Source organism: Chryseobacterium sp. MYb328 (assembly GCF_037572595.1).
Lineage (GTDB): Bacteria > Bacteroidota > Bacteroidia > Flavobacteriales > Weeksellaceae > Chryseobacterium > Chryseobacterium pennae.
The window spans coordinates 1-115,343 of sequence record NZ_JBBGZQ010000010.1; the positions used below are offsets into that span (position 1 = coordinate 1).

General features: G+C 35.5%; 105 protein-coding genes and 1 tRNA gene (1 of these 106 running past the window's edge). 73 read left to right on the forward strand and 33 right to left on the reverse strand.

Annotated elements, in window-relative coordinates; all coding sequences use genetic code 11:
* The 3 genes from WH267_RS11520 to WH267_RS11530 all read left to right on the forward strand — a co-directional run.
* A partial coding sequence (locus tag WH267_RS11520; RefSeq protein ID WP_340008336.1) for an RHS repeat domain-containing protein occupies positions 1-1,025 on the forward strand: 1,025 nt, incomplete at its 5' end.
* A gap of 14 nt (positions 1,026-1,039) precedes the next feature.
* A complete protein-coding gene (locus WH267_RS11525) occupies positions 1,040-1,390 on the forward strand; it encodes an enoyl-CoA hydratase (protein WP_340008338.1) in 351 nt (116 codons plus the stop codon).
* A gap of 438 nt (positions 1,391-1,828) precedes the next feature.
* Complete coding sequence (locus tag WH267_RS11530) at positions 1,829-2,188, forward strand: hypothetical protein (protein WP_340008340.1); 360 nt, start codon at positions 1,829-1,831, stop codon at positions 2,186-2,188.
* A 121-nt stretch (positions 2,189-2,309) separates the two neighbouring features.
* Here WH267_RS11530 and WH267_RS25150 read toward each other — a convergent pair whose 3' ends face one another.
* Complete coding sequence (locus WH267_RS25150) at positions 2,310-2,384, reverse strand: bacteriocin-like protein (protein ID WP_445223276.1); 75 nt, start codon at positions 2,382-2,384, stop codon at positions 2,310-2,312.
* Between the two features lie 1,076 nt (positions 2,385-3,460).
* On the opposite strand from WH267_RS25150, the gene WH267_RS25155 reads away from it, so the two are divergent.
* The 4 genes from WH267_RS25155 to WH267_RS11550 are packed head-to-tail and all read left to right on the forward strand — an operon-like array spanning position 3,461 to position 6,811.
* Complete coding sequence (locus WH267_RS25155; RefSeq protein ID WP_445223273.1) at positions 3,461-4,609, forward strand: RHS repeat-associated core domain-containing protein; 1,149 nt, start codon at positions 3,461-3,463, stop codon at positions 4,607-4,609.
* Positions 4,609-5,013 carry a hypothetical protein gene (locus WH267_RS11540; RefSeq protein WP_340008342.1) on the forward strand — a complete coding sequence of 135 codons (405 nt, stop codon included), beginning with the start codon at positions 4,609-4,611 and terminating at the stop codon, positions 5,011-5,013. The genes WH267_RS25155 and WH267_RS11540 overlap by 1 nt, the downstream gene beginning before the upstream one ends.
* 10 nt (positions 5,014-5,023) lie before the next feature.
* Entirely contained in the window at positions 5,024-6,403 is a 1,380-nt protein-coding gene (locus WH267_RS25160) for an RHS repeat-associated core domain-containing protein (RefSeq protein WP_445223274.1), read from the forward strand.
* Between the two features lie 3 nt (positions 6,404-6,406).
* Positions 6,407-6,811: a hypothetical protein gene (locus WH267_RS11550; RefSeq protein WP_115968726.1), complete on the forward strand. Its 405-nt coding sequence runs from the start codon at positions 6,407-6,409 to the stop codon at positions 6,809-6,811.
* 164 nt (positions 6,812-6,975) lie between these two features.
* Here WH267_RS11550 and WH267_RS11555 read toward each other — a convergent pair whose 3' ends face one another.
* Together WH267_RS11555 and katG are read right to left on the reverse strand one after the other, a co-directional pair.
* Complete coding sequence (locus WH267_RS11555) at positions 6,976-7,968, reverse strand: RHS repeat protein (RefSeq protein ID WP_123947261.1); 993 nt, start codon at positions 7,966-7,968, stop codon at positions 6,976-6,978.
* Between the two features lie 125 nt (positions 7,969-8,093).
* Positions 8,094-10,370 (reverse strand): catalase/peroxidase HPI, encoded by a 2,277-nt coding sequence (gene katG, locus WH267_RS11560; RefSeq protein WP_340008344.1) that lies wholly within the window; start codon positions 10,368-10,370, stop codon positions 8,094-8,096.
* A gap of 469 nt (positions 10,371-10,839) precedes the next feature.
* On the opposite strand from katG, the gene WH267_RS11565 reads away from it, so the two are divergent.
* Complete coding sequence (locus WH267_RS11565; protein ID WP_340008346.1) at positions 10,840-11,307, forward strand: heme-binding domain-containing protein; 468 nt, start codon at positions 10,840-10,842, stop codon at positions 11,305-11,307.
* A 5-nt stretch (positions 11,308-11,312) separates the two neighbouring features.
* Positions 11,313-11,723: a thiol-disulfide oxidoreductase DCC family protein gene (locus WH267_RS11570; RefSeq protein ID WP_340008348.1), complete on the forward strand. Its 411-nt coding sequence runs from the start codon at positions 11,313-11,315 to the stop codon at positions 11,721-11,723.
* A 126-nt stretch (positions 11,724-11,849) separates the two neighbouring features.
* On the opposite strand, the gene WH267_RS11575 is transcribed toward WH267_RS11570, so the two are convergent.
* Entirely contained in the window at positions 11,850-13,289 is a 1,440-nt protein-coding gene (locus WH267_RS11575) for an alpha-amylase (RefSeq protein ID WP_123320645.1), read from the reverse strand.
* A gap of 187 nt (positions 13,290-13,476) precedes the next feature.
* On the opposite strand from WH267_RS11575, the gene WH267_RS11580 reads away from it, so the two are divergent.
* Both WH267_RS11580 and murA read left to right on the forward strand, forming a co-directional pair.
* Positions 13,477-14,145 carry a DUF4290 domain-containing protein gene (locus WH267_RS11580; protein WP_340008351.1) on the forward strand — a complete coding sequence of 223 codons (669 nt, stop codon included), beginning with the start codon at positions 13,477-13,479 and terminating at the stop codon, positions 14,143-14,145.
* The gene (murA, locus tag WH267_RS11585) at positions 14,145-15,452 is read left to right on the forward strand and encodes a UDP-N-acetylglucosamine 1-carboxyvinyltransferase (RefSeq protein WP_340008354.1); all 1,308 of its coding nucleotides are present in this window, start codon (positions 14,145-14,147) and stop codon (positions 15,450-15,452) included. The genes WH267_RS11580 and murA overlap by 1 nt, the downstream gene beginning before the upstream one ends.
* A 277-nt stretch (positions 15,453-15,729) precedes the next feature.
* On the opposite strand, the gene WH267_RS11590 is transcribed toward murA, so the two are convergent.
* A complete protein-coding gene (locus tag WH267_RS11590; RefSeq protein WP_115968719.1) occupies positions 15,730-16,041 on the reverse strand; it encodes an NIL domain-containing protein in 312 nt (103 codons plus the stop codon).
* Between the two features lie 290 nt (positions 16,042-16,331).
* Positions 16,332-16,988, reverse strand: a complete 657-nt coding sequence (locus tag WH267_RS11595) for a YiiX/YebB-like N1pC/P60 family cysteine hydrolase (protein WP_340008357.1) — start codon at positions 16,986-16,988, stop codon at positions 16,332-16,334.
* Positions 16,989-17,102: 114 nt separating this feature from the next.
* Here WH267_RS11595 and WH267_RS11600 point away from each other — a divergent pair, with 114 nt between their 5' ends.
* On the forward strand, positions 17,103-17,801 hold the full coding sequence (locus WH267_RS11600; protein ID WP_115968717.1) for a response regulator transcription factor: 699 nt from the start codon (positions 17,103-17,105) through the stop codon (positions 17,799-17,801).
* A gap of 10 nt (positions 17,802-17,811) precedes the next feature.
* Entirely contained in the window at positions 17,812-19,179 is a 1,368-nt protein-coding gene (locus WH267_RS11605; RefSeq protein WP_340008359.1) for a sensor histidine kinase, read from the forward strand.
* A 245-nt stretch (positions 19,180-19,424) separates the two neighbouring features.
* On the opposite strand, the gene WH267_RS11610 is transcribed toward WH267_RS11605, so the two are convergent.
* Positions 19,425-20,270: an EamA family transporter gene (locus WH267_RS11610; RefSeq protein WP_123320649.1), complete on the reverse strand. Its 846-nt coding sequence runs from the start codon at positions 20,268-20,270 to the stop codon at positions 19,425-19,427.
* A gap of 438 nt (positions 20,271-20,708) precedes the next feature.
* Between WH267_RS11610 and WH267_RS11615 the strand changes: the two genes are divergently transcribed.
* From WH267_RS11615 to WH267_RS11630, 4 genes are read left to right on the forward strand one after another with little or no spacing between them, the layout of a single operon-like run.
* Positions 20,709-21,188 carry an MgtC/SapB family protein gene (locus tag WH267_RS11615; protein ID WP_445223275.1) on the forward strand — a complete coding sequence of 160 codons (480 nt, stop codon included), beginning with the start codon at positions 20,709-20,711 and terminating at the stop codon, positions 21,186-21,188.
* A 4-nt stretch (positions 21,189-21,192) separates the two neighbouring features.
* Entirely contained in the window at positions 21,193-22,290 is a 1,098-nt protein-coding gene (locus WH267_RS11620; protein WP_340008361.1) for an efflux RND transporter periplasmic adaptor subunit, read from the forward strand.
* A 41-nt stretch (positions 22,291-22,331) separates the two neighbouring features.
* Positions 22,332-25,427, forward strand: a complete 3,096-nt coding sequence (locus WH267_RS11625) for an efflux RND transporter permease subunit (RefSeq protein ID WP_340008363.1) — start codon at positions 22,332-22,334, stop codon at positions 25,425-25,427.
* Positions 25,417-26,676, forward strand: a complete 1,260-nt coding sequence (locus tag WH267_RS11630; protein WP_340008365.1) for a TolC family protein — start codon at positions 25,417-25,419, stop codon at positions 26,674-26,676. Before WH267_RS11625 ends, WH267_RS11630 begins: the two co-directional genes overlap by 11 nt.
* A gap of 201 nt (positions 26,677-26,877) precedes the next feature.
* On the opposite strand, the gene WH267_RS11635 is transcribed toward WH267_RS11630, so the two are convergent.
* Together WH267_RS11635 and WH267_RS11640 are read right to left on the reverse strand one after the other, a co-directional pair.
* Positions 26,878-27,333 (reverse strand): DUF1801 domain-containing protein, encoded by a 456-nt coding sequence (locus WH267_RS11635; RefSeq protein ID WP_340008367.1) that lies wholly within the window; start codon positions 27,331-27,333, stop codon positions 26,878-26,880.
* A 230-nt stretch (positions 27,334-27,563) separates the two neighbouring features.
* Complete coding sequence (locus WH267_RS11640) at positions 27,564-29,357, reverse strand: T9SS type A sorting domain-containing protein (RefSeq protein WP_340008369.1); 1,794 nt, start codon at positions 29,355-29,357, stop codon at positions 27,564-27,566.
* Between the two features lie 213 nt (positions 29,358-29,570).
* Between WH267_RS11640 and WH267_RS11645 the strand changes: the two genes are divergently transcribed.
* The 8 genes from WH267_RS11645 to proC all read left to right on the forward strand — a co-directional run bounded on the left by WH267_RS11645 (position 29,571) and on the right by proC (position 40,187).
* Positions 29,571-30,776 (forward strand): pyridoxal phosphate-dependent aminotransferase, encoded by a 1,206-nt coding sequence (locus WH267_RS11645; RefSeq protein WP_115968705.1) that lies wholly within the window; start codon positions 29,571-29,573, stop codon positions 30,774-30,776.
* A gap of 9 nt (positions 30,777-30,785) precedes the next feature.
* The gene (locus WH267_RS11650; RefSeq protein WP_340008371.1) at positions 30,786-31,271 is read left to right on the forward strand and encodes a hypothetical protein; all 486 of its coding nucleotides are present in this window, start codon (positions 30,786-30,788) and stop codon (positions 31,269-31,271) included.
* A 3-nt stretch (positions 31,272-31,274) separates the two neighbouring features.
* Complete coding sequence (murB, locus tag WH267_RS11655) at positions 31,275-32,288, forward strand: UDP-N-acetylmuramate dehydrogenase (protein ID WP_340008373.1); 1,014 nt, start codon at positions 31,275-31,277, stop codon at positions 32,286-32,288.
* A gap of 140 nt (positions 32,289-32,428) precedes the next feature.
* Positions 32,429-35,182: a TonB-dependent receptor gene (locus tag WH267_RS11660; protein WP_340008375.1), complete on the forward strand. Its 2,754-nt coding sequence runs from the start codon at positions 32,429-32,431 to the stop codon at positions 35,180-35,182.
* 20 nt (positions 35,183-35,202) lie between these two features.
* Positions 35,203-36,447, forward strand: coding sequence for a DUF4876 domain-containing protein (locus WH267_RS11665; protein WP_340008377.1), 1,245 nt, complete (start codon positions 35,203-35,205; stop codon positions 36,445-36,447).
* A gap of 21 nt (positions 36,448-36,468) precedes the next feature.
* Complete coding sequence (locus WH267_RS11670; protein ID WP_340008379.1) at positions 36,469-38,001, forward strand: DUF6850 family outer membrane beta-barrel protein; 1,533 nt, start codon at positions 36,469-36,471, stop codon at positions 37,999-38,001.
* A 2-nt stretch (positions 38,002-38,003) separates the two neighbouring features.
* Complete coding sequence (locus WH267_RS11675) at positions 38,004-39,152, forward strand: cytochrome-c peroxidase (RefSeq protein ID WP_340008381.1); 1,149 nt, start codon at positions 38,004-38,006, stop codon at positions 39,150-39,152.
* Between the two features lie 231 nt (positions 39,153-39,383).
* Positions 39,384-40,187, forward strand: a complete 804-nt coding sequence (gene proC, locus WH267_RS11680) for a pyrroline-5-carboxylate reductase (RefSeq protein ID WP_115968698.1) — start codon at positions 39,384-39,386, stop codon at positions 40,185-40,187.
* Here proC and WH267_RS11685 read toward each other — a convergent pair.
* Positions 40,177-40,590 (reverse strand): VanZ family protein, encoded by a 414-nt coding sequence (locus WH267_RS11685; protein ID WP_340008383.1) that lies wholly within the window; start codon positions 40,588-40,590, stop codon positions 40,177-40,179. The genes proC and WH267_RS11685 overlap by 11 nt on opposite strands.
* Before the next feature lie 55 nt (positions 40,591-40,645).
* On the opposite strand from WH267_RS11685, the gene lnt reads away from it, so the two are divergent.
* A complete protein-coding gene (gene lnt / locus WH267_RS11690) occupies positions 40,646-42,280 on the forward strand; it encodes an apolipoprotein N-acyltransferase (RefSeq protein ID WP_340008385.1) in 1,635 nt (544 codons plus the stop codon).
* A 337-nt stretch (positions 42,281-42,617) separates the two neighbouring features.
* On the opposite strand, the gene WH267_RS11695 is transcribed toward lnt, so the two are convergent.
* Complete coding sequence (locus tag WH267_RS11695) at positions 42,618-44,330, reverse strand: T9SS type A sorting domain-containing protein (RefSeq protein WP_340008387.1); 1,713 nt, start codon at positions 44,328-44,330, stop codon at positions 42,618-42,620.
* Positions 44,331-44,574: 244 nt separating this feature from the next.
* Between WH267_RS11695 and rpmB the strand changes: the two genes are divergently transcribed.
* The 6 genes from rpmB to WH267_RS11725 all read left to right on the forward strand — a co-directional run bounded on the left by rpmB (position 44,575) and on the right by WH267_RS11725 (position 47,042).
* Positions 44,575-44,817, forward strand: coding sequence for a 50S ribosomal protein L28 (rpmB, locus tag WH267_RS11700; protein WP_002976757.1), 243 nt, complete (start codon positions 44,575-44,577; stop codon positions 44,815-44,817).
* A 6-nt stretch (positions 44,818-44,823) separates the two neighbouring features.
* Complete coding sequence (rpmG, locus tag WH267_RS11705) at positions 44,824-45,006, forward strand: 50S ribosomal protein L33 (protein WP_027373683.1); 183 nt, start codon at positions 44,824-44,826, stop codon at positions 45,004-45,006.
* Positions 45,007-45,026: 20 nt separating this feature from the next.
* Complete coding sequence (locus tag WH267_RS11710; protein WP_115968692.1) at positions 45,027-45,179, forward strand: DUF4295 domain-containing protein; 153 nt, start codon at positions 45,027-45,029, stop codon at positions 45,177-45,179.
* Positions 45,180-45,268: 89 nt separating this feature from the next.
* Complete coding sequence (locus WH267_RS11715) at positions 45,269-45,739, forward strand: RidA family protein (RefSeq protein ID WP_340008390.1); 471 nt, start codon at positions 45,269-45,271, stop codon at positions 45,737-45,739.
* A gap of 15 nt (positions 45,740-45,754) precedes the next feature.
* Positions 45,755-46,708, forward strand: coding sequence for a signal recognition particle-docking protein FtsY (ftsY, locus tag WH267_RS11720; RefSeq protein ID WP_115968689.1), 954 nt, complete (start codon positions 45,755-45,757; stop codon positions 46,706-46,708).
* Between the two features lie 73 nt (positions 46,709-46,781).
* The gene (locus WH267_RS11725) at positions 46,782-47,042 is read left to right on the forward strand and encodes a GlsB/YeaQ/YmgE family stress response membrane protein (RefSeq protein ID WP_115968688.1); all 261 of its coding nucleotides are present in this window, start codon (positions 46,782-46,784) and stop codon (positions 47,040-47,042) included.
* A 69-nt stretch (positions 47,043-47,111) separates the two neighbouring features.
* Here WH267_RS11725 and sppA read toward each other — a convergent pair whose 3' ends face one another.
* Positions 47,112-48,872 carry a signal peptide peptidase SppA gene (gene sppA / locus WH267_RS11730; RefSeq protein WP_340008394.1) on the reverse strand — a complete coding sequence of 587 codons (1,761 nt, stop codon included), beginning with the start codon at positions 48,870-48,872 and terminating at the stop codon, positions 47,112-47,114.
* A 21-nt stretch (positions 48,873-48,893) separates the two neighbouring features.
* Here sppA and folK point away from each other — a divergent pair, with 21 nt between their 5' ends.
* The 6 genes from folK to fmt all read left to right on the forward strand — a co-directional run bounded on the left by folK (position 48,894) and on the right by fmt (position 56,723).
* A complete protein-coding gene (gene folK, locus WH267_RS11735) occupies positions 48,894-49,310 on the forward strand; it encodes a 2-amino-4-hydroxy-6-hydroxymethyldihydropteridine diphosphokinase (protein WP_115968685.1) in 417 nt (138 codons plus the stop codon).
* Positions 49,311-49,327: 17 nt separating this feature from the next.
* Positions 49,328-50,452 (forward strand): OmpA family protein, encoded by a 1,125-nt coding sequence (locus WH267_RS11740; protein WP_340008397.1) that lies wholly within the window; start codon positions 49,328-49,330, stop codon positions 50,450-50,452.
* A 46-nt stretch (positions 50,453-50,498) separates the two neighbouring features.
* On the forward strand, positions 50,499-52,025 hold the full coding sequence (locus WH267_RS11745) for an OmpA family protein (protein ID WP_340008399.1): 1,527 nt from the start codon (positions 50,499-50,501) through the stop codon (positions 52,023-52,025).
* Positions 52,026-52,235: 210 nt separating this feature from the next.
* Positions 52,236-53,672 carry an OmpA family protein gene (locus WH267_RS11750; protein WP_115973679.1) on the forward strand — a complete coding sequence of 479 codons (1,437 nt, stop codon included), beginning with the start codon at positions 52,236-52,238 and terminating at the stop codon, positions 53,670-53,672.
* A 78-nt stretch (positions 53,673-53,750) separates the two neighbouring features.
* On the forward strand, positions 53,751-55,658 hold the full coding sequence (locus WH267_RS11755; RefSeq protein WP_340008403.1) for a RecQ family ATP-dependent DNA helicase: 1,908 nt from the start codon (positions 53,751-53,753) through the stop codon (positions 55,656-55,658).
* Between the two features lie 120 nt (positions 55,659-55,778).
* Positions 55,779-56,723: a methionyl-tRNA formyltransferase gene (gene fmt / locus WH267_RS11760; RefSeq protein WP_340008405.1), complete on the forward strand. Its 945-nt coding sequence runs from the start codon at positions 55,779-55,781 to the stop codon at positions 56,721-56,723.
* A gap of 116 nt (positions 56,724-56,839) precedes the next feature.
* Here fmt and WH267_RS11765 read toward each other — a convergent pair whose 3' ends face one another.
* From WH267_RS11765 to WH267_RS11775, 3 genes are all read right to left on the reverse strand, one after another.
* The gene (locus tag WH267_RS11765) at positions 56,840-57,421 is read right to left on the reverse strand and encodes a Crp/Fnr family transcriptional regulator (RefSeq protein ID WP_123320669.1); all 582 of its coding nucleotides are present in this window, start codon (positions 57,419-57,421) and stop codon (positions 56,840-56,842) included.
* Between the two features lie 101 nt (positions 57,422-57,522).
* The gene (ribB, locus tag WH267_RS11770) at positions 57,523-58,644 is read right to left on the reverse strand and encodes a 3,4-dihydroxy-2-butanone-4-phosphate synthase (RefSeq protein ID WP_045500726.1); all 1,122 of its coding nucleotides are present in this window, start codon (positions 58,642-58,644) and stop codon (positions 57,523-57,525) included.
* A gap of 69 nt (positions 58,645-58,713) precedes the next feature.
* Entirely contained in the window at positions 58,714-59,718 is a 1,005-nt protein-coding gene (locus tag WH267_RS11775) for an LLM class flavin-dependent oxidoreductase (protein ID WP_340008409.1), read from the reverse strand.
* A gap of 210 nt (positions 59,719-59,928) precedes the next feature.
* Here WH267_RS11775 and WH267_RS11780 point away from each other — a divergent pair, with 210 nt between their 5' ends.
* The 3 genes from WH267_RS11780 (at position 59,929) to WH267_RS11790 (ending at position 62,875) form a co-directional block, all read left to right on the forward strand.
* Entirely contained in the window at positions 59,929-61,437 is a 1,509-nt protein-coding gene (locus WH267_RS11780) for a hypothetical protein (protein ID WP_340008411.1), read from the forward strand.
* Positions 61,438-61,505: 68 nt separating this feature from the next.
* Complete coding sequence (locus tag WH267_RS11785; RefSeq protein ID WP_340008413.1) at positions 61,506-61,733, forward strand: hypothetical protein; 228 nt, start codon at positions 61,506-61,508, stop codon at positions 61,731-61,733.
* Positions 61,734-62,026: 293 nt separating this feature from the next.
* On the forward strand, positions 62,027-62,875 hold the full coding sequence (locus WH267_RS11790; RefSeq protein ID WP_340008415.1) for a M12 family metallopeptidase: 849 nt from the start codon (positions 62,027-62,029) through the stop codon (positions 62,873-62,875).
* 41 nt (positions 62,876-62,916) lie between these two features.
* On the opposite strand, the gene WH267_RS11795 is transcribed toward WH267_RS11790, so the two are convergent.
* Entirely contained in the window at positions 62,917-65,043 is a 2,127-nt protein-coding gene (locus WH267_RS11795) for a helix-turn-helix domain-containing protein (RefSeq protein WP_340008417.1), read from the reverse strand.
* 82 nt (positions 65,044-65,125) lie between these two features.
* Here WH267_RS11795 and WH267_RS11800 point away from each other — a divergent pair, with 82 nt between their 5' ends.
* A complete protein-coding gene (locus tag WH267_RS11800; protein ID WP_340008419.1) occupies positions 65,126-65,578 on the forward strand; it encodes a hypothetical protein in 453 nt (150 codons plus the stop codon).
* A 107-nt stretch (positions 65,579-65,685) separates the two neighbouring features.
* Here the strand turns inward: WH267_RS11800 and WH267_RS11805 are convergent, their stop codons facing one another.
* The gene (locus tag WH267_RS11805) at positions 65,686-66,222 is read right to left on the reverse strand and encodes a gamma carbonic anhydrase family protein (RefSeq protein ID WP_115973670.1); all 537 of its coding nucleotides are present in this window, start codon (positions 66,220-66,222) and stop codon (positions 65,686-65,688) included.
* A gap of 166 nt (positions 66,223-66,388) precedes the next feature.
* On the opposite strand from WH267_RS11805, the gene WH267_RS11810 reads away from it, so the two are divergent.
* From WH267_RS11810 to hemH, 3 genes are read left to right on the forward strand one after another with little or no spacing between them, the layout of a single operon-like run.
* Positions 66,389-67,267 carry a NifU family protein gene (locus WH267_RS11810; RefSeq protein ID WP_340008421.1) on the forward strand — a complete coding sequence of 293 codons (879 nt, stop codon included), beginning with the start codon at positions 66,389-66,391 and terminating at the stop codon, positions 67,265-67,267.
* Between the two features lie 9 nt (positions 67,268-67,276).
* Positions 67,277-67,813 (forward strand): NADPH-dependent FMN reductase, encoded by a 537-nt coding sequence (locus tag WH267_RS11815; RefSeq protein ID WP_340008423.1) that lies wholly within the window; start codon positions 67,277-67,279, stop codon positions 67,811-67,813.
* Between the two features lie 5 nt (positions 67,814-67,818).
* The gene (hemH, locus tag WH267_RS11820) at positions 67,819-68,853 is read left to right on the forward strand and encodes a ferrochelatase (RefSeq protein WP_340008425.1); all 1,035 of its coding nucleotides are present in this window, start codon (positions 67,819-67,821) and stop codon (positions 68,851-68,853) included.
* A 72-nt stretch (positions 68,854-68,925) separates the two neighbouring features.
* On the opposite strand, the gene WH267_RS11825 is transcribed toward hemH, so the two are convergent.
* The 3 genes from WH267_RS11825 to WH267_RS11835 all read right to left on the reverse strand — a co-directional run bounded on the left by WH267_RS11825 (position 68,926) and on the right by WH267_RS11835 (position 73,473).
* Entirely contained in the window at positions 68,926-70,884 is a 1,959-nt protein-coding gene (locus tag WH267_RS11825) for a M4 family metallopeptidase (protein WP_340008427.1), read from the reverse strand.
* 337 nt (positions 70,885-71,221) lie between these two features.
* Entirely contained in the window at positions 71,222-72,262 is a 1,041-nt protein-coding gene (locus WH267_RS11830; protein WP_340008429.1) for a hypothetical protein, read from the reverse strand.
* The gene (locus WH267_RS11835) at positions 72,259-73,473 is read right to left on the reverse strand and encodes a type IX secretion system plug protein (RefSeq protein ID WP_115973665.1); all 1,215 of its coding nucleotides are present in this window, start codon (positions 73,471-73,473) and stop codon (positions 72,259-72,261) included. The genes WH267_RS11830 and WH267_RS11835 overlap by 4 nt, the downstream gene beginning before the upstream one ends.
* Positions 73,474-73,543: 70 nt before the next feature.
* On the opposite strand from WH267_RS11835, the gene WH267_RS11840 reads away from it, so the two are divergent.
* Positions 73,544-74,182: an MBL fold metallo-hydrolase gene (locus WH267_RS11840; protein ID WP_340008433.1), complete on the forward strand. Its 639-nt coding sequence runs from the start codon at positions 73,544-73,546 to the stop codon at positions 74,180-74,182.
* Positions 74,183-74,323: 141 nt separating this feature from the next.
* Positions 74,324-75,064: a hypothetical protein gene (locus WH267_RS11845; protein ID WP_340008435.1), complete on the forward strand. Its 741-nt coding sequence runs from the start codon at positions 74,324-74,326 to the stop codon at positions 75,062-75,064.
* Between the two features lie 34 nt (positions 75,065-75,098).
* On the opposite strand, the gene WH267_RS11850 is transcribed toward WH267_RS11845, so the two are convergent.
* The 3 genes from WH267_RS11850 to WH267_RS11860 are packed head-to-tail and all read right to left on the reverse strand — an operon-like array spanning position 75,099 to position 80,270.
* Entirely contained in the window at positions 75,099-77,537 is a 2,439-nt protein-coding gene (locus WH267_RS11850) for a TonB-dependent receptor (RefSeq protein ID WP_340008437.1), read from the reverse strand.
* 22 nt (positions 77,538-77,559) lie between these two features.
* Positions 77,560-79,041: a trehalase family glycosidase gene (locus tag WH267_RS11855; RefSeq protein ID WP_340008439.1), complete on the reverse strand. Its 1,482-nt coding sequence runs from the start codon at positions 79,039-79,041 to the stop codon at positions 77,560-77,562.
* Positions 79,041-80,270: an MFS transporter gene (locus WH267_RS11860; protein ID WP_115973660.1), complete on the reverse strand. Its 1,230-nt coding sequence runs from the start codon at positions 80,268-80,270 to the stop codon at positions 79,041-79,043. The genes WH267_RS11855 and WH267_RS11860 overlap by 1 nt, the downstream gene beginning before the upstream one ends.
* A gap of 123 nt (positions 80,271-80,393) precedes the next feature.
* Here WH267_RS11860 and WH267_RS11865 point away from each other — a divergent pair, with 123 nt between their 5' ends.
* Positions 80,394-81,257 (forward strand): AraC family transcriptional regulator, encoded by an 864-nt coding sequence (locus WH267_RS11865; protein ID WP_340008441.1) that lies wholly within the window; start codon positions 80,394-80,396, stop codon positions 81,255-81,257.
* Positions 81,258-81,663: 406 nt separating this feature from the next.
* On the opposite strand, the gene WH267_RS11870 is transcribed toward WH267_RS11865, so the two are convergent.
* On the reverse strand, positions 81,664-82,218 hold the full coding sequence (locus WH267_RS11870; protein WP_115973658.1) for a thioredoxin family protein: 555 nt from the start codon (positions 82,216-82,218) through the stop codon (positions 81,664-81,666).
* A 290-nt stretch (positions 82,219-82,508) separates the two neighbouring features.
* Here WH267_RS11870 and WH267_RS11875 point away from each other — a divergent pair, with 290 nt between their 5' ends.
* The 5 genes from WH267_RS11875 (at position 82,509) to WH267_RS11895 (ending at position 90,426) form a co-directional block, all read left to right on the forward strand.
* A complete protein-coding gene (locus tag WH267_RS11875; protein ID WP_340008444.1) occupies positions 82,509-83,105 on the forward strand; it encodes a TetR/AcrR family transcriptional regulator in 597 nt (198 codons plus the stop codon).
* A gap of 370 nt (positions 83,106-83,475) precedes the next feature.
* Positions 83,476-84,636 carry an efflux RND transporter periplasmic adaptor subunit gene (locus WH267_RS11880; RefSeq protein WP_340008445.1) on the forward strand — a complete coding sequence of 387 codons (1,161 nt, stop codon included), beginning with the start codon at positions 83,476-83,478 and terminating at the stop codon, positions 84,634-84,636.
* A gap of 38 nt (positions 84,637-84,674) precedes the next feature.
* Complete coding sequence (locus WH267_RS11885) at positions 84,675-87,860, forward strand: efflux RND transporter permease subunit (protein WP_340008447.1); 3,186 nt, start codon at positions 84,675-84,677, stop codon at positions 87,858-87,860.
* 352 nt (positions 87,861-88,212) lie between these two features.
* Positions 88,213-89,625 carry an efflux transporter outer membrane subunit gene (locus WH267_RS11890; RefSeq protein WP_123320686.1) on the forward strand — a complete coding sequence of 471 codons (1,413 nt, stop codon included), beginning with the start codon at positions 88,213-88,215 and terminating at the stop codon, positions 89,623-89,625.
* Positions 89,626-89,772: 147 nt separating this feature from the next.
* On the forward strand, positions 89,773-90,426 hold the full coding sequence (locus WH267_RS11895) for a hypothetical protein (RefSeq protein ID WP_340008449.1): 654 nt from the start codon (positions 89,773-89,775) through the stop codon (positions 90,424-90,426).
* A gap of 126 nt (positions 90,427-90,552) precedes the next feature.
* Here the strand turns inward: WH267_RS11895 and miaA are convergent, their stop codons facing one another.
* Positions 90,553-91,467, reverse strand: a complete 915-nt coding sequence (gene miaA / locus WH267_RS11900; protein ID WP_340008451.1) for a tRNA (adenosine(37)-N6)-dimethylallyltransferase MiaA — start codon at positions 91,465-91,467, stop codon at positions 90,553-90,555.
* A gap of 95 nt (positions 91,468-91,562) precedes the next feature.
* Here miaA and WH267_RS11905 point away from each other — a divergent pair, with 95 nt between their 5' ends.
* The 3 genes from WH267_RS11905 to nadA all read left to right on the forward strand — a co-directional run bounded on the left by WH267_RS11905 (position 91,563) and on the right by nadA (position 94,180).
* Positions 91,563-92,420, forward strand: a complete 858-nt coding sequence (locus WH267_RS11905; protein WP_340008453.1) for a YicC family protein — start codon at positions 91,563-91,565, stop codon at positions 92,418-92,420.
* 70 nt (positions 92,421-92,490) lie between these two features.
* Positions 92,491-93,054, forward strand: a complete 564-nt coding sequence (gene gmk, locus WH267_RS11910) for a guanylate kinase (RefSeq protein WP_115973650.1) — start codon at positions 92,491-92,493, stop codon at positions 93,052-93,054.
* Positions 93,055-93,160: 106 nt separating this feature from the next.
* The gene (gene nadA / locus WH267_RS11915; protein ID WP_340008456.1) at positions 93,161-94,180 is read left to right on the forward strand and encodes a quinolinate synthase NadA; all 1,020 of its coding nucleotides are present in this window, start codon (positions 93,161-93,163) and stop codon (positions 94,178-94,180) included.
* 64 nt (positions 94,181-94,244) lie between these two features.
* Here the strand turns inward: nadA and WH267_RS25165 are convergent, their stop codons facing one another.
* The 5 genes from WH267_RS25165 to WH267_RS11935 all read right to left on the reverse strand — a co-directional run bounded on the left by WH267_RS25165 (position 94,245) and on the right by WH267_RS11935 (position 95,411).
* Positions 94,245-94,448: a bacteriocin-like protein gene (locus tag WH267_RS25165; RefSeq protein ID WP_123947439.1), complete on the reverse strand. Its 204-nt coding sequence runs from the start codon at positions 94,446-94,448 to the stop codon at positions 94,245-94,247.
* Between the two features lie 28 nt (positions 94,449-94,476).
* Entirely contained in the window at positions 94,477-94,689 is a 213-nt protein-coding gene (locus tag WH267_RS11920; RefSeq protein WP_340008458.1) for a hypothetical protein, read from the reverse strand.
* A gap of 53 nt (positions 94,690-94,742) precedes the next feature.
* Complete coding sequence (locus WH267_RS11925; RefSeq protein WP_123947438.1) at positions 94,743-94,940, reverse strand: hypothetical protein; 198 nt, start codon at positions 94,938-94,940, stop codon at positions 94,743-94,745.
* A gap of 37 nt (positions 94,941-94,977) precedes the next feature.
* Positions 94,978-95,148: a bacteriocin-like protein gene (locus WH267_RS11930; RefSeq protein ID WP_165852318.1), complete on the reverse strand. Its 171-nt coding sequence runs from the start codon at positions 95,146-95,148 to the stop codon at positions 94,978-94,980.
* Between the two features lie 68 nt (positions 95,149-95,216).
* On the reverse strand, positions 95,217-95,411 hold the full coding sequence (locus WH267_RS11935; protein ID WP_115973647.1) for a bacteriocin-like protein: 195 nt from the start codon (positions 95,409-95,411) through the stop codon (positions 95,217-95,219).
* Between the two features lie 332 nt (positions 95,412-95,743).
* On the opposite strand from WH267_RS11935, the gene thrA reads away from it, so the two are divergent.
* The 7 genes from thrA to WH267_RS11970 all read left to right on the forward strand — a co-directional run bounded on the left by thrA (position 95,744) and on the right by WH267_RS11970 (position 102,877).
* Positions 95,744-98,194 (forward strand): bifunctional aspartate kinase/homoserine dehydrogenase I, encoded by a 2,451-nt coding sequence (gene thrA, locus WH267_RS11940; RefSeq protein WP_340008464.1) that lies wholly within the window; start codon positions 95,744-95,746, stop codon positions 98,192-98,194.
* Between the two features lie 11 nt (positions 98,195-98,205).
* Positions 98,206-99,135, forward strand: a complete 930-nt coding sequence (locus WH267_RS11945; protein WP_340008466.1) for a homoserine kinase — start codon at positions 98,206-98,208, stop codon at positions 99,133-99,135.
* A 12-nt stretch (positions 99,136-99,147) separates the two neighbouring features.
* Positions 99,148-100,452, forward strand: coding sequence for a threonine synthase (thrC, locus tag WH267_RS11950; protein WP_340008468.1), 1,305 nt, complete (start codon positions 99,148-99,150; stop codon positions 100,450-100,452).
* A gap of 3 nt (positions 100,453-100,455) precedes the next feature.
* Complete coding sequence (gene folB, locus WH267_RS11955) at positions 100,456-100,824, forward strand: dihydroneopterin aldolase (RefSeq protein WP_340008470.1); 369 nt, start codon at positions 100,456-100,458, stop codon at positions 100,822-100,824.
* Between the two features lie 36 nt (positions 100,825-100,860).
* Entirely contained in the window at positions 100,861-102,225 is a 1,365-nt protein-coding gene (locus WH267_RS11960) for a DUF4403 family protein (RefSeq protein WP_340008472.1), read from the forward strand.
* A 24-nt stretch (positions 102,226-102,249) separates the two neighbouring features.
* The gene (locus WH267_RS11965) at positions 102,250-102,747 is read left to right on the forward strand and encodes an RDD family protein (RefSeq protein ID WP_340008474.1); all 498 of its coding nucleotides are present in this window, start codon (positions 102,250-102,252) and stop codon (positions 102,745-102,747) included.
* Positions 102,748-102,806: 59 nt separating this feature from the next.
* Positions 102,807-102,877: transfer RNA gene (locus tag WH267_RS11970), tRNA-Cys, on the forward strand.
* Between the two features lie 167 nt (positions 102,878-103,044).
* Here WH267_RS11970 and WH267_RS11975 read toward each other — a convergent pair.
* Positions 103,045-103,977: an ISAon1 family transposase gene (locus tag WH267_RS11975; RefSeq protein WP_340008548.1), complete on the reverse strand. Its 933-nt coding sequence runs from the start codon at positions 103,975-103,977 to the stop codon at positions 103,045-103,047.
* Between the two features lie 19 nt (positions 103,978-103,996).
* A complete protein-coding gene (locus tag WH267_RS11980) occupies positions 103,997-104,350 on the reverse strand; it encodes an ISAon1 family transposase N-terminal region protein (RefSeq protein ID WP_115974014.1) in 354 nt (117 codons plus the stop codon).
* Positions 104,351-104,486: 136 nt separating this feature from the next.
* Here WH267_RS11980 and WH267_RS11985 point away from each other — a divergent pair, with 136 nt between their 5' ends.
* Both WH267_RS11985 and WH267_RS11990 read left to right on the forward strand, forming a co-directional pair.
* A complete protein-coding gene (locus WH267_RS11985) occupies positions 104,487-104,804 on the forward strand; it encodes a helix-turn-helix domain-containing protein (RefSeq protein ID WP_115973638.1) in 318 nt (105 codons plus the stop codon).
* Positions 104,805-105,332: 528 nt separating this feature from the next.
* Positions 105,333-105,560, forward strand: a complete 228-nt coding sequence (locus tag WH267_RS11990) for a glutathione synthase (RefSeq protein WP_115973637.1) — start codon at positions 105,333-105,335, stop codon at positions 105,558-105,560.
* A gap of 523 nt (positions 105,561-106,083) precedes the next feature.
* Here the strand turns inward: WH267_RS11990 and WH267_RS11995 are convergent.
* Positions 106,084-106,530 (reverse strand): hypothetical protein, encoded by a 447-nt coding sequence (locus tag WH267_RS11995; protein WP_115973635.1) that lies wholly within the window; start codon positions 106,528-106,530, stop codon positions 106,084-106,086.
* 356 nt (positions 106,531-106,886) lie between these two features.
* Between WH267_RS11995 and WH267_RS12000 the strand changes: the two genes are divergently transcribed.
* The 8 genes from WH267_RS12000 to WH267_RS12035 all read left to right on the forward strand — a co-directional run.
* On the forward strand, positions 106,887-107,444 hold the full coding sequence (locus WH267_RS12000; protein WP_115973634.1) for a YMGG-like glycine zipper-containing protein: 558 nt from the start codon (positions 106,887-106,889) through the stop codon (positions 107,442-107,444).
* 115 nt (positions 107,445-107,559) lie between these two features.
* The gene (locus WH267_RS12005; RefSeq protein WP_340008479.1) at positions 107,560-109,131 is read left to right on the forward strand and encodes an LIC_10190 family membrane protein; all 1,572 of its coding nucleotides are present in this window, start codon (positions 107,560-107,562) and stop codon (positions 109,129-109,131) included.
* Positions 109,132-109,181: 50 nt separating this feature from the next.
* Positions 109,182-110,252, forward strand: a complete 1,071-nt coding sequence (gene aroC, locus WH267_RS12010) for a chorismate synthase (protein ID WP_068944604.1) — start codon at positions 109,182-109,184, stop codon at positions 110,250-110,252.
* 15 nt (positions 110,253-110,267) lie between these two features.
* Positions 110,268-110,831 (forward strand): thioredoxin family protein, encoded by a 564-nt coding sequence (locus tag WH267_RS12015; protein WP_115973632.1) that lies wholly within the window; start codon positions 110,268-110,270, stop codon positions 110,829-110,831.
* Positions 110,832-110,841: 10 nt separating this feature from the next.
* Entirely contained in the window at positions 110,842-111,381 is a 540-nt protein-coding gene (locus tag WH267_RS12020) for a TlpA family protein disulfide reductase (RefSeq protein WP_115973631.1), read from the forward strand.
* 84 nt (positions 111,382-111,465) lie between these two features.
* Positions 111,466-111,807, forward strand: coding sequence for a YkvA family protein (locus WH267_RS12025; RefSeq protein WP_115973630.1), 342 nt, complete (start codon positions 111,466-111,468; stop codon positions 111,805-111,807).
* A gap of 124 nt (positions 111,808-111,931) precedes the next feature.
* The gene (gene pyrF / locus WH267_RS12030; RefSeq protein ID WP_340008484.1) at positions 111,932-113,311 is read left to right on the forward strand and encodes an orotidine-5'-phosphate decarboxylase; all 1,380 of its coding nucleotides are present in this window, start codon (positions 111,932-111,934) and stop codon (positions 113,309-113,311) included.
* A gap of 33 nt (positions 113,312-113,344) precedes the next feature.
* A protein-coding gene (locus tag WH267_RS12035) for an aminopeptidase (protein ID WP_340008486.1) crosses the window boundary here: on the forward strand, positions 113,345-115,343 show its 5' portion. The gene runs 845 nt beyond the window's last position; 1,999 of the gene's 2,844 nt are visible here — the first part of the coding sequence; its start codon is at positions 113,345-113,347; the stop codon falls past the right edge of the window.

The window sequence follows — 115,343 nt, forward strand, 5'->3', positions numbered from 1 at the left end:
ACATTTACAATTACGCAGACCATTTGGGAAATGTACGATTGAGTTATTTCAAAAATGGTACGGGAATAGAAGTTCTTGAGGAGAATAATTATTATCCTTTTGGGTTGAAACATGAAGGGTATAATGGATTGACAGGAAATCCGAATTATCAATATAAGTACAATGGAAAGGAGTTGCAGGAGACCGGTATGTATGATTATGGGGCAAGGATGTATATGCCGGATCTAGGAAGATGGGGTGTGGTGGATCCGTTGGCAGAAATCTCAAGAAAATTTTCTCCGTATAATTATGCAGTAAACAATCCAATAAGGTTTATTGATCCCGATGGGATGAAACCTGAACAATTCATGACGATGAAAGATTTAATGAATGATGATCCCCCTACAAAAAATAAAGGAGCTTCTGAAGGGGGCTGGTCAAGTATTAAAAACTTTTTTAGAAATATTTTTAGTAAGAATGAAAAAAGTAATAATATTACTACAGTTGCACCTGCAGCGACCATTTCTAGACCTGTAATAAACGTAGGAGAAATAGCATTAGAAGGAATTGGTTCAAGTTTAAGTTTTGATGCAGTATTAGGAACTCTTGGTAAAATAAGTTTATGGACACTTCCTTTAACACTTGAAGGAGATACATCAAGAAAAGAACAATCAATCACATTGTACAGGGGTGTTTCTTCAAAAGCAAAAGGATCTATGTATTTTGAAGCAGTTCAAGGTATTGCTATTCCTAATGGCTTTAGGCAAATAGCAACTACATGGGGCCCTCATAGTGACATGGAAGAACATGCAGGTGGAGATAATCTTAGTATTTGGACTAGTTGGAGTAGTAGTAAAGAAACGGCAAAAGATTTTGCAACAGGTGTAGCGATGTATAAAAATGGAATTCCTGGAATTATAATGTCTAAAAAATTCAAAATTACTGAAGCTAGTCCAAACCCATTCACCTTAGGTGAGGCTGAATGGTTAGTTCCAGGAGTTGTGTATGGGGCTAAAGTTGAATATGTTATGCCTAGATCAAAATAATAAATTTTAAAATCATGTTAATAATTGAAGAGGTTTTTAATCTAATTAAACAAAAAAGAAGTTTTCTTGGTAATATTAAAAATTATAAAATCAAAATAAGTACTAGTAATAACTTTGAAAGAGATAATTTAATAGGTATTTATAAGATTAGACATTTCACTGCTATAAGAAATAAGAATTATAAATTGGCAAAACAAATAGAAATCTTAATTTCAAATTTAGAAAATTATATCGATCATACTTTAAAATTCATAAGTATTTCAGGAGATAAATATTATGGAATGTTTTATCTAAATCAAAATTTAGATAAAGTTATTGGATATTTAGAAGGGGAAATTGAAGAAAATGGGAATATTTTATTTTAAGCATATTAGCCTCAGCTAAGCATACTTCCAAGCCTATCCTTTTTATTTTGATTATAATATGAACCCCTCGCTCCCGCACGATTGCCCGCTGCGCAAAGTCTCCGGACTTTGAGCTGATAAACATAAAGGCTATCTCATTTTTGAGATAGCCTTCTTATTATAGAATTTTTTTAAAAACACCACTACTCCCTCCTGCGCAAAGTCCCTCGCTAGTGAGAGCATCATACACGTGCTAAAATAAATAACAAACCTTCACAACAGTGAGTGTTTTGTATTTTATCTTTAGTTATTTTTACAATGAAAAATTATATCTCCTTTTTGTAATATAAGTTATGGTTACTTGAGCTGAGATAAGCTTATTACTTATTCTTTTGATAAATGACACGAGCTAGAAGCTCGCGACAGAGAGGGGGATTATCCAAATATAAAAACTAAATAATGAGAAAATTAGGAATGTTTTACTGTTTGTTTTTTATAGTATGCTCTTGTACTATAAAGAAAAATATATCTGGTAATTATCAATACAAAAGTGTTTCTAATGGATTCACCAAAGAATATAATCTTTCAATAAGAAAAGATAGTTTTGATATGGCATATAAATCCCAAGATGCTTATCCAAATTGTGTTGGTAAGTGGGAGATTTTTCAGGATACTTTGTATCTAAGATGTAATAAAGAAAATGTAGTAACTAATATGTTATCAAACGGCTATATGAATAAAAGAGACTATAAGCTTAAGATAATTGGCAATCAAAAACTTATGATGATTGAAGAAAACATTGTTTTAAATAAAAAATAATGATTCTTTACACCCTTCCCCTGCTAGCGCGAGCATCATGCTCATACTAAAATAAATAACAAACCTTCACAATACAAAAAATAGTCAGTAAATAAATTACTGACTATTTTTATTTACCCTATTATACAGTAAAACTCAGGGTAAGGAGTAGACTGTACTTTTGTTCTTCTCTGGATAATTTTTTAAAATTTTTCATAGTTTTTGTTATTTAGTCTTTTTCCTACTCTCTAAGCTTTTCGGATACCGCTTATCTAAAATTAGCCCCCGCTAGCGCGAGCATCATGCTCGTGCTAAAATAAATAACAAACCTTCGCAACAGTGAGGGTTTTGTATTTTATCTTTAGTTATTTTTACAATGAAAAATTATATCTCCTTTTTGTAATATAAGTTATGGTTACTTGAGCTGAGATAAGCTTATTACTTATTCTTTTGATAAATGACACGAGCTAGAAGCTCGCGACAGCGAGGGGAATAATCCGTTTAATACACCTAAATTTTAGTTATGAAAATATCATTAAAAGCTCTCATTTACTTTTTACTTTTTACTTTTTATTGGATTGTTTTTCGGTTGGTTTGCTTTTAAAAGAAATTTTTATTGCATATCAAATGACAAGTGTTTTACTGTCTGGAAAACAATTGGGGGGAAATGCCTTATTATTCCTGGTAAATATTATGGTATTACAATACCCAACAACTATGTAGAAACTGGAAATTTAGATGATGTGGATATTATTTGGATAAATCAAAAATGTTTTATCGTAAATGGAAATTCTGCTACAAAATTTATAAATAATGACATAAATAATTTTAAAATAATTAATTATGACAGTAACAAGATCTTAAATGATAGTAAATATTTAGATTTTGACGGAAAATATCATAGATACAAAAATGATATTGAGATTATACAATTACATATTCGAGAACCCTACGCTACTGATAAAAAAGGGAATAAATTATAGAGCGCAGATATATGGTAATATGGGAATTTATTTAATAGATGAAAATGATAACTATGATATAAATACATCTCCCTTAGCTGGCGCGAGCGTCACGCTCGTGCCTTCAATAAAAAAAAGAACCATTGCTAATTTTGCAATGGTTTTTATATTTCCCGCTATGAACTATAACCTAAACGCACAGATAATCTGATGGACGATTATACAGGAAACAGACTTAACAAAGTTTCTGACATTTATCAAAACTAGGAATTGACCTGAACAGGTCACCCAGGACTCAAAAATCGCCAATTATCTTTATAGAGCAGATGGTGTGAAAGTTAAAAAATCAGGAACAGCAGGTTTAGCCACAGATTACCTGGATGATTTCCAGTACACTGAAACAAACCTAAAATTTGTTCCTACTTCAGAAGGTTATTTTAATTTTGAAAATAATAAGTATATTTACAATTACGCAGATCATTTAGGAAATGTACGATTGAGTTATTTCAAAAATGGTACGGGAATAGAAGTTCTTGAGGAGAATAATTATTATCCTTTTGGGTTGAAACATGAAGGGTATAATATATTAGGAAGTAATCCTAGTTATAATTATAAGTACAACGGCAAGGAGCTTCAGGAGACTGGTATGTATGATTATGGGGCAAGGATGTATATGCCTGACTTGGGAAGATGGGGAGTTGTTGACCCTTTGGCTGAAACTTCGAGAAGATGGTCTACCTATGCCTACGCATATAACAACCCTATAATGTTTGTTGACCCTGATGGAAGACAAAATACAGATTGGTATCAAAAACAGAAAGACGGCACTTACAAAAACATCAAAAAATCTACGGATTTAGTAATACTTGACGAAAAGGGTAAAAAAGTTCCTACATTTACTTCTTCTGGTCCACTCGGAGGCTATAATGAAGATTATGCAGAGGGTGTAAATGAAGCAAGAAATCAAGGAGTAATTTCTCAAAGTGATGCTAAAGAAGCAAGTAATATTGCTACAATATATGGGATAGAGAAAGGAGGAGAAGGTACTGCGGGAGCAATTTTAGGAGCAGAAGGACTTTACAGCATACTGAAAAACCCTAAGGGAGCTTGGGATGCTCTTAAATCTCTTAAAACATTGTTTTCCTCAGGTGAAAAAACTTCTTCACTTGCTTTAGAAATTTCAGCATCCGCAGAAGCTAATGGAATTAAAAGCGCTCAAAAATCAATTAACCCAAATATTGTGGCTAATTATTATGAACAAATGGTAAGCGGAACTTATAAGTCGACAGGTGGGGCTGGTTACATTCACGAAGGAAAATATATCTTGACAGATGGTAATCATAGAATGAATGCAGCTATACAATATGGATTGAAAACGGGTAATTTTAAATATGTAGAAGAAGTTATTACCAAAGGTAATTTTCATCGTGCAAACCCGAGCAACTATGGAATTAAAATCTATAAATTACCAACAAAATAATGAACAGTAACTTATCAAAAATAAGCTTTCAAGAATTACAGGATTTAAAAAATAAAGAGGAATACATTTTTATAAACTTTAATTATTCATATTCTATTAAAATAATTTCTTTTTTTGAAAAAATAGATATGAAAGAGAGAGATTCTCTGATTGATTCTTTCTTCCATTTAACAAATACTAACATTAGAATTGATGACCTTTTAGGGAAATTACACGTTGTTCTACTAAAAATATTGGTTGATGGAGAGAAAAACCTTATAATTAATAGCATTGGTTTGTCTGAAAATTCAATAGAATTTTTGATAGATAACATGAGAAAAATATTAGATAATTTTGATAATAAAAATCTAATTATTATAGAGAATAACTCCCATAAACCTTTTAAATTCAATTACTCTAATTAAAATTCTAAATATGATAAAAGCTTCCATTGCTGGCAAGCGTCACGCTTGTGTCATGATAAAAATAAAACCCCCAGCTGCGCAAAGTCTCCTGACTTTGAGCAATCAAAATAAAAGAACCTTTGCAAGAGCAAAGGTTTTTTACTTATACACTGCTCATCCGGATAAAAAAATCTCATCCATCAAATATAATTACTTGAATTTGCCTCAACAGGTTATCCAAGATTCAAAAACAACTTATTATATCTACAGAGCGGATGGAACAAAGGTTAAAAAATCAGGAACGGCTGGCTTAGCTACAGATTATCTGGATGGTTTCCAATATACAGAAGCAAGTTTGAAATTTGTTCCTACTTCAGAAGGTTATTTTAATTTTGAAAATAATAAGTATATTTACAATTACGCAGATCATTTAGGAAATGTACGATTGAGTTATTTCAAAAATGGTACGGGAATAGAAGTTCTTGAGGAGAATAATTATTATCCTTTTGGGTTGAAACACGAAGGGTATAATATATTAGGAGGTAATCCAAACTATAATTACAAGTACAATGGTAAGGAGCTGCAGGAGACCGGGATGTATGATTATGGGGCTAGAATGTATATGCCTGATATTGGAAGATGGGGCGTGGTGGATCCGCTGGCGGAGAAAATGACGAGACATAGTCCTTATAATTATGCTTTTAACAATCCAATCAGATTCATTGATCCAGATGGAAGACAAAATAAAGATGTAATTATTACTGGAGGTGCAGCAGATGCTGCGTTAAAAGAATTGCAAAAATCGGTTTCTTCTGAACTTACTCTAAGTAAAGATAGTAATGGTAAAGTTTCCTATAAACAAAATAATCTCAGTAAAAAACTATCTGGAGATGCTCAGCAATTAGCTAATGCAATTGATGACCATTCTGTGAAAGTAAACGTAAAGGCTGAAAATACAAATACAACTGAAGCAGGACTTTTATATGTTGGAGGTACTTTTTCTGGAAATAAGACGAGTTATCAATTAAGTAAAGACGGTAATTCTATTAGTGCTATAACAGAAACAAAACAAGAGGTAAATCCTACTGTTTTAGGGGCGATGAGTGATTATTTTGGAAAACCTGGCGCAGATATGCTACATGAAGTAACCGAATCATATCAAGGAGCTTTAATTTCCAGAAAATTTGGAATAAATGCAGGGGTTGCTACTCAAGCTGAAAATGATAATCCTTTTAGTATATATAATGCAGCTCATAATTCTGCAACTCCGCAAACAGATGCATATGATGTTAGATATTTTGATAAAAACGGAAAAGCCTCTAATATTTTATACAAAAGCGGTAAGGCTGAATTTTTTGTGACTGACCCAAGTGGTGTTAAGAAACCTAAAGTTGTTCAAACCTATCCTTAATTTATGAAAAAGATAATATTTACTTTAGCATCATTATTCATTATATATTCTTGTGGAATAAAGCCAAAGATTAGTGAAGGGTATAATTATAAAGTTATTAAAATTGACTCTATTGAAAATACATATTTGATATATGCAGAAAAAATAGATGCCAGTATAAAAAATACTGCAATAATAAAAATTGTATCAGCAAAGACTAAAACAAACTGTAAAAGAAAAGATTTGATTATTGTAGATAAGAATTATAAATTCAATCTTATTTCTCTGTATCCTAAAAATTTGGTATCACACAATCTTAGAGGTATTACTTATAATGGTACATTAATTCCTTTTGACAGAGAGTATAATGTTAAAAAAGATTTATTTATAACTGATAATATAAATGGGCTTTGTTATAAAGAAAAATAAAAATTCGCTCATTTGAGTCAAGTTTTCATTTACATAATGTTTTGTAATTTAGTTCGTTTTAGGAAAGCCCTGCTCCCGCAAGATTTTATCGTGTGGCAGATAAAAATAAAACCACCGCAAAATTGCGGTGGTTTTTATATTTCATTAAGGACATTTAATTTCCCTTAGTAATAGACAATTTTTCTATCTGTTACTGAAATTTTATCACCGTTCAATGTAAAGCGCTTCATCTGAATCCAATTATGCTGTGAATCGTATGTATATTCATATTTAACAGATACTCTCTCATCTATTTTTCCATTTTCAATGACTGTTAGTTCTGTAATATTTCCATATTCATCAAATGTTTTCTTTAACTCAGAAAAAATACTTTCTTTATCATTCACAACCTGCTGATAGATCGCATTTCCTTTCTTATCATACTTCCATTTCCGAACTATTGGATAAAGTCCGGTTTCTTCCTGCATAATCAGGTTATTGTTACTGTCATAGCTGTAAGTAGTTTCAGTTTCCCCTTCAGGCAGGTTATTAGATGTCTTTTCACTTATCAGATTTCCGTTCTTATATTGTTTGATCCATTGGGTAGTCTGTTTAGGTTTTGACTTTTCATAAGACGAATAACTCAAAACAGCATCATTCATTTCTTTGATATCGTTAATATATTCCCGTCTTCTAATGGTATCTTCGTTATTTTTAGTCTTTGAGAATTCAATTTTTTTATCACTAATAACGATTCCTTTTTTGTTAAGGGTCAACCTATTTACTGACTTTTTCTTATCACTTTCTTCAAACCCTACTGTTTTAACGGCATTTCCCATTGCATCATAATAATATTGGTATCTTCTCCCAAATTCATTGTTTTGAAGATAAGCGGTTTCTTCCGTCAAATTTCCGTTCTCATCAAATTTATAAATAGTTTTTGTCACCGAATGTTCCATATCAGCATGGAGAATAGACTGTTGGTATCCTGTAACCTCAATCGATTTCACCCTGCCCTGTATCTGCAGTGTTTTATAGTTTTTCTGAAGTATCGGAACCTTTACTTTAGAAGCAGACACCATTGGAAGATCCTCTTGTTCTTTAGCCTGATTTTGATTCTTTTTTTGACAGGAAATCAGCATGAGTACAGATAATGATAGTAGTAAAATTTGTTTCATTGAATTTTTAGTTTTTCTCAGGAACGAAGTATTATTGCCAGTTTCCACAAATTTCGGTATTTCTTTGGTAATAAAAAAGACAGCCATTACTGCTGTCTTTTACTATTTTTATTTAAAATGCTTATTTAAGCCAGATCAAACCTATCCAGATTCATCACCTTCGTCCAGGCAGAAATAAAATCATTGATAAATTTACCTTGCGCATCAGCACTTCCATACACTTCTGAAATCGCTCTTAGTTCAGAGTTTGACCCGAAAACAAGATCGGCACGGGTAGCCGTCCATTTTGGCTGACCTGTTTTACGGTCTGTTCCCATATATACTTCTTTATCGTCTGACATTGCTTTCCACTGCGTTCCCATATCCAGAAGATTCACAAAGAAATCATTGGTAAGAACTCCCGGACGGCTGGTAAATACACCATTTTTTGAACCGTCAAAATTAGTATCCAAAGCTCGCATTCCTCCCACCAATACGGTTAATTCCGGAGCAGTAAGCGTTAACAACTGAGCTTTATCAATTAATAAGGATTCTGTAGAAACCGTGAATTTTGTTTTCAGATAATTACGGAATCCATCCGCTGCAGGTTCAAGATATCCCATAGATTCTATATCAGTCTGCGCTTGAGAAGCATCCATTCTTCCTGGTGCAAAAGGAACTTTCACATCGTGCCCTGCGTTTTTTGCAGCAGCTTCAACAGCTGCACTTCCTCCTAAAACAATTAAATCCGCTAAAGATATTTTCTTACTTCCATTTTGAGCATTAAATTCATTTTGAATTCCTTCCAATACTCCCAATACCTTTTGTAATTGAGCCGGATTATTGACTGCCCAGTTTCTTTGAGGCTCTAATCTTACTCTTGCACCATTCGCTCCTCCCCTCTTATCACTTCCTCTGAAAGTAGAAGCAGAAGCCCAAGCTGTTGAAACTAATTCAGAAATTGTCAATACTGAATTCAGAACTTTTGCTTTAAGAGATTCTACATCAGCATCATTTACCAATTCATGATCTACTTCCGGAATAGGATCCTGCCAGATCAGTTCTTCCTGAGGAACATCCGGTCCCAGATAACGGGCACGCGGTCCCATATCTCTGTGCGTTAATTTAAACCATGCCCTTGCAAATGCATCTGCAAACGCATCTGGATTTTCATAAAAATGTCTTGAAATTTTTTCGTAAACAGGATCTAATCTTAAAGAAAGATCCGTGGTAAGCATTGTTGGTCTATGCTTTTTGTTAGGATCAAATGCATCAGGAATAATCTCTGCACCAGCCTTCGCTACCCATTGGTGAGCTCCGGCAGGGCTTTTGGTCAGTTCCCATTCATTTTCAAATAAGTTTTTAAAGAAATAATTACTCCATTGAGTCGGAGTCTCAGTCCAGGTCACTTCCAGACCACTGGAAATAGCATCTCTTCCGCTTCCTGATTTATAACTGCTTGACCATCCTAATCCCTGCTGTTCAATCCCTGCTCCTTCCGGTTCTTTACCCACATGATCTGCAGGGCCCGCACCGTGAGTTTTTCCAAAAGTATGTCCACCTGCAATTAAAGCAACTGTTTCCTCATCATCCATTGCCATACGTCCAAAAGTATCTCTGATATCTTTAGCCGCTGCAATCGGATCAGGATTTCCGTCCGGACCTTCAGGATTTACATAAATTAATCCCATTTGTACTGCTGCCAGTGGATTTTCAAGGTTTCTGGAGTGAATATCTCCATCTGCATTATCATCGGTAGGAAGAACCGCTGCATGTCCTTCTACAGCTCCTTCGGATCCGTGAGCATAACGGATGTCACCACCCAGCCATGTCTTTTCTGATCCCCAATATACATCTGCATCCGGTTCCCATACATCTGCTCTTCCTCCTGCAAAACCAAAAGTTTTGAATCCCATAGATTCAAGGGCAACATTTCCTGTAAGAATTAAAAGGTCTGCCCAAGATATATTTCTCCCATATTTCTGTTTGATGGGCCATAATAGTCTTCTTGCCTTATCAAGGCTTACGTTATCCGGCCAGCTGTTCAGTGGGGCAAAACGCTGTTGTCCTGCTCCAGCTCCACCTCTTCCATCTCCTACACGGTATGTTCCGGCACTGTGCCAGGCCATACGGATGAATAACGGTCCGTAGTGACCAAAATCTGCAGGCCACCAATCCTGTGAGTCAGTCATTAAAGTGTGAAGATCTCTTTTCACAGCCTCAAGGTCAAGACTTTTAAATGCTTCTGCGTAATCAAAGTCCTGATCCATAGGATTAGACAGTGATGAGTGTGAGCGCAGAAGATCTACTCTTAACTGATCCGGCCACCAATCTTTGTTTTGAGTTCCCTCACCTGCTACATTCTTCTTCATTGTTCCGTTATGAAACGGGCATTTACTGATGTCATTCAAATCTTTTTCCATTGTCGTTTATTTATTTTTTTATATTGATTAATACAGTTTAAGTAACTTCATTGTTGTAAGGTCATGACAAACTTACAACGTTCATTCAATAAATACAATCTATTAATAATTATTTCAATGATAGTTAAAAACTATAAAGAAACATTCCCGACAGCATCCGAACTAAAGACACAATTGTGGTATTAAGTTAGTCATTTTTTAAATCCATTCAACTCCTTCTACTCTATTTAGAATAACTCAATGTAAGGAGGAAGAGATGGAAGCGGGAGGCTGGAAGATGGAAGTTTATTGCAGACGGGAAAACAATTTAGGACAATTATATCGCTTACAATATTCCTCATCTCATATAAAAAAAGAATATTTCCTCTCCGTTCTCTAGTGCCTCCAGCTTCCTTCTCCCTGCTTCCAGCCTAAAAACATTCCCATTAAAAAAATTACCTATCTTTATAATCCGCAAACATAAATCCCTATGAAAAAAGTAGCAGTCATTCTCCTTGTCGCCTTTATTTTCATTCAGTTTTTTCCTATTGATAAAACCAATCCGCGCCCTACACCCGGCATGGACTTTTTGAAAATAAAAAATACTCCTGAAAAAATAGCTAAGATTATCAGGACATCATGCTATGACTGCCATTCCAATGAAACTAAATATCCGTGGTATGCTGATATTTCACCCACTTCATGGTTTGTGAAAAATCATATTAATGAAGGCAGAAAACATCTTAATTTTTCTACCTTTGCAGTATATGAACCTCAAAGACAGCTTCATAAACTGGAGGAATGTATGGAGATGGTTGAGAAAAAAGAAATGCCGCTTGAATCCTATTATCTAGGACATCAGGATGCAAAACTGACCGATGAACAGCGTGCAGATCTTATTCAATATTTCAAACAGGCCAAAGAAGATACAGAAAGAAGGATCATGTTTAATAAATAAGAGTGGTGGAAAACTGGGAAGATAAACATATTGTATTTTTTGACGGAGATTGTGGAGTCTGCAATTTCTGGGTACAGTGGATTCTGGAAAGAGATAAAAAAGACCAATTTATGTTTGCCTCACTTCAATCCGAATTCGGACAACAGTTTTTATCTGAAAGAGGTCTGGATACAAAGGTTTTCAACACATTATACCTTTGGAAACCCAAACAATATTACTTCATAAAATCGCGAGCCATCCTTCAAATTGCCAATATATTAGGCGGAATTTACAAACTTTCAGCTATTGGTAAAATCTTACCTGCCTTTCTGAGCGATAAAGCTTATGATGTGGTTTCAAGAAACAGAATGAAACTGGCTAATCAGAAATGTTACCTTCCGGATCAGCATCAGAAGAAAAAGTTTATTCAGGTGTAATTTCCCACAGATTTTACGGATTTACACAGTTACTTGGGTTATAAAAATCTGCGTTATCGGCAAAATCTGCGAGAAATATATGTATTATTATTTATTAAAATATAAGTTTCGATCGCCTCTCATTACTCATAAATTAAGTGACCACACAGAGTAACTATTCGGCGGACATTGAATTTTCACCCGCTTATCTCCCTGCGTTGTCGGATACCAGCTTGAATTTCCAGTAAAATCTTTGATCTGCTGATTACTCCAATTCGTATCGATCCATCTTTCCTGCCAGCTTGATGAGGTATTGATATAAACCACCAGTCCCGGATTTCCGTTGTAACCGTTACGTCTTGCAATATATTCATCATTGTCCGTGTATAAAATAGAAGTGGTTCCTGTAGCTTTATTATTGTGAATCCAGATCAGATTATTCAGTCTTTCCTTATTCAGCCATTCTTCATAGTCTCTGTAAAAAATGGTGGGATAGCCTTCATGGGTTAAAATGTAAGCATAGGCCGGCATTTTATTGTAAATAATATCGGTATCATGATTGGCAACAAAAGTTACTGCTTTGTACGGATTTCTTTTCCACATCATATCATCGTTCAATACATTCAGATTTCCGTTGTCAAAGGCTTCATCCATTTTATAATAGGCAGCAAAATCAAATACGGAACTGTTGGCATTATTCGCCCACCATTCTAACGTATTTACATTAGAATCCCATAATTCGCCTACAGAGAAACCTCCTACTTTAGAATTCCAGGTATTCACTACCCAGGGACCGAATCCTTTTACATAATCGAATCTCCAGCCATCAAATTTCATTACATTTTTATAATACTTTGCAACAGAATCATCTCTTCCCCACAACCAGTCCTGTACATGTGGATTGGCATGACAAAGGTCGGGGAATCCGCCAAAAGCCCCTTCATCATTATTTCCGTAAGCATTTTTATAAAAGTCATTGTAATTTCTTTGAAACTTTCCGGAAGCAACTCCTGAGAAATTAGTCCAGGTATTGGTTCCGGTAAACGGATTGGCTTCAGATTGCCCGCCACTGTTATGATTGATCACAATATCAGCATAAACCTGCATATTTTCTGCATGAGCTTTTGTAATCAATGCTTCAAGTTCCGTTCTTGATCCGAACCGGGTTTCTGTACTTCCGTTCTGATTAAAATTTCCAAAATCATAATAATCAGTAGGATCATACCCCATAGAATAGGCACCGTTTTGAGCTTTTGAAGCCGGAGGAAGCCATACGGCACCAATTCCGGCATCAGACCATGCCGTTAATTTGTCTTTAACCGTATTCCACCAATTTCCACCATCAGGAACATCCCAATAGAACCCCTGCATCAGTACACTGCCTCCCGGGCCTGCTACAAACTTTGCCTGCGCCGATCCGGATACAGCTCCTGTGCTGAAAGGTCTTCCATCATGGTGGGTTACATTTACTATTTTATTATGTACTTCTTCCTTCTTCAGGGAGTCTGTACTTAATTCATCGTTATTCTGGCATGAGCCAACAAGCGCTAAAGCCAATAGAGAAAGAAGAAATTGTGTTTTTTTCATTGGAATATTTAATTATCAAACTATTAACTAATTTACATTTTTATTAAAAACAAATTCAAAATAAGGAGAAATATTTTTATTTTAAATAATAATTCAAAGAGAATCATCTTTAAAATTTTCATTAAAAAATCATAAATTTTCAAGATTCTCGAAACAATTTTTCTTTTAATCCATATATTTGCATACTATGGAATACAATACCCAAAAAACTCAGCTTCATATGCCGGAATATGGCAGAATTATACAACAGTTGGTTGAGCGCTGCAAAGAACTTCCTACCAAAGAGGAAAGGAACGAAATGGCTATGGCAATCATCGATTTTATGGGTCAGAGAAACCCACAACTGCGTGACGAGGAAAATTATAAACATAAACTTTGGGACCATCTTTTTATTCTTGCTAATCATGATCTGGATGTAGAATCTCCTTATCCGTTCCCAACCATGGAACAATTGGCAGAAAAACCTAAAAGAATGGAATATCCGAAACTTCAAGGTGACTTTAAGTTTTACGGAAAAAGTATTCTTCAATTGATAGAAAAAGCAATAGAACTGGAAACGGGTGATGAAAAAGAAGCCCTTATTGAAGTGATTGCCAACAATATGAAGAAGTCTTATAATGTCTATAATAAAGAACATGTGACGGATGATGTTATTTTCCGCCACCTGAAAGAACTGTCTGAAAACAGGTTGGATCTTACCGGAATAGATTCTCTTGAAAAAAGTAAAATCTACTACACCAGTAATAACAACAACCGAAATAATAACAATAACAACCGAAACAGCAACAATAATAAAAATAATAATAACCAGCCTAATAAAAGGAGGCATAATAACAATCATAAAAACAGAAAATAATGAGTGGAACATTTCAAATAAGAGGAGGGAAAAGACTGCAGGGTGAAATAACTCCACAAGGAGCCAAAAATGAGGCTCTACAAATTCTGTGTGCAGTACTGCTGACTGACGAGGAAGTAAGGATTAAAAATATTCCGGATATCCACGATGTCAACAGGCTGATTGAAATTCTGGGAGACTTCGGTGTAAAGGTTACTAAAAACGGACATGGAGATTACACCTTCAAAGCTGATAAAGTAAACTTCGACTATATAAAGTCCAATGAATTTAAAAAAGACGGCGCCAAATTACGTGGATCCATCATGCTGATGGGACCGATGCTTGCCCGTTACGGAGAAGCTTATATGCCAACTCCGGGAGGAGACAAGATCGGAAGAAGAAGATTGGATACTCACTTCCAGGGGCTGGTTGAACTTGGGGCTGAATTTCATTATGATGAAGAGGAATATTTCTATTCTTTAAAAGCGAAAGAGCTTAGAGGGAAATTCATCTTATTAGAAGAAGCTTCTGTAACCGGTACTGCTAATATTGTGATGGCTGCCGCTTTAGCAAAAGGAAAAACAAGAATTTATAACGCTGCCTGCGAACCTTATCTTCAGCAATTATGTAAAATGCTGAACAGGATGGGAGCTAATATTTCAGGGATCGGTTCTAACCTTCTTACCATTGAAGGGGTAGAATATTTAAAAGGTACCGAACACACGATGCTTCCGGACATGGTAGAAATCGGATCATGGATTGGCCTTGCTGCCATGACTAAATCTGAAATCACCATCAAAAATGTAAACTGGAATCAATTGGGAGTGATTCCTAATACATTCAGAAAACTGGGAATTCAGCTTGAGCAAAGTGGTGATGATATTTACATTCCTGCTCAGGAGCATTATAAAATTCAAAAATTTATTGACGGATCTATCCTTACGATCTCTGATGCACCATGGCCGGGATTCACTCCTGACTTACTCTCTATTATTCTGGTAGTAGCAACTCAGGCAAAAGGAAGTATTCTGGTTCATCAGAAAATGTTTGAATCCAGATTATTCTTTGTGGATAAATTAATCGACATGGGAGCTCAGATCATTTTATGTGATCCACACAGAGCAACTGTAATCGGATTAAACCAGGAAGCTCCGTTAAGAGGAACAACCATGGTTTCCCCGGATATCAGAGCCGGAAACGCCCTTCTTATTGCAGCCCTTTCTGCAGAAGGAAAATCTATTATCCACAACATCGAGCAAATCGACAGAGGATATGAGAACATCGATGGAAGACTGAAAGCAATTGGTGCTGATATTGAGAGAATCTAAACTTATTTTTATTACTATAGAGCGTTCAGAGAGATCTGAACGCTTTTTTTAACCACCCCATCAAAAATTCAGAGAATTTTTGACACCCCGGGAATGTTCACACCTTCAATTGGAACTATTGTCAAAATTGAAAGGATTCTCTAAAATCTACTAACTTTTTATTTTATTTTTTCATGTTAGAATACCTGCATAATCTATTTGGCTGCGAGATCATAAAAAGAAAAAGTGCCCGGTAAAAACCTGACACTTTGAGTAATTAAAACTATATGAATCTCCCCTAAGAATACTTCCGGCAGAGATACTCCACCGTCGTATTCAAAAGTTTATTTTTATTCAGATAGACTTCCAGTTTCTGATAATCCTCTGAATTGACATTAATATATAATTGTACCGAACCAAAACTATTTCCGTTCACATATTCCACATTTGCTGACAACACTCTATGACAGATCCCCATTTGATTATAGATTGTATTCATTAAATGCTCAAATTTCATTTTGCCATTCAACTCAATTTCCAATAATAATTCTTTTTTAGGCAGGTTCAGTTTATTTTGAAAAACCTGCAGACTAGGGTTAGGTGTAATCATTGCTAAATATTTTTTAATTAAACATTCTCAGATCATATTTTGTTCTGCATTTAAATCTGTCACAAAAGTATAAAAAAATATTAGTCTACCAAATAAGTAGACTAATATTTTTTTAAATTTAACATTTAATTAAATAAGTCAGGAAGTTTGAAGCTGGAGGATGGAAGTCACTGTATTTTAAAAATCAATACAAGTAAATCTATTCATCTTAAAGTCAATTTGTTAGTTCTAAATTTCATAAAATATTTGTTCAATAATAACTTCCAGCCTCCCTCTTCCTGCTTCCAGCTTCAAAGTTCTCCTACCCTTTCTAACTTTTCTGATCCGGCCAATCCATTGGGATTACAACCAGGTTCTCCTTCAGGAACCTTCAGTTTTTTCTTAGTGTAAAATTCTTCCCAGAATCTATTGACCTTTCCTGTCTTCGGATCCATGAACGTCATAGGTTCTAATTTAAAAATATGATCATCCCGAAAAGCTCTTTCTACAAAATCTGAACAGTAATAAGAATTTTCATCCAAAATATAATTGAAATTATAAGGCTTCCCCAGCATAGAATGTGCATGCTCAATAGCCACAGAAATTGATTTCTGATATTCAGCCTTGAGACGGTATACCACAATATTTTGCTGATCTTTTTTCTGATCCTTCACAAAATCATTTAAACTTTGCTTTTGTGAACCGCCTTTTGGAGCTGCATGCAAAACAAACAATTTCTTTCCTTCTTTTTCGAGAATGCCGATATGATCAAAGGAAGCTATCTTCTGCTTTTGAGTAACATTATTAATGGCTCCTGAAAGCCCGCTTTCTTTTGCTGTTACAAAAAGCAAATCTCCGTTTTGAAGCTGGCTTGTTCCGGGATAGGAATTACATTGCACTAACAGCAAGATTAAAAGAGATAGAAGTCCGCCAGCAATTCCTTTTTTTATTTTTTTATTGAAAATCATTTTAATTTCTGATATTCTGATTGTTATTTACGTCAAAATTACAAAATAGAAATCATTACATTTGTGGAACAGACCGAGTAACTTTCATAGTAACCAAACCCTTTTGCTACTTTTATGCCTCATATTTTACTTGTTGAAGATGATAAAAGACTTTCCCGCCTTATTGGAAGAGGACTTCTTGAAGAGGATATGGATGTAAGCTTTGCCTATGATGGTGAAAAGGCTACAGAACTGGCTTCTACTCAGGATTTCAACCTCATCATTACGGATATTATTGTGCCTTTGAAAAATGGACTGGATTTTTGCAAGGAAATAAAAAATCTAAAACCACAGATTCCGGTCATTATGCTGACTGCATTGGGAACTACAGATGATAAGCTGGAAGGTTTTGATTCCGGGGCAGATGATTACCTTACCAAACCTTTTGAAATGCGCGAACTGATTGCAAGAGTTAAAGTTTTAATGAAAAGATTCTCGATGCACACTCCCACAGAACAGCTTTTAAGGTATGAAAATATTGAAATGGATCTCAAATTGAAATCCATAAGCAGAAACGGCATCGCTATCAAACTTACCCCTAAAGAATTTAACCTTATGAAATACATGCTGGAAAATCCGGAAAGGGTCCTTTCCCGCTCAGAGATCGCTGAAAATGTATGGGAAACTCATTTTGATACAGGAACCAATTTTATTGATGTCTACATCAACTATATCCGGAAAAAAATTGACAGGGATTTTGAACATAAACTGATTCATACCAAAGCAGGTATGGGCTTTATTTTAAAAAAAGGATACGAAGAACACCAGCAATAAGAGCTAAGAAATGAAAATCAGGACCCGGCTTACCCTACTCTTTACCATTGTCACAGCCATGCTGATGATATTTTATGGTATTGCAGTATATTATTCTTCTAGTGAAGCCAGAGAAGTTTCATTTTATGCCCAGCTCAACAACGAAGCAGTAGCAAAAGCCAATCTTTTCTTTCAAAGTACATTGAGCGAAAAGGAAATGCACCGGGTTTACAAGAATAACACAAAAACTATTAATGAAGTTCAGGTGGCTATCTATGATCCGGAATTCAATCTGGTATATCATGATGATTCAAAGGTAGATTTTGTTAAGGAGGATCCAAAAATGCTTTCCAATATTTTTAAAAAGAAGGAAATCAGTTTTTTCATTGGTGATCTTCAAGCCATAGGAACAGTTTACTCTCATAATGGAAAGGAATATCTGGTAACTGCTGCCGGGTACGATCAATATGGTTACAAATCTATCAATCATCTTCTTACCATCAGTATCATTGCTTTTATCAGTATTTTAATTTTGGTGTATCTGGCAGGAATATTTCTTTCAAAAAAAGCGCTGAATCCCCTCAGTGAAATGGTGAGCCAGATTAAAAATATTACCGCAGGCAAATTACAGCTTCGATTAAAAACTACTAGTGAAAAAGACGAACTGAATGAACTTGCTCAAAATTTTAACGGAATGCTTGAACGCCTGGAAAATTCGTTTGATGCTCAAAAACATTTTGTTTCCAATATTTCACATGAACTTCGTACTCCTCTATCCGCAATTATTACAGAATTGGAGTTCTCTTCTGAAAAGGAACAAACCCGGGAGGAATATCAGCAAACTATTCAATATGCTCTGGATGATGCCCGTAATATGGTGAAGTTATCCAACAGCCTGATGGATCTTGCCAAAGCAAGCTATGATCCTAATGAAATCAGTTTTTCAGAAGTCCGATTGGATGAAATTTTACTGGAATCTTATTCGAAAATAATAAAGGAAAATCAAGAATACAAAGTTTCTTTGAATATTGACAACACAATAGAAGAACATCAACTTGTTATACAGGGAAATGAATATTTATTGCAGGTTGCCTTTAATAACCTTATCGATAATGCCTGTAAATATTCTCCGGTTCATACCTGTATGATTGATGTTAAAGCAAACAATGAAAAGCTTATCATCAGTTTTATCAATACAGGAATTGCCATTTTACAGAAAGACTTACTTCATATTTTTGAACCTTTTTACAGAAGTGATACCTCCAGACATGAAAAAGGATACGGAATCGGGCTTTTCTTAACGGAGAAAATTATTCATCTGCACCATGCAATCATCAAAGTAGCCTCTGAAAATAATGAAACTGTTTTTACAGTGATATTTGATATTGAAACGGTTTAGATTTTTTACGTGGCAAATATTCTTTAACCACAAATCGAAGATTCGACGAAGTCAAAAGACACAAAAATTATAAACACTTAAGGGATTTTAAGTGACAAGCGGCATATATAATAAGTACACATAAGTTTATAAAATCTCTGATTTTCTTTTTATACCAACCTTGAAATGAAGCACACTGCTTCATTCAAGTTTACTTGAAACTTAACTTTCCTTAAAGCCCTAAGGCTTCTTAATGGTTTAAAAAATTATTCATGAGAAATTTTGCTGAAGATAGTAGTTCCAATACTTGCTGCAATTACACATCCAATAGAAATCCATTGTAAAAAAGAGAGTTCTTCTGCAAGAAATACTAATCCGGAAAGAGCTGCAAATGCGGGTTCCAGGCTCATCAGAATACTGAAAGTTTTTGCCGGAAGCTTTTTTAAAGCCATCATCTCCAGAGAAAACGGTAAGGCACTCGACAGAATTGCGACTCCCAATCCTTTTACAAAAATAGTTGGTGTAATATTGAAAACAGCCCCATCCCAAATCGTAAATGGAATAATTACCAAACTGGCAAATAACATTCCGGTGGTTACAGCATCTTTTCCATCCATTATTTTAGAAACTTTTCCGCCCATTACAATATAGAGCGCCCAGAATATCCCTGCCAGGAAAGCTAATCCAAGACCTAGTAAATCAATATGATCGCTCTTCCACGGCACAATAAGCAATATTCCCACACAGGCCAATAGCGCCCAAACTACATCCAATAGTTTACGGGATAATGCCAACGCAAGAAATAATGGCCCTGCAAATTCCACAGTTACAGCCAGACCCAAAGGAATCCTCTGGATAGCCATATAAAAAATAAGATTCATGGCTGCCAATCCCACTCCATACATTGCACAATACTTCCATTTTTGTGGGGTAAACTGTAAAAATTTGGGACGATTGATAATGGTAAGTATAATAGCAGAAAGTACAATCCTTAAAGTAACGGTTCCAATAGCTCCGATTGCCGGGAAAAGCTGCTTGGCAATTGATGCTCCACCCTGTACACAGATAATGGCTAGCAATGTAGCAGGAATCGCTAAGTTTGAATTTTTCATTTCTAAAATTTATAATTTATTAAAGACAACCATGGTTTGAAACCGGAAGATAAAGCAAGCTTTATTCTGTAATAATTAATATTATTATACCACAAAGCTAGATTTTTGCCAAATGTATTGAAATTTCAGCTTAAAAAATGGTTACAGATTATGACTTTAATTCTCATCTGTAACCATTAATAAATCTATGCATAGTATCAAATCATACTATCAAGTATATATTTTTTACTAAAAAGTCTCATCACCATTTTTTCTAATACAATTCTAATAGCATTCTAAAGCTTTTCTAACGGCTAAAAAAAGCCAGCCTTACTACTTTTGCACTGTAAAAAATAAAGCACATGGACGCAGATCCCTACAGTAATTATCAATCTTAAAAGCTTTAGTTGTACTCACTTTTCCCGTACAGCTTTCAAGCTTTATAAAAAAGGAAAAGTTATGAATACATTTGAATTTACCCTTCGCTTATTAACTGCATCCTGTTTAGGCGCCGGCATAGGCTTCGAAAGACAGTGGCGTAAAAAAAATGCAGGCCTTCGCACCAATACTTTAGTTTGTATAGGCTCCGCAGCATTCGTCTTAATCGCCATCAGAATCGGAGGTGATGCAGCCGGAAGAATCACCTCTTATATTGTTAGCGGGATCGGATTCCTTGGTGGCGGTGTTATTATGAAAGACGGCCTTACCGTTCGGGGGTTAAATACTGCCGCTACTTTATGGTGTTCCGCTGCAATAGGAGCATTATGTGCGCTGGGATACCCTAAAGAAGCACTCATTACCGTCTTTTTCATTGTTTCCACAAATATATTTCTACGACCCACTTTATCTACTCAAAAGGAAGCCAGAAGTAAGAAACTGGCTATTAAGAAAAAGAGCAGTACAAAACCCAAAATCAGCAACAGTACCCAATTTTATTAAGATCATGAAAAGAATCACCTTAAGCGTTATTACCCTTTTTGCATTCTCCTGCAAGGACAATGTGCCTCAACAAGTCTCAGAACAGGAAATCACTCTGAAAGACAATCAGGTTACCATTCCTGAAAACAACCCTGTTTTAAAGAAAATTAAAACCATCACCGTCAGTGATCAGGAATACAATCATGACATTACTTCTGTAGGAACCATAGAAGCTATTCCTAACAATTACGCCGAAATAGCCAGTCCTTTTTCAGGAAGAATTACAAAGGCATTTGTCAATATTGGACAAAAGGTAAATGCCGGAAGCCCTCTTTTTGAAGTCCTTTCCTCTGGCTATCTGGATATACAGAAAGAATATTCCGATGCTTTGAATGAAGCTGGGTTGGCCGAAAAAAAATACAAACGCCAGCAGGATCTTGTAAAACATGGTGTGGGAATACAAAAGGAACTGGAAGAATCTGAAACTGAGTTTAGGAATAAAAAGATCTCCTTATCAAATGCATCTACTGCATTAAAGATTTACAACAGCCAGAGTAAGGGTTCCGGAGGTTTAATTGTAAGAGCCCCTATTGCCGGAGAAGTTATTTCCAACAAAATAGTTACCGGACAGTATCTCCGTGAAGATGCAGACCCTGTAATGGTTGTTGCTGAACTTTCCAAAGTCTGGATCTCCGGAGAAGTGAAAGAAAAAGATCTTCGGTTCATTAAAAACGGAGATCAGGTAGCTGTAAAAGTCAATACTTATCCGGACAGGGCCATTGCCGGAAAAGTATATCATATCAATGATTGGGTAGATGAAGCAACAAGAAGTATTAAGGTTTTAATACAATGTGATAATCCTGACAGAACATTAAAACCCGGCATGTTTGCTACCATTACCTACTCCACCGATTCTGAAAACACAATTATTATCCCAACCTCTTCGCTGATGCAAAAAGACGACAATCAATATGTCTGGATTAAAAGAGGAAAAAACCAATTTGTGAAACGCAATGTAACCACTGCTGAAGCTTCTGAAAAAACAGTAAAGATTACTTCAGGACTTACATCCGGAGATGAGATCATGACGACAGGAGGAATTTATCTGCTGGATGTAAAATAAATGTAAAATGAGGAAATTGAAGTTTCCCATAAAGTTAGATTATGAAAAAGTTATTAACAGTTTCCATACAGAAAAAATGGCTTATACTAGCCCTCTTTATATTATTAGGATTTTTTGGATACTATTCCTGGACTAAACTTTCCGTTGAAGCTTATCCGGACATTGCAGATACCACTTCACAGGTTGTCACCCAGGTACAGGGACTCGCAGCTGAAGAAGTAGAACAGCAAATCACTATTCCGCTGGAAAGAGCCCTTAACGGAATTCCGGGAATGCATGTTATGCGAAGCAAAAGTACTTTTGGACTTTCCATGATTACCATTGTATTTGATGACGGAATTGATGATTATTGGGCAAGACAGCGTATTCAGGAAAGGCTGGCTGAGGTTTCACTGCCTTATGGTGCCCAGCCGGGACTGGATCCACTGACTTCGCCTGTGGGAGAAATCTATCGCTATGTTATTGAAAGTGATAATCACAGTTTAAGAGAACTTACTGATCTTCAGAATTTCGTAATCATTCCGAGAATAAAACAGGTTTCAGGAATTGCGGATGTGACCAATTTTGGAGGAATAACCACTCAGTTTCAGATAGAATTAGATCCCAACAAACTGGAGCAATATGGTCTTTCTCTTTCGGAAATCATTGAAACCATCAGTAAAAATAACGCCAGTGCAGGGGGAAGTATGCTTCCCCGTGGAGATCTGGCCTATGTAGTCCGTGGGATCGGATTGATTAAAAATCTTGATGACCTTGGAAAGACCGTTGTAAAAACAGAAAAAGGAGTTCCTGTCTTTTTAAATGATATCGGAACATTAAAATACGGAAATCTGGAACGCAAAGGAATTCTCGGTTTTACCGACCGAAACAGAAACTACAATGAAAGTGTAGGTGGAATCGTCTTGTTATTGAAAGGACAAAATCCGTCACAAGTGTTAACAGGTGTTCATGAAGCAGTAGATGAACTCAACAAAAATATTCTTCCGGCTGGAGTAAAAATCCATACCTATCTGGATAGAACGGACCTGGTAAAGACTACTCTTACTACAGTTTCCCATACTTTAACGGAAGGAATTGTATTGGTGATTATTATATTAATTGTATTCCTTGGAAGCTGGCGGGGTGCTCTTCTTACAGCGATTACCATTCCTTTTTCACTTCTTATTGCTTTTATTTTAATGCATTTCACCAATATTCCTGCCAACCTTCTGTCATTGGGAGCCATAGATTTCGGAATTATTGTAGACGGTTCCATCGTAATGCTGGAAGCTATTTTAAGACAAAGAGAAGACCATCCAGAAAAGGAACTGGACGAAAAAACAATCATTCAAAAGGCCACTGAAATTGCGAAACCGATATTCTTTTCAGGAATTATCATCATTACGGCTTATCTGCCTTTATTCGCATTTGAAAGAGTGGAAAAAAAATTATTTACTCCCATGGCATTTACAGTAGGATATGCATTATTAGGTGCATTAGCCGTTGCTTTATTACTGATTCCCGGATTGGCTTATATGATTTACAGAAAGCCCCGAAAACTCTATCATAACCGATGGCTTGAAAAAGTAAGTAACGCTTATGGAAAAGGAATAGATAAAATCATGTCTGCTCCGAAAAAGATCTTTATTCCTGCAGGAATCGTATTGCTTGGTTCCGGAATTCTCTCCTACAGCGTAGGGAAAGATTTCTTACCTGAACTTGATGAAGGTTCTATCTGGCTTCAGGTACAGCTTCCACCTGGAATTTCCTTGAAAAAAGCTCAGGAAATGAGTGATTCTCTCCGTCTGAGAACAATGAAACACTCAGAAGTTACTTACATTATGGTTCAGGCAGGCCGTAATGATGATGGCACAGATCCATGGACGGCTTCTCACTTTGAAGTATCTGTAGGAATAAAACCCTACAAGGAATGGACATCAGGAAAAACAAAAGCAGACCTCATCAGAGAACTGGCAGAAGATTATAAAGAAATGCCGGGCTTTACCGTAGGTTTTTCCCAACCAATGATTGATGGTGTTATGGATAAAATATCAGGAGCGCACAGTGAACTGGTGGTAAAAATATATGGTGATGACTTCGCTGGAACCCGACAGGTGGCAGAAAATATTCTTTCCCTCTTAAAAACCGTTCCCGGCTCCGCAGATCTTGCCATTGATCAGGAACCTCCTCTTCCTCAATTGCAGATTGTGGCCGACAGAAATAAAATTGCCCAATATGGTTTGAATGTTTCTGATGTTACTGATCTTATTGAAACAGCCCTTGGAGGAAAAGCTGTCTCCCAAATTTTCATTGGTAACAAAGTATATGATATATCCTGCCGCTATGTGGAAGACAGCCGTAATACTCCTGAAAAAATCGGAAATCTGATGCTGGCTTCTTCTTCAGGAGCAAAAATTCCGCTTTCACAGATTGCCTCAGTAAAACTGAGTACCGGAGAAAGTACCATTACAAGAGAAATGAACAAAAGACATCTTACTGTAAAACTGAACCTTCGGGGACGTGATCTTACTTCATTTCTCAACGAAGCACAAAAGAGCATTGAAAAGAACATTCGCTACGATCATGAAAAATATCAGATCAAATGGGGTGGGCAGTTTGAAAACAAGAACAGAGCCTATTCAAGGCTGGCGGTTATTGTACCATTAGCATTAGCAGTGATGTTCCTATTACTGTATGGTGCATTTGGAACATTCAGACAGGCATTGATTTTAATGAGTATTATTCCGCTTGCTTTATTTGGAGGAATGCTTGCCTTGAATATCAGGGGAATGTCACTCAACGTTTCTTCTGCTGTAGGTTTCATTGCTTTATTCGGAGTGGCTATTCAGAATGGAGTGATTATGGTTTCTCATATCAATACCCTAAGAAAAAGTGGAATTCCGCTTAAAGCATCCGTTATTCAGGGAGCGAAGGACCGTTTCAGGCCTGTACTGATGACCGCTTCTGTAGCCATCATAGGATTATTACCCGCTTCTCTGGCAACAGGAATCGGATCAGATGTACAAAGACCTTTGGCTACTGTGATTGTATATGGATTAATGTTTTCCACATTCCTTACCCTATTTGTACTTCCTACCATTTATTATTTAGCTGAATATCGCTTTGACAAACAAAATACAACCTCTCATGAAATTTAATTTTTTAATCATATTATTCTGTACCGTTACCGGCATATTCATCAAGGCCCAAACAGAACAAGAGCCTATCTATTTTAATGAATATCTGAAATATGTAAAGGATAAAAACCTTGGCCTAGCCGCACAGAAATATAATGTCAGCATGGCTGAAGCCTCTATCCTCACCGCAGGAATTTTCCCGGACCCTCAGATTGAAATGGAAACCTCCAACAATGGGGTATCTAAAGATATGGGATATACCGTAGGAGGAGCTGTCAGCTGGACCCTTGAGCTGGGTGGCAAAAGAAAAGCCAGAATAGAAATAGCAAAGAATGAAGCTGAATATTCCAGGTTACAGCTACAGGATTATGTAAGAAATCTGTTTGCTGATGCTACTTTAGGATACATTGAAGCATTAAAAGCAAAGGCATTACTGAATGTGCAGAAAGAATCCTATCAGAGCATGCTTACATTAGCAAAATCCGACAGTATCCGATACAGATTGGGTGATATATCCAAAGTGACATCACAACAGACCCGACTGGAAGCTTCTTCTTTATTGAATGAAGTTTATCAGCTTGAAGGAGCCCAACAACAATCTGTTACAGCTCTATCCGATTTTATAGGAAGTGACTGTACCGGGAAAGATGTAAGTGGAAATCTTAATACATTCAACAGAAACTTCATATTGAATGACCTTATCACACAAGCTTTTAATGAAAGAGCAGACCTTCTGGCTTCAAAACAAAATATTAATACTGCTGCAAGCCGTGTTAAACTTGAAAAAGCCAACCGTATCATAGATTTAGGATTAAGTGCCGGTGCCGGACACAATACTGTTGCCAATAATGAAATTGCACCCTCTCCTGCTGTTAATACGGTAAAATTTGGAATCAGTGTTCCTTTGAAATTTTCCAATCACCGGAATGCTGATTTAAAAATTGCAGAAATAGGCTATTCACAGGCAGAAACGGAATACAGACAGATTGAAAACAATATCCGAATGGAAGTTACTCAGGCTTATCAGCAATATACTTCTGTACAAAAGCAACTCCAGCAGTTTGACAATGGAATATTAAAAGAAGCGGAAAACATACTGAAAGGCATTACTTACAGTTATCAGCGGGGAGAAAGCTCTATTTTAGAAGTTCTCAATGCCCAAAGGACATTTAACGAGCTTCGTCAGAATTATTTCCAGCTTTTAGCAGAAAACGCTTCCGCTTTAATAGAACTTGAGCGAAAAGCCGGAATCTGGGATATTGAGTTCTAAAAGAAAGGAAGTTAAAAGTTGGAAGAAGGAAGTTTATACTCGCTGAAAAATAACTGAATGCCATTAATTAGCCTTTTAAACCTTGAAATATTTTTAATAATAAACGATAAACTATCAAAGATACAACAGGAACTTCCAGCATCCCGCTTCTCGCTTTCTGCTTAAAAAAAGCCCTGAAAACTATATGATTCAGGGCTTTTGTTATTTCTTATACTGAGATTCATAGATATTGATCCAGTCTTTCACAGTCATTTTTTTGCTTAATTCTGCGATTAATTCAAAAGGGATATCTTCAGGTTTTTTGAAACGTACACAGGATTTTCCCATATCCAGTTTTTTTCTGGAATGTTTAGGATATTCGGCTACAAACCAATCCAGAAGGTCCGGTCTGGAATATAATCCCATATGATACAAGGCAATGAAATTCTTTTGTGAAGCCAGGTTAATAAATGGTAAAGGTGTACTAGGTGTACAATGATAGCCCGCAGGATAGGTTTCCAGTGGAACCACCCACCCTAGCATTCCATAATTGGTAGCTTCTTCAAAACCTTTTGGCAGGTTGTTTTTGATAATATCAAAAAGTTTTTTAAACGGCTCCTGTCTTTCTTCCGGAATCTTTGAAAGATAGTCTTCCAGTGAGTTTGATATGATTTGCATTTTCAGAAAGTTTTAGAGGTTTAAATTAAGAAATATTATTGATTATTAGACTGGAAGAAGGAAGAAGGAGACTGTAAGTTACCATTCAACATATAATGGCTGAAAATATCATAAATCAGTATAAATGGATTATATGATTATATGATTTTAAGATTTTGAGGACTTTCTTACCTTAAAAAAAGCAGCAGTACAAAAATGTACTGCCGCCCAACTTTATTTACACTAAAAAATTATTTCTTGATTGCTTTTACAGTAGAATGAGATCCATCCTTAAAGTGAAGAATCACAAAATACAGCCCCGAATTTAATTTGCTCAGATCAAGTTCTTTCGCAGAACCTTCCATTGTTTTCACAGTTCTTCCTGTAGTATCGGTTACAGTTACAGACTTAATATCTCTTGTATCTGATATATACAGAATATCTTTAAAAGGATTCGGATGAACGGATACTTTTTTCTCCTGACGGTTTACTTCCGAGGTACTTAGCTGAGCATTTTCAATGGTAAAATTCTTCACATAGAAATTATAATCCAGGTCTTCGTCTAGCGGTCCTGTACTTCCATAAAAAGCAAATATAGTATTTGCATTCGTAAAGTTAGCCAGATCGAAGGTATATTCATTTGATGTGTTAGATGGAGAATTACTTGAATCCCAGGTTTGCAGAATTACCCATGTAGTTCCACCATCATTGGAAACCAGGAAATGAACAACATCATCACTATCCATTGAAGAAGAAGCAGTACCTGAATAGGTAGTGATCCCGTAATTAAATTTCACTTTATATCCTCCTGCTGACAGGTTAAAGGCTCCCGTTTTCAGCCACCCTGTTCTATCCGAAGAAAATAAATTCATATGTGCTGAAGGTCCATTAGCTGAATTATTTAAAAAACTACGTGATCCCCAATAAAAAGAACCTGTACCTGATGGCCCAGTAGCCGGATCTCCTCCTACTAAATTATTAGCCCAGCATAATCCCGGAAAACTACTAAAATTATTAGTATAGGCAGGCACTAACGCACCACACTGTGTTGTAAATGATTTAACAAGAGACCATGAACTTTTACTTGTTGCCGTACTGCAATTGGCTCTTACCCAGTAATAATAAACTGTACTTGGAGATAAGTTATTCAAAGTATAAGAAGTTCCTGTCACATTGGAATGATTAGGGTTGGCGTTACTCGCAGGTACGGTTGAACTTGTGCTATAATAAATATCATAACCCGTAGTCTGATTGCTCGCAGGCACTGTCCATGATATTTGCGCTGAATTTGAAGTTACTCCTGTTGCTGCATCTGTAACAGGTGCCATACAATCTGAAAAAGCATCTGCAGAGAAAGCAAATATGTTAGGAATACCGGATCCTGAACTTTTGGTAACGGTAATACTCTGTATTGGCTTAGCCTGATTAGCTGCATCAATATTCAAAACGGATTGATACAGTCTTGGGTTGTTACTACTAGGATCTAAGATATTGTTATCCCTGTTAATTCTTCCAATTCCCTGAATGGCAAAATTAGAACCACTGTACCAGTCTGAAAGACTGACATTAGAGAATATTTGAGTTGTATTATCTGTGAAAGTCACTGTAGCACTTACGACTGATGTTCCACTACCACTTGTGGCAAGCATATACAGTTTAACAGCAGCTTTTGGAGTCGTAAATACCAAAGTTCCGCTCTCTCCGCTTGAAGCTAGTTTTAAAGAGTTATTAGCACTTAAATCTCCCAATTGATAAGAAAGGCCGGGAGTAGAGGCTACAACTGAATTGATGATTCCATCTGCAGGAAGACCATACGTGAGAGGAGTACTGGTAGAGGTCAGTTTAAAATCTTTCGCCACAAAAGCAAAAGATACCCCGTCTACATCAGACGTTGTAGAAACGGATGCCGATCCTATTCCATTAGCAATTACATCAGCTGTAAATCCAGATGCAATAGGCATCGTTTGAAAATTTTGAGCCGTAATAGAGACGGCTGAGAGAAGAGCAACTGCGGGAAGTACTCTAGAAAATAAACTTATTGTCATTTTTTTTATATTTAAATTGAAAATTAAGAAAAATATCAACATAAAAAACTTATTTTTAATAAATATTTAACAATTACATGAAATAATCTCAACATTCACATTAAAACCGTTAAAATAATCTACTCCGCAAGTGCATAATAAGCCGTTTCTTCCTGTTCTTAATTTTATTATTGGGAAATTAAATCCTATTTTTGTCATACAAATTTTTGAACAATGCCGAATATTTCAAACAGAGCACTGCATATGCCACCATCGCCGGTAAGAAAACTGGTTCCCTTTGCGTTACAAGCAAAACAAAAAGGAATAAAAGTATATCACCTTAATATCGGGCAGCCTGATATTGAAACTCCGGAAACAGCATTAAATGCTTTAAAAAACATCGATCTTAAAGTATTGGAATATGCACTTTCTGAAGGTAACCTGGATTACAGAAAAGCCCTTACAGAATATTATCATTCTTTAGGTTTTTCAGACCTTACCCCTGATAACTTTATTGTTACCAATGGAGGCTCTGAAGCACTAAACTTTGCCATTTCAACTTTGTGTGACGATGGAGATGAAGTAATCATCCCTGAGCCTTATTATGCTAACTATAATGGCTTCACCAGCACATTTGATGTGAATGTAGTCGCAGTTTCATCTACCATAGATACTGGTTTTGCTCTGCCTCCAATTGAAGAATTTGAAAAAAAGATCACCGAAAAAACAAGAGCAATCATCATTTGTAACCCAGGTAACCCTACAGGATATCTTTATACTCGTGAAGAACTTCAGAAACTTGCTGATATTGCTTTAAAATATGATATTGTAATCATCTCTGATGAGGTTTACAGAGAATATGTATATGACGGAAAACAACAGGTATCTATTCTTGATTTCCCTGAACTGAAAGAAAACTGCATCGTTATCGATTCAGAATCCAAGCGTTATTCTATGTGTGGAGTAAGAATCGGATGTATGGTAACCCGCTCTCAGAAAATCCGTAATGCAGCAATGCTTTTTGCACAGGCAAGACTAAGTCCTGTTCTTTTGGGACAGATTGCAGCAACTGCAGCTCACCAGAATGACGGAGCTTATATCAGAGCCGTAAGAGAAGAATATACTCACAGAAGAAATATTTTAGTAGATCTTTTAAATGCTATTCCAGGGGTCATCTGCCCTAAACCAAGAGGTGCATTCTACTGTGTTGCAGAACTTCCTGTAGATGATACTGAGAAATTTGCACAATGGCTGCTTGAATCCTACTCCCACAACAAGGAAACTATTATGGTAGCTCCTGCAGGAGGATTCTACAGTGATCCTGAATTAGGTAAAAAGCAGGTAAGAATTGCTTACGTACTGAAAGAAGAAGATCTTAAGAGAAGTGCTGAAATTCTGAAAAATGCTTTAAAGCAATACAGAGAAGAGTTTAGCCTATAAAATCATATCATGCCGACAACAAAAAATATATATCTGAAAATACTGTTTTCGATTTTTTTGCTGTCGGCATTTTTTTCCTGTGACCAGCAGAAATCAGAAAAATCTGCAATCAGTAAAAATCCGCGCGAAATTACCTTCATCGGACTATCCAATATAGGGGGAAGCAATGGATATTACAGAATCATAAAAGTCACTAAGGATTCAATCACTGCAGAAAAAGGAACCACCTCCAATAAAATGCATAAGGCATGGGCCTCGGCCATCAGTTCCGATACCTGGAAGCAACTCTCCTCATCCATCAGAGTTGAAGATCTTGATTATATAAAAAGTTCTCCAAGCCAACAATCGGTAGACAGAACAGATGAAGCTTTCCAGATCCGTACTCCGAAAAAAGCTCATATCTACATCAATTCATTTGTTGACACCATTCATTACAAACAGTTTCAACAACTTAAAGAACAACTAGACAAAATTCTTCCGAAAGAATACAAATAAAACATGCAAGAAAATTTTTCCTTACAGCCTTATAACACCTTTGGCGTTGCTGCCAAAGCAAAATACTTTGTTGAAAGTAACAACATCGAAGAATTAAAAGATGCCCTTACTTTTTCAAAAGAAAAATCTTTACCTCTTCTATTGTTGGGAGGAGGAAGTAATATACTGTTGACAAAAGATTTTGATGGTCTTGCCATTCAACTTAACCTAAAAGGAATTTCAGAAGAAGATCTTAATGAAAACGAAATTCTGGTTACCGCGAAAGCAGGCGAAAACTGGCATGAATTTGTGATGTACTGTCTGAATAAAAATTACGGCGGATTGGAAAACCTTTCTTTAATTCCGGGGAATGTAGGAACTTCTCCTATGCAGAATATCGGAGCTTACGGAATGGAAATAAAGGACGTATTTGTAAACTGTCAGGTACTGGATCTTGAGAATCTTGAGCTTAAAAATTTCAATCTTGAAGAATGCAGATTTGGTTACAGAGACTCTATCTTCAAACAGGAAGGAAAAGGAAGATATATTATTTTGGAAGTCACTTTTAAACTGACTAAAAAGGATCATCGCATCAAAACAGAATATGGAGCCATTACATCCGAACTTGAAAAAATGGGTATTGAAAACCCTTCTATTCAGGATGTATCCAAAGCAGTCATTACTATCAGGCAAAGTAAATTACCGGATCCTAAGATCATCGGAAATGCCGGAAGCTTTTTTAAAAATCCTACAATTCCTTTAGTTCAATTTGAAACGTTAAAAAGTAAATTTGACAATATTCAGGGATACCCTAACGGAAATGTGGTTAAAGTCCCTGCAGGATGGCTGATTGAACAATGCGGATGGAAAGGTAAGCAAATCGGAAATGTAGCTTCACACAAACTTCAATCTTTGGTTATCATTAATGCAACAGGTGATGCAACAGGTAAAGAGATTTTTGATTTCTCTACTGAAATTATCAATTCTGTAAAGGATAAATTTGGAATTGAACTTGAACGGGAAGTGAATATTATATAACATTCACATCAGATTATATAACAGAATTCCGGGTATTTTCCGGAATTTTGTATTCTTATTTAAATTTATTCTAAATAATCATTGGCCGGCATTATTATATTTTATAATTTTGCGGTCTGCTTATTTAGAATAAATAAAAAATGATTAGATCTTTATCTTTTGTTTTCTTTTTCATTTTCAGTACCCATTGGATACAGGCCCAAAATGAAAGTTCCCAATTGAACATCACTGTTTTTGATGAAAACAATAAAGAATTAGGAGGTGCTTCTGTTACCATCAATCAAACTTCCTTAACAACTGACAAAAATGGTCATACCGATATCTCGGTCTCTAATGGCAAATATCATGTAAAAATTGTTCATCCTAACTTTCAGGAAAAAGAACTGAATATTGATCTTGCTTCATCACAAAATATGATCATTACACTTCAGCCCATTAATAAGCTGGAAGAAGTAATTGTATTTTCAAAAGAAGGAAAGGGCCTAACAACCAAGTCTGTTATTGACAGACAGGCTATGCAGCATTTACAGCCTTCAAGTTTTACCGATTTAATGGAACTTCTTCCTGGTGGGCTTTCAAAAGTACCGGTCCTAAACTTAACGAATAAAGCTACACTTCGCGAAAATACAGGAGATTACATCGGTGATAAATACAATACCTCATCCCTCGGCGTTCAGTTTATGGTTGATGATAACATCATCAATTCCAACGCAGATATGCAGGTTTCAGTAGATAACAGGCAGTTTTCTGAAGGCCCAAGATATAGGGAAACGGCAACTTCCGGCGTTGATATGAGAACCATTTCCACCAATGATATTGAAAAAGTTGAAGTAATCCGGGGTATTCCCTCTGCAGCGTATGGAGATCTTACTTCCGGATTGATCAAAATTGAACGCAGGATAAAAGCAGCTCCACTTCAGGCAAGATTTAAAGCGGATGGATTCAGTAAGCAATATTACCTGAGTAAAGGCTTTAAGATTAATGATAAGTGGCAAATGAGTGCCAGTGCAGATTTCCTTGATTCAAAATCAAATCCCACCGATGATTTTGAAACCTACCAGCGTATTACAGCATCTGTCCGTTCGAAGAAAGTATCAACACTATGGTCAAAACCTTTAGAATGGAAATCTACTATTGATTTTTCTACTAACATTGACAGTAAAAAATATGATCCGGACAACGGATATCCACCAACAGATAAGTATGAATCCAATAATAAAAGAATCAGTTTCACCAATAATTTCATCTATCAGCTGGAGAAGAGTTCGTTTTTCAACAGATTAACGTTAAATACAGCCATTCGCCAGGGATTTGAAAAAATAGAACAGGTAAAGCTAATTCAATTATCAGGACCAAGATCTTTCTCCCTTGCTACAGAACAGGGAGAAAATGTGGGCTATTATCCGGATCTGCGCTATATTGCGGAATTCTCTACAGAAGGAAAACCTTTGGACATCACCGCTTTCTTACAGGCAAACGGTACAAAGAAAACCTTCGGAATTACTCACCAATACGAAGCCGGACTTGACTGGAAATATTCTAAGAATAATGGCCGGGGGCTTCAATATGACATGAAAACACCTCCGTCTGCCAGTACAGGAATTGCAAGACCAAGACCATACAATGCTATCCCAGCCTCAAGCCTGTTGGCTGCTTTTGTAGGGGATCAGATGAGCTATGCTATCAATCAGCATAAATTCACTCTATATGCTGGTTTAAGATTATCAAAAAACCTGGGAATAGACAACTCTTATGCAATCAGTAAAAAAGTCTTTGCAGAGCCAAGGTTAAATTTCCAATACAGCCTGCCCCATCTTATTATCAATGATTATCCTTTAAAAACAGATGTCACCTTAGGATACGGTCTTTTCTATAAGCAGCCAACCCTATTGATGCTGTATCCAAATAACGAATATTGGGATTATACCCAACTGAATTATTATCATAATGATGCACAATACCGGTATGTAAACTTTATGACGTACGTGCAGTCAAAGGAAAATAAAGAGTTACAAGCTGCAAAAAGCATCAAGAAAGAAATTCGTTTAGACCTTTCGTACAGGAATCATGAATTCTTTATGACCTATTTTAAAGAAAACATGACCAATGGATTCCGTAGTATGGACCAGACAGCTATCCACTCTTATAAACAATATGATGCCACAAAAGTAGATATAACCCAATGGACACCCAACGGACCGGATTTAACAAATGTTCCTTATGAAGTTAAAAATATTTTCGGAGCTTATTCTACTACGGAAAACGGAAGTGAGACATTGAAACAAGGGATTGAATTTGGATATACCTCTCCAAGGATCAAAGCAATTAATACAAGATTTACCTTTACCGGAGCATGGTTTAAGTCTCAGTACAGAAACTCTACTCCTATTATCTTTAAACCTACAGCAACCATCGGTTCAGAAATATTCCCTTATTACGGAATTTATAAAAATGATAACGGATATGTTAATTCAAATATAAATTATAACCTACTCATTGACACTTATCTTCCAAGTCTGGATCTGATTGTTTCAGCTTCTGTACAGGGAAGCCTGTATGATTATAGCAGAAATGACAGAAGAATTGCAGAGCCTGTTTCCTATTATGGAATGGATGGTGTCATACATCCTTTCACGGAAGCCGACAAAACTGATACCTACAAGCAATGGCTGATAAGAAATGTTTCTGTCTCTGATAATCTTGACAAGCTCTATACTTTTACTATGACAGGAAATATAAAGATTACCAAAAGTATTTACAAAGCTCTTCGTGCTTCCTTATTTGTAAACAGGCTTTTCAACTACAGCGCACCCTACACATTCAACAATGTAAAGGTGTACCGAAAAAGGATGAATACACCTTATTTCGGAATGGAATTAAACTACAATTTTTAAAATATAAAAAAATAAGTAACATGAAAAAAAGATTTTTACTATTAAGTTTTGTAGCCATGATGGGGACTGCATTTACAGTAACATCATGTACAGATGATGAATTCGGAGTACAGGCTGCAGGACAAAATGGTGTACTTACCCTGTCTTTTACTGGTGAAAATATTTCTATCTATGAAAAACTGGATATTGAAGCTATAGAAGTAAATACTGGAGCCACCACCAAAAGAACAAGCCAAAACGCAAATGTTATTTCCCTAGAGCTGCCTCATGGTTCTTATAAAATCACCGTAAATGGTAAGGTTGTCAACAATCAGCTCCAAACCATTGATGTTGCCGGAACAGCTAATGCTGATGTCGTCACTTTAATCAACGATGTTAAAATTCCTTTATTCTTCAAAACATTCCATGAAGATTTTATCATTGAAGAAATATTTTTTACAGGAATAAAAACTCCGGATGGTAAAAATTATAACTCAAGCCGCTATTTTAAAATTGTAAACAATACGAACAAGGTTCTTTATGCGGATAACCTGATCATCGCCAACTCAAGGTTCATGACCACTGAAGATGATAACCCTACCCCATATGATGTCACCAAATATTTTCCGGTAAAAGGAGTTCTGATTCTACCTACCGATCCGGAAGGAAAAATTAAAAAATATCCTGTAAAACCTGGTGATTTTATTGTGGTAGCAGATAATGCCATCAATCATAAGGCACAGACAAGTACAGCTTTTGATTTGCATAATGCCGACTTTGAATTTCCATCATCAGTTCCGGCACTGGGGCAGGTAGATAATCCGGATGTACCCAATGCAGATTTGGCCTATACTGCAGCAAACAATATGTTTACTATCCATAACAGAGGTTTTGAAAGTTTTGTGATTGCCCGTTTTCCAGCTGGTGAAACAAAGAATACCTTCCTGCAAAAAAACAAATACGATTACAGCTATATCTCTTCAGCAGGAACTGTTATGACAAGAAACGCGTATTCCATTCCAAATTCATGGATTATAGATGGGGTTAACAACAGTGTTCCTACAAAATTTGTACATCTTCTGACTTCTCCAAGCATTGATGCAGGATGGACTTCTGTAGGGAGTATAGACAGTGATCCAAACCGTTTCGGAAAAACCGTAAGACGTAAAATAATTGGAACAATGGGAGCAAATAGCAATCTGTATATGGATACCAACAACTCTTCCAATGACTTCATCAGAGATTCCGAAGCAAGTTTAAAAAATGGTATTGTTCATCCAAAATAATGTTACACTTTTCAATACATTATGCTAAATAGAAAAACAACTTTCTTTCTGTTACTGGTCAACCTGTGTTTTCTTTCTGTGAAAGCACAGGACAGCATCAGCCTCTTTAAGACCATCAATAATCAATATGATACGGAAAGAAGTTTTAAAGATAATTTTTTCAATAATCCGGCTTCAATGTCAGCATACAGTCCTAATTCGTTTTCAGAATTCAGGGTTGGATACCATAACCATGATAAGAAAGTTTACCGTCAGCAATTGGGAAACGGAGACCAAGGTTTAACCGTCGAAGCTAAATCATTTCAAAAGCTAAAACCCAATCGTTATGTATGGGGAAATGCCAGCTATCAAAACCTGAAAACAGAACTTGTAAGATGGAATGAATCATTGGATTATGATCGTGTAGCTCCTTATACCACCGTAGATTCTGCAGGTGGCAAACTGAATATGGAACGTTATCAGTTTTCTGGCGGATATCTACAGAAATGGAACAAATGGAGCATTGCAGCTCAGATAGGTTATGTTGCTCAAATGGGATTCCGTGCTAAAGACCCGCGACTGAAGAGTACAACCTCTGATCTCAATATCAAAGCAGGGGTGAACTACAAAATGTTCAGGGAATATGAAGTAGGGATATTCGGTGAATTCAGTAAATATACCCAAAACAGCTCTCTTACTTTCCAAAGTTTATTAGGAAGACCTTTTGTATACCAGATGACTGGTTTCGGATTTTCAAACTATCTTTTTAACGGAACAGCCAATCCTAATGTTACTTTTGAGGAATTTGCCTATAAAGGAGGTTTGCAGATCCTGAACAAACAAGGAAAAGATTTTTACCTTCAGGCTGTTTTAGGAAAATCGAATAATATTAAAAGTTATGTCAACAGCCCATCATCCAACTTATTTTATGATCTTTCCGATCTTGAAAATAAAACACTTGAAGTGGAAGGTGCAAAATTTTTCAGTATTAATGAGAAAAACCGTTTCGGATTTTCAGCCAGCTTCAGTTCTTCTGTAAAAACAGGCTATGAATACGGATACTCACTGAATACAGCAAGTTTACAGCAGATCTATAAAAGAAAATCGTATCGTAAGGAAGACTACACCACAGCTGTAAAAGGATTTTATCAGTATAATAAGGAAACCTTCTCTATTACTGCAACTCCGTTTTTCGCATACGAAGAAATCAAAGAAAGAAGACTCTATCCTGCTGCCGGGCAAAAGTTTGCGTATTGCTACTTTGGAATCAATGCTGATTACAAACAACAGATCAAAGATAATCAAATACTTACCTTTCAGCCATATTTCTCTCAAAGAGTGGTTGGAAAAACAGTAAATGCTTTAACTCCTTCCGGATATTCATCTGTAGATTCCTGGATGCTGGAAGATCATATTTTCCAGGCCAGTGATATAACAACTTTCGGAGCTTCTGCACGATATGATTTTAAACTTAAAAAACTTCCTGTTTTCTTTATAGGAGTACAGTATCAGTCTCAGAAGATTCAGAAAAAAAACAATAATTTTGCAGGTGCAAGTATAGGGATAACGTTTTAGAGATGAAAAAACTAATATATTGGGGATTAGGTGGAGTAAGTATGATACTATTAAGCTTTACACCAAAGGTAAATCAAAACTTAATGGAAGTTCAGGATCCTACCATTGAAGATATTGTTAAAAGCTATAAAAAAGCAATCTCAGACTGGCCAAAACCCAATATTGATTATGGAGTAAAATGGCAGGAATTCTCACCCATTAAAACAGATTCTACATTTTTTGCGGAACAGGATAAACCCAATATTATCCTTGGAAAAATGTTATTCTTTGATCCTAAATTATCTCAATCCAATCAGATCTCATGCAGTTCATGCCATGACCCTGAAATGGGTTGGTCAGACCGAAGACATGTAGCTTTAGGTAATAACCATCTTCAGGGAAACAGAAATACAATGTCTCTTTACAATATTGCAGAAAGAAACCTATTCTTCTGGGATGGAAGAGCAAAAACACTTGAAGAACAGGCTGCCGGTCCTCTTGGAGCTCATCACGAAATGGCGATGGATGTAAAAACATTGCCAGCAAAAATACAGGCATTGAAAGGATATAAACTTCTTTTCAAGAATGCTTATGGAGATGAAAAAGTAACCTATGAAAGAATTGTAAAAGCCATCGCTGATTTTCAGAAAACCATCAAAAGCCAGCCAAGCCGCTTTGATAAATTTCTGGAAGGAAAATACAATGCCTTATCTGATGAAGAGATCTATGGAATGCATGTTTTCAGAACAAAAGCACGATGTATGAATTGTCACAGCGGTCAGTATCTTACAGACGAATCTTTTCATAATATCGGCCTTACCTACTATAAAAGAAAATATGAAGACCTGGGATTATATAACATTACCAAGAAAACTGAAGATGCAGGAAAATTCAAAACACCACAATTAAGAGATCTCATGCTTACCCAGCCATGGATGCACAACGGATTATTCGGAGACCTGGAAGGTGTAGTCAATATGTACAATAGCGGAATGCACATGATAGATCCTTCTCCTGAAACCAAACAGAATGATCCACTTTATCCTGTAACAGACCCTCTGCTAAAACCTTTAAAACTTACAAAAGAAGAGAAAAAAGCTTTAATTTCCTTCCTGGAAGCCCTTTCAGGAACAAAATATAAAATGAGACGACCTGAATTTCCTACAGAATAAAAAAGGGCTGGCAAATGCCAGCTCTTTTTATGTGGAAGCATGAGTCCGTAAGCTCTTAAGGCGTTTAATCACCCGATATTTCTGATCTATTTCAAATTCATAAAAAAGCAATCCAGCAAACTCAGCCTTACAACAACCTCCGCTTCCATCTTCCATCTTTCATCTTCTAACTCCCTTTTCTCTTCCTCATCCCAATAAAAAACATTATTTTCGTTTTAAAATCAACACAATATGAAAATAGCTATTTTGGGCGCCGGAAATATGGGACTGTCATTTTCAAAATCATTTTTGAAATATGAACTTATTAAACCGGAAAACCTTCACCTGATTACACGAAGCCAGACTAAAATCTCAAAAATAGCGGAAGAATTTCCCAAATCCAAAACTTCCACCTTTGACGAAGTCACAGAACTTGATGCTGATCTGATTATTATTGCCGTAAAACCACAGGATTTTCAAACGGTTGCTCAGAATTTCAGGTTTACATTAAAGGAAAATCAAATGGTTTTATCTATTATGGCCGGAATTAATATTGAGAAAATTCAAAAGTCACTGAAACATCCGCTGGTTGTAAGAGCAATGCCCAATTCCCCTACCCTTTTAGGAATGGGAATCACAGGCTATACTGCTGCAGACGGTATTTCTTTCAGTCAGCTTATCAACATCGAAAGATTACTGAACAGTACCGGAAGATCAGTTTATTTAGAAGAAGAAAATCTTCTGGATGGTGTTACGGCGCTTTCCGGAAGCGGACCTGCTTATTTCTATTATATTATTGATGCTATGATTAAAGCAGGAGTTGAAATGGGAATTGAAGAAAATCTGTCCAAATTATTTGTAAAACAAACCATGCTGGGAGCCTATCATCTCATTAATAATTCTGAGAAGAACCTTGATGAACTTATCAAAGATGTGGCATCCAAAGGCGGAACTACAGAAGCTGCTTTAAAAACTTTTGAAGAAAACAGTTTCAAGGAAATTTTACAGCAAGGAATTTTAAATGCTGAAAAAAGAGCAAAAGAACTCAACAGCTAAATCTTTTTTCAAGATATCTGCGAAATAACCACCCTAAATAAACCCCAAATGTATTGAGGAGGATATCGTCTACTTCAAATATTCCCATTCTTGTAAAATACTGAAGAGCTTCCACAATGGTAATAGCCGGAATAAAATTTAAAACGAGGGATTTAAGATCCATGAGCTTAGGGAAGACCCATCCCAGAAAACCAAAGGGAATAAACATCACAATATTACCGATCACAATAATGACAATATCTTTCCAGCTCATAGCACCCTGAATAAATTTAATGGTAGAAAACACGGGTTCCACCGTAATCAGGTTATCTTCATACTGAAACCTTCCCATTCCGAGAAACATCAGGTAAAGCAGAAGCAGCGTGTAAGGAGCAATAACAATTTTATATATTTTCTTTAACATCGGATGCTAATATATTCATTTCAAAAACATTAAATTTGTATATTAAAATAATTTAATGAAATACGTTCTGCTAACACTTATTTCAGCAATGCTGCTGTCGGTCTCTTGGCCTACTTATGGAGTCCCGTTTTTTATATTTTTCGCCCTCGTTCCTCTTCTGATGATGGAACATGGAATTTCAAAATTTTCAGACTATAAAAGAAAAAGCTGGATTATCTTCGGACTGTCCTATCTTTGTTTTATCATCTGGAATATTGTCACCACAGGCTGGCTGTATGGTTCTAAGAATCCTGATGGAAGCCACTCTATGATGGCTGTTGTCTTCCCTGTTCTGGTAAATTCACTTTTATATTCTTTGGTTTTTCAATGCTACCATTGGTATAAAAATGCCCAGGGAACCTACTGGGGATTAGGATTTTTGATTGCTATCTGGATGAGTTTTGAAAAATTTCATTTAGGATGGGAACTTACCTGGCCATGGCTGAATTTAGGAAATGTATTTTCAGATTATCCAAAACTGATTCAATGGTATGATACCTTAGGAGCTACCGGTGGAAGTTTCTGGATCTTATTAATCAACGTTCTTATTTTCTATACCATCAGAACCTGGGAAGCAGGAAGAAAGAGAAAAGACCTGATTAAAAACTCGTCAATTATAGCCGCTTTAATCGCTATTCCGATGATCATTTCCATCATTAAATATAACGGTTTTAATGAAAAACCATCCGGACAGGTGAATGTACTGATGCTTCAACCCGATCTTGATCCTTATGCTGAAAAATATTCCAAAGACAGTTTAACGATTGAACAGGATCTTTTGGCTTTGGCAGAAAAAAATTCAACCACAAAAATAGATTACTATATTGCTCCGGAAACTGCTCTTCCTGGCAGAGGCTCCATTTCTGAAACCGGTATTGAAAAAAGTTTGCTTTTAAACAATGTCAAAGAGTTTTTATCTAAACATCCGGGATCTGTTTTTGCCACAGGAATCTCTTCCCACCGTTTATTTTTTGACCCTGCAACGCGCCCCAAAGAAGCCTATGAAATTAATCAGGGAGTTTGGGCAGCAAGTTACAACACCGCTATTCAGCTTGCTCCGCAACAAAAGACCCAGGTCTATCACAAAGGAAAACTGGTTCCTGGCGTTGAGATCTTTCCTTATATGAATATTTTAAAACCTCTTTTAGGAGATGCCATGCTGAACTTAGGAGGAACAGTGGCTTCTTTAGGGACAGACAAAGAAAGAATGGCCTTTTCCAACCCTTACAATAAAGGTAAAATGGCACCCATTATCTGCTACGAAAGTATTTATGGAGAGTTTGTTACTGATTATGTAAAAAAGGGAGCTAACTTCCTTGGAATTATGACCAATGACTCATGGTGGGGCGTTACTGAAGGGCACAGACAGCTTTTATCCTATGCCAGGCTGAGAGCCATTGAAACCAGAAGAGAAATTGCCCGTGCTGCCAACAGTGGAATTTCAGCGCACATTGATGCAAAAGGTGAAGTGGTAGCTGATACTTTCTATGGAGACCAAACCGCATTATTTTCAAAAGTTAACCTTTATGATGGGATGACCTTCTATTCAAGGGCAGGAGATCTTCTTTCGAGATTTTCAATGTTCGCTTTAGGATTTTTATTATTTTATTATCTGATTAAAAGGTTTCAGGCAAAAATAAAGAAAGTATAGTGTTTAAATATCAGTCACACTGATCTTTATCCTTACCATATAATCTGCGTTATCTGCAAGATCTGGGAGCTATTAAGCTCTCGCTGATTAAGCTGATAACGCAGATTTTTTTTATTTAAAGACAAATACCACTAATTTCTACATCAATACCCACAAACATCTGTGCAAATCTGTGAAGTCCGTGGGAAATAAAATACAAACATCTGTGTAATCCACGAGATCTGCGATAAACATTTAAAAACATTTCCTGAAACCAATCCTCCAGCAAATTGCCATAATAAAAAAAGAGAAGCCAGCTGGACGTCTGGCTTCTCTCAAGATAGAATGAATGATTCAGTTATTTAATTGTAAGTTTTTTGGTGGTTATTTCGTTTTTTATCTTCAGTTTTAATAGATATACACCTTTAGGGAGATGAGAAACATCAATAGATTGGTCTCTGTTTAAAATCACATTCACCTTTCTTCCTTCCATTGAGTACATTTCAGCTTCTGAAATCTTCTCACCTTTAATATAAACTTTATCAGAAGTAGGGTTTGGATAAATAACAAAGTCTTTTTCACGATTTATCGTATTCTCTTTGGTTGACAATGTTCCTTGTGTAGAGACATCAGAATACACCTTTGAAGCATCAATTGATCTTACATTCCAGTATACATTCTGAACAGATGGATCAAGATCCAGGAACCATGAAGGCGTAGTGACGATATATTTGGCAATATCATGCCCACCTTGTGTAGATCCTACTTTAATTTCATATCGTAAAGCATTTGCCGGCGTTTTGTCATCCGTTGCCCCACTCCAAGTAAAATTGAATCGGTTGCCATTTTTAGTCAGGTTAAGCTGAGTAGGTGCAGTTGGTTTTGCATTCTGCTCTGTAGCATTATTTTTAAAAACCTTTGTGAGTGATGGAATATCAGGGTTCGCCCAATCAAATCCACTTAACAGGATATCCAGATGCTGATCATTATTAAAATCAAACAATTGTATCATTCCCGGACCTCCCAAGCTGTGTAAGCCTGTAACAGTTCCTTCATCAAATGACTGGCTTGTTGAGTTATATAAATAAGTCTTTACAACCGCATTATAATTGATATCTCCAGCAACAATAAAGTCATAATACCCGTCATTATTCAGATCTCCAACACTTATTGAAGCCTCAGAAACTTCTGATGGAATCTGCTGGGTTACCAGATTGCCGGTTCCGTCATTCATCAGAACAGCAAAGTAAACATCATCATTAGCATCCTTACCTATAACAACTACATCCTGATAACCGTCAGCGTTAAAATCGGCTGTTTCGATTTTACCTGAAATCAGTGAATCAAGAGCCTGTGTATTCACCAATGTTCCGTTCTGATTCATATATACTTTGGAAACCGGATCACCATTAATATCTGACCCTATGATAATAAGATCCAAGAGATGATCATTATTAAGATCCACAACCTTAAAGCTTCCGTTCTGAGTTCCATCTGCCCAGTTTTCAATCAGATCAAATCCCTGTCCCGTATTCTTATAGAGATCCAGGGTATTCCTGAAACCTCCGCCGTGAGCATATTGAGTACCATTAATAGCATAGTCCTGTTTTCCGTCATGATTAAAATCAAAAACTTCCATAGATCCGTATATTTTCCCCGGGAGCTCTTCTTCTCTTGTAAAGCCTACTCCAGTGTTCTTAAAACGATAATGCTTGTAGTTTACAATATCCATATAACTCAACCCTGTGGAAATAATATCCATCAATCCATCATTATTATAATCAATGAATTTGATATCTCCCAAATGTGTTACATCTCCACCCAGGTCCGTGTAGGGCTGAAAAGTGGTTCCGGTATTTTGATACACTTCATTATAAGTAGCATCGGGATTCCCGTCTCCATCTGAATCTATGGCTCCATTGACTGCAATATCCAGAGTTCCGTTATTATCCACATCAGCAATATCGGAAGCAGAGAAATAAAAATTATTTATCCCGGTCTGAATCTCCGTAAAATTCTGTGCACATAGTCCCACAGGCAGCATAGACAATAGAATATAAATTCTCTTCATACTTGTTTTTATTTAGATTAATTAAAAACAAAGATAGGATATTAATTTTCTCTGATTAAAAAAAGCCTGTATGAAATATATCAGCACTGATTTCCTGCGGTATCCCAGAAATTCGGGTATTTTAAAAAATCAATATTTATAATCAGTCACTTATTTATCAAATATTTTCTAAAAGATTTGTCTATCTAAAAAATTCTTCGTTATTTTGCACTCTCAAATATTATACAAATAAGAACATCGAGATATGTCAAGAATTTGCCAAATAACAGGAAAGCGTGCAATGGTTGGTAACAACGTTTCTCACGCTAATAACAAAACGAAGCGTCGTTTTGAAATTAACTTATTAGAGAAGAAGTTTTACCTTCCGGAGCAGGATAAGCACGTTACACTGAAAGTATCAGCTCATGGATTGAGAGTGATTAACAAGATTGGAATCGAGGAAGCTATTGAAAGAGCTACTAGAAACGGATTGATTAAAAAGAATTAATAAATCATGGCAAAAAAAGGAAACAGAGTTCAAGTAATCCTTGAATGTACAGAGCACAAAGAAAGTGGTATGCCAGGAATGTCTAGATACATTTCTACAAAAAATAAAAAGAACACTACAGAGAGATTGGAATTGAAAAAATACAATCCTGTTCTTAAGAGATCTACCCTTCACAAAGAAATTAAGTAATTTTTAAATAATAACTTACCATGGCAAAGAAAGTAGTAGCAACCCTACAAAGCGGTCAATCTAAAAAAATGACTAAAGTGGTGAAAATGGTAAAGTCTCCTAAATCAGGGGCTTACGTTTTCGAAGAAAAAGTAATGAATGCTGATGAAGTAGATGGTTTTTTGAAAAAATAATCAATACTTTATTTACAATATAAAAAACTACTCATAATTTGGGTAGTTTTTTTGTTATCTTTGTTCACCAGATTATTAATCAGTGAAATATGACGAAGTTTCTTGTTCTGATAAGTACAGTTATTTTTCAACTTTCATTCAGTCAGAAAACGATGAACCCATTAGAATATAAAAGTTCTCCTGAAGTTTTCAGCATTCCGGGATTATCACAATCAGTAAGCATTGATTGTGGCACTTCCAAAATGATTTTATTATCTGGTCAGGTTCCGTTGGATTCAAAAGGAAATCTGGTGGGAAACAATGTAGAAGAACAGACTCAGCAGATTTTCAAAAACATTGAAAACATTCTGAAGGAGTATGGAGGTACAGGCAAAGACATTATCAAGCTGGGTATTTTCGTTACAGACATATCACAAACCCCATATTTCAGAAAAGTAAGGGATGAGTATATTAATATTCAGAACCCTCCCGTAAGCAGCCTTGTAGAGGTAACCCAACTTTTCAGGAATGATGTACTGATAGAAGTGGAAGCCACAGCAGTGATTAAAAACAAAAGATAAGAATAAACTAAAACTATGAGTTGGTTTAAAAATATTTTCAAAAAAGAAGAAAAAGAAACTCTGGATAAAGGATTGGAAAAATCCAGCCAGGGGTTCTTTGAAAAAATGACGAAGGCCGTAGTCGGTAAAAGCAAAGTAGATGATGAAGTTCTGGATAATCTGGAAGAAATACTGATTGCATCTGATGTAGGCGCCTCTACAACCATCAAAATCATAGAAAGAATTGAAGAGCGTGTTGCCCGCGACAAATATGTTGGAGTAGGTGAACTGGATAATATTCTTCGTGAGGAAATTTCAGGACTATTGCTTGAAAACCCTCATGCTGGAACAGGAAATATTGATACTTCAAAAAAACCATATGTCATTATGGTGGTAGGTGTAAATGGGGTTGGAAAAACAACAACGATTGGAAAACTGGCCCACCAGTTCAAATCTGAAGGTAAAAAAGTAGTTCTTGGAGCAGCAGACACCTTTAGAGCGGCAGCCGTTGACCAGCTTATCATCTGGAGTGAAAGAGTGGGTGTTCCTATTGTAAAACAGGAAATGGGTTCCGATCCGGCTTCAGTAGCGTTTGATACAGTACAAAGTGCTGTAGCTCAAAATGCAGATGTTGTCATCATTGATACTGCAGGAAGACTTCATAATAAGATCAATCTTATGAATGAACTTTCCAAGATCAAAAGAGTAATGCAAAAGGTAATTCCTGATGCTCCGCATGAAATTCTATTGGTGCTTGACGGTTCTACAGGACAAAATGCATTCGAGCAGGCAAAACAGTTTACAGCAGCTACTGAAGTGAATGCTTTAGCTGTAACAAAACTAGACGGAACAGCAAAAGGAGGGGTTGTTATCGGCATCTCAGATCAATTCCAGATTCCGGTAAAATATATAGGGGTAGGTGAAAAAATGCAAGATCTGCAACTTTTCAATGGTACGGAATTTGTAGACTCATTCTTCAAGAAAAGATGATTTTCATCATGTTTTCCCTTACATTTAGTAAACAAATCTATTTTAAATATTAATCATTAAAAAATTTGCAACTATGGGAATTATAACATGGATCTTATTCGGTCTTATTGCAGGTGCAATCGCTAAAATGATCATGCCCGGAACTCAGGGAGGAGGCTGGTTAATCACTATTATCCTCGGAATTATAGGCGCATTTGTAGGAGGAGCTATAGGAGTTTACATTCTACACTGGGGAGATGTTACTTCATTCTGGAATCCGAGAAGCTGGATTCTTGCCATCGGAGGAGCTTTAATTGTCCTCTGGATTTACGGAATGGCCACAAAGAAAAGCTAATGTAACGCTGATAAAAAATAAAATCCCGGATCTGAAATTCAGATCCGGGATTTTTGTGTACAATATAATTTAGTTAGTTGTTATTCTAATCTGATAAGGCATTTCCATTTTTACTTCAGACTGTAATTTCTTATCTGTAATCTGCTGTAAAATCTCATAATTGGATTTCCCTATTTTATTTTTAATAATTCTTGCAGAAACATCTTCTTCATTAAGATCTTTGAAAATCTGTTCAAATGGAGTTATTCTCTTAGGATAGGATTCCACATAGTAAGACTTCACTCCTGCTTTCTGCGCTGCAAACTTTACAGCATCATTAAGAGTTCCCAATTCATCTACTAAACCGATTTCTTTAGCACGAACACCACTCCATACTCTACCACCACCTACATTGTCAATCTGCTCGAATGTTTTCTTTCTGTTCTGAGTCACGAAGTGTACAAATCTTTTATAAGTTCCCTCTACACTTTTCGTCATCATGTTTACTCCATAAGGGGTTACTCCATTTAATCCTGAATAGTACATAGAATTGGCATTGGTCGCAACAACGTCAGCACGGATTCCATTTTTGTTTGCGATATCTTTATAATAAGGCAATACTCCGAATACTCCGATAGAACCTGTAAGCGTATTAGGCTCAGAATAAATTTTATCGGCAGCCATCGCTACATAATAACCACCAGAAGCGGCATAATCTCCAAAAGAAACGATCAGTGGCTTTATCTTTTTCAATTGCTGTAATTCAAATAAAATTTCGTCAGAAGCATTCGCACTCCCTCCCGGAGAATTGATTCTGAACACTACAGCTTTTACCTTATCATCCTCCTGAAGCTTTTTAATGTATTTAACATATTTTTCAGAATGAATATCGTTATACTCATCTCCATTATTAATAGAACCTGATGCATATAATACTGCTACCTTTTCCCCTGACTGATCTTCATCAGCAAAAGAACTGATATAGTTCGTTAAAGAAATCTTATTCAGCTTTTCTTTATCTTTTACATTTAATTTAGTTTTAAGCAAATCCTCATATTCTGACTTCTGGATAAGCTTATCTGCCAGTTTATATTTTAATCCCTGTTCAGGAATCATTCCATATAAACTGTCAACAACAGTTCTGAACTGAGCTGTATCTATTTTTCTAGAGGCAGCCATTTTATAGGAAGTATTTTTCCAAAGGTCATTCAGCAGAGTACTTAGCTGTTCTTTATTTTCCGGCGAAATATCATTTCTTAAAAACGGTTCTACCGCAGACTTAAACTTACCATGACGGATGACTTCAATCCCTATACCATATTTATCTGCAAAATCTTTAAAGAACGTAACCTCAGTAGAAAGTCCTTTTAATTCAATCCCTCCGGCAGGATGAAGATAGTACTGATCAGCTACTGACCCAAGATAATAAGCAGACTGTGAAACTCCGTTTCCATAAGCGTATACAAATTTTCCGCTTTTTTTGAAATCTTCAATAGCATTTCTAAGATCATCAATTTGAGTTAGCCCTGCATTCAGGTCATCTGTCTCAATACTGATCCCTTTAATATTATCATCCGTTTTAGCTTTATTGATAGCTTCCAAAACATCATACAGAAGAACATTTTTATTTTGGTTACCTAACCCAAACAGATCCATTTGCTCTTCAGTAGGGCTATCTATGATATTGGTCTTTAAATTAATTGTAAGAACCGAATTCTTTTTCACCGTCACAGACTTGTCACTTCCCATAGAACTAAACACAAGCATCATAATGAAAAAGATGAAAAATACAGCGCAAAGTATGATTATAGCCACTATATTTGCCAAAACATTTTTAAAGAAACTTCTCATAAATTCAATCAATTTTCTAATATGTCGCAGCAAAAGGTAGTTTTGTTACTAGGAAGTAACCTTGGAGAGCAAAAAAAAAATATCGAGACAGCTTTGCAAAAAATAAGTGATGCTGGGAATCACATTTCACAGACAAGCGAATTTTTAATGTCTGATCCTGTAGAATTTGCCAGTTCCAATATTTTTTGTAATATTGCAACAATAATATTCACGCATCTTTCACCAATTCAGCTGCTTGATTGCATTAAAAACATTGAGGCTGAAATGGGAAGAATTAATGATTCAAAAGTATCAGGAGGTTACACGGACAGGGTAATAGATATTGACATCATTAAGTATAATGAATTAAACTTTAAATCAGAAAGATTAGAAATCCCTCATAAAAAACATCTTTTTGAAAGGGATTTTTCAAGAGTGTTATTAAAAGATTTTATTTAAAACATAAAACATATTGTATGAAATTAGGTTTATTATTATTGGCTACAACCTTGCCAATTGCAGCTTTCGCTCAGAATAGCAGTACTACAGTAAACACTTCTACTGAGTATCCTAATACCTTTTCCTCAGGTTCCGCGAATGTACAGACGTTTGACAACAAGGCCAGACGTTTCAGAGACTGGTCGATTTCTGTTGGAGGAGGTTCTGCATTTATGGTTCATTCTGCACTGAAATCTCTCCGTTCAGATAAAACCAATTGGGGATATAATGCTTATATAAGCATTGACAAACAAATCTCTCACACTTTTGGTTTAAGCCTTATGTACACCAGAGGTGAGACTAAACAAACAGGTCAACTTCCAGGAGCACCTGGAGTAGCAGCTGGAGTAGCTACCGGAACCACTCAGTTTGACCAATTAGCAATAATGGGAGATATTAACTTTTCTAACCTATTAAGAAGAGTAGATAATCATTCCCCATACAGATGGGCTTTACATGGTTATGGAGGAATTGGACTTCAGGGGTACAGGACTTCTTTACATGACAATGACCGAAACAGATGGAGTGATAACCCTAAAAGGACTCCTTTATTTGTGAAACAAGATCTTGATATTAATTCTGTATTCTATCAGGCAGGGTTAGGATTAAAATATAACGTATCTCCACTTATTGATGTTGAAGCCAGAACAATGTATATCATTAGTGGTGAGCAGTCATTTGACGGAAGTGGATATAATAATTCTAGCTACGATCCTAAGGCTCCTACAGAGTCTGGATATAGATATACAATACTTAACAACAGAAGATCTTACAATGCTTGGACAGTATCTTTAGGGGTATCTTTCAAATTAGGAAAACATCTTTCTCATTTGGCATGGCATGATCCGCTTCAGGAAGCTTATTATAAAACCAATGTTTTAGAAAATGCAACGACAGATCTTGTTGTTTGTGAAAAAGGAGATCAGGATAATGATGGAGTATGTGATGATTGGGATAGACAACTTGATACACCTGCTGGAGCGAGAGTAGATGGTGCAGGTGTTGCCTTAGATATGGATCTTGACGGTGTTATAGACTTATATGATAAGTGTGTAACAGTTCCTGGACCAGCTGAAAACAATGGATGCCCAATTAAAAAATAGAAAAATCTAATAACCTGTTTTTCAAAAACAAAATAAATAATACACGATGAAATTAAGTTTAGCAATTGTAGCATTAGCATTGACGATCCCTACCGTCAGCTATGCACAGGATTCATCAGTAGCAACAGACGGAAAGTATCCTAATACTTTTTCTTCAGGTTCTGCCAATGTATCCCCATTTACCAACCAATCAAAAAGATTCAATGACTGGTCTATTTCAGTAGGAGCTGGAGTTCCACTGATGCAATCAGCAGATTTAACATCTATCAAAAACGGTAATGGTAAAAATCTTTTTGGATATTCAGCATATGTAAGTATAGATAAAGCGATTACTCATGCATTTGGGATCAACTTACAGTATGACAGAGGTGAAACAAGACAAGGATGGTTCAATACCAAAGATTCTGCCCCAGATGCAAGAGCTGTAGGCGCAAGAACTCAGTATGATGCAATTTCAATCTTGGGGGATATTAACTTCTCTAACCTTTTAAGAAGAGTGGATAACCATTCTCCTTACAGATGGGCTCTTCACGGATATGCTGGGGTAGGTACTATTGCTTACAAAGCATATCAGAAAGATGCTAATGGACAAAGATTGATGACTGAAGTAAAACCATTCAAACTGGGCTCAATGTTTATGCAGGCTGGTACTGGTTTGAAATTTAAGGTGAACAGAAGAGTTGATATTGAAGGAAGATTAATGTATGTAATGACAGGTGATGATACCTTTGATGGTGGAGGTGATCCATATAGTGAAGTTAATAGACGTTCTTCACAGGTTTCTGATAACTTCTTCAATGCAACTTTAGGTCTTTCTTTCAAATTAGGAAAACACGAATCTCACTTAATGTGGCATGATCCACTTCAGGAAATCTACTACAAGCTTGATGTCTTAGCTAACAAAAATCAGGATATCGAAGTTTGTAAAAAAGGAGATGCAGATAATGACGGAGTATGTGACGATTGGGACAGACAACTTGATACTCCTGCAGGAGCAAGAGTAGACGGTGCCGGTGTTGCTCTTGATACAGACCTTGATGGTGTAATTGATCTTTACGATAAATGTGTAACAGTTCCAGGACCAGTTGAAAACAATGGTTGTCCTGTGAAAAAAGACAATAATCAAACCGCTGTAGAAGTAGAAAAAACTCTTAAGGATATCTACTTTAACTTTAATAAAGCTACTATCAGACCAGAATCTAACAGTAAACTAGACCTTGCTGCGTCAATTATCAAAGAGAACGGAGGAAACTACTTACTAACAGGGCATACTGATATTAAAGGTAACGCAGCCTACAACCTGAGACTGTCTAAAGAAAGAGCTGCTGCTGTAGTAGGAGCTTTGGAAAACAGAGGAGTAAGTGATAATGTACTGAAATCAAAAGGAGTAGGTTCAGCAGAAGCAACAATACCAGCTTCCGCTTCTGATGCCGAAAGATTAGCAGACAGAAAAGTTACAGTAAAATTTATAGAAAGTTCTGAATGGAATTCCATTACAAAGAAAGACTATGAAGATGCTCCTGTAAAAAAACCAATAAAGAAAAAAGCAGTTTCTAAAAAGAAGAAAAAGTAATTTCTTACAATATGAATAAACCGAAAAGAACATTCTTTTCGGTTTATTTTTTTCTACTACGAAATATTTTACCTACCTTTATATCATTTTAGGGACAATAGGTACAAAATCCTCAAGATACAGCCACTATTATTCAGAAAAAAATAAAACTAAAATCACTTTTTAGCGTAAAAAAATCATTTAAAATAACTTAACTAAAAAAATAACACTATGAAATTAAGTTTAGCAATTGTTGCATTAGCTTTGGCACTTCCCACTGCTATTTACGCACAAGACTCAACGGCAGTTTCAAAAGGAGAGTATCCTAATACGTTCTCGTCAGGGTCTGCCAATGTTTCCCCATTCACCAATCAATCAAAAAGATTTAATGACTGGTCTATCTCTGCGGGAGTTGGTGTTCCACTAATGCAATCAGCAGATTTAACATCTATCAAAAACGGTAATGGTAAGAACCTTTTTGGATATTCAGCGTATATCAGTATTGATAAAGCGATTACCCATGCATTTGGGATCAACTTACAGTATGACAGAGGTGAAACAAGACAAGGATGGTTCAATACCAAAGATTCTGCCCCAGATGCAAGAGCTGTAGGAGCAAGAACCCAATATGATGCAATCTCAGTATTGGGAGATATTAACTTCTCTAATCTTTTGAGAAGAGTTGATAATCATTCTCCTTACAGATGGGCTCTTCACGGATATGCTGGGGTAGGTACTATTGCTTACAAAGCATATCAGAAAGATATCAATGGACAGAGATTGATGACTGAAGTAAAGCCTTTCAAATTAGGATCTATGTTCATGCAGGCTGGTACAGGTCTGAAATTCAAAGTGAACAGAAGAGTTGATATTGAAGGAAGATTAATGTATGTAATGACAGGTGATGATACCTTTGATGGTGGAGGTGATCCATATAGTGAAGTCAATAGACATTCATCACAGGTTTCTGATAACTTCTTCAATGCAACTTTAGGTCTTTCCGTAAAATTAGGAAAACATGAATCTCACTTAATGTGGCATGATCCACTTCAGGAAATCTATTACAAGCTTGATGTCTTAGCTAACAAAAATCAGGATATCGAAGTTTGCAAAAAAGGAGATGCTGATAATGATGGAGTATGTGACGATTGGGACAGACAACTTGATACTCCTGCAGGAGCAAGAGTAGACGGTGCCGGTGTTGCTCTTGATACAGACCTTGATGGTGTAATTGATCTTTACGATAAATGTGTAACAGTTCCAGGACCGGTTGAAAACAATGGTTGCCCTACGACAACTACAGGACCTGTAGTGGAAACAGAAACTAAACTGGAAGGAATTGAATTTGATTTAAATTCTGACAGAATTCTACCTTCAAACACTCCTATCTTAAATAACGCTGTAAACTATATCAATTCTTCAAATGGTGCTTACAATGTTGTAGGAGCTACAGATACAAGAGGTACTGATGCTTACAACCAGAAATTATCTCAAAGAAGAGCTAACAACGTTAAGAATTATCTGATCAAAAGCGGAGTTCAGTCTGGTAAATTAAACGCAGTAGGTAAAGGTGAAAAAGATCTTAAATATCCTGAGTGCGAACCAGCTACGAAGTGCCCTGAATGGAAAAACAGAGCCAACAGAAGAGTATACTTCGAAGCAAAATAATAAACTTCTTAAGTCACTATATAAAAGTCACGCACTGCGTGGCTTTTTTTGTTCTGATACTTTCCTTATTTTTACATCATGATTTCTCCGCAGGATTTTCAAAGGCTAAAATATGATACTCTTAAGTATTTCTGGGGCTACACCGGCTTCAGAGATTCTCAGGAAGAAATAATCAATGCTGTTATTAATGAAAAAGATACTCTGGTACTGCTTCCAACAGGTGCCGGAAAATCATTATGCTATCAGCTTCCGGCTTTATTAAAAGAAGGAACCTGTGTAGTAATTTCCCCTTTGCTGGCTTTAATGAAAGATCAGGTGAATCAGCTTAAATTCCGTGGTATAGAAGCAGAATATCTATCTTCTGAACTTGATGAGTATGATGCTGAGACTATTTACAACCGTTGTAAAGAAGGTCTTACCAAACTCCTTTATGTATCTCCGGAAAGATTAACCAATCTTCAGTTTCTGCAAAATATTGAAGAAATTGAATTATCATTCATTGCCGTTGATGAAGCACACTGTATTTCTGAATGGGGACAGGATTTCCGTCCGAGTTATCAGAATATTAAAGGCTTCAGAAATAATCATCCGGAAATTCCATGTTTAGCATTAACGGCTACAGCAACACCAAAGGTACTGGAAGAGATCAAAAACAAACTTGAACTAAGAAACCCTTCTGTTTTTCAGAAGAGTTTTAAAAGAAATAATATTAAAATCTTCACAGAAGAAGTTTCTGATAAATTCCAGCGGGTTCTAGATATTTTGAAATACAATACAGATTCAGGAATCGTATATGTAAGAACCAGAAAGGAAGCAGAACTCCTCGCAGAATTCTTAAAGAAAAATCAGCTGAATAATGTAGATTATTTTCATGCAGGTTTAACAACAAAAGAAAAAAATACAAGGCAAAATACCTGGAACAATAGTGACAATCAGGTCTTAATTTCTACCAATGCTTTTGGAATGGGTATCGACAAAGATAATGTCCGCTTTGTTCTCCATTACTCTCCTGCAGCCTCGCTTGAAAATTATTATCAGGAGATAGGAAGAGCGGGAAGAGATGGCCAAGAAAGTTTTGCATTTATGCTTTGGAACAAACAGGAACTTTTGAATTTTGATCAAATCCTGAAAAATCAGACTCCGAACAAAGCAGAATTTCTGAAAATCATCAGCTACCTCTACTCTATTTTCCAGGTAGCAGAATTCGAATTACCAGAGAAAACATTCCAGCTGAATACAGCCGGCATACAAAACTTCACAAGGTTATCAAAAGCCAAGATCAATAACGTTCTCAATTTCCTCCATAACCAGGAAATCATTTATTACAATGACAATAAGAGCCTATCATCTCTGGAGCTTTTTATTAAATCTGATGAAATAGATCAGCTGCCCCAAAAAGATGCTTATTTCATAGAGCTTCTTCTCCGTAGCATGTCCGGAATTACTACACATAAAATACTGTTCAGTGAGCAGCAGGTCAGCAATAAAATTCAGGTCGGTGTTCCTTTGATTAAAGAACGTTTAAAAGAACTTCAACAGAAAAATTATCTTGAATACATAGACGGAGCCCTATCAAGCATAAAGTTTCTGAAACCCCGTGATGAAAGAGCTGTGAATAACGCTTATTGGAAGCTTTTTGAACATATTCAGAGAAACAAAATCCAGAAATGGGAAGAAATGAAGTTCTATTCGGAGGATAAAGACTATTGTAAAATGAAGCTTATCCTTGCTTATTTCGGAGAAAAAAATTCAAAGAACTGCGGCCAGTGCTCTGTATGTGAAAAGAACAAACAATCTATTTTTGGAAAAAATATTTCCCAACAGATCATTAATTTACTGGCAAAAAGATCAGCAACTATAGAGGAATTGTCTGTACAGTTAAGCTATCATTCCAAAGAAAGTATACTGGAAAACTTAATTTTTCTATTAGACTCCGGAAAGGTAAAAATGCTGAATTTCAGAACGTATGCACTGAATCATGAGTAATAAGAATAAAGAAGCAAGAGCAGGATTTAAATTTTAATTTAAAATTTTAGAAAAAACATTTTCTCTTCTCTCAACTCTTATACACTGCCCACTCTCAAAGCAAAAACTTATCTTTGCAGTATGAAATCATTGAAAGTCGTTTTTTTAGGTACTCCTGAGTTTGCAAAAACTTCTTTGGAGGCTATTCATCAATCTCATCATCAGGTAGTAGGCGTGGTAACTGTTGCAGATAAAGCAAGCGGACGTGGTCAGAAAATCAATCAGTCCCCTGTAAAAGTGTATGCTTCAGAAAATAACATTCCTGTTTTTCAACCGGAAAAATTAAGAAATAATGAATTTTTAGAAGAGCTAAGAAAGCTTGATGCCGATGTTTTTGTTGTGGTAGCATTCAGAATGATGCCTAAAATTCTTTTTGAGATGCCAAAAATGGGGACATTCAATCTTCATGCTTCTCTTCTTCCTGATTACAGAGGAGCGGCTCCTATCAATTATGCTGTCATCAATGGTGAAGAAAAAACAGGGGCAACAACTTTCTTTATCAATGAAAAAATTGACGAGGGGAATACCCTTCTTCAGGAGGAAATTGAAGTTTTACCTGACGAAAATGCAGGCCATCTTCATGACAGATTAATGGAAATGGGTTCAAAATTAGTGGTAAAAACATTGGATGGATTAGCTGAAAATACCATCGAAGAAACCCCTCAGCCACAGGTTGAGCATCCTAAAAATGCCTATAAAATATTTAAAGAAGATACCAGAATCAACTGGGAATTACCTTCAAAAATGGTACATCAATTCATCCTTGGGATGTCTCCATACCCTGCTGCCTTCACTACTTTGAAAATTGGCGAAGAAGAAAAGGGATTAAAAATATTTAGTGGAAAATTTGAAATTTCCAATCATGGTAAATCTGCCGGAACATTGGATATTTCTAAAAATGAATTTAAAATCTATACTCAGGACGGAGTTTATTTTCCCATGGAGCTTCAGTTAGAAGGTAAAAAAAGAATGACGGTAAAGGATTTACTGAATGGGTTCAGAAATTTTGACGAAATAACACTGTAGTTTAAATACAGATAAATTTTAATCATAAATAGAAGTCACAACAAATATTATTTTGTTGTGACTTTTATTTCTAAACGATTAAGGATAGTTAAGTAAAAAACTAATTATAAACTTCACTAAGCCTTCCCCACAATTTTTTTACGAAGCCTGCTCAGGGATTCAGGAGTCACCCCAAGATAAGCAGCAATCTGAATATTTGTAAGACGATGAACCGTTTGGGGATATTTTATTAAAAATTCAATATAGCGTTCTTCCGAAGATTTGCTCAAATTATCAATAATTCTGCGTTGTAAAGCGATAATTGAACTCTGAAACTTGAGCCTCATTAATCTTTCCACTTCCGGCATTTCATGATACAGTTTTTCTTTATCCTTTTTTGAAATCAAAAGAATTTCACTGTCTTCAAGCGCCTGAATGGTAAGTTTGGATGGAATTCTGTTGATAAAACTGTCTATATCTGAGATCCACCAGTTTTCAATAGCAAAATATAATATTTGTTCCGCAGCATTTCGATCGGTATGAAAAACCTTAAAACATCCTTTCACTACAAATCCTTCAAAATCACAAATACTTCCTTCCACTAGCAAAAGTTCTTTCTTCTTTACTTTCTGAAGCATAAAAGCATTACAATATTTTTCCAGCTTTTCATCTGAAATATCTACATACTCCCGGATATGTTTTTTTAGAGACTCCATCATGGTTTAAAAATAAAAAAAGGTTTAGAAAAATCCTAAACCTTTTATTTCATATGGTAAAAAATCATTTAAAGTGAAGCAAATTCACTATTGATTCTTTCTTTTTATAGTTGTACTAACTCAGTAACTTCTACATCATATCCTCCAACCTGGGGTTTGATATTAGGATTTTGAGTGATTACTTTAAACTTATTGATTCCTAAATTCTTTAAGATCTGCGTTCCAATACCATAATCTCTATAGTTATATGCTAAAGTAGGGTGCTGCTCCTGCCCGTCCTGATAATTCAGGAACTGCTGAAGTTTTCTTAATGTATTTTCAGAATTTGAAACGTTGTTGATGAAAATGATTGCTCCCTTTCCTGCTTCGTTCACCATGTTGGTAACTTTTTCCAGTAAAGGTTTCTCCCCATTATTTAATCTTGTCAATACATCAAAATAAGAGTCTGAAGACTGTACTCTCACCAAAACCGGTTCATCTACTGTCCATGCTCCTTTTGTCAATGCAAAGTGGATTTGATCGTTAGAAGTCTCCCTGAATGCATAAAAGTCAAACTCTCCATAGTGTGTTTTTACTTTTTTCTCTTCCAGTCTTTCTACAAGGTTTCCTTTTTTAAGCTGATAGTGAATAAGATCTTCAATAGAAACAATCTTCATATCGTGCTTTTGAGCAAATGCGTGAAGCTCAGGTAAACGGGACATTGTACCGTCTTCGTTCATGATTTCACAGATAACTCCACCTTCCTTTAAACCTGCTAAATGGGTAAGATCAATGGCTGCTTCAGTATGTCCGGCTCTTTTCAAAACACCTCCTTTTCTTGCACGAAGCGGGAAAATGTGGCCAGGTCTCATGAAATCTGTAGGTTTGGATTTTTCATCCATCAAAGCTAAAATCGTTTTTGCTCTGTCTCCTGCAGAAATACCTGTAGAAGTTCCGTTTCCTAAAAGGTCAACAGATACGGTAAAAGCAGTTTCTTTAGGGTCGCTGCTTCTGCTTACCATTACTTCAAGCCCAAGTTCATCACATCTTTTTTCAGGAAGCGGCATACAAATTAACCCTCTTCCGTGAAGTGCCATGAAATTAATAATTTCCGGTGTTGTTAGTTCTGCTGCGCAAAGAAAATCTCCTTCATTCTCTCTGTCTTCATCATCTACTACTATGATTATTTTCCCATTTCTAAGGTCTTCAATGGCCTCCGGAATAGTATTTAATTTAATATCAGACATTTTTACTTTTTATTTGTGTGCAAAGATACTCATAAAAATAAGCATCTGCCAATTTATATGAATGGTTTATTACGCTTTGGATAAAGAGTTCATGGCTTCTCTGATAATCTCGTAAGATCTTAATCTTTTCTGATGATCGTAAATATGAGAATTGATCATCAGTTCATCTACATTAAATTTTTCCTGGAAGTCTTTAAGCTTCTCCTTAATTTCAGTCTGATCTCCGATAAACGTGTATCTCAGTTTCTGTAAAACCATTGATTTCTCCATAGGAGACCAGATCTCATCCATATCATCTACCGGCGGAGCAAAAGGCTTTCTGTCATTTCTCACAATATTGATAAACGCCTGAAACAAAGTCGTGGAAATTTTGTGTGCTTCCTCAGAGGTTTCTGCTGCTACACCATTGACACAGGCAATAATATAAGGTTTATCCGAATATTCTGAAGGTTGAAAATGTTCTCTGTAAATTTTAAAAGCCATTTCCATCTGTTCAGGAGCAAAATGTCCAGCAAAAGCATAAGGCAGCCCCAGTTCTGCAGCCAGCCATGCACTGTCTGTACTGGATCCTAAAATATAAAGCGGAATATCTAATCCTTCCCCTGGAATAGCACGCACCATTGCATCAGCATTTTCTTTGGAAAAGTATCTTTGAAGTTCCAGAATCTGTCTTGGAAACTGCTCGTTGATGATCGCGGGATTTCTCCCCAATGCCTGAGCGGTTAACCCATCAGTTCCGGGAGCCCTACCCAATCCAAGATCAATTCTACCTGGGAAAAGTGATTCCAGTGTTCCAAATTGCTCTGCAATGATTAATGAACTGTGATTCGGAAGCATAATTCCTCCTGATCCTACTCTGATCGTTTTTGTTCCATTGGCAATAAAACCAATTAAAACAGAGGTTGCTGAACTGGCAATACTTTCCATATTATGATGTTCCGCCAGCCAGAATCTTTTATAGCCTAAACTTTCTGCGTGATTAGCTAAGGACAAACTGTCCTGAAAAGTATCATGAATGCTTTTCCCTTGCTTTACCGGCGCAAGGTCTAAAACAGAAATTTCAAAATTTTTCATATTGAGATGTTATTTTTTAAAGGTGATATAGAAAAATCTCCTTTTTTAAACCATACAAATTTAAAACATCTGAACTGCATTAGTTACTTTTTGTAATTAATAGGATCTATTGATAAGTTCAGGGAAAAACTATTGGAATTACACTTATATTTGAAGTTTTTATCTAAAAGAAAATTCTTTATTTACTATATTTGAAATTAACACAAATTTATGAGGCAGATATTAATTATAATATCCATTATTACTTCAAATTTAATTTTTTCTCAAAATGATAATATCGAGTTGAAATTTAAAATTGAGTCTGACACAACGTATTTTAAATCTCCTAGCTCTTCTGAATTTATTCTAAAAAGGGATGACAGGTTTTATATGTTTGCTGGGCAAAACCTTCATCCTTACACAACCCAAGAAGCAAAATTTTTAAATATTTTCAGGTCAAAAAAAATAGAATTTAAAACACAGATTTTCGATAAAATGAATACTACCTATATTGATTTATTCAAAAGAAATGATAGTATTTTATATAAAAAATATTTAGACAATGATACATACTATTTGGATGAAAATTTTGATTGGATACAAACAACTTATAAATCGGATGATTTAATTTATCAGGATAAAGACTTTTATGTTACCTCATTAAATTTCGGCGAATTTGGTGAAAGAACTTGGTTCAGGGATAAAAAAACAAAAAAAGAATATGATTTTGATTTATTTGTAAGCATTATTAATAGAATTAAAAGTGACTATTATATTACAAAAGCTAAAAAAATTTATCTTCTCGCCGATCCGAAAAAATTAAGAAAAGCCCCACAGACCAGCTATTATAGTACTTACAAAAATTCAAATAAAAATTCAAATAAAAATTCAAATAGTTATAAAGATTCTGAGGCATTGAAAATATTATTTTCAACAGATAAGAAAGACTTTTACATTATAACCTCTTTTATTTTCAATGATAGTTTATATCATATTTGCAGAGAATCAGAATCAACATATATTGGAAAAATCATAGATAAAAAAATGGTTCTTGTACAAGAACTTCCAAAAAACATTATTCCTTTTTCAAAATATTTCAATTACAGAAGTAAAATTCAAAACAACAAACAGATTGTTCAGTTCTCAACAAATGAGGATAATTTAACTGGTATAATTGAAATTAACAATAATAAAATATCATTATTTTATTTCAACAATCAATATAAAAATGAATATGTAGGTTATGCAAATGCTAAAATCGAGTTTGAGAAAAAAGTAGATTTCATCTTCAAAAACATAGGGAAAATGTCTTTAAAGGAAATTTCATCTTATGAAAAAACACTTGTACCTGTAACCCACTCTATGATGTTACATTATTCTGAAAAGAAAAATCAAGATTTTAAAGGTCCCAAAATTTATAAAACAATCGAAGATAATTTCCTCGAATTACATACTTTGTATAGCTATAATAACCAAAATATAATCGAGGGTATTACATTTAATTGGAATAGAAATCTAGAATATGAAAATAAAACAAATTTCAATGACCATGAATCAAGAAAAAAAGGCGAAAATGAAAGATATAACAATATTAAAAATTTTGTTATATCTAAATTTGGGTGTCCAAAATCTGAATCAGAAAACGATGATAATAAAAAAAACACATGGATGATTGAAGACAAAATCATTCAACTTAATCAAGGAAAATATTATCTTGAAATGAAAATATTTACAAACTAAAGCCTATTTCTCTTTCAGATAAATAAAATGATTAATCAAAACTCTTATCTCGTTAAATTCAAAAGAACTTGGCAGAGCATCAACAGCCATGGAACATCTATAGGATTGTAGATAATCTTCATCAATTAGACAGATTACAGCACCATACTGCTTTTCTGTTAGAGACCAATCAGGCTTTTATCTTTAATAAAGCAAAACATCAGTCAGAAAAAATAACACTGGAAAAATCAAATACTGATAGAAAATTTAAGGTAAATGATACCATAATTTTGCATGTCATAGATAAAATTTACTAAAATATATTACTTACATACCATTTTATACTGTTAGCCTACTGGGAATAAAAAACCTCATATGTAGCTTAGATTCTTGATTTCAGTTCTGAAATACATTCACATGTATCCAGAATAACAGAGCATACTGCTAAATCATAGACGTAATATAAATTCATACTCTATTACATTTATTGAATATAAACCTTATCTTTTAATCAATCATAATTCAATAAAATTCAATATTCCACTATAAATAATTCATAATAAAGAGAAATATCACTATATTAGTATAACAATTTGAAAAAATCTTTATCATGAACAAAAAAATCAATGACTTGTTTTTCCAGAAAGTATTTACAAAAAGAACTTTCCTTATCGGCATTGTAATCGCTGCCACATTATCCTCTTGTAGCAAAAATAATGACGAAATCGCGAGTGAAACCCAAACCGCAGCACTGGAGGTTTCCTATCTTAAAAAAGGACAATTTGGAGGTCAGGAAATTACCTATGAAAGAAAAAATGGAATGAATTTTTTCCAGGGAGACATTGTTCTTTCCGATCAACAGCTGACAGAAGAAAGCACAGCCAATAAAGGAGGTGCCAGCTTGTACAGATGGCCTAACCGTACCATTTATTATACCATTGCAGGTAATATGGGATCTATTAATGTGAATAAAATCAACACTGCAGTTAATGAATATAATTCCAAGACAAATACCCGCTGGGTTCTGCGTACCAACCAATCCAATTATGTAGAATTTATCTTCGGAAGTTCAAACGGATCAGATGGATGGGCTCATATCGGATATCAGGGTGGTAAGCAGACTGTTTCTCTGGATCAGTACATTTCGGTGGGATCGGTCATTCATGAAATGGGGCATACCGTAGGACTTTATCACGAACATTCCCGTCAGGACAGAGATCAGTATGTAAGCATTCAATGGGGCAATATTCAGGATGGGCAAGCTTATAATTTCAATAAATATACTTCCGGAACAGATATAGGACCTTTCAATATCAATTCTGTGATGATGTATTGGCCAAATTCTTATTCTAAAAACGGACAACCTACTATTAAAAGAGCCAATAATACCAACTTCACTTACAATAGGACAGGATTCACAACCGGGGATATCAATACTATTAATGCAATGTACCCTTAAACTTTAAAGCTCTGCATAAATCATAAAAAAGAAAAGAATTCCTAGGAATTCTTTTCTTTTTTATAGTTGTAATGATTAATCAGGATCCTGATCTCATTAAATTCAAAATGACTTGGTAAGGCATTCTTCCACTCTGTTAAAGTCTCATGTGGATTTTTATAAAATTCATCTTCAAAAGCCTTAATTTTATCTGAAGTAATGACTCTTGAAATATCCAGCAATCCCTGTTCAGCAAACTTAGCAAGATGACCGATAACCGTTTCTTTTACCAGTCCTCTTTCCAATGCAATTTCTCCAATGGTCTTTCCCTGTTCAAAAAGTTGGAAAGTTAAAACCTGTGAAGGAACTTTAGCGATTTTCATGCTGACTTCCTTATCATTCTTTTCATCCAGAAGTCTTGTTTCAAGAAGATGAATATCTTTTAAACTGTTCAGATATTCTTCAATATCTTCAAGCCAGCTTTTCACTTCTTCGTTGTACTGCTTCAATCCTTTCGCACCCTTGATTTCTGCATAAAATTCTTTTAATGGATCGAAAATTTTATTTCTGGATTCAGTAAAGAAGAAATTAACGGCTCCTTTTGACTTACTTTCAATTTCAGTCCATTCTTCTTTCTTATCAATGAAATTATTCACCTTTTGAAAGATAACACGCTCCAGTTTTTCAAAGATTTTCCCAAGATTAGTTGCTTCGTGTTTCAACTGAAGATACAGCTGATTAGCTTTAACACGATCTATATTTTTAGTAACGGAGGAAAGCTTATTCCACTCCTCTACTTCATTCAAAAACCACTGACAATCAATCGTACGAAGAACTTTTCTGATACTGTAATCATACTTTTCCTGATTCAAAATAGCATCTATATGATCGTTAGCAACTGTATTGCTATGAAATTGCAGAATTCTGTTGTCTTTAAAAATAACTTCAGGAGTAATTTTTGATTTCAAAACAATTCCCTCCAGTGTTCTGCAACGTGATAAAGCTACGTAAACCTGACCTGCTGTAAAACTTTTTCCGGCATCAATGATCACTTTATCAAACGTAAGCCCCTGGCTTTTATGAATAGTAACAGCCCAGGCTAATTTGATCGGAAACTGCTCAAAACTTCCCAAAACTTCTTCCTTGATCGTTTTATCAGTATCCAGGAAATATTTTTTCTGTTCCCAGGTTTCTTTTTTTACGGTGATTTCTCTTTCACTTTCATCCAGCACAACCCGAATTTCATCTTCATCAAGTCCAATGATTTCACCAAGTTTTCCATTGAAGTACTTCTTTTCTCCGGAAATATCATTTCTGATAAACATGATCTGAGCGCCTATTTTCAGTTCCAAAAACTGTTCATTGGGAAATTGATTTTCCTTGAAATCCCCCACCAGCTTTGCTTCATAAGTTTTGGCGTCTACTTTTATTTCTTTCAGCTTCTCCTGATTGATCTCGTCAGCCATTTTATTATGAGAACACAGATAAACGTAAGATTCCTTACCCATATGAAAATCCGGATCATATCTCTGGTTAAGCTGATTAAAATCTATATTGGCAACATCACCATCACGGATAGCATTCAGTATGTCCAGAAATCCCTGATCAGACTGTCTGTAAACTTTTGTAAGTTCAATGGTAACAATCGGAATATCTTTAATAGCATGACTGTCAAAAAAGAATGGGGAATCATAATACATTTTCAGAATATGTTCATCTCTCACCACTGGCGGAAGCTGAAATAAATCCCCTATAAACAGCATCTGTACCCCACCAAACCGTTGGTTATTTCTTCTGATAAATCGTAAAGAAAAATCCATCATATCCAGCACATCTGCCCTTAGCATGGAAACCTCATCAATAATAATGATTTCAACCTCTCTTAAAAGCTTCAGCTTATCTTTTCGGTATTTGAAATGGGGCATCAAATCAGCTATATTATTAGCCAAACTGGTATCTATCCTTTCTGTCGTAGGCAGAAAAGTTCTCAGGGGTAATCCAAACATGGAGTGGATGGTTACCCCACCCGCATTAATTGCAGCAATTCCCGTAGGCGCAATTACAATATGCTTTTTCTTTGTTCGTCTTACTAAATCGTTAAGAAATGTTGTTTTTCCTGTTCCTGCTTTTCCGGTTAGAAAAACACTTCTGTTCGTGTACTCTATTAAGTCAAAAAAATGATTGTTCATCGTTGTCAAAAATACGGAAATGAATTTGATTTTCTTACCTTGGCATAAGTTTTGAAAATTCTTAAAAAGAAAAAAGTCTATTGTGAAAAAAATTTTCCTTCCTATTCCTGTAATAGTATTATGTACTACACTAACTTTAGTTTCCTGTAATACGACAAAAAACCTTGATACCAATCTTCCTATAGATATTGCCAATCGGCCAGTAGATGAAGAAAGCCAAAAGTATGATCAGGCACAGATAGATAGATTAAAAGCTTCTATTGAAGCTGAAGCCAAAGGGGAAAATTGTACGAATGCCAGCGACTGGACGTTTGCTCCCATGGGCATAAAATCCTGCGGCGGGCCTCAGCAATATATCGCTTATCCTAAAAAAATTGAAACTTCAATTTTGCCAAGAATCAATGAGTATACGGATAAGGCAAGGATTTTTAACGAAAAATATAATATTACATCTGATTGTATAATGATTATGCCCCCAACCTCAGTTAAATGCATCAAGGGAGAGGCAAGATTGATTACACCGGATCCACAATAAAAAATAAAGCAAAGGTTCTATATCAAATCACTACAAAGGCTTGATATACAAAGCTCCGTCGGAAGACAGAGCTTTTGTTGTTTATATGTTAATTGAAATCCCGAATTCTACAATTCGTAATCTTTCACATTCTCCTTATACCATGATGAATATTTCACATAGTTATCTGCAATTCTGTTCACCTCACCTTCCAATAGCTGAGCGTTGATGTCCTTGATCTTTTTGGCAGGAACCCCACCCCAGACTTCTCCGGATTTAATATGGGTTCCCTGAGTAACTACAGAACCTGCTCCTACAATTGAATTTTCCTCAACGAGGCAAGCATCCATCACAATAGCGCCCATTCCGATCAGTACATTATCTTTAATTGTACATCCGTGAACAATAGCATTATGTCCAATGGAAACATTATTTCCAATATTCAGTGGATGTTTCTGATAGGTACAGTGCAGCATTGCATTGTCCTGAACATTTACCTTATCTCCCATTTTGATATAATGGACATCACCTCTGATCACTGCATTATACCAAACACTGCAGTCTTTCCCCATGGTAACATCACCAATAATGGTAGCTGTTTCAGCTAAAAACGTATTCTCTCCGATCTGTGGTATTTTCCCTAAAAGTTCTTTTACAAGTGCCATAGTTTTAATTTGAAAATTTGAAAATAAGCCTATTGAAAGTCAGTATTTCCTATCTATTTATTTTTAGTATCTAACTTCTAAATTACAGTGATAGCAAAAATCTAACTTCCAGTTTACAGCTTCTAACTTCTAATGCGTATTTTTGTATCTCAAATTTAACGAAAAAATGCGTACCGTACTTATAGAACCAACTGAAAACCCAAAAGTGATGAAATTTGTTGCAGATTACAACTTGATTCCAGGGTCTTTGGAGTTAGACAGAAATTCAGATGTTTCAGAAATCCCTTTAGCACAGGAGCTTTTCAATTATCCTTTTGTGGAAAGAGTTTTTATCACCGCTAATTTTGTAGCAGTAGCAAAACAGGATACTATTGAATGGGAACATGTAGCTGAAAGTCTGAAAAATGTGATTGAAGATGAATTACTGGCCAATCCGAGAATTTATCTTCAGAAGAAAAAAGAAATGTATCAGATCTATTCTGAGATGACCCCTAACCCAAATGTAATGAAATTTGTTTCCAACAAATTGCTTATGGAAGGTTTTATAGAGGTAAAATCAAGAGAAGCAGCATCTGAAGTTCCCTTGGCCACTGCCATCTTTAAGGAATTTGATTTTGCTAAAGAGGTTTTTATTTCTGATAATTTTGTAGCAGTTACCAGAGATAACTCTGTGGAATGGCATGAGGTAATGATCACTGTACGTGCTCTTATTGCTGATTACCTTCAGAATGGTGGTGAAATTTCAAATATTGAACCTCAGAAGCATGAAAACCCGGTAGAAAAAATCATCAACAGAGATTATACAGATGATGAGCAGAAAATTTCTGACATTTTAAATGAATATGTAGCTCCGGCTGTAGAGAATGATGGTGGTAAAATTTCTTTAATGGAATATGATCAATCTACCAAAACAGCTAAAATGCTTTTACAGGGAGCTTGTTCAGGATGCCCAAGCTCTACGGCTACCTTGAAGAATGGAATTGAAAATATTTTAAAACAATTCGTTCCGGATCTTGTAGAAAGAGTGGAAGCTGTAAACGGATAATTCATCATTATGGCCGCTCCTGAAAAAATTCTGATCATTATTGGAAGTGCAACAAAGAGTTCCAGTAATCAGAAACTGATGGAACAGATAATGGAAAAGCTTCCCAATATCCATTTTCAGATGTATGATGATCTTTCTGTTCTTCCTCATTTTGACACAGCATTAACTGATGTTGACACTCCCGAGGAAATTGTAAAGATCAGAGAATATATTGATCATTCTGCAGGGGTTATTATTTCTACCCCGGAATATATTTTCAGTATTCCGAGCAGATTAAAAAATGTATTAGAATGGTGTGTTTCCACGAATGTTTTTTCTGACAAACCTGTTGCATTTGTTACGGGTTCTGCCAGTGGAGAGAAAGGTCATGAAGAATTGTTGTTGCTTTTAAACACATTGGGAGCGAAAACTGATGATAAACATCAGCTTTTAATAAAAGGAATAAAGGGTAAACTGGAGCCTGATGGCTCAGTTGAAAACAATATCTTTGCTAAAGTATTAGAATTGGTAACGGATTTTGAAAAGTCTGTATCATCATTAAAATAAACAAATTGAATAAAAAAGGAATTTTACTGGTTAACCTCGGATCGCCCAGATCTACGGCTGTAAATGATGTAAAGGAATATCTTGATGAATTTTTGATGGATGAAAGAGTAATCGATTACCGTTGGATCTTTCGTGCTCTTCTTGTGCAGGGTATTATCCTGAAAACAAGACCTGCCCAATCTGCTGAAGCCTATAAAACAGTATGGACGGATGAAGGTTCACCTTTAATTGTTATTACTGAAAAGATTCAGAAAAAACTTCAAAAGCTGGTAGATCTTCCGGTGGAAATCGGGATGAGATATGCAGAACCCAGTATTGAAACCGGAATTCAGAAACTTGTGGATCAGGGTATTTCTGAAATCGTTCTTTTCCCTCTATATCCGCAATATGCGATGAGTACAACGGAAACTGTTATTGAAAAAGCAGAAGAGGTAAGAAAGAAGAAATTTCCAGAGGTAAAAATCAATTATATTCAACCTTTTTATAACAGGGATATTTACATCAACTGTCTGGCTGAAAGTATCAAGGAAAAACTTCCTGAGAATTTTGATGCCCTTCAGTTTTCTTATCATGGGGTTCCGGAAAGACATCTGTACAAAACGGATCCTTCCAATACCTGTAAAATAGATGATGCCAACTGTATCAACAGCCAGGTAGACACCCACAATGCTTATTGCTACAGACACCAATGCTATAAAACCACTGAGGCTGTGATTGCTAAGATAGGACTTCCAAAGGAAAAAACCATTGTTTCTTTCCAGTCAAGATTAGGAAAAGACAAATGGATTGAGCCTTATACGGATAAAACACTGGAAACAATTCCTAAAAAAGGTGTTAAAAACCTTGCTGTAGTTTGTCCTGCGTTTGTTTCAGACTGTCTTGAAACTCTGGAAGAGATTTCTGAAGAAGGAAAAGAACAATTCATGCATGGCGGTGGTGAAAATTTCCACTATATTCCGTGCCTGAATGATGAAGACCGATGGATAGAAGTAGTAAAAACCCTTTGTGAAGAAAAACTGAATGATTTCTACCTGGTATAGATCATTGAAATGAAATATAAAAAAAGGCCGCAGAAAAATTTCTGTGGCCTTTCTCTTGAAATATACTAAAGTTTATTTTTTGATAAGATTTCCAGCTTTCTGTCCGTTCACGGTAACAATATAAACACCAGGAAGCATATTGGATGGCAGCTGTATTTCTACTCTATTTGCACCATCAGTAAGATTAACTTTTTCAGAAAGTTCTCTTCTTCCCGTTAAATTGACCAATTCTACAGTTCCTTTACCAGCTTTTCCGTTAAACACTACAGTAAATCTGTCTGTTGCCGGATTTGGGCTGATGGCATAAGGAGACTCGTTGGCTGCTGCTGCAATAAGTCCCGCCGGAGAAGTTCCTCCGCCCACTCCTACTGCATTCCAGGCATTGGTAACCTGTATTACTTCATTACTTCCTGCACCATATAGGTCAGCTGCTGCCTGTAAAGAATAGGTTCTTGTATTGGCATAAGTGGAAGTAGAAGTAAGATAAGTAGTCAGTGTTCTGTAAGCAATAGCTCCTGCCTTATCCAGCCCTATTCCGGAAACATTATAGGCAAAACCATTATCGTTGGTTCCTGTTCCTCCTGTTACCAATAAGTAATACCAGAAATTAAGCACTCCTGAATTGGTATGAACGCCACAATAATCATTGGTCGTTTGTGAAGGTACTGCACATCCTGTAGTGGAAGCATCTTTCCAATAGGTTCCTTTATAGGTATCTGGCTGACGGTAAGCATTAGGATTTGCCATATCACGGATCACATAACTGAAATCTTCTCCAAGCGTCCAGCTTGCCTGGGTAGGTCTGGCCCAGCGCTCTATTGTGTTTCCAAAAATATCAGAAAAACCTTCATTAAGTGCTCCCGGTTCTCTTTGATACACAAGATTCGCTGTTTTGGAAGTCATTCCGTGGGTAATTTCATGGCCACAAACATCAATAGCAGTTAAAGGTTTTCCACCGTTCGTTGTAGAGCTTCCATCTCCGTAAAGCATTCTCGCTCCATCCCAATAGGCATTGAAAATATTATTACCGTAATGAACATAAGACTTTATAGCAAAGTGATTGTTGTCTATACTCTTTCTTCCGAATTTTGTAAAGTAGTAATCCAAGGTCATTTCAGCTCCCCAATGGGCATCGGTAGCATATTGATCCTTATTTGTATTTACATTATTCCATGCATTATCAGTATCTGTAAAATCTACAGCTGATGCGAAGTTAGTTGTCTTTTTCAGGTTATAGGTTTCCACAGCTGTTCCGCCATTTCTTCCTGTTTCTCTCAGCCTGTAGCTCCCGCCATACGAATCAGTAGTTATATTTCTGCTTCCACTGTACACGGTAGTAGCGGTTCCCGGCGTATTTATTTCATGGATAATTGCATCTGTTCCCAGAACTTTTCCATTCTTGGCATCTACAAATACATATTGTCTGCTCAATGGTTTTTCAGCATAAATATCAAACTTATAAGCAAGTTTCAGGTCCCTTAGCTTTTCATCTGTAGGTTCAGAATAATATACAAGTTCACCCTTAGGAGCAAAACTTGCATTATCATCTTTCAGTTCTTTTTTAATAAATTCTTCGTCTTCTTTATTTTGCCATTTGTATTGGTCTGCACCTACAAAAGCCAAAGCATTCTGTAAGGCTATATTTTCAGAAATATTCGATTTCTTTTCTATTCCCTGTGAAACTTTAAGAACCCATTTCCCGGATTGTCCTACAATTTTACCATCCTTTGTCTGTACAGACATCATTCCATATTCTACCGGAATGTCATTAACGGTCTGTTGAAACCGATGGGTTTCAAAGCCTAATTTATCTGTTTCAATTCCTAATTTACGAGCCTGCCCCGGTGAAAGTCTTTCAGACGTTTCGTCATATAAAACAGGACTTCCCTGAAAGGCGGGTCCGTTTTTATCAAATCTTATAAATTCTGAATGTAATCCACTTTTACCAGGAACGACTTTTGATGGGGCGTTTTGTCCAAAAACGAAAGAGCATGCTGCAACGCTTACGGCTAAAATAAATTTTGCTTTCATAATATTATTTTGTTAAATGTGAAAACGAAGGTATAAACTTTTCACAACAAAATGACATATAACTTACAAGGAATTCAATTGAAAATATAAATCATTAAACAAACCATAATAACGATTTTAAAACAAAGAGAAATAATTAAAAATAATTTTTATTATTATGAAAATTTTCCATGAATTAATTTAACAAAAATAAATAATTTAAGAATTAATATTTTCACTATGCAAAACACTTTACTGTATGAAATTTATCAAAATAGGGAAGAATAATTAAAAAATTAAGGCTATCTCTACAGAGACAGCCTTTTATATTTTTAATTTTAACAGTTAAATATGGCAGCTACCATTCTTTTCTTTCATCATATTCATACTTATATGTCAGGTTCTTTTGATCACACTCACTTAATTCATTTTTGATTTTAATTAGCAATTCATCGTAGATTTTATCATAGTGAAAGTGAATTGCTTTTAAAACATATTTTTTATTGGAAGGTGGCCAATATCCTTTATTGATATAGGTATTATTTTTTTCTATGTACTGTAATATTTCTAATGCTTCTTTATTTTTATAAGCAGCAACTGCCCTTAAAAAAAATAACATTTCTTCAGTAATATTGAGTTTAGGGCTCAATTGATCCTTAACCTGCTTTTCAAAATACATTTTCAATAAAGGAAAGAATTTTTCATCAGGAAAGCGCTCTATACTTTTAAAGATAAAACTACCACAAGGATTACGATTGATACTTTTATTAAATAAGTTATATAAAAGGTCAACATCTTCTTTCTTTTTGAATTTACTCAGGGCAAAGGCTGCTCCCAATTGTATCCCACATTTTTCATTATTACCCTGAGCCCTATCTTTGATAAGCTTATAAAACTTCTCATCCGGATCAATATCCCGGATCATCTCATCTGAAACTTCAAGATAAGGATGTTCTAAAAGAACTTTCTCTACTAAAACCTTCTTTTGAATCGGAGACAACCCATTTTTGTCATGAGCTTTCAGAATCATCAGATCTGATACTGTAAAGCTTCCCCCAGCATCTTCATAATACTCCCAGGTAACTTTATCTTTATCATTAAGGTGATTAAGCAAAAGATCAAAATATTCGGTTTCTCCTCTATTGACAATTTCTCTATAAGAAATTACTCTCAACAGGGGTTTTTCAAAGTTCATTAATTTTATCAGCTCTTCCTTTGTCGCTTTCTTATTCAGTATATTTCTCGCTACAGTATCAGAAACCGGAACCTTTTTTTCCTTTGAAAGCCTTTGTAGATAAGGTCTCAACTCATCACGAAAATCATCAAGTTTACTTCTATTTTCATTTTTACAGGAAATAAAAACACAAAAAAAAATTAAAATCGATATAAATCTTATCATTTTCTAACAGGAGTCCTGAATTCACCATACCCCATTAACCCATCATAGTTTCTGCCAAAGGGAGCAAAATAAAGGAACGCCTGATAAAGGTTTTCTGTCTGCCAGAAATTACCGTTCACTTCACCAAAATCCAATGGTGCCTCTCCTTGCTTTGTGGCTAAAATATAGTTATAAAATCCTTGCTTCAGAAATAATTTAGCTACGTATTGTTTAGTTGCAGCATCATACTGCATCTGATTTTCTTTACTTGGTTTAAAACCATTAAACCCACCCAGAATGTAGATATCTTTATCTACAGGGTCAGATTCAAGATAAAAATGCACCCATGAATAATCTGCTTCTCTTTCAGCATCTCTTTCTCTTCCCAGATCATTTCTTCTGTAATACCAGGCCCCGTTTACGTCAGGTTGATATTGATAATTTAAAGGAAATGCCCATACCGGATGTAAATAGGTCTGATTCGTATCATCTTTTACTTCTACCGCACGAACCATATCGGCAGCAACAGTCATATTTTTATTATCGAAATAATAAAATTCATTATCTCCCGGAAAAGCAAGATTCATCTGCTGGAAAAGCAGTTGATTTCCCAAAACAGAACTTGGCTTCAGATTGGAAATAGTCATATTCGGGTTATTATTCTGCATCACATTCAAACTCATTGAGTTGACATTGGAAGAAAGATCACCCGCTTTCGGTAAAGCCTGTATTTCTAATCTCTGATTGATATTCGGATTCTTGGCATCTGCTATTCTCGAAACTTTAACTCCCAAGGTCGCCACATCTTCCACCAGATAAAAACGTCTCTTGAAAAGAGGTTTATCTGCAGAGTCTTTATAAACGATCAATTCAAAGTTTCCTGATATTTTCGGTTGAATTTTATCATTGGGAAAAGTCAGCTTATAATGGGTATAAGCCTGCAGTGTATTGAATGAATACTGAAACTTATCCAAAAGTGCATTCATAGTTCCATTGGCAAACTCCGTAAAAAACAGATTATCATCATTCCAGTTTCTGTCATAATGTTTGATGGTATACCGGTAGATCTCGCTACCATTGGTAAGATCATCAAAACTCAACACCAATTGTTCACCGAACTTAATGACCGGTGTTTCATCATTCGTCTGTGGATTAAATAACTGGATGCTTTGGATATTCTGTCCATACACCAGCCCACCTAAGGAAAGTAAGAGTATTCGCAAAGTTTTCATTATGACGAAGATAGCGAAAAATAGCCATTTTCTTAATAATATCGTATTTTTGAGTCAAAATATTAAGATTATGCTTCAGATTCAAGGCTTCGTATGCAACTTTGCAAGTGAAAACACCTATATACTTTATAACGAAAACAAAAATGCCTGGTTAATTGATCCAGGGAATATGAATGAGCAGGAAACCAAAGCCATTGATAACTTCATCAAAGAAAAAGAGCTGAACATTCAGAAAATTCTTTTAACGCATGCGCATATTGATCATGTTTTAGGACTGCAATGGGCATTTGATACCTTTAAAGTTCCGGTAAATATGCATCAGGAAGATCAGGAAGTTCTTGATATGCTTCAGGCAAGCGGATTGAGATTCGGATTCCCTGTTGATCCTGTACAAGTAGACATTGTATATCTTAACGAAGGAGACGAACTTGATCTGGACGGTGAAAAATTCAAAATTTACCATGTTCCGGGACATTCACCGGGAAGTGTGGTTTATCATAACGAAAATCAGAAATTCATGATCTCCGGCGATGTGCTTTTTGAAGGCAGTATCGGCAGAACAGATCTTTACAAAGGAAACTATGAGCAGCTGATTGACGGGATTAAAACAAAACTTTTCGTGCTGGATCCTGAAACACAGGTCTTCTCCGGTCATGGAAACCCTACTTCTATCGGTTTTGAGAAGCAGTATAATCCGTTTTTGAAGTAAAAAAATAAAATTCTCGGGTTACAGATTTGATTTTTAAGTTTCCTTGGCTTTAGAGATCAAACAATCATTACAGGTTGCTTATCCTAAAAATTCGAAAGTCAACAATAGGAAAGGCTAATATTTTCCAACAATCTAATAAAAATGAATTTTAAAATATTTGGTTTAATATTATCACTTATTATTCTCTGCAGTTGTGGTTTTGGAATAACAGAATGGAGAATCGATCAATTATATAAACAAAAGATTGAAGGAACTTCAAATGTCATCTATTATTTTAATGCATGGGGAGGCCGTGATTCAAACCGTAGTGGTTTTATAATCTTGGATTCAACAAAACATTTTCAGGTTGAAGTAGAAAATATTCTACCTATTTATCATTTATCACAAATTCCAAATCAAAATAACATCGAAGGAATAACTCACGAGTGCTATGGTACTTGCGGAGATCCTTATTACAAAAGTATTCCAATTTTCAAACCGATGAAAGTAAATATTTCGTCCGAAAATGGTATCAAATTAACAACTCGAACATATCAGTATAAAGGATACTCGGAACATGAGAGAGGACTAGAAAGATATGTTTTTGAAAAATTTAAAGAAACAAAAGATAGCTTATTCTTTTATAATTTAAACGATGTTGAAAGTATGAACGGAATACATCTCGATGAATTAAAAGTAAAAAAAGGGGAAATATATCTTTTATCAGATAAAAATGATAACATCAGAAAAATAATTGTTGATGATGTAACTTTAAATTCCAGAACCAATTCTATTGAAAAAATAAGACACGTAACTTTAACTTCTAAGAATAAAATTAGAAATAAAGATTTTTCAGAGAGAGGAATATTCCGAGAAATAAAAAATAAAAACCGTCAGGACTAAGTTCTGACGGTTTCGTGTTATAAAGAAATAGAGTTTAGAAATCTAAAGTGATTGAAGCTCTTGCAGCTGCTCCCATAATAGGTCTTGCCATTCTGATATTAGATCCTGATACGGTCTGAGATCTTGGATCCCCCTCTGTAATACCGATCGTATTAAAGATATTGGTTCCGTCTACAGCAAAACGGATTTTACCAAGCTGATAAGACATTCCTGCCCCAAATTCTGTGAATGAAGGCAGAATATTATCATCTGTATTCCCTTCATCCTGAAAACGTTTTCCATAATAATTCATACTTACATACGCTCTCCATTCTTTGGTAATATTTACCGCAGGAGCAATATTGAAATAGAACTTAGGAATTCTTCTTACTACATTTCCATCATAGTTGAAAGTACTGCCGTCAGCATTTCTTCCTGTAAAATCCTTATACTTAGGATTCTGAATGGTCCCATTGAAAGTAACTTCAAAAATATTGTTGAATAATCTGGTATACCCTTCAATTTCTACCCCAAGATTGGTCGTATTGGCAAATTTATTCTCTGAGGTTCCGTCTGAATAGACATCCGTAAACGAAAGATTTTTAAGCGCCGAATAAAAAGGAATTACTGCAATATCAAAAGTACGCGAATAGTACTTATATCCCACTTCCAATTGGTTCGTTAATACAGGTTTTACAAGATCCAGTTTCCCTATATTATTATAGTATGCTTCTTCATTCGGAGATCTGAAACCATGGGAAAAACGGGCATATACCGCATTTTCACGATTGATCTTATAATTGGAAGCCAAAGTATAAGAGACTTTATTAATATCATAATACCAATAGGTAAACTGATTCCCCAGAACATTCATGTTATCATCTGCTGTTGTAGTATTAAAGCCATGAGTTCCATCAACCGTTAAACCGGAATTATTAAGATTGGCCGTAGTGGTATTTACTTTATATCCTCTATAATAATCACGACTGTAACGGATCCCTCCATTAAAACTTAATGCATCAGTTACGTTATAATCTACATTTAAATAAAGATCATTCAGACTTCCCTGAATCTGTGAATCCCTAAGTAAAGTAGACATATCCGTAACACCATTATAGGTCTTAGAATATCCAGTACTGCTTGGGCTAAGGGACGGGTCTACCAAGTTCAAAAGTTCTGGTCTGTCTGTAGCAGTGGTCAGGATATTACTCCAGTTCCAGTATTGATGGGATTTCCAGTTTGATTTATAAAATCCGGCAGTTACATTTCCTTTATCAAATTTATAATTGAACTGTAAATCATTCACAAAATTATTCATCTTCTTATCAATAGCCCAGAAACCAAGCTTCTGTACATACTCAGGATTAACCACGGCTCCACTGCTTACCAATGAATACTGATAATTGGTCATTCCCAGGTCTTGGGCAAACTTAGCAGCATTTTTGGGTGCTCCGGCAGGGAAAATCCCTGTATAGTTCATATCAATATTGGTATATCTTGTTTTATTGATAACGCTGAAATTTCCGCCCAGGTCATATTTAAACTCAGCACCCAATACATCTACTTTCGGATGAATTCCATCTTCCAGATTTCTACTGAAGAAACCACCTCCGGCTTGTGGAATATTCAATTGACTTATCGCTCTGTAGCTGTAAGTTCCATAATTAGGATCAAAACCATTGAACCCTTTTAATTTATCTCCATCCTGCGTCAAAGGAATCGGAAGGAAGAATGTATTTCTGTCATCCAGTTTTTTATAATACACTTTCACATAGCCTTTATCAAAGACATACTTCAGGTTCATCCTGATCTGTCCGCCATTATTCGCTTTGAATCCTGTTTTTCTGATTCCGTCATCCGACCTGTAGAAACCGCCGATATTAAAGAATAATTTATCTTTCACCAAAGCTCCACCAATATTAAGATCTGTACGGATAAGACCATAAGTACTGGTTTCCAGCTTAGCAGTTCCTCTAAAATCATTGGTTCCTTCTCTCGTAATAAAGTTGATAAGTCCTCCTGGGGAATTATTGGCATAAATAGATCCGGAACCTCCTCTCAAAGCTTCTAATCTGCTTACGGAATTATCTACACGGAAAAAATTATCAGCATTAGCGAATTGAAGGGCTCCATCTTCAAAAACCGGAAGACCATCTTCCTGCACCTGCACAAATTCATAAGCTCCTGCGGAAGGAATACCTCTTGCAAAAAGGTTATTTCCCACTTCCCCACCTGAAGTTTCCACTGCAAACCCCGGGACTCTCTGTAGCAAAGCTGCGGCACTGATCGGATTCTGTTTTTGAATTTCTTTGGCACTAAATGTTGAAATAGCGGTACTGGATTCTATTTTTTTCTTGGGATTGGAATTCCCTGTAATCACAACCTGATCGATAGAAGAAACTTTTACAGAATCCTGTGGAGTTTCCTGTGCATATGCTTTATTGAAATACAATACAGCAGTTGCGGCGATTAAAAAGATTGATTTTTTTTTCATAGCCTTATTTTTATTGTTAGTTTCAGTTTTGTTGTAGTTTTAAATACACTCCATTCGTCCAACCGAATCCGTCCTGATTGGGGTATTCCCCGCCTCCTGCTATTGTTTCCGTATCTAATGCATTGTATTTTTCCATCAATTTTCCGGTGTTCTGATACACTCTTTCCACATTCGAACACCAGTTATTTTTTATCTGCTCAGCCGTTTCATTAAATCCATAATTTTTCATTGCCTTAAAGCCAAGCCATTGATAAGGAGCCCAGGCATTAGGTAAGTCCCACTGCTGCTCTGTTTTTTTAGTCGTAGTAACCAATCCTCCCGGGTATAAAAACTTTTCAAAAATAGTTTCTGCCACTGCTTCTGCCTGCTTCTGATCTGCAAGTCCCAGGAATAAAGGGTAAAGAGCAGCAATATGTTCAGACGATGTTTTTGTGTTTTTTTTAATATGATAGTCTCTGTAAATCTTCGTGCTTTCATCCCAGAAGTATTTATTAATCATATGTCTTCGCTTTGCTGCTCTTTCAGTAAAATAATTTTCTTTGTCTTTCAGATTCTGAAGCGCTGATGATGTTGCCAATGTGGTCTCTAAATGCCATAAAAGACAATTTAAATCTACCTGAGCAAGGTTCAATGTTTCTATAGTCTGAATATGTTCTCCGTCTGCAAGCCATCTGCTGGAAAAATCCCAGCCGGATTCACAGGCGCTTCTTATATTTCTGTAAAACTCTTCTCCTGAAGCACTCTCCTGATCTTCAATATCAATCAGATAACTTTCAGGACGAGGTTCATTTTCAGCATCATAATATCTATTTAAAATATCTCCATCCTGAGTTTTCACTACTCTTTTGATTCCTGTATTACTTTCTACTTCCTCTTCCCCACTCATCCAGAAAGCATATTCCTTCTCTAAAGTATCGTGATATTTTGAATAAATAGTTTCATCATTCTTTGTCTCCGCAACCAGTTGCAGCATCAAAGAAAAGTAAGGTGGCTGCGAGCGGCTCAAGAAATGAGTCCTGCTCGCATTGGGAACAAAACCAACATTTTGTATCAGATAAGAACAGTTCTCAACAATATTCTCCATCATTTCCACTCTGCCGGAAACCTGTAACCCAAGCATAATAAAATAGCTGTCCCAATAAAAAAATTCGTTGAAACGTCCACCGGGAACGATATAAGGTTTTGGTAATTTTAAAAGTGTTCCTTTTTCTTCGTAAGCTGTGCGTGTTAATTCATCCCAAAGCTTTTCTATATGCTGCTGAATGGGAAGATGATCTTCTCTTCGAACAGACACTTTAGCCCCCAGAAAATCAAAATGAGTCATCACAAAATTCTTCAGATCAAAGCCTGTAGAATTTTTCTCCTGCTCATATTTTGCATTGATCTCTGCAATCGGAAATAAAGGAACTGCATCGGTCATCATTTTTTGATCTTCAAAAATTTTCGACTTCTGTACGGCATCAAAAAGTACCTGGATTTCTTTGATATAAAGCTGATTACTCATTATTTTTTAGGATTAATTTTTAATTTATTCATGAAAATTGCTGAAGTTATCAACAAAGAAAGTGGAATCAGGGACAGGTAAAATGCCTGCTGCCCACTGAATTCCTGAAATACAAAGCCTGTAATAATTGAACCTATTGTTCCTCCAATTGCTGAAAAAACTACGATTAAACCAGACATTGCACTGTGTAAATATTTGGGAATAGAAGCCAGAATCACTGAATTGATACTCGGATAAATCGGAGCCAGTAATCCTCCCATTAATGGAAATAAATACACAACAAGTGGGGCATTCAGCCAGTTTGTACCTGCATCAATATGAGTATTATGAGTTAATGGAAGCACTAAAATTAAACTTACCGCAAAACCAATAACGCAGAATGATACCACATAAATCCAGCTGATTTTTCTGGAAAAGAAACCGGATAAAAACCTTCCCAACGCAAAAGCTCCTGCCAAAACTGCTCCTGCCTGAATACTCATAGACGTTGGAACTTTTAAAATTTCTTTATAAAAAGTGGGGGTCCATGTCTGGAAACTCTGCTCTACCAATACAAAAAGGAATGCACATAGTAAAAAGAACAGTACTTTTTTATAACTGAATAAGCTTACACTATTTTTTAAGTCACCTAATAGGTCCGTTTTCTCACTTGTCGCCTCTTTTTCATTCAGTTTTGAAAAGAATAAAAATAAAAATGACAGAGATGAGAGTATTCCTAATACCCAATACACATTCAACCAATGGGTAGATTTTGGATTATGATCATCAATATATAAACTGAATAAAACATTTCCTGCCAGTACTCCAATCATAAAAAAGCCTTCCAGAAACCCCATAAAACTTGAATGCTCCTTATCCGTTTCAGTTACCAAACCTATAGAGGTAAAAACAGAAATTTTAATAAGTGCAAAAGAAACTCCTACAATGGCAAATAATACTTTGAATACCCAAAATTCATTGATAAATGGCATCACAAAACACATTCCACTCACCAAAAACAATGCAATCAGCATAGAATTCTTAATCCCGATTTTAGGAAGAAATGAAGCAAGAATGAATGAACAGATCGCAATCGGAAGATCTTTAAATCCTTCCAATACACTCGCAGATGATTTTGAAATTCCAAAATTTTGCTGAACCTGCAAAATAACAGTTCCCACAGAATTCAGAAGAATTGCGAAAACAAAATAGTTCAAAAACAAAACCGCCTTGATGTTGATGTTTTTCATTCAGGTTATTTCTTTGCGGCTAAGATAGAAGCATTTCTGTTCACAATAATTTAACACAATAAATCAATATTTGAACAATATTAATATAATTAGTATTTTTAGTGATTAAATATGATTAATTAAATGAAAGTTACTTTCGAAAGAGTAATTCCCAATGAAAAAAGCTCGTTCCGCACGATTCATAATAACTCCCCTATTTCGGAATTCAAATGGGAATACCATTATCATCCCGAAATTGAACTGGTATGTGTTATTTCTGGGAGTGGAACCCGTCACGTTGGCTATCATAAAAGCAATTATACCCATGGAGATCTCGTTCTGATTGGTTCTAATATTCCACATTCAGGATTTGGCTTGAATTCTATTGATCCACATGAAGAAATTGTACTTCAGTTCAAGGAGGAAATTCTCCAGTTTCCCCAACAGGAAGTAGAAGCAAGATCCATCAAAAATTTATTGGAACTTTCAAAATATGGTATTCATTTTCATCATAAAGTAAAAAAAGCCATGCTTCCGAAGCTCAGACTTATACTTGAATCGGAAGGTTATAAAAGATATTTGCTGCTTCTGGAAATTCTTTTTGAACTGTCCAAGTGCAAAGATTATGACCTTTTGAATAAAGAAATCATGCCTTATACCATTATTTCAAAGAATAAAACACGCCTTGAAAATATCTTCACTTATGTAGAACATCATTACGATAAGGAAATTAATATTGAAGATGTAGCAAAACTAGCTAATCTTACCTTACCTGCTTTTTGTAATTTCTTTAAAAAAGCAACCCAGATTACTTTTACAGAATTTGTGAACCGTTATCGGATCAATAAAGCCTGCCTGCTGATGGCTCAGGATAAATCTATTTCAGAATCCAGCTACAGTTGTGGTTTCAATAATGTGACTTATTTTAACAGGATGTTTAAAAAGTACACAGGGAAAACGCCTTCAGAATTCATTAAAGATTATGCCCATAATAAGGTGAGTGTGTGATCCCCCCCAGATCTCACGAATTTCACAGACTTCTTAATGCTATAAAATCATAATAGAATTAAACAGCATTAAGAAGTCTGCAATCTCCTAAATCTGTGGGAAATATTTCATGGACTTCAATCCTTGTCAAGGTTTATAACCTTGACAAGGATAGCTAAAACTCAGCATCAAAATCAAGCATTATTGATAAGGAAGATTTCTAGCTTTACACTCTGATATTGTGGATAACTTTTTCAACAGATTCACACAGATGTTTACGTATAAAATACCTTAATGAAAAATCTGCGTAATCATCTGAATCATTGAGAAAAATAATCTATAGAGACCTGAAAATTTATAGAAACAAAAAAAGCTGCTCTAAAAAAGAACAGCCTATATTATTACAAATAAGAACCTAAAACAGGAACTATTTCCATTTAATATTACATCCCATACTTGGTCTCTGAATTTCCTCCTGTGCTTCTCCAGCTAAAAGATTTTCAAAAGCTATGATAAGATCTTCTCCGGTAATATCTTTATTGTTCCCTGGTCTTGAATCATCCATCTGACCTCTGTATACAAGATCTAATTTATCATCAAAGAAATAGAAATCAGGAGTACACGCAGCATCGTAAGCTCTGGCAATAGTCTGGCTCTCATCAAATAAATAAGGGAAATCAAAATTTCTTTCGATTTGGAATTCAATCATTTTTTCAGGAGAATCATCTGGATATTTTTCAACATTATTAGCATTGATCGCGATGAATTCAATTCCTTTTTCATTGTAATCTTCATACAATTCATTGATTTTATCAATTGCGTGAAGAACAAACGGACAATGGTTGCACATGAAGATCACCAGTGTTCCTTTTTCTCCTTTCAGCTCTTCTAAAGACTGAAGTTCATTCGTTTTTGACGGGTTTGGAAGCTCAAAAAACGGAGCTTTTGTACCTAATGCCAACATATTTGAGGGAGTATTCATATCCTTTTTCTTTAGTTTCACAAAGATAGAAATTTCTTTGGTTATATGGTAAGGAAGATCGTGCCTGGAACACGGAAGTTATTTTTCCCAATATATTTATTGAGCAAAACTATATACTCTATTAATTTTTACAATAATTTTAAAATTACACACTTAAACTACTTCCAGTACCCATTCTTCTAACTTCCAGCCTATTTTAAATTCTTTCTTTTTCCATGAAAATCAAAATAATGTTTGGAAGATACCTTTAAAAGTTTGTAGTTTTGCTAACACTGTTAGAAAAGAATATCATGGGCTTACATGAACGTCGTCAAAGAGAAAAAGAATCCATCCGTGCAAGTATTTTGCAGGCTGCATTCACTTTGGCTAAGTCTGAGGGCTGGGCATCACTTTCCATGCGTAAAATAGCAGACGCTATTGAATACAGCGCACCGGTGGTGTATGATTATTTCGAAAATAAGGATGCTATTTTATTTGAAATTTCATTAGATGGCTTCCATAAATTACACATAGAACTATTAAAGGCACAACAACAATATAGCACTCCGGAAGAGCAACTTCTAGCTCTTGTAGATGCCTATTGGGCCTTTGCTTTTAATAATAAGGAATATTACCAACTTATGTTTGGTCTGGGAATGCAATGTTGTGGAAAAGGACAGATGAAAAAAGAATTTTCTTCATTCCAGGAGCTTATTTACGAATGTACTTATAACATTATTGAGAAAAACGGGTCAAATACAGATAATGCATGTCATATGTCTCATGCCTTATTTTCAGCGGTTCATGGAATGATTTCTATTATGATGATGCGTACAGGAGATATTCCGTCTACTATGAATAAATCGACTTTGGATGAAACAGTTTCGTCCTTTATTAAGTCTTTATAATATTTTTTTGGACTAAAAATTAACGCCGTTAGGAAAATTAACACTGAATTAATATCATTCACAGTTGATTCCTGATACAAATAAAAAACTATTTATGTAAAACTCTACTTTATTCAGCTGATAAAGGTACTTATTTTTTCTTTTATAATTAACACCGTTAGTAAAATTAACATCAGTTACACCTCACTCTTTATATACTTAAATACATTAAAAACATTTTTCAATTATGGAAACAATCGATCTCATCGGACATTAAAAATTCTGTAATTTTTTTTGAACAAATTATTAACACTGTTAGGAAAAAAAACAGCATTTATTAAAAAGAAAACATTACTTCAATCTAACACTTTATTAAAAAATTAAATTAACAATGAACATACCTGGAAAAACAAGGTTTATTGTACTTATTTCAAGTATAATTCTTTTACAGAGCTGCACCAAGGCTGCGGAAGGATCCAATACTGCCCCACCAGCTCCAGAACTTCCGGTTTATACCGTTATCACCTCTCCTGCTACCACATATCAGGAATTCCCAACTGCTTTAGAAGGGAAAAATAATGTGGAAATCAGATCACAGGTTGATGGATATCTTGATAGAATTTATGTAGAGGAAGGTGCTTATGTAAGAGCCGGACAGCCTTTATTTAAAATAGATTCAAGAAGTTATGGCGAGCAGATGAATATGGCTCAGGCCAATCTCCAGGCTGCCAACGCCAATATACAAAAGGCAAAAGTAGAAGTTGACAGACTTCAGCCATTGGTTGCTGCAAAAGTGGTTTCTGATGTACAGCTTAAAACAGCAAAAGCCAATTATGAAGCAGCTGTTGCGGCCGCATCACAAGCCAGAGCATCTGTTGGAAGCGCAAAAATAAATATAGGATTTACAACCATTACAGCACCGGTAAGCGGATATATAGGAAGAATCCCTTTCAAAAAAGGAAGTCTAATCTCAAGAACTGATCCTAATCCATTGACTTTATTATCAGACATCAGTGAAATTTACGCCTACTTCTCTCTAAGTGAACTGGATTTTATTGCATTCCAGAATAAATATCCGGGAGCCACTTTGGAAGAAAAACTGAAAAACATGCCAATGGTAGATTTGGTTATTGCTGACAACAGTACCTATCCTGAAAAAGGAAGATTGAGTATTGTAGACGGACAGTTTGATAAAACAACAGGAGCCATCAGTGTACGTGCTGTTTTCCCTAATGCTAACGGATCTTTGAGAACCGGAAATACAGGAAGAGTACGTATGCCACAACTGATTTCAAATGCAGTGGTAATTCCTCAGGAATCTACTTTCGAAATTCAGGATAAAACGTATGTCTATGTAATGGGCAAAGATCAAAAGGTAATAGGAAAACCTATCAAAATCTCAGGAAAAACAGACAGTTATTACTTTATTTCTGAAGGGCTTTCACCGGGAGAAAAAATTGTCTACACCGGAATCGGAAACTTAAAAGATGGTGCTTCTGTTAGACCTAAAGCTATTTCCTCAGACAGTTTATTGAGAGTAAAACCTTTGTAATTATTCTGAAACGGAAGACTTAAAAAAATAAACTTCTTATGTTAAAACAATTTATAGAAAGACCGGTACTTTCAACGGTCATCTCCATAATACTCTTATTATTGGGAGCCTTGTCTCTCTTTAATTTGCCCATTGCCCTGTTTCCGGATATTGCACCACCAAGTGTTCAGGTAACGGCTTTTTATCCGGGAGCGAATGCTGAAGTAGTAGCACGTTCTGTAGCAACCCCCATTGAGGAAGCTGTAAACGGAGTGGAAAATATGACCTATATGACTTCCAACTCCAGTAATGACGGAACGATGACGCTGAGCGTTTTCTTTAAGCAGGGATCTGATCCTGATAATGCTGCGGTAAACGTTCAGAACCGGGTATCAAAAGCGATGAGTCAGCTTCCTCAGGAAGTGATACAAGCCGGAATTTCTACTCAGAAAGTTCAGAACAGTATGATCATGTTTATGGGATTATCCAGTGATGATCCGAAACAATATGATGAACTCTTTTTACAAAACTATCTCAAAATCAATGTAATTCCACAGATTCAGCGTATTCCAGGGGTTGCCCAGGCTCAGGTTTTCGGAACAAGAGACTATTCCATGAGAATCTGGCTAAAACCGGATCGATTAGCTGCTAACAATCTTTCCCCACAGGAAGTTCTGAATGCCATCAAAGATCATAACCTTGAAGCAGCTCCAGGACGTTTAGGGCAAGGAAGTAAGGAAACTTATGAATATATCCTTAAATATAAAGGAAAGCTAAATAAAGGCGAAGATTACGAAAGCATTGCCATTAAAGCAAATAGTGATGGTTCATTCTTAAGATTAAAAGATGTTGCAAGAGTAGAATTTGGTTCTTATACCTATACCGCTACAAACAGAGTAGATGGAAAACCCGTTGCCGGATTTGCCATTTTACAGACTGCCGGCTCTAATGCCAATGAAATCTTGACTGAGATTGAAAAACAGGTAGATCAGTTCAGTACGACACTGCCTAAAGGAGTGAAACCGATTATTATGTATAATTCCAAGGATTTCCTTGATGCATCTATCCACCAGGTGGTTGAAACATTAGTAATTGCTTTCGTTTTGGTATTTATTGTAGTATTTATTTTCCTTCAGGATTTCAGATCTACCTTAATTCCAGCCATTGCGGTACCAGTTGCCATTATCGGAACCTTCTTCTTTCTGCAGTTATTTGGGTTCAGTATCAACATGCTTACATTATTCGCATTGGTACTCGCCATAGGTATTGTAGTAGATGATGCCATTGTAGTTGTGGAAGCCGTCCATTCTAAAATGGAACATACAGGAATGCAAGTTGAGCAGGCAACTGTAAACTCTATGAGCGAAATTTCCGGAGCTATTATTTCCATTACGTTGGTGATGTGTGCAGTATTTATTCCGGTAGGCTTTATGCAGGGACCTGCAGGAGTTTTCTACAGACAATTCGCGTTCACGTTAGTAATTGCAATCCTGATCTCAGCAGTCAATGCATTGACATTAAGCCCAGCTTTATGTGCAATGTTTTTAAATGATCCTCAGGGAGAACATGGTGAGCATGGTCACAAAAAAGGGTTTGGAGCAAGATTTTTCAATGCATTCAATGCAAGCTTCAACAATATGACCAAAAAATATATTTACAGCCTTAAGTTTTTAATTAAAAACAAATGGGTTTCCATCGGAGGTCTTGTTTTAATTACAGCAGCGAGTATTTTCATGATTAAAAAAGCACCCTCAGGATTTATTCCAACGGAAGACCAGGGATTTGTACTGTATGCTGTGAATACTCCTCCGGGAAGTTCACTGGAAAGAACAAACAGAGCGACTGAACAGATTGATAAAATCATCAAAGGAGAAAAAGCCACCAATCATCTTTGGGTAGCCGATGGAATGAACTTTATCAGTAATGCCAACGCTTCTCCTTATTCTGCAGGTTTTATCAAACTTAAAGATTATGATCAACGTGGAGACATGAAAGATCCGGATCAGATTGCTGCTGCGTTAACAGGAAAAGTAAGCCAGGTTAAGGATGCTAATGCTTTCTTCTTCAACTTCCCAACCATTCAGGGATTTGGTAACGTTTCCGGTTTTGAATTTATGTTGCAGGATAAAACCAACGGTTCTTTTGAGCAATTGGGAACAACCACGCAGCAGTTCATTGGTGAACTAATGAAACGTCCGGAAATTGCCTTTGCATTTACAACTTATGCAGCGGGAAATCCACAATACACCATTGATGTAGACACAGACAAAGCCAATCAGCTAGGAGTTTCTATAACAGAATTAATGCAGACGATGCAGATTTATTATGGAAGTAGCTTTGTTTCGGATTTCAACAGATTCGGAAAATATTACAGGGTAATGGCTCAGGCAGATATTCCTTATCGTACAGATATTAATTCTTTGGAAGGAATCTACGTGAAAAACAAATTGGGAGAAATGGTTCCTGCTAAAACACTGGTAACCTTAAAAAGAACCTTTGGACCGGAAACCGTAACCAGAAACAACCTTTTCAACGCGGTAACCATTAATGGAACTCCGAAACCTGGATACAGTACCGGAGATGCCATCAAAGCTGTAGAAGAAGTGGCCAAACAATCTCTTCCGAGAGGTTATGGATATGAATGGACCGGAATTACCCGTGAAGAGATCAAAACAGGAGGACAAACAACTTTCATTTTCTTATTAAGTATCTTATTTGTGTACTTCCTGTTAGCCGCTCAATACGAAAGTTATATTCTTCCGTTTGCCATTATCTTAACCATTCCAACCGGAATATTCGGGGTATTTGCTTTCACAGGACTGGCAGGAATTGATAACAATATCTACGTTCAGGTTGGGCTAATCATGCTGGTCGGATTATTGGCAAAAAATGCCATCCTTATTGTAGAATTTGCCGTACAAAGAAGAAAAGCAGGAAGATCATTGATTGAATCAGCACTTCAAGCTTCAAGATTACGTTTAAGACCAATCCTAATGACTTCTTTTGCCTTTATTGTGGGGATGTTACCATTAGTTTGGACGCAGGGAGCTTCTGCAAAAGGAAACCACTCTATTGGATACAGTACCGTAGGTGGAATGCTTACAGGAGTGATATTCGGAATTTTCATTATCCCAGTGATGTATGTTGTCTTCCAATATCTGCATGAAAAAATGCCAAGCAGAAAAAAGAAAAGACTTCAGAAAAAACAGATGGAAGAAGAACTTTTAGCTTCCACTATTAATTAAAAATAGGGATTTATAAACCACAAAAGGCACAAAAGATTTCAAACAATTATGTGATTTTAAGTTAAAAGTATACTGCATAAGAAGTCCACATAAATTTTTGAAAATCGTTGATTTTCTCATCCGAAAGCATCTGTGTAAATCTGTGTCATCTGTGGTAAAATAAAATTATACAAACTATTGAGGAATAGGAAAACTTTTAACACCAAGCCATTTAAGGTGATAAAAGCTGAACATAGAAAATAACATACAAGTTTTAAAAACTTTTGATTTTCCATATCAACATGGATGTAAATCTATGATCAAAATATTCCTCAAAGTTTTCTACTTCATTAAAGTTTATTAAACAAAAACTATGAAAAGAATAAAAAATATTATATTAACATTCGCCATAGCTTTAGGATCTGTTTCGTGTGTGTCAAAACTGGCATACACGGAGCCGGACCTTCCGTTACCGGAAAAATTCCAGTACACTGCTACAGCTGATACTGCAAGCATTGCCAATCTGGAATGGAAACAGTTTTTCAGCGATCCTATTTTACAGGAACTGATTGAAAAAGGAATTAAAAACAATTATGACCTTCAGATTGCCTTAAAACAGGTAGCCTCTTCACAGGAAAAACTGAAACAGGCAAAATATATGCAATATCCGGATGTTGGTTTCGGAGTAGCTGCACAGATTTCCAGACCATCTAAAAATAGTATGAATGGTCAGAGCATGAATTTATTTTTAGGCCAAAATCATGTTGAAGATTATAATGCCGCATTCAATCTTTCATGGGAAGCTGATATCTGGGGAAAAATAAAAAACCAACAGGAAGTTTCCAGAATGCAGTATCTGCAGACCTATGAAGGTTCGAAAGCAATTCAAACCCAAGTGGTAGCTGCTATTGCACAGGGATATTATAATCTGTTGATGCTGGATAAGCAGCTTACAATTGCAAAGTCCAATTTGGAGTTAACCAGCAATACTCTATTGATTACACAAAAAATGTGGGAAAGTGGTGACACAACCTCTTTAGGAGTTCAGCAGGCTACAGCTCAAAAGCAAGCCACGGAACTTCTGATTTCCCAATTAGAACAGAATATCGCTATTCAGGAAAATGCATTGAGTATTTTGGTTGGGGAAACTCCTAATAAAGTTAACAGAACCCTTGAGATGTCTGATACTTCCCTGCCTCAAAATATCACAGCAGGGCTTCCGGCAGCTATGGTAAGCCGCAGACCTGATGTACGCCAGCAGGAGCTTGTTTTGCTGGAATCCAATGCCATGGTAGGAATTGCTCAGGCCAATATGTATCCTGCACTAAAGATTACGGCCAATGGAGGTGTCAATTCATTCAAATTTGATAACTGGTTTCAGATTCCGGCATCATTATTTGGGTCTGTTTTAGGAGGGATTACCCAGCCTATTTTTCAGAAAAGACAATTGAAAACTGATTTCGAGGTAGCTAAAATTCAAAGAGAGAAAAATGTACTGGCATTCCGTCAGTCTGTATTGAATGCTGTAGGTGAAGTTTCCGATGCTTTGGTATCTAATGAGAATTTAAAAGTTCAGGAACAGAAAGCAGCAGAACAATCCACAACATTGAAAGATGGAATTAAAAGTGCACAGCTTCTTTACAGAGGAGGTTCAGCCAATTATCTTGAAGTGATTACCGCCCAGGGAAATTCACTTCAGGCCGAGTTGAATCTTGCTTCCATTAAAAGACAGAGATTAAGCAGCATTGTAGATTTATACAGAGCGCTGGGCGGCGGTTGGAAGTAGTAAATTAAATTATATTGTTTGAATGCGGTTCTTTATAGGACCGCATTTTTTGTTATTTAAAAAAATAAATTATTTCTTTTCATTCATCTAATTTTCATTACTTTATACAAAAAGTAACACACCTAATCTATCCAAAATTAGTCATATATGAATGATACAATTTTTTACAAAATTCAAAATGCTTACATGCTTCCCTATGAAAAAGTAATTGATAAAGAATTTATGGATTTATATGATAAAACGAATGAAATCATTGCTTCATCAAGAATTTACTTTGTTTGTAGATTAAGATCAAAAGGATTCCTCTTTAACCGATTTTCAAAACCAGAAGTTTTATATGTAGGCGAAACATTTGATAAAGAAAACCGATTTTATCGGCATGAAAAAATATTAAAAGCAACAACTCTCAAAGAACCCAAAGATAAACTTGTAGTATATTTTTTACATATTCGTTTTTCTTATTTGGGATTAAATACATTTTATAATAATCCAATGGAGATTTTTAATGAAATAAAAGACCTAAACAGTAAAACTTCAGTCAGACTACTTGAAAGGCTATATATTAAACTTTTTAATCCCATTTTAAACGAGAGCCACAATGACAACAATGTTATTGAAGATAATTTAGTTCAAAAAAAATTAATTGACAATTCCATTCATTATGTAAATTTAGATATTGGAATGAATGAATCATTATTCAATTTTACTGGTGGAAAAAGAGCTGAAAAACACGATATTTATACCTTTAATTTAACAAATAATGAAATGACTTTTGGCCATCCTTTATTGGAGTTATTATAATTATCTAAACCATTAAGATAATTTAAAAAATCAGTTTCATTAAGAATAGTTTTTAAAATATTCTTCCTTAAAGTGAGGGTTATCTTAGCCTGCTTGCCACATTAATAAACCTTAACGTTCAAAAAATCAATTCTGAAATTTATCTGTAATCCAAAGAATCAAAGCATTATAATTCTCCTGAGAATATCCTATTTGTAAATAATGAATATCATCTGCCTTTCTATACCATGTCAATTGGCGTTTAGCATATCTTCGGCTATTTTTTTTAATTTCAGAAACGGCAAAATCAAAATCCCATTCGCCATCAAAATATTTGAATAGTTCAGCATAGCCAACTGTATTCAGAGCTGTCAATCCTTTGAATCTCTCTAAACCTTTCACCTCATCCAAAAGGCCTTTTTCCATCATAATATCAACCCTGCGATTGATTCTGTCGTACAACTCTTCTCTTGGAGCTTCAATTCCTATTCTTATCACGTTGAAATCTCTGGAATCCTGGGAAACAGCAATCTGTTCAGAATATTTTTTATCAGTTTGCCAGATCACATCAATGGCACGTAAAAGTCTTCGGTGATTGTGAATATCCACTACTTCAAAATACTCAGGATCTAACTCTTTTAAAATTTGCTGAAGCTTTTCAACACCCTCCTCTTCCATAAGTTTCTGAAGCTTTTCCTGATTTTCAACATCAGCTTCAGGCAGATCATTCAGCCCTTCAATCACAGCTTTTTCATACATCATACTTCCACCGACCAAAATTACAGTGTCATGATTTTGAAAAAGTTCATTAAGTTTTTTCAGAGCATCTTCTTCATATTGCCCGATAGAATAGTATTCTTCTACTGAAAGATTTCCTATAAAATGATGAGGTGCTTCAGCCAATTCTTCTTCAGAGGGGGCTGCGGTTCCTATTTTCATTTCCTTGAAAAACTGCCGGGAATCACAGGAAATAATCTCGGTATTGAAATGTTTTGCCAGATCAATTGCCAGTTTTGTTTTGCCTATTCCGGTGGGCCCTACTACAGAAATCAGATTTTTCATCAGTTCACATTCATTATTTTATCAGTAAAATAGAATCTTTTACAGATTTCACTGTGCTAATTTAAATGTTTATCTTTGTAGAACAATAAAAAACTATGATTTTATCAATGACTGGCTTCGGTAGAGCCGAAGGTGTTTTTGAAGGAAAAAAAATAACAATAGATATTAAATCACTGAACAGCAAGAGCTTTGATTTAAATATCAAAATTCCTTTACGTTACAAAGAAAAAGAATTTGAGATCAGAAAAATTCTTAACGATAGAATTATCCGTGGAAAAGTTGACTGCTATGTCAATCTTGAAAACCTTGAAGAATCTAATGATGTAAAAATCAATAAAGGTTTAATTGATTCTTACATCAATGAACTTAAAAATATTGCATCAGACGGTCCTGATTTCGAATACCTGAAAATGGCAGTAAGGCTTCCGGATGCCATCTCCTCAAGGCCTGATGAACTGACAGAAGGTGAATGGGAAGCATTAGCGAAAATCGTTCATGCTGCAGTTGATAGATTTGAAGAGTTCAGAAAAACTGAAGGCGGTATTTTACATGAAGAATTAAACAGAAATATTCAGAATATTGAACAGTATCTGGGGGAAGTGATTCCTTTTGAAGAAGAAAGAATCGTAAGTGTAAAAGAACGTTATCAAAAGAGTCTGAAAGAATTCGAAAATGTAGATGAAACCCGTTTCTACCAGGAAATGGCTTATTTTACGGAAAAACTGGATATTTCAGAAGAAAAAGTAAGACTTACTCAGCATTTGAAATATTACAAGGAAGTAATGGACAATGAATCTTTCAACGGTAAAAAACTTGGCTTTATTTCTCAGGAAATCGGAAGAGAGATCAATACATTAGGTTCCAAGGCCAATCATGCTGAAATTCAGAAACTGGTAGTGATGATGAAGGATGATTTGGAGAAAATTAAAGAACAAACATTAAACGTATTATAGACCATAGACCTATAGACAAGGGATGGTGAGATTCTGTCTCATATCTCCAATCTAAAAATCTCTAATCTAAATGGATAAAGTAATTATATTTTCAGCACCGTCTGGAAGCGGAAAAACTACATTGGTAAAGCATTCCCTGGAAACTTTCCCGGAACTGGAATTTTCAATCTCATGTACTACGAGACAACCTAGAGGAAGTGAAGTACATGCTGTGGACTATCATTTTTTATCGCCTGATGAATTCAGACAGAAAATTTCAGAAGATGCTTTTGTAGAATATGAAGAAGTATACACTGATAAATATTACGGAACTTTAAAATCTGAAGTGGAAAAGATCTGGAATCAGGGAAAAGTTGTTATTTTTGATGTAGACGTAAAAGGAGGAATTTCCCTGAAAAAATACTTCGGAGAAAAGGCTTTATCTATTTTTATAGAACCGCCTTCCATTGAAGAACTGGAACGAAGATTGATTTCAAGAAATACGGATGATGCTGAAACCATTAAAACCCGCGTGGAAAAGGCTGAAGAAGAAATGTCTTATGCCAGCGAATTTGACAGGATCGTCATCAATTCCGATCTTGATGAAGCTAAAAAAGAAATAGAAAGTTTAATAAAAAGTTTTATCAATAATTAATGGCTGGAAGATGGAGGTCAGAAGATGTAAGTAATATGCTTTCATCAAAATCTAACTTCTCATTTCTAACCTCTAACTTCTGATAATAAAAAACATTGACGTTGATATGAGTACCGAAACATTAGAAAAAGCTAAATCTGCGATTCCTGTAAAAGGATTCCTGGATATAAAAGATATTGCGATTCCTCAGGGAGAAGACTTGGTAAAGGCCATTCTGAAACTTAAGGAAGAGAAAAATGCTGTCATCCTTGCCCATTATTATCAACCGGGAGAAATTCAGGATATTGCTGATTTCCTTGGAGATTCTTTGCAGTTGGCAAGACAGGCAAAAGAAACCAATGCTGATATGATTGTATTCTGCGGAGTACATTTCATGGCTGAAGCCGCAAAAATTCTTAACCCAACTAAAAAAGTAGTTCTTCCTGATACCATGGCCGGATGCTCTCTGGCAGACGGATGTTCAGGAGAAGGATTGAGAAAAATGCGTGAGCAACATCCTGATGCTTTAATTGCCACATACATTAACTGTAATGCTGAAACTAAGGCTGAAAGTGATATCATCGTAACAAGCTCCAATGCTGAAACAGTGATTGAAGCCCTACCAAAAGACAGACCTATCATTTTTGCACCAGACAAAAATCTGGGAAGATATCTATCTAAAAAGACAGGTCGTGATATGATCCTTTGGGACGGAAGCTGCATAGTACATGAAGCATTTTCAATGGAAAGAATTGCAAAACAACTTGCAGACAATCCGGATGCAAAAATGATTGCACACCCGGAAAGTGAAGAAGCTGTTCTAAAATTAGCCCACTTCATTGGTTCTACTTCTGCCCTATTGAACTATGTAGAAAAAGACGATTGTCAGACATTCATCATTGCAACAGAAGAAGGAATTCTTCACGAAATGAGAAAACGTGCACCACACAAGGAATTGATTCCTGCATTGGTTTTTGACGAGAGTTGTAACTGTTCAGAATGTTTTTACATGAAACGTAACACCATGGAAAAACTGTATTTATGTATGAAATACGAGCTTCCTGAGATCCTTATCGACGAAGAATTAAGGTTAAAAGCATTGAAGCCGATCGAGGCAATGCTTGACCTTTCCAAAAGCATAAAGTAAACAAAAGAGGCTGTCTCAAAAGTGAGATAGCCTCTTTTTTATTTCAAAACTCCTTAGAGGTTCTTTAAGATACTCCACCATCCATGCAATCACTGCTGACAATCACACACATTTTACAATAAGTGGGAAGTGCTTGGTAAGTAGCGCACGAATAATCATTAGGTCCATTTCCAAAAGTAGCATTTTGTGGACACCCACCGCATCTTGATGGACCTGCTCCGTGCAATTCTTCTAGTGCTTTTCTGTTTAATTTCTTTAGATTTTTCATAGTAGTTTAATTTTTGATGTTAATATACTTATTTGCTATAATAGTCCGAATAATCCGGGCCGTAGCAATCTGCACTTACGTCTACACAGTTTCTGCAATTCGGAGATAATGCCCAATAGCTCCAGCAACTATTCGTGTACTCAGGCCCATCACCATAATTCCCGCCTGTAGGACAACCACTACATCCCTGCTGTTCCTTACCTTTGATATCTTTCAGTTTTGTTCTTGATAGTTTTTTCATGTTTAAGTTTATTATTAATTAGTATTTTAAAAAAAATATTATAATTATTTCTATTACCTATCTCCAAAACAGTAAATACTTACTCCTACACAGTTTCTGTTTCTGCAATAATCAGGTAGTGTAAAATAATTTTCACATGTTCCACCATATTCTGGCCCCGGTCCATACATAATATGGCTAGGACATCCGTTACAAATAGATGCATTGGCCCCTTCAATACTTTTAAGACTGAATCTTGATAATTTTTTCATACTATAAAAATTTTGAATGATTGTAATCTGATTCAAGTTACAGCATTGGAGCATAACATTTCCCACCCGGCTTTAGCCAACATCCCCATTTACCTCCTCCCATAAAACATACAAGCTGCTCACTGCCACAAGCATCAATTTGAATTTGTGTTGCACCACCACTGATACTTTTCTTTTGCTCTCGTGTTAATTTTTTAATTGTTTTCATAATGTTTTAATTTTAAAATAATAAGTAGAAAATACTGTTGTATAATAATTTTATTCTATTAAAAAAGATTAATAAGGCCCAAAGCATTCACTGCTTACAATTACCCTTCCTTTACAACATTCAGGTAAGCTATTAAAGTTATCACATGATCTTACATCATTTGGACCATAAGGCCCCACAGGACAAGTTTCATAACAATCACCAGGTCCTCCTCCATTAATTGATTTTAAATTTTCTCTCTTAATTTTTTTTGAATTTTTCATAGAATTTTTATTTTAGTTAATCTCATAAATATAAGATTTTTAATTAATTACACCAAATATTTCTCAACAAAAGGATTTATCATTTTATTTGTATTAAAAGTTGGCCATTCCAAAATAATTTGTACATTTGTTTTGTTACAATGAATTTTTCAAGAAACATATCTGATATTTCTATCCTGAAGTCACCCATTTCAGGAGTATCTGCTGTTTCCACATTCACAACTACAACAACTACCCCATAAAGGGGTAAATTTTCACATATTATTCCAGTACCCTGTACTCTTTTATAAAGAGTAACTCTTTCGTTTTATCTAACCTCAAATCAATAATTGATGAAAATTTTAAAATTCGGCGGAACATCAGTCGCCAATTCTCAGAATATCCAGTTGGTAGAAAACATTGTGAAAAAGGAATCTTCACAATGCAATGTTGTAGTTATAGTATCCGCACTTCACGGAGTAACAGACCTTCTTATTCAGGCTGCAGACAGTGCTTCCGTTAAAAATAATGACTATCAGTCACTTCTTAAAAAAGCAGAAGAAAAACATCTGAATCTTGTCAAGGAACTTATCCCGGTCTTAGAACAAAGTTCTTTATTGAGCTTTGTGAAAAAACAATTTAATGATCTCGAAGATCTTTACAACGGAGTTTTCGTTCTTGGTGAGCTTACTCCAAAAATCAAAGACAGAATTGCAGCCTATGGAGAATTTCTGTCCTCAAGCATTATTGCAGCCAGACTCCAGCATCAGGGATTAGACTGTTTATGGATGAATACTTCCGAACTCATTATAACTGACAGCAATTTTACCAATGCAAAAGTAAATTTCAACATCACCGAAAATAACTTTAAAAATTATTTCAGTCAGCATCAGCATCAGGTCATCATAGGACCAGGCTTTACAGCTCATGATGAAAATGGCCACATGACAACATTAGGACGCGGAGGATCAGATTATACTGCTGCTATTATTGCTGCTGCTATTCATGCTGAAGAACTTCAGATATGGACAGATGTGAGCGGAATGATGACTGCAGATCCCCGTCTGGCTACCCATGCAAAACCTATTGCAGAAATTTCCTACCATGAAGCCATGGAACTTTCTCATTTCGGAGCGAAAGTCATTTATCCACCATCAATTCAGCCAGTGATGGTTAGAAATATTAATCTTAAAATCAAAAACACATTTGATCCGGAAGCACAGGGAACACTGGTTACCCATAATCTGAATATTTCAGAAAACGAAAAACAGGAGGTCGCTGTAGGGATTTCAAATATGGGTAATATTGCACTTCTCACTTTAGAAGGCAGTGGAATGGTAGGAATTCCCGGAATTTCGGCCAAACTGTTTCAATGCCTGAGTCAGGAAAAAATAAACGTTATTCTGATTACTCAGGGATCTTCGGAACATTCCATTACCATAGCTATTCATGAGAAAGATATAGCAGCCGCTGAAAGTGCAATTAATGTTTCCTTTGCGGATGATATTAATTTAAAAAGAATAGCACCTGTTACTATTGAAACCGGACTTTCTATTGTAGCCTTAGTGGGTGAAAAAATGAAAAGCAGAAGTGGTGTAAGTGCCAAAATGTTTGGATGTCTGGGGAATAACGGCATCAATATAAGAACAATTGCACAAGGTTCATCAGAAAGAAACATCAGTGTTGTCATTGCTGAAAAAGATGCCAGAAAAGCAGTGAATGTTCTTCATGAAGATTTTTTTGAATCCGAAATAAAACAGATACATCTTTATATCTGCGGAACCGGAAACGTAGGTACTAAACTCATCCAGCAGATCTATGACCAAAATCAATATCTGCGGGAAAATCATTTCATCAATTTAAGAATTGCCGGCCTTTCCAACAGCCGGAAAATGATCTTTGCAGACAAAGGTATTTCTAAAGAAGAATATATCAGCTGGAATGAGTCAGGAACTGAAGCCTCCGCTCAGAGATTTGCTGAAGAAATCATAATCCGCAATTTAAGAAACTCGGTTTTTGTAGATATAACAGCAAGTTCTGAAATCCCAGAAGTATATGAGAGTCTATTAAAAAGGAGCATCAATATTGTTGCCTGCAATAAAATTGCCGCTTCATCAGATTTTGAAAAGTATACAACATTAAAGAATACGGCAAGAAACCACAATTGCAGTTTCCATTTTGAGACCAATGTAGGAGCAGGACTTCCGGTAATAGGCACCATCAATGATCTCATTAAAAGTGGCGATAAAATAACTTCCATTGAAGCTGTTCTTAGCGGAACATTAAATTTTGTTTTTAATGCTTATGACGGAAGCAGAACATTTTCTGAAGTAGTAGCCCAGGCACAGAAAGAAGGATATACAGAACCGGATCCAAGACTCGATCTTTCAGGAACCGATGTGGCCAGAAAAATTTTGATCCTTGCCAGAGAAGCCGGGTATCCATTACAGTTTGAGGAGATTGAAAATATAGGATTCCTTCCTGAGGCCTGTATGGAAGGAAATGTAGAACAGTTCTATGAAAAACTCACAGAATATGAAAATCATTTTAAATCTCTGTTTGATAGTGCACAGAAAGAAGGAAAAATTCTGAAATATACAGCAGAGTTTAAGGATGGAAAAGCTAAAGTAGGGTTACAGCATGTGGCTCCTGGAAGTGACCTGTTTCATCTTTATGGAAAAGACAATATTGTCATTTTTAAAACCTTAAGATATTCCGAACAGCCCTTGGTTATCAAAGGTGCTGGTGCAGGCGCTGAAGTAACAGCCAGTGGTATTTTCGCAGACATTATCCGTTCAGTTTAAAAACAAGAAATATGAAAAAAGTAAAATTAAAAATTCCGGCTACCGTAGCCAATCTTGTATGTGGATTTGACATCCTGGGCATGGCAGTATATGAACCTTATGATGAAATGGAAATCCGGTTATTAGAAACTCATGAAATCATTATCAGACATACAGATCCGTTTGGACTTCCTGAAGAACCCTTTAAAAATGTTGCAGGAATTGTGCTTTTAAAAATTCAGGAACATTTCAATTTAAAAAATGGTTTTGAGGTCATTATTCACAAACATATAAAACCTGGAAGCGGGCTAGGCTCCAGTGCGGCTAGCGCCGCCGGAGCCGCCTTGGGAGCCAATATTGTATTAGGAAATATCATGTCAAAAGATGAAATGATCCATTTTGCAATGTTTGGAGAAGAACTCGCCTCAGGTGTTCGTCATGCAGACAATATTGCCCCTTGCATCTATGGTGGGATCACATTGGTAAAATCTACAAACCCGATTGATATCATTCCTTTGAATGCACCTGATTTATTTGTTGCTGCGGTACATCCTCAGGTGGAAGTTAAAACTTCCGATTCAAGGCAGATCTTAAAGAAAACCATCACCTTAAAAAGTGCCGTTGAACAATGGGGAAACATTGCCGGTCTCGTAGCCGGTATTCAGAAAAATGATTTTTCACTGATCGGCAGAAGTCTCAACGATGTCATCGTAGAGCCTGTGCGAAGTATCTTAATTCCGAAATTTGATGAAATTAAGTCGAAAAGCCTTCAGATCGGGGCCCTGGGAGGAGGAATTTCAGGGTCTGGGCCTTCTATTTTTATGCTTACAGAAGAAAAAGAAACAGCTGAAAAAATTGCCGGTATGATGAAAGCAATCTATGACGAAATCCAAATAGACAACCTCGTCTATGTTTCCAAAATAAATCCGGTAGGAATTGAAATCGTTGAAGAACCAAATTAGAATAAAAAACAGATGAAATATTATAATTTAAAAGACAGTCAGGAAAACGTTGATTTCAGAACTGCAACCATAAAAGGACAGGGGAAAAATAAAGGGTTATTCTTTCCTGGAAGTATTCCGTACTTCAAAGAAGAATTCATTCAGAATCTTCATCAATATTCTGATGAAGAGATTGCTTATCAATGTATGAAAGATTTTACCGGAGATGAAATTCCTTCAGAAATACTAAGAAAGATCGTTGCAGAAACCATAAGTTTTGAAATTCCTTTAAAAAAAATAAATGATGACATCTCAGTGCTTGAGCTTTTTCATGGTCCTACCCTGGCATTCAAAGATATTGGCGCAGGATTTATGAGCAGATGTCTGTCTTATTTTTTAGAAGATAAGAAGAAAAAAGTTACTGTTTTGGTCGCTACTTCCGGAGATACCGGTGGAGCTGTTGCCCATGGATTCTATGATATCCCTGGAATTGATGTCGTTATTCTTTATCCTAAAAACAGAGTAAGTCCTGTTCAGGAAAAACAGCTTACAGCATTAGGAAAAAATATTTATGCCCTGGAAGTCAATGGGAGTTTTGATGACTGCCAAAGTCTGGTAAAGCAGGCCTTTGCAAATGAGGAAATCAACAGTCAATTATTTCTGACTTCTGCCAATTCCATCAATATTGCAAGATGGCTTCCTCAGCAGATTTATTATCTGCTAGCCTTAAAACAATGGCAAAAGATGGAAAAGAAAGCACCTGTTATCTGTGTTCCAAGTGGGAATTTCGGAAATATCTGCGCTGGAATATTAGCACATCTCCGTGGTCTTCCTGCCGACCATTTTATTGCAGCCTGTAATGCTAATGACGTAATTCCTGAATATTTAAGAACTAAAAACTTTAGCCCTAAAAAAGCCGTAGCTACTTTATCCAATGCTATGGATGTGGGAGATCCCAGCAATTTCATCCGAATTCTGGAACTTTTTAAAAATGAATTTGATCCTTTAAAAAGTAAAATCTCAGGGTATTCCATTGGTGACAAAAAAACGATGCAAACTATTACAGAAACTTATACTAAGTACCATTATATTCTGGATCCCCATAGCGCTGTAGCCTTTGCTTCACTACAACAATACCTTCAGGAAAATCCGGGCAAAAAAGGGATCATTCTCGGAACAGCACATCCTGTTAAATTTCCTGATGCAGTAGAAGCTGCAATCAAAACTAAAATTGAAATTCCCCAGTCTCTGAATGACCTGATGAAAAAGGATAAAAAAACTGTAGAAATAAATTCAGATTTTGAAGAATTAAAGCGATTTTTGCTTGACAAAAATTAAACAATGAGTAAAATATATCTTGAAGATGTAAAAATATATGCCTATCACGGGGTTTTGCCGGAAGAAAATATTATTGGGACCTATTATATTTTAAATGCAGAATTTCATACCGATCTGTGGAAAGCCTCAGAATCTGATGATCTGAATGACACCATAAGCTATGCCGATATTAATGATATTATTCATCAGGAAATGAAGATAAAATCCAAGCTTCTGGAACATGTGGCCGGAAGAATTATCTCAAAAATTCATGACCGTTTTCCACAGATCAGCTATATCAGGCTTAAACTTACCAAAACAGCACCACCTATGCAGGGAGAAATGAAAGGAGCAGGCATTGAGCTTGAAAAAAGTTTTAAGCCGGAAAATTAAAATTCTTATTTTTATTTCATTAAAAAAAATACAAAATTGAAACTCATTAAAATATTATTTTTAGTAGCATTCATCAATGCTTTCGGTCAGGGAAGTGTTGATAATCAATTAGCCAGTTATAACTTTCCGAAGATCAGATCCAGCATTACCATGCCGGTAACGATCCCGCTTACAGAGCTCAGCAATATGGTAAACGCTTCTGTAAAAGATCTTATCTATCAGGACGATTCTTATACAGATAACAATAATGACCAGTTTAAAGTTAAAGTCTGGAAAACCAGACCTATCCGTCTTGTAGGAGGAACCAGCCAAAACCTCCTGATTGAAGTTCCTTTAAAAATCTGGGCAGAAAAAGGAATCGGAACCCTGGGAGTTTATTCTTACCAGAATACTACTTTTGAAACGGTAATGTCCTTTAATACAACTGTTAGTTTTAAAAACAACTGGACTATTACCACCAACACTCAGCCTAACGGTTTCAGATGGGTAACAAAACCAGTTCTGGATTATGGCAGAATACAGATTCCTATCACTCCTATTGTTGAAAAAAGCCTGAAGGAGCAACAGCTAAAATTCTGTAAAACCATAGATCAGCAAATGGCAACCCAACTGAATTTTCAACAATATGCCGTTATGGCCTGGAATACATTTGCACAGCCATTCAATATTTCTGAAGAATATAATACCTGGCTGAAAGTAAGTCCGGTAGGCGTTAATATAACCCCGCTAAAATTCTACGGAAATCAGATCAATGCAACTCTTGGAATTGATATTTTCTCAGAAACCTTTACCGGAAGTAAACCGGCTACCTCTCCATCTGTAACTTCAGCAAGTAATTTCAATTTCTCTCCCACTGTTGCAGATAAATTTGTTTTACAGACTACGGCTAACATTCCTTTTACAGAAGCCAGCAATATGGCCAGAAAAACATTTTTAAATAAAGAATTTGACATCAGAGATTCCAAAGTAAAGGTAACAGACATCAGAGTATATGGTTTGGATAACAGAATCGTCATTGAAGCACAAACAGATGGTTACATCAAAGGAACAGCTGTTGTTTCAGGAATTCCGGTGTATGATGAAGCCAAAAGAAAAATAGTTTTATCGGATACCAAGTTCAAGCTTAAAACAATGAATATTCTTCAAAAAACAGCTTCTGTCCTATTTCAGGGGAAAATTGTAAAAATGATTGAAGAAGAATACGGAATTCCAACCCAGGAACTTGAAGAAACATCCAGAAAAAGCATTGAGGACGCTTTCAACAAAGAATATTATAAAGGATTAAAGATGAGTGGAAAAGTTTTCAATCTTAAACCAAGTAAAATACTTCTCAACAATACAGGAATCACTGCAGTCATTGACACTAATGCCACTTTAAAGCTTCTTGTCAACGGATTCTAAAATTTAAAAAACTAATAACCATCCATGAGAAAATTTTTAAAAATAGTTGAAGATCATAAAGCTTCGCTGGGAATCAGGTTTTTGAATAATCTTATTGATCTGTTTATACTAATCATTCTCAATCTTATTATAACTATGATCTCTGATATTCTTTATGCCCTTACTGATATTGAATATTTCTACTTTTACGGTAACAGTGCTGTATGGTGGCAGTTCCTCATCGGAAATATTAACTGTTTTATTTATTACTTTTCGATGGAAAATTTTTTAAACGGGAGAACAATAGGAAAATATATTACAGGTACCAAAGTAATAAGTACTGATGCCACAAAACCAACAACCCAACAAATTATTTATAGAAATCTTGCCAGACTTGTCCCCTTTGATGGACTCTCTTTTTTCGGAGTTAATGGATGGCATGACAGTTGGACAGATACAAGGGTAATTAATATTAAAAATTATGAGTCTGAAAAACAGGCTAAAAGCGAAATTGACGGTCTGGGAAAGAAAGAAATTGCATAAAAACTTTGGATTATATAGAAATTTAGCTATATTTGCACACCTCAAAAATGGTAAGACATGGTACTTTGGCCGAGCGGCTAGGCAGTGGTCTGCAACACCATCTACAGCGGTTCGAATCCGCTAGGTACCTCTAAAACCTCTAAATTTTATTTAGAGGTTTTTTTATTATATTTTTTGCAATATTTTACTTATCAATCTTAAAATAATCCAACCGAAAAACTAAGCTGAAGATAAAAAATGACTTAACGAAGCAACAGTCTATAGATCGGATTATGGATCAGTACCAAAAGTTGTGGATTACGCAAAAAGTTTGGTTAATCTAAAAAGAAAAAAAGATTTATCTTTTACTCCTCTGAGCTGTAATCTAAAGTTTTTGATTTTAGCATTAAAAGATTCAGCTGCAGCATTTGTACTTCTCTTATCAAAGAAGTTTAGAATATCTCTATAATGATTCATTATTGTCTTTCTTAAGATAGAAAATGATTTAAACCCTGCTTCTTCTACGTTTTTGAACCAATGGGCAAGCTTAGTCATAGCAACAGATTTTGTAATGTTCTGATTGTAAATCTTTCTCAGTCCATCAACTAAATGATAAGCTTTTTCAAGGTCAGGATATTGAGTAAAAAGAATGGCAGCCCTCTGTCTTTGGGATTCACTCCACTTCTTTCGGCTTTTATAAAGTAAATATCTACTCCTTGCTAAAAGTTGTTTCCGGGTATCTCCATTTTCTAAAACTTCTTTGGATGGCTCTTCAAACGTATTATTTTCCATTTCCATAGCTTCCCAACGATGTTGTATCCTAATCTGCTGAATAGCTTCTATAGCGAGTTTTTGAACATGAAAACGATCTATCATCTGAGAAGCATTAGGAAAACATCTTTTAGCTATAAGTTTCATTGATCCAGCCATATCCAGACTAATCTCTTTTACCATCATCCGAAGTTTTCTATTGATTTTTAATAGATGTTCTATAACAATACTACTCTGAGTACCTTTCACAATGGCTACAATACTGCCTTTTTTACCTTTCCCCTTCTTGGAAGTGAGTATAGTATAGAGTTCTCCATCTGATAAGCAGACTTCATCAATGGACAATTCCTCTGAGATATTTTCAGGAAAAATGAGCCAATATTCAGCGTGATCTTTCTCTGGCCAGGATTCAAACCTACTGAGAGCATTTTTGTACTGCCTCTGGAATTTTCGCCCATTAAGTCCGTAAAGTTCTGCAATCGTTTTGCAGGAAAGAGCTTTAGTATCTGCTAATTTTTTTTAAAAACTCAGCAAAGTCATGAGTCATTCGGGTTCCTTTCGCTATTAAGCTCCAGTTTCTCTGGAGTATCTCTCCTGTGGTTTTATCAATCCATCTTCTTCTTTTCACATGAAGCAAAACCTGCTTACCTCTTAAGGGAAAGTCCTCAACAATAATAGCGGAATGAAAGCCATTAGATTGATAGGGACGATGGGAAAACTCTTCAGGGATAATATTCTTCTCTTCAAAATCAATATGTAGGATCCCTTCAATATCATCTACATTGCTAATATCAAAGTGCTCAACCAAAAAATCAGGTAACAATAATTTTAATAGCTCGTCGGGAATATGCATCCTCAAAGTTAATCTCTTATTTGTTCCTCCACAACTTTTAGCACTGATCCCGGATTATTCATACTTACACTCTACATTACGGAAACCCATAACCTCCGTATCTCTTTTTTCTACACATTTGCATAAAGCCTATCCAATGAAAAAAGCAAAACTACGCGCCATCAGAAAACAAAAAGGCTATTCTCAACAACAGGTAGCAGATATCATTCCTACAGAAGTTTCCAATTACAGCCGGAAAGAAAATGGCTATATAAAAATCACGAAAAATGAATGGGAAAAGATAGCTCTCTTCTTCAATGTTCCTGTTGAAGAAATTTATGAAGCAGATTATACGTCACATCCTTCCAACGAAATCTCCGGGGAAAATATGCATACTTACATTTCCCAACTGGAAAAAGAGAATATTGCATTGCTCGAAAAAATTGAAATATTAAAAAATATTATTAATCATTAAGCTCTTTCAATCAAAAAGAGCCTGTTTAATAATGTAAAAAGTGATGGATAGAAAATCATCTTGCTCAAAGACAAATCAACATCAATACTATCTTTTATAAGTACTGTCATATACAAACAAAAAAAATCCTCGGAAATTCCGAGGATAAAAACTAATAACCATGAAAACTCAAATTAAACATGAGTTGCATTGGTATATTGAAAAATCGTGCCAAAAGTTATTTTTTATGAAAAAAAAATAAAATTAATTTAATAAACAGAGAAAATTAAATTAAAAAATAAACACTCAAAACCAATTGAACTTTAAATATATACAAATAATAACTCCACTAAACACAAACAATACAAATCCAGATCTACAATTATTAACAATTTAATAATTGAAAAAAAGTCTAAAAATAAAAATTAAGGAAATTTAAAAATTCTTCAAAAATCCAGCATAATCCAGAAAAGGCACAAAAAATTACAACTTGGCATAATTTATTCTATTATTTAACATAATATCTAAATCTAATATCATGTCACTATCATGTCACAAAAACAGTTTAAAAAAACAGATTTTGCTGAAAACAATGAAAAGCAATTTCAGATTGAGTTTAAGACGAATGAAATAGGTGAAGGAATAAGCCTTATTGTACAGAAACTGAATGAAAATGGAGAGTATGAAATGCTGCAAGCCCCGGTTCGAAGATTAAATGACAACATCTTTGTTGTCTGGGATCATCCTTTTGATGGCAGAATCCTTTTTGATCAATAAAAAAGCCTCCGGGTGGAGGCCTCAAAAAACACAAATGATGAAAAAAAATTTTATATCAGAAATAAAAATTAATCTTTTTAATTCTAACTCAAAATTAGATCTTACATTTTATCTATTTTATGCGTACAGTCATAAAAAACCTGCAAATATTACGTTCTGAAAGTAAATCCCAACTTCCTATTCTACTTTTTACACATAAAAAGTTCCCCGAAATGAGGAACTTGTAATTAATCATAAGGATATATGGAATAGAAGATGTTTACTCAAAGATACCTGAACCGTCTCCAAAAATATATGAGTACAGTCATCAACCACCACAAAAAAGAAAAGGCCTCCTTTCGGAGGCCTAAAAAACACAAATGATGAAAAAAATCTATTCAGAAAAATCCAAACAGAATATTGTATAAACTGTTTCTATATCCCGTTCTGGTATATTTAACAGTTATTAATTACCTATATTATCGATTAAAAAATCCTCATTCGAGGATTTGTAAATGTAGATAAATATTTTGTTTTGACAAAGTTATTCTTCCCATGTGATTGGAACATATATCGTAATGTATCCGTCATCATCTATATTTTCATCTGATACAGTAGCAATTACTGTTCCATAACCTACCCAGCCACCCTGGCCCTGAATGCCTGAAAATTCATAAGTTCCTTCCGGAAGATCTTCCTCAGAATACTGTGGAAGCGCACGGTGATTGTATTGGCCAGTGAAATAATCCACTCCCGTAGCTGTATTTTTGGCGACAAAACCTCCCAGATCAAATCCTGAACCTGAAAGCATTTTCGTTCCATTCATAGAGATCAATCCATAACGAACCGGATATGTCTTTGTTTTTGTATCCTTCACAGATACTTCTGTACGAGCTTTAGACGGAGATTCCACAACATCAGTGGAAGAAAACGAAGTAGTAACAGCCAGTAATCCTACTACAGCGGCTACTGTAAAAATTGATTTTTTCATATTGAAAGTAATTTAGTAACTCAAAAATAAGCATCGTAAATTAAATCAACAAAAATTATGGATTAACTATATTTTACGAATTTCTTCTAATAAAAAATCCCTCAGCAAACCAGGGAACAATGATAAATCTCGTTTATAACGAATAATTTTCAAATTTTAAAACTTTAATTCTCCTTACAAATACGTTGCTCAAATTTTACAAATCCCCTTTATTACGATGAAATGTATTAGGATTTAGAATTAATTCAATTATTTCAACATTAACTTTAACATTCTTTAACTAATTTTTGGCTTCATAATTGGAAATAAAACTAAAACTAAAGCCGTTTTGGCTTAAGCTTATTAAAATTTGAATTATGAAAAAGATAGTATTGGCAGGTTTTTTATCCGTTTTCTTATTTACGGCCTGCAAGAAAGATGATAAAGTTGCTGAAAAATCGCTGGAAGAGCAAAAGCTTGAATTCCAGTCGAGACAGCTTGAAATAGAAAGACAGAAACTGGCTATTGAAAAAGAAAAGCTGGTATACGAAGCTCAGAAAAAAGCTGATAGTATTACTGAAACCAAAAAAGCGAAAGCTACTGCTGAAAATAATTCAAAACCAAGAGTTATAAGAGAAACAAGAACAGTATACCGTGACAGAAACTCTAACTCCAATTCAGGAGGCGGAAGCAATGGCGGATATGCAGATAACGGAAGCAGTGCTTCACAGGGAACTACTCAGAAAAAAGGAATGAGTAAAGCCGCAAAAGGAACCATTATTGGAACTGTAGGTGGTGCCGCTGCCGGAGCCATCATTGCCAAGAAAAACAGAGGTCTTGGAGCCGTAATCGGAGGTGTCGTAGGTGGAGCTACAGGATATACTATCGGTAGATCTCAGGACAGAAAAGACGGACGAGTACAGCCTCGAAGATAAATTTTTTCACCATAAAATATAAAGATTGCTTATTTTTAGGCAATCTTTTTTTATGATACTGATTCTGTTTTCCACTATTTTTCTTCTTCCGGTCTTATTGGGACTCGGAAAAATCATGGAAAAATTTTCAGGAATATTATTTCAGGGAATTTCAGGAAAAATACTTTCAGGAATTATGGGAATAAGTCTTGTATGGACCGTTATTTCCTTTTTCACTCCTCTGAACATATATGTAGAGACCATCAGCATTTTATTGGGGATCCTTTATTTCTTTAAAGAAAAACTTTATCTGGAATTTTACCGGTTTTCAAAAAGAGATTGCTTTTTAACTCTGTTTATTTCCATCATCATTCTATTCACCGGAACTTATTATCCTTATATATTAGATCATTTCGGATATTATGTTCCCACAATCAAGTGGCTTACAGAATATGGACTCATCAAGGGTATTTCCAATCTGGATCTTACCTTGGGACAGATGTCAGTGTGGCATATTTTCCAGGCTGGTTTTTCCAATTTTTCAGATCCTTTTCTGAGAATCAATTCCATTCTCCTGATTATTTACACTCTATACAGTATTGAAAAAAAAAACTGGATTCATCTGTGTTTTATCCCGATTTTATTATTTTTTTCACAATCACCAAGTCCTGATCTTCCGGTCATTGTCTTTTCTTTAATTATTCTGAATGAGATAATATCCGGAAATAAAAACACCAGTCTCCTCTTTGCTTTTTCAGTTTTTGTTTTTTCTATAAAACCTACCATGATCTGGCTTCCTGTACTGGTTTTTCTTTGTCAAACTTTTATTTTCAAATCAAATTTTAAAACCCTGTTTTTCGGAAGTATCATTTTAGTTTTATTCTTTATTAAAAATATATGGACATTCGGATACCCTGTATTCCCAGTATCTATCGGAGACTTTGGTTTCAGCTGGAAACCGAATGATGAAATATTGAAAACCTCTTCCAAGTATGCTGTCATGAAAACCTATGACATGCAGTATTCTTATGAAGAAATTAAGAAGTTTTCCACATTGGAGCATATAAAAAACTGGTTTTTACTGAAGGGGATTAAATCAAAAATAAATATCTTTTTTATAGTAAGCCTATTTACTTTTTCAGTCTTTGCCTGGGTTAAAAAAAAGAGACTCATCACCCTGATCTGTATTTCCCTATGGATAAAAAGTATATTGGTGCTAGCATTCTCAGCACAATACAGGTTTTTTATTGATGTATTTTTCATCATATTTTTTGTTTTGTTTTACGAATACTGGGACAGAAAAAAATCTATTGCTGCTTTTTCTGTACTTAGTTTATTCTTTATTTCACTTTTGACTTTTCCTGGTATTATTCAAAAATACATTCCAAGTTTTCAGCTTGGGAATTTTATGGCCGGATTTAAAAAAGATCAGTTTTATCAACCATCAGTTTACTATTACCAACAATTCAATAATTGTAAGGTTGGGAATTTAAAATTCAATGTCTCCAGAAATTATCCTTATAATTTTGAAACTCCCTTGCCGGCTATATCTCCAAGCTTTATTTTTGACGATGTAAAAGCTGAAATTTTCCCTCAGCCTATCAACAAAAATGACATCAGCAAAGGATTTATCTGGAAAAGAATGACTTCCGGAGAAAAAAAAGAAGCCTCAGCAGTCATCAATATTATCGAAAACACTGATAAATAGAACAAATGCTGAAACTTTATTATATGAAGAAAAAAAGGTAATTTTGTATTATGTTCAACACATTAGGTAATCTTCTTAGTCTTACAACATTTGGAGAAAGTCACGGAGTGGCTTATGGCGGTATCATCAATAATTTTCCGGCAGGTTTAACGGTAGATCTCGATAAGGTTCAATATGAACTGAACCGAAGAAAACCCGGCCAGTCTGCTATTGTTACACAACGAAAAGAAAGTGACACAGTAAAGTTCCTTTCCGGAATCTTTGATGGAAAAACAACAGGTACACCCATCGGTTTTATTATTGAAAACGAAAATCAGAAATCAAAGGATTATGACCATATAGCTGGAGCGTACCGTCCGAGTCATGCAGATTTTACATATGATCAGAAATTTGGTTTCAGAGATCATCGTGGCGGAGGTAAATCTTCGGCAAGGGAAACCATGAATTGGGTAGTGGCAGGAGCTTTAGCCAAACAGCTTTTACCAGAAATTGAGATCAATGCTTATGTTTCTTCTGTAGGTGATATTTTCTGTGAAAAACCCTATCAGGCTCTAGACTTTTCTCAAACTGAAAGCAATGATGTACGTTGCCCGGATGCTGAAACAGCAGAAAAAATGATTGCCAGAATCAAAGAAATAAAAAAGGAAGGAAATACAATCGGTGGAACCATTACATGCGTGATCAAAAATGTTCCTGTAGGAATTGGTGAACCTATATTTTCAAAACTTCAGGCAGAACTGGCAAAAGCAATGCTGAATATCAATGCCTGCAAAGGTTTTGAATATGGAAGCGGTTTCTGTGGAGCAAAAATGACAGGGAAAGAACATAACGATCAGTTTAATACTGATTTTACTACAAAATCTAACTTGTCAGGAGGTATTCAGGGAGGAATTTCCAACGGAATGGATATTTATTTCCGTGTAGCCTTCAAACCGGTGGCAACGATTCTGAGACCTCAGGACAGTATTGATAAAGAAGGAAATCCTGTTATTGTAGAAGGAAAGGGACGTCACGATCCGTGTGTAGTACCTAGAGCTGTTCCTGTAGTGGAAAGCCTTGCTGCATTTGTACTGGCAGACCTATTTTTGATTAATAAAACAAGAAATATCAATAATTTTTAACTAAATATTCGGGTGATGAAAAATTACTGGGATCAGGGAATTTCGTTTGAAGAATACCTTCAAATCGCACAACAAAGATTAGATAATCCTGCCAACGAACAGGAAATCGAATATAAACAATATTATGAGCTTGGGCTTCATAGAATGGACAGAACAATAAAGAAGTATGTTCCGGATGAAGACCAGAGAAAAGAATTAGCAGCCAAAAATTTTGACGGGAAGATTTTAATTATTTCCGAGGCTTGGTGTGGAGATGCCAGCGCAACAGTTCCTGCGCTTTTTAAATTCTTTGAAGGTCATAATGAGATCAGAGTTTTTCTAAGAGATAATGACAAAAGCCTGATCAACCAGTTTTTAACCAACGGTACAGAGTCTATTCCTAAAGTATTAATACTGGACAAGGATTTTAATGTAAAGAATTCATGGGGCCCACGCCCAAAGTACGGGTATGAGTTATTAATGAAATATAAAGCAGACCCTGAAGGGTATCCAAAAGACACCTTCTATAATGATTTGCAGATTTATTATGCTAAAAACAGAGGTAAGGATGCCGTACAGGAAATCTTAGATCTGTTATAAACAACAGAATATGAAAAAAGGTATTATTTATATTGCATTAATTGTCATCATCGGTATCATTGCATTTATACCGGGAGTAAAGGATTTTCTGAAAAATCAGTTCTTCCCTATTGCTACCATTGAAAATGCAGTACACATCAATGAAGAGGATTATGATGTAGATCTTAAGGGAATCAATGCTCCAAGCACTAACCTTAAGAACTTTAGAAATAAAGCGGTTTTCCTGAACTTCTGGGGAACCTGGTGTCCGCCATGCAGAAAAGAATGGCCATCTATTCAGAAGCTGTATGATTCCAGAAAAAACAATGTAGATTTTGTACTCATTGCAATGAATGATAAGGAGGAAGATGTAAGAAAATTTTTAAAGGAGAATAACTATACGGTACCGGTCTATATTGCGCAGAGTCCTCTATCTGAAAAGATCCTTCCTAAAGTTTTCCCAACTACTTTCCTTCTGGATAAAACCGGCAGAATCATCATTAAGGAAGATGCCACAAAAGATTGGGACACAGAGACTGTGCATCAATTTATTGATAATATCATCAAATAATTTTTTAACTAAATTTTATAATTTGTTGGTATAGGATTTGTGAAATTTATAGTGTTGAAAAATTTGTTTAAATCCAAACACAAAATGAAATATTCAAAATTAAATCTTGCAAAAGAAGCTATCAGTCACAAGGGCTTTGTAAAAAAGATCCCTGATATTTTCAGAATGGTCAAAATGTGGAGAAAAGGAACTTATCCTATGAGATCCATTGACATTATTCTTCCCCTACTGGGAATTTTATATGTGATCTCTCCTATTGACCTCCTTCCTGAATTTGCCATCCCGGTACTTGGAGTAATGGATGATTTGGCCGTATTGTCACTCACCATTCCAAAACTCGTCAAAGAGGTTGACAAATTCTTACTTTGGGAGGCTGAACAAAAATACAATGGGTCTCAGGTCATTGATGCTGAAATCGTAAAATAATAGTTTATTTATATTTTTTAAAACCATTCTGTTTAATGCAGGATGGTTTTTTATTAATCAAATAGGTGATAAATTTTTAAGCCTTATTTCAAATCCTTAAATTTGCACTATCTAATAAAAAATAATGGAAAGTAAAAAAGAATTCTTCTTGGAATGCTACAAGCTAGGCATCATTAAATTTGGAAGGTTTACCTTGAAAAGTGGCATCGAAAGTCCTTTTTATGTAGACCTGAGACCTTTGGCTTCGGATCCTAAAATTTTAAAAAATCTTGCTAATTATTTATTGGAAATGCTTCCATTGGATAATTTTGATTTAATCTGTGGAGTTCCTTATGCTGCTCTTCCTATGGCAACAGCGATGTCACTGGAAAGCTATATTCCATTAATTATTAAGAGAAAAGAAGCAAAAAGCTACGGTACCAAAAAACTGATCGAAGGAATTTATCAGAAAGGTCAAAACTGCCTTTTGGTAGAAGATGTTATCACTTCCGGAAAATCTTTGGTGGAAACAATTGCTGAAGTAGAACAGGAAGACCTTAAAGTTGCAGATATTGTAGTAGTACTGGACAGAGAGCAGGGTGGAAAACAGCTGTTGGAAAGCAAAGGGTATAGAGTACATACTCTTTTCAACATTTCTGAAGTATGTGGAATTCTTCAGGAAACCGGAGAGTTATCTGATGAAGAAGTGAAGAGAATTCAGGATTTCCTACAGGGTAATCACATTCAGTTTGAAGAAGAAACCAGAAGTTCTTATGAGCAGAAGCTGAGCAACACACAACATTCTGTTTCGAAAAAATTACTGGAAACAGCTTTGGCAAAAAAATCAAACCTGATCGCTTCTGCTGATGTAACAACTACTCAGGAACTATTGGAATTAGCAGAAAAAGTAGGTCCGCACATTATTGCTTTAAAAACTCATATCGATATTATTTCCGATTTTGATTATGAAAAAACGATCACTCCATTAAAAGAAATCGCTGTAAAACATCAGTTTCTATTGATGGAGGATAGAAAATTTGCAGATATTGGAAATACTCAAGAATTACAGTTTACAAGCGGAGTTTTCAAAATTACAGATTGGGCTGATTTTGTAACGTCTCAGGTAATCGGAGGTTTCGAATCATTGGACTGCTTCAAAAATGTAGGGGTTGTAGCCATTGTTGGAATGTCTTCAAAAGGAGCTTTAACAACAACCAGCTACCGTGAGGAGGCTTTAAAAGTAGCTTTATCGCATCCTAATGTAATCGGAGGGGTTTCTCAAAATAAAATTACTGAAGATCTTCTGCTATTCACTCCTGGGGTAAACCTTGCAGATTCAGGAGATGGAAAAGGACAGCAGTACAATACTCCGGAACATGTTTTCAAAACTTTACATACAGACTTCATCATCGTAGGAAGAGGAATCTATAAATCTGAAAATCCGGAAGCAGCAGCTGTAACTTATAAAAATGAAGGTTGGAATGCTTATATTAATTCTTTGGAAAAAAAAGAAATTCAAAACTAAAATCTTATAAAGTATATACAAAATAAGCTATATTTGAGACTTTATCACGGATATTTGAAAAAGATCAGCATTTGTCTTATTTTGTTTTGTGGAGTCGTACAGGTTTCTGCACAGAAAGACAGTATATATATTGGAGCAAAACTTTCTCCTGACAGAAAAACCCTTGAGGTAAACCAGGAGATTGTTTATTACAATCATTCTGACAAAGAACTGCAAACTGTAAAACTTCTGAATTGGGTTTCCGCCTATAACAGACGTGGAACTTCTTTAGTCTACAGAAAACTGGAAGACAGAAACAATGATTTGCATTTTGCAAAGAGTCCTGAACTGGGAAAATTACTGGAACTGGATATTAAAGATTCAGAAAACCAGGAAATATCCGTAAATGCTATTTCAGATGAAAACCTTTTCCTTCCCCTGAAAGAAGCATTAAAACCCGGCGAAAGTATCACCCTGCAGCTACACTACCGTATGCAGCTTCCCGATAAAAAATTTACGGGATATGGAACATCCGGTCAGAATACTGCTTTAAAATATTTCTTTATTGTTCCGGATCATTTTGATCCGGACAATATTTCTGAAAGAAAATACCACGATATCGAAGAGCCCGTTAGTTTCAACACTTTCTGGACAGTAAATTTTGATATTCCGGTAAACAGCTTTATCGAAAGTAACCTACCTCAGATTCAGATGAACTCCTTCCAGGGCTATTTGGATTCTGATCCTGAATTTTCAGTTTCACCCAATACTTATCCTATCATAAAAACCAATATTGATGGTACAGATACTGAAATTAAGTTTGGTTATAACCTTAAGCCTGAAGAAAAACAGAACCTGGAGTTTTACTTACCTCTTCATTTAAAGTTCCTTAAAGAAAAAATCGGATCTCTTCCGAAGAGTATATTTATCTCAGATAAGTTCAGAGCAAAAGAAGATTTCTTCGGGAATAATGATATTACTTTCTGGAAATTCAGATTCCCTTTATTTACTGATGCTGAAAAAACAGACCTTGATTACTTCGGAATTATCACCAAAAAAGTTCTTGATGAGAATATCATTGCTGATAAACAAAAAGATCATTGGTTTAAAAGCGGTTTAAAATCATATCTTGAAATTCAATACCTGAAAAAGTTCTATAAAGACACCAAACTTTTAGGGATGCTGCCGGAAGCCAAAATATTCGGGATCAAACCTTTAAAATTATTTCATGCATCCAAGGTAAAACTTCTGGACCGTTACGGATTAGCTTATCAATATATTATGCTTCAGAACCTGGATCAGAAAATTGATGAAAAATTCACCTCTTTAAGCAACTTTAATGATATGGCGATCAGCAGTTTTGAGACAGGAAGCCTGTTTAATTATTCTGCTGATAAAATGGGAGATCAGAGCTTTAATGATCTTATAAAAGAATATCTTTCAAAAAACTCAGGAAGAAAAGTAAATCCTGATGATTTCCTGAAACAGCTGTCTGAAAAAGAAAAGTCTGCCCATTATCTGGGTCATTTTTTCAATCAAAAAAACAGAGTGAATTTTAAGCTGAAACATATTAAAAAGGAAAATGATTCTTTACAGATCAAAATTGCCAAAAATACAGATGCTTCTATTCCTGTAAAACTTGAAACAGAAACCAGAGACGGAGAAATAAAATCCTATTGGATAGAAACAGGAGAAAATGAGAAAACTAAAGATATTTCTCTTCCTGTATCTGATAATATTTATAAAGTAACCTTAAATAATGATTACATTTTCCCGGAGTCCAGCTATCGGGACAATTTCTTATATGCCAAAGGATTATTTCTAAATACAAAAAAGCTCAAATTTAAACTTATAAAGGATATTCCGAACCCAGAATACAATGAAATTTATATAAGCCCCAGAATTCGTTTTAACAACACTTACGATAAATTCTTATTGGGTGCTAATTTTAAAAATCAATCCTTTTTTGATCAGAAATTTCTGTATTCATTTACGCCAACATATAGTACAGGAACAGGTAAACTGACTGGTTCAGGAGCAGTTTCCTACTCTT

What these genes read in the sequence shown, in the direction of transcription:
- WH267_RS11525 (WP_340008338.1), top strand. Translation starts at nt 1,040, where the DNA reads ATGTTAATAATTGAAGAGGTTTTTAATCTAATTAAACAAAAAAGAAGT.
- WH267_RS11530 (WP_340008340.1), top strand. Translation starts at nt 1,829, where the DNA reads ATGAGAAAATTAGGAATGTTTTACTGTTTGTTTTTTATAGTATGCTCT.
- WH267_RS11540 (WP_340008342.1), top strand. Translation starts at nt 4,609, where the DNA reads ATGAACAGTAACTTATCAAAAATAAGCTTTCAAGAATTACAGGATTTA.
- WH267_RS25160 (WP_445223274.1), top strand. Translation starts at nt 5,024, where the DNA reads ATGATAAAAGCTTCCATTGCTGGCAAGCGTCACGCTTGTGTCATGATA.
- WH267_RS11550 (WP_115968726.1), top strand. Translation starts at nt 6,407, where the DNA reads ATGAAAAAGATAATATTTACTTTAGCATCATTATTCATTATATATTCT.
- WH267_RS11555 (WP_123947261.1), bottom strand. Translation starts at nt 7,968, where the DNA reads ATGAAACAAATTTTACTACTATCATTATCTGTACTCATGCTGATTTCC.
- katG (WP_340008344.1), bottom strand. Translation starts at nt 10,370, where the DNA reads ATGGAAAAAGATTTGAATGACATCAGTAAATGCCCGTTTCATAACGGA.
- WH267_RS11565 (WP_340008346.1), top strand. Translation starts at nt 10,840, where the DNA reads ATGAAAAAAGTAGCAGTCATTCTCCTTGTCGCCTTTATTTTCATTCAG.
- WH267_RS11575 (WP_123320645.1), bottom strand. Translation starts at nt 13,289, where the DNA reads ATGAAAAAAACACAATTTCTTCTTTCTCTATTGGCTTTAGCGCTTGTT.
- WH267_RS11580 (WP_340008351.1), top strand. Translation starts at nt 13,477, where the DNA reads ATGGAATACAATACCCAAAAAACTCAGCTTCATATGCCGGAATATGGC.
- murA (WP_340008354.1), top strand. Translation starts at nt 14,145, where the DNA reads ATGAGTGGAACATTTCAAATAAGAGGAGGGAAAAGACTGCAGGGTGAA.
- WH267_RS11590 (WP_115968719.1), bottom strand. Translation starts at nt 16,041, where the DNA reads ATGATTACACCTAACCCTAGTCTGCAGGTTTTTCAAAATAAACTGAAC.
- WH267_RS11595 (WP_340008357.1), bottom strand. Translation starts at nt 16,988, where the DNA reads ATGATTTTCAATAAAAAAATAAAAAAAGGAATTGCTGGCGGACTTCTA.
- WH267_RS11600 (WP_115968717.1), top strand. Translation starts at nt 17,103, where the DNA reads ATGCCTCATATTTTACTTGTTGAAGATGATAAAAGACTTTCCCGCCTT.
- WH267_RS11605 (WP_340008359.1), top strand. Translation starts at nt 17,812, where the DNA reads ATGAAAATCAGGACCCGGCTTACCCTACTCTTTACCATTGTCACAGCC.
- WH267_RS11610 (WP_123320649.1), bottom strand. Translation starts at nt 20,270, where the DNA reads ATGAAAAATTCAAACTTAGCGATTCCTGCTACATTGCTAGCCATTATC.
- WH267_RS11615 (WP_445223275.1), top strand. Translation starts at nt 20,709, where the DNA reads ATGAATACATTTGAATTTACCCTTCGCTTATTAACTGCATCCTGTTTA.
- WH267_RS11620 (WP_340008361.1), top strand. Translation starts at nt 21,193, where the DNA reads ATGAAAAGAATCACCTTAAGCGTTATTACCCTTTTTGCATTCTCCTGC.
- WH267_RS11625 (WP_340008363.1), top strand. Translation starts at nt 22,332, where the DNA reads ATGAAAAAGTTATTAACAGTTTCCATACAGAAAAAATGGCTTATACTA.
- WH267_RS11630 (WP_340008365.1), top strand. Translation starts at nt 25,417, where the DNA reads ATGAAATTTAATTTTTTAATCATATTATTCTGTACCGTTACCGGCATA.
- WH267_RS11635 (WP_340008367.1), bottom strand. Translation starts at nt 27,333, where the DNA reads ATGCAAATCATATCAAACTCACTGGAAGACTATCTTTCAAAGATTCCG.
- WH267_RS11640 (WP_340008369.1), bottom strand. Translation starts at nt 29,357, where the DNA reads ATGACAATAAGTTTATTTTCTAGAGTACTTCCCGCAGTTGCTCTTCTC.
- WH267_RS11645 (WP_115968705.1), top strand. Translation starts at nt 29,571, where the DNA reads ATGCCGAATATTTCAAACAGAGCACTGCATATGCCACCATCGCCGGTA.
- WH267_RS11650 (WP_340008371.1), top strand. Translation starts at nt 30,786, where the DNA reads ATGCCGACAACAAAAAATATATATCTGAAAATACTGTTTTCGATTTTT.
- murB (WP_340008373.1), top strand. Translation starts at nt 31,275, where the DNA reads ATGCAAGAAAATTTTTCCTTACAGCCTTATAACACCTTTGGCGTTGCT.
- WH267_RS11660 (WP_340008375.1), top strand. Translation starts at nt 32,429, where the DNA reads ATGATTAGATCTTTATCTTTTGTTTTCTTTTTCATTTTCAGTACCCAT.
- WH267_RS11665 (WP_340008377.1), top strand. Translation starts at nt 35,203, where the DNA reads ATGAAAAAAAGATTTTTACTATTAAGTTTTGTAGCCATGATGGGGACT.
- WH267_RS11670 (WP_340008379.1), top strand. Translation starts at nt 36,469, where the DNA reads ATGCTAAATAGAAAAACAACTTTCTTTCTGTTACTGGTCAACCTGTGT.
- WH267_RS11675 (WP_340008381.1), top strand. Translation starts at nt 38,004, where the DNA reads ATGAAAAAACTAATATATTGGGGATTAGGTGGAGTAAGTATGATACTA.
- proC (WP_115968698.1), top strand. Translation starts at nt 39,384, where the DNA reads ATGAAAATAGCTATTTTGGGCGCCGGAAATATGGGACTGTCATTTTCA.
- WH267_RS11685 (WP_340008383.1), bottom strand. Translation starts at nt 40,590, where the DNA reads ATGTTAAAGAAAATATATAAAATTGTTATTGCTCCTTACACGCTGCTT.
- lnt (WP_340008385.1), top strand. Translation starts at nt 40,646, where the DNA reads ATGAAATACGTTCTGCTAACACTTATTTCAGCAATGCTGCTGTCGGTC.
- WH267_RS11695 (WP_340008387.1), bottom strand. Translation starts at nt 44,330, where the DNA reads ATGAAGAGAATTTATATTCTATTGTCTATGCTGCCTGTGGGACTATGT.
- rpmB (WP_002976757.1), top strand. Translation starts at nt 44,575, where the DNA reads ATGTCAAGAATTTGCCAAATAACAGGAAAGCGTGCAATGGTTGGTAAC.
- rpmG (WP_027373683.1), top strand. Translation starts at nt 44,824, where the DNA reads ATGGCAAAAAAAGGAAACAGAGTTCAAGTAATCCTTGAATGTACAGAG.
- WH267_RS11710 (WP_115968692.1), top strand. Translation starts at nt 45,027, where the DNA reads ATGGCAAAGAAAGTAGTAGCAACCCTACAAAGCGGTCAATCTAAAAAA.
- WH267_RS11715 (WP_340008390.1), top strand. Translation starts at nt 45,269, where the DNA reads ATGACGAAGTTTCTTGTTCTGATAAGTACAGTTATTTTTCAACTTTCA.
- ftsY (WP_115968689.1), top strand. Translation starts at nt 45,755, where the DNA reads ATGAGTTGGTTTAAAAATATTTTCAAAAAAGAAGAAAAAGAAACTCTG.
- WH267_RS11725 (WP_115968688.1), top strand. Translation starts at nt 46,782, where the DNA reads ATGGGAATTATAACATGGATCTTATTCGGTCTTATTGCAGGTGCAATC.
- sppA (WP_340008394.1), bottom strand. Translation starts at nt 48,872, where the DNA reads ATGAGAAGTTTCTTTAAAAATGTTTTGGCAAATATAGTGGCTATAATC.
- folK (WP_115968685.1), top strand. Translation starts at nt 48,894, where the DNA reads ATGTCGCAGCAAAAGGTAGTTTTGTTACTAGGAAGTAACCTTGGAGAG.
- WH267_RS11740 (WP_340008397.1), top strand. Translation starts at nt 49,328, where the DNA reads ATGAAATTAGGTTTATTATTATTGGCTACAACCTTGCCAATTGCAGCT.
- WH267_RS11745 (WP_340008399.1), top strand. Translation starts at nt 50,499, where the DNA reads ATGAAATTAAGTTTAGCAATTGTAGCATTAGCATTGACGATCCCTACC.
- WH267_RS11750 (WP_115973679.1), top strand. Translation starts at nt 52,236, where the DNA reads ATGAAATTAAGTTTAGCAATTGTTGCATTAGCTTTGGCACTTCCCACT.
- WH267_RS11755 (WP_340008403.1), top strand. Translation starts at nt 53,751, where the DNA reads ATGATTTCTCCGCAGGATTTTCAAAGGCTAAAATATGATACTCTTAAG.
- fmt (WP_340008405.1), top strand. Translation starts at nt 55,779, where the DNA reads ATGAAATCATTGAAAGTCGTTTTTTTAGGTACTCCTGAGTTTGCAAAA.
- WH267_RS11765 (WP_123320669.1), bottom strand. Translation starts at nt 57,421, where the DNA reads ATGATGGAGTCTCTAAAAAAACATATCCGGGAGTATGTAGATATTTCA.
- ribB (WP_045500726.1), bottom strand. Translation starts at nt 58,644, where the DNA reads ATGTCTGATATTAAATTAAATACTATTCCGGAGGCCATTGAAGACCTT.
- WH267_RS11775 (WP_340008409.1), bottom strand. Translation starts at nt 59,718, where the DNA reads ATGAAAAATTTTGAAATTTCTGTTTTAGACCTTGCGCCGGTAAAGCAA.
- WH267_RS11780 (WP_340008411.1), top strand. Translation starts at nt 59,929, where the DNA reads ATGAGGCAGATATTAATTATAATATCCATTATTACTTCAAATTTAATT.
- WH267_RS11790 (WP_340008415.1), top strand. Translation starts at nt 62,027, where the DNA reads ATGAACAAAAAAATCAATGACTTGTTTTTCCAGAAAGTATTTACAAAA.
- WH267_RS11795 (WP_340008417.1), bottom strand. Translation starts at nt 65,043, where the DNA reads ATGAACAATCATTTTTTTGACTTAATAGAGTACACGAACAGAAGTGTT.
- WH267_RS11805 (WP_115973670.1), bottom strand. Translation starts at nt 66,222, where the DNA reads ATGGCACTTGTAAAAGAACTTTTAGGGAAAATACCACAGATCGGAGAG.
- WH267_RS11810 (WP_340008421.1), top strand. Translation starts at nt 66,389, where the DNA reads ATGCGTACCGTACTTATAGAACCAACTGAAAACCCAAAAGTGATGAAA.
- WH267_RS11815 (WP_340008423.1), top strand. Translation starts at nt 67,277, where the DNA reads ATGGCCGCTCCTGAAAAAATTCTGATCATTATTGGAAGTGCAACAAAG.
- WH267_RS11825 (WP_340008427.1), bottom strand. Translation starts at nt 70,884, where the DNA reads ATGAAAGCAAAATTTATTTTAGCCGTAAGCGTTGCAGCATGCTCTTTC.
- WH267_RS11830 (WP_340008429.1), bottom strand. Translation starts at nt 72,262, where the DNA reads ATGATAAGATTTATATCGATTTTAATTTTTTTTTGTGTTTTTATTTCC.
- WH267_RS11835 (WP_115973665.1), bottom strand. Translation starts at nt 73,473, where the DNA reads ATGAAAACTTTGCGAATACTCTTACTTTCCTTAGGTGGGCTGGTGTAT.
- WH267_RS11840 (WP_340008433.1), top strand. Translation starts at nt 73,544, where the DNA reads ATGCTTCAGATTCAAGGCTTCGTATGCAACTTTGCAAGTGAAAACACC.
- WH267_RS11845 (WP_340008435.1), top strand. Translation starts at nt 74,324, where the DNA reads ATGAATTTTAAAATATTTGGTTTAATATTATCACTTATTATTCTCTGC.
- WH267_RS11850 (WP_340008437.1), bottom strand. Translation starts at nt 77,537, where the DNA reads ATGAAAAAAAAATCAATCTTTTTAATCGCCGCAACTGCTGTATTGTAT.
- WH267_RS11855 (WP_340008439.1), bottom strand. Translation starts at nt 79,041, where the DNA reads ATGAGTAATCAGCTTTATATCAAAGAAATCCAGGTACTTTTTGATGCC.
- WH267_RS11860 (WP_115973660.1), bottom strand. Translation starts at nt 80,270, where the DNA reads ATGAAAAACATCAACATCAAGGCGGTTTTGTTTTTGAACTATTTTGTT.
- WH267_RS11865 (WP_340008441.1), top strand. Translation starts at nt 80,394, where the DNA reads ATGAAAGTTACTTTCGAAAGAGTAATTCCCAATGAAAAAAGCTCGTTC.
- WH267_RS11870 (WP_115973658.1), bottom strand. Translation starts at nt 82,218, where the DNA reads ATGAATACTCCCTCAAATATGTTGGCATTAGGTACAAAAGCTCCGTTT.
- WH267_RS11875 (WP_340008444.1), top strand. Translation starts at nt 82,509, where the DNA reads ATGGGCTTACATGAACGTCGTCAAAGAGAAAAAGAATCCATCCGTGCA.
- WH267_RS11880 (WP_340008445.1), top strand. Translation starts at nt 83,476, where the DNA reads ATGAACATACCTGGAAAAACAAGGTTTATTGTACTTATTTCAAGTATA.
- WH267_RS11885 (WP_340008447.1), top strand. Translation starts at nt 84,675, where the DNA reads ATGTTAAAACAATTTATAGAAAGACCGGTACTTTCAACGGTCATCTCC.
- WH267_RS11890 (WP_123320686.1), top strand. Translation starts at nt 88,213, where the DNA reads ATGAAAAGAATAAAAAATATTATATTAACATTCGCCATAGCTTTAGGA.
- WH267_RS11895 (WP_340008449.1), top strand. Translation starts at nt 89,773, where the DNA reads ATGAATGATACAATTTTTTACAAAATTCAAAATGCTTACATGCTTCCC.
- miaA (WP_340008451.1), bottom strand. Translation starts at nt 91,467, where the DNA reads ATGAAAAATCTGATTTCTGTAGTAGGGCCCACCGGAATAGGCAAAACA.
- WH267_RS11905 (WP_340008453.1), top strand. Translation starts at nt 91,563, where the DNA reads ATGATTTTATCAATGACTGGCTTCGGTAGAGCCGAAGGTGTTTTTGAA.
- gmk (WP_115973650.1), top strand. Translation starts at nt 92,491, where the DNA reads ATGGATAAAGTAATTATATTTTCAGCACCGTCTGGAAGCGGAAAAACT.
- nadA (WP_340008456.1), top strand. Translation starts at nt 93,161, where the DNA reads ATGAGTACCGAAACATTAGAAAAAGCTAAATCTGCGATTCCTGTAAAA.
- WH267_RS25165 (WP_123947439.1), bottom strand. Translation starts at nt 94,448, where the DNA reads ATGAAAAATCTAAAGAAATTAAACAGAAAAGCACTAGAAGAATTGCAC.
- WH267_RS11920 (WP_340008458.1), bottom strand. Translation starts at nt 94,689, where the DNA reads ATGAAAAAACTATCAAGAACAAAACTGAAAGATATCAAAGGTAAGGAA.
- WH267_RS11925 (WP_123947438.1), bottom strand. Translation starts at nt 94,940, where the DNA reads ATGAAAAAATTATCAAGATTCAGTCTTAAAAGTATTGAAGGGGCCAAT.
- WH267_RS11930 (WP_165852318.1), bottom strand. Translation starts at nt 95,148, where the DNA reads ATGAAAACAATTAAAAAATTAACACGAGAGCAAAAGAAAAGTATCAGT.
- WH267_RS11935 (WP_115973647.1), bottom strand. Translation starts at nt 95,411, where the DNA reads ATGAAAAATTCAAAAAAAATTAAGAGAGAAAATTTAAAATCAATTAAT.
- thrA (WP_340008464.1), top strand. Translation starts at nt 95,744, where the DNA reads ATGAAAATTTTAAAATTCGGCGGAACATCAGTCGCCAATTCTCAGAAT.
- WH267_RS11945 (WP_340008466.1), top strand. Translation starts at nt 98,206, where the DNA reads ATGAAAAAAGTAAAATTAAAAATTCCGGCTACCGTAGCCAATCTTGTA.
- thrC (WP_340008468.1), top strand. Translation starts at nt 99,148, where the DNA reads ATGAAATATTATAATTTAAAAGACAGTCAGGAAAACGTTGATTTCAGA.
- folB (WP_340008470.1), top strand. Translation starts at nt 100,456, where the DNA reads ATGAGTAAAATATATCTTGAAGATGTAAAAATATATGCCTATCACGGG.
- WH267_RS11965 (WP_340008474.1), top strand. Translation starts at nt 102,250, where the DNA reads ATGAGAAAATTTTTAAAAATAGTTGAAGATCATAAAGCTTCGCTGGGA.
- WH267_RS11980 (WP_115974014.1), bottom strand. Translation starts at nt 104,350, where the DNA reads ATGCATATTCCCGACGAGCTATTAAAATTATTGTTACCTGATTTTTTG.
- WH267_RS11985 (WP_115973638.1), top strand. Translation starts at nt 104,487, where the DNA reads ATGAAAAAAGCAAAACTACGCGCCATCAGAAAACAAAAAGGCTATTCT.
- WH267_RS11990 (WP_115973637.1), top strand. Translation starts at nt 105,333, where the DNA reads ATGTCACAAAAACAGTTTAAAAAAACAGATTTTGCTGAAAACAATGAA.
- WH267_RS11995 (WP_115973635.1), bottom strand. Translation starts at nt 106,530, where the DNA reads ATGAAAAAATCAATTTTTACAGTAGCCGCTGTAGTAGGATTACTGGCT.
- WH267_RS12000 (WP_115973634.1), top strand. Translation starts at nt 106,887, where the DNA reads ATGAAAAAGATAGTATTGGCAGGTTTTTTATCCGTTTTCTTATTTACG.
- WH267_RS12005 (WP_340008479.1), top strand. Translation starts at nt 107,560, where the DNA reads ATGGAAAAATTTTCAGGAATATTATTTCAGGGAATTTCAGGAAAAATA.
- aroC (WP_068944604.1), top strand. Translation starts at nt 109,182, where the DNA reads ATGTTCAACACATTAGGTAATCTTCTTAGTCTTACAACATTTGGAGAA.
- WH267_RS12015 (WP_115973632.1), top strand. Translation starts at nt 110,268, where the DNA reads ATGAAAAATTACTGGGATCAGGGAATTTCGTTTGAAGAATACCTTCAA.
- WH267_RS12020 (WP_115973631.1), top strand. Translation starts at nt 110,842, where the DNA reads ATGAAAAAAGGTATTATTTATATTGCATTAATTGTCATCATCGGTATC.
- WH267_RS12025 (WP_115973630.1), top strand. Translation starts at nt 111,466, where the DNA reads ATGAAATATTCAAAATTAAATCTTGCAAAAGAAGCTATCAGTCACAAG.
- pyrF (WP_340008484.1), top strand. Translation starts at nt 111,932, where the DNA reads ATGGAAAGTAAAAAAGAATTCTTCTTGGAATGCTACAAGCTAGGCATC.